This is a genomic window from Gammaproteobacteria bacterium (ex Lamellibrachia satsuma), from assembly GCA_019623805.1.
GTDB lineage: Bacteria > Pseudomonadota > Gammaproteobacteria > Chromatiales > Chromatiaceae > QGON01.
Genome location: CP053680.1, coordinates 4,069,078 through 4,184,420, shown reverse-complemented (window position 1 = coordinate 4,184,420; position 115,343 = coordinate 4,069,078). Strand labels below are relative to the sequence as shown.

Genomic DNA, 115,343 nt, shown 5'->3' with positions numbered 1-115,343 from the left:
CAATCCTTTGGATTCACTCAATAGCAGTTTCATGGATAAGAAGTAATGGTTGATCTGACGACATTAGGCGACGACTCCATTGCGGCCAAGGGCTGGATGAAAGCCCATAAATGGCTGATCCTGAGACGTTTGAGTCAACTGGGGATTCTCGCCCTGTTCCTCGCCGGCCCCGTTCTCGGGGTGTGGATAGTGAAAGGTAATCTGGCATCGAGTCTGACGCTGGATATTCTGCCGCTGACCGATCCGCATGTGCTGCTGCAAGCGGTGCTTTCCGGCGTGGTGCCCGAGACCGCTGCCATCATAGGTGTGGTACTCGTCCTGCTCTTCTACTTCGTAGTGGGTGGACGGGTCTACTGCTCCTGGGTCTGTCCGGTGAATATGGTCACCGATCTGGCCAGTTGGTTGCGGCGGATGTTGGGTATCAGGACGACTTCTCAGATCTCCCGTAACTCCCGCTACTGGATGCTTGCCCTGACCCTGATTCTGCCACTGGTGGTTTCCGGGGGTATCATCTGGGAACTGATCAACCCTGTCTCCATGATGTTCCGAGGCATTGTCTTCGGAATGGGGGCGACCTGGGTGGTGATATTGGCGGTCTTTCTCTTTGATTTGCTGGTGACTAAAGAAGGCTGGTGCGGACGTCTCTGTCCGGTCGGCGCCTTCTATAACCTGATCGGGAGCCGAAGTCTGTTGCGTGTCAACGCCAGCAACAGGGCTGAGTGCAACGACTGCATGGAGTGCTTCGTCGTCTGTCCTGAACCGCATGTGATCAGGCCGGCATTGAAAGGGGAAAAAAAGGGCATCAGCCCGGTAATCCTCTCTTCTGACTGTACCAATTGTGGGCGCTGTATCGATATTTGTGCAAAAGATGTTTTTAGTTATGGCGGTCGTTCCGTCTCCGGGACCGAAAGGTCAAATCCCGAAGTGATTAAGAAACACGAGGTCCATACTTAATGGGCTTGCTTATGAATTCGCAACTCATATATAGAGCGATGATGGAGAATGAAATGAAGAAAACTATTCTGGTCATGATGACTGCAGTGCTGACTCTGTTTTTTACAGCATCAGCAATGTCTGAAGTGATGTCTCTACGCGGTAACAGTGATCTCAATGCAATGGCTGAGAAACCTGCTAAGAAGACGGTTCAGTCTATTAAGGGCGGTATCGCCCGCAGTTACAAACAGCAGCCACCGATGGTGCCTCACACGACTGACAAGTATCAGATCAATCTGAAGAACAATGGCTGTATGAAGTGCCATAGTGAGAAAACCTACAAGAAGGAAAAATCTCCTAAAGTGGGTGACAGCCATTACGTAACACGCGACGGCAAGACTCAAAGCACCATTTCCAGCCGCCGTTACTTCTGTAACCAGTGCCACGCTACCCAGATGGGAGCCGAACCGCTGGTCAAGAATATGTTCGAAGGCGCGAAATAAGGTATATTTCAGCAACCGATGCGCCCCGTCCTTATTTGGGTCGGGGCGCATTATTTTTCCAACTAGATTTTCTGTAATTCAGGTAAAAGATCATGAGCAATGGCAAGAGAATGGGTGGCTTCACCCTGATTCTGATTGGAATCGTAGCGGGTATTATCCTCTGGGGTGGTTTCAACACCGCAATGGAGGCAACGAATACTGAAGAATTCTGCATTTCCTGCCATGAGATGGAACAGGCTGTTTACCAAGAGTTGCAGGAGACTATTCACTTCAGTAACAGAACCGGAGTGCGCGCCACCTGCCCGGACTGCCATGTACCCAAGGAGTGGATCCATAAGATTATTCGTAAGATCAAGGCCAGTAACGAGCTCTATCACAAGATGCTGGGGACCATCGATACGGTGGAGAAATTCGAGGAAAAACGCCTGGAACTGGCGCAGAATGTTTGGAAGGAAATGAAAGATACCGACTCTCGTGAGTGTCGAAATTGCCATAACTTCGATTCCATGGATTTTGATCGTCAAGCAGAACGTAGTGCGGATCGACACGATGAGGCAATTGAGGCGGGATATACCTGTATAGACTGCCACAAAGGCATCGCGCATTCACTGCCCGCAGGTTATGACCCTGCAGCTGATCTGCCTGGCGAAGCAGAAGAGTAGGAATTCAATTTAGGCGCAATTATTGCTTACTAATAACGACGGTTGTTTGTCGGTTGACCGGAAATCAAACGGTTAGCCGGTATTTAAGAGAAATAGTTGGATAGTTTTGACCGTAGAGTGAATGTTTTGTTCACTCTGCGGAAAAGACCAGCCAGATATTGAAGGATTTGTTTATCCATCAGATTTTTTCTTAAAAAATATACCCTTAGCGTAACAAAACACGGCTTGCGGAAGTGCATCTGTTGTTTGGCGATAGGCTACAATCAGCAAACATTGGAAATGTTCAAGCCACGAGAGAAGCAAATGACATGTTGATAGACCCATTTGGTCGTAACATCGAATATCTCCGTTTGTCAGTGACAGACCGCTGTGATTTCCGCTGTTTTTACTGCATTCCAAAAGGGTACAAGGACTTTTCTCAGCCTGACAGTTGGCTGACCCTGGATGAGGTTGAGCGTCTTGTCCGTGTTTTTTCCGAGATGGGCATCAGCAAGGTCAGACTGACTGGCGGCGAGCCTCTGGTAAGGAAGGAGCTGCCGGAGATGGTACGCCGTATTGGTGCGCTGCCTCAGATAGAGGATCTCTCCCTCAGCACCAATGCATCCCAACTGGCAAAGCATGCTGCTTCGCTAAAGCAAAGCGGCGTGAGCCGCATCAATGTGAGCCTGGATTCATTGAATCCTGACAGTTTTCGTGAGATTACACAGGGTGATCTGGGGAACGTACTCGATGGCCTGATGGCTGCCAAGGAAGTGGGATTAAACCCCATCAAGATCAACATGGTAGTGATGAAAGGGATTAACGACCATGAGATTGGTGAGATGGTTGATTTTTGCCTTGAGCATGATTTCACCCTCCGCTTTATCGAGACCATGCCTGTCGGTGAAACGGGTAAGAGTGCCACAGATCGATTTATCAGCTTAAAAGAGATCAAGGCTGATCTTGAAGAGCGATTTCAGCTGGAACCTGCAGTCATGCGAGGCGCAGGCCCTGCTTCCTATGTCAGAGTGAAAGAGACGAACCTGCGTATCGGTTTCATTACGCCCATGTCGCAGCACTTCTGCGAGAGTTGTAATCGAGTACGCATCTCTGTTGAAGGAACGCTCTATCTCTGTCTCGGCAAGCACGACAATGCAGAATTGCGCCCTCTAATGCGCCAAGGCATCAGTGATGAGGGGTTGAAAGAGGTGATTCTTGAAGCAATCGCCCGCAAGCCTGCACGTCACGAATTCAATGAAAATCCTGGAGAGGTTGTCAGGGTAATGTCCCTGACCGGCGGTTAACCGCAGGCCAGGGCAGAATACTAACGAAGTGGTGACGCCCGATAGGGGTCGACCATTACCGTCCGAGGCGAATGTTTCACAACCTGTTCGTGCCCGACATCCTGTAACAATAAAGGGCGGTCTGCCCGACTTGAAGTCTGCCAGACCAAGGTCAATGAAAAAGCAACTGCCAACGCAAGCAGATATTTCATTATGTCCTCCAATAAATGCCAACCGGCATTCGTGCTCCAGCTCTTACGGCTGGTTGCCTATACTTTGTTTTATTGCGACGCAAATATAAAACATTTATTCCCGTAAGGCTACTGCGGAAATTGAAAAAAATGCGACTTGTGACCAAGTTACCTACTTTTGTAGACTTTTATGTGGGTTATACTTTAGTTGTTTACGGATTTTTCTTCATTTGCGGAAAAAATTGACGAAAGATGGGTGGGCTGTTATTGGCGGCGAACCACAGAGTTCAAGACATATTCGCGTTCAAAAAAAACTGAAAAGTCCGCATAGTCCCAGCGTGTGATTGGTGGAAAACCCACCCAGGGATGTTCCATGGCAGGCTCTCCGAAATCTGTTTTGACCTGTTTCATCGTCATGCCGCGATTTGGACGAGGAATCCCCTCTTCACTGTTGAGCGGCGCCTCATTAATAGCGTCGAGCAGTAATACATCAGAGTGAGCGGGGGTGACCGCAATCAGCAGACTGGCTGCAAGAAAGAGCGAAATTGGGAATCTCATCAGGAACAACTCCTTAAGGCTTGTTTGCATTTCTGCAATCTAAAAATAAATATAGCACTCTTGCCTAACTATAGAAAACTTGGGGTCTTTTAATGCCTACTGTGGTTTAATGCCGGGCTATGTATAAACCCCTCGAACTCTTCATCGGGATGCGATATACCCGGGCGAAACGGCGTAATCATTTCATCTCGTTCATTTCGACAATCTCCATGCTCGGCATCATGCTGGGCGTGATAGCGCTGATTGTTGTGCTCTCAGTTATGAACGGCTTTCACAAGGAAGTCCGTGAACGAATTCTCGGAATGGCGTCACATGCCACTATTTCCGCAGTGCGGGGTGGCCTCACAGACTGGCGCGAGGTGGAAGCAATGGCGGGAAAGAATCCCCATGTCATTGGACGTGCGCCGTATGTCGAAGGTCAGGGCATGCTTATCAACGGTCAGAAGGTCAGCGGTGTGCTGCTAAGGGGGATTCTGCCTGCTGAAGAGGGCAAGGTTTCTGATGTGGTGACTGCCGTGAAGAAGGGGAGCATCGACGATCTAAAGCCAGGCAGCTATGGGATTATTCTTGGACAGGAACTCGCCTACCTGCTTGGCGTCGGGGTGGGGGAGAAGGTAACGCTGGTAACACCGCAGATCAATGTCACACCCGCAGGCATCATGCCCCGTCTAAAAAGGTTTACGGTGAGTGGTATCTTTGAAGTAGGCATGGGTGAGTACGACAGAGGGGTCGCGCTTTTGCACCTGCAGGATGCCGCCAAATTGATGCGACTCAGCGACAGCGTAACCGGTGTGCGTCTGAAGCTGGATGACCTCTTTCTGGCGCCGAAGGTTTCCCGGGAACTGGCCCTCAAGATGGGGGGTTACTACCGCATCAGTGACTGGACCATGCAGCACCGCAATTTCTTTTCCGCGCTACAGACCGAAAAACGCATGATGTCGATCATTCTTTCGCTGATTGTGGCGGTGGCTGCGTTTAATATCGTTTCGACTCTGGTGATGGTGGTTACCGATAAGCAGGCCGATATTGCCATTCTGCGAACATTGGGCGCTTCACCGGGCACCATCATGGGAATCTTTATGGTTCAGGGTGCGGCTATCGGCTTTGTCGGCAATATCCTCGGCATGATCGGTGGGCTGTTACTTGCGACCAATGTAGAGGCGATCGTCAGCTGGGTCGAAGGTGTATTCAATATCGATTTTCTCGATCCTAACATCTACTACATCAGCAAGCTCCCTTCCGATCCTCATATGGAAGATATCCTCTCCATTGGCGTTACGGCGTTTCTGATCACTCTGCTGGCAACCCTCTATCCAGCCTGGAAGGCCTCCCGTACCCAACCGGCTGAGGCGCTACGCTATGAGTAGCCGGGAAGTTGTGCTACAGGCTGAGGGCATAGTACGAACCTTCTCTCAAGGTGATCTGCGGGTGGAAGTACTCCGTGGAGTCGATATGACCATTCGACGGGGCGAGCGGATCGCGATTGTCGGCAGCTCCGGGTCGGGCAAGAGTACACTGCTGCACTGCCTGGGTGGCTTGGATCAGCCCGATGGGGGACGGGTCCAGTTATCTGGTGAGGAGCTGTTGTCATTGGGCGAACGGGCAAGAGGAAAGCTGCGTAATAGGAAACTGGGTTTCGTCTACCAGTTCCACCACCTGTTGGCCGAATTCACTGCGCTGGAAAATGTCGCCATGCCGCTGCTTATTGGCGGGAATACGGTTTCCGATGCACGCAGAAAGGCCGGCGAGATCCTTGATAGAGTAGGCCTCGGCGCGAGAATTCAACATAAGCCAGGTGAAATGTCCGGCGGAGAAAGACAGCGTGCGGCTCTGGCCCGGGCGCTGGTTCACTCACCAGCCTGTGTACTGGCTGATGAACCTACAGGTAATCTTGACCGGCGCACTGCTGAGCATGTCTACGAACTGATGCTGGAACTCAACCGGGAGCAGGGCACTAGTTTCGTGATCGTAACCCATGATCCTGATTTGGCAGCCCGCATGGATCACACCTGGCAGCTGATCGATGGCCGCTTGAGGACAGAGGAATCCCTGGATTCCTTATGAGTGGCGATGACTGCGCCGTCTCCAGTGATTGATGACATGCCAGCGCCAAAGACCCCGAATGGTGAAGTAACCGACCAGGGAAAAAAAAGTGCCGCAGATCAGGCAGCCCAACAGAAAAGGCGCCCATAGCCCATCGAGGCCGTTTTGCAGCCCATCAACGCTGAACTCAAAGGCCTGCGTGTCCTGCGGTGAACCTAGTACCGTGCTGCCCACCAGATAGGCAAGAAAGAAGATCGGAGGGATGGTGAGTGGATTGGTGATCCAGACGAGCGCCACGGACAGGGGAAGATTGACCCGGCAGATGATGGCAGCAGCAGCCGCAAGCAGCATCTGAAAGGGTACCGGCATAAAGGCCATAAAGAGTCCCACCGCAAAAGCGCCCGCAGCAGATCTACGATTCAGATGCCATAGATTGGCATCATGTAGCAATGTCCCAAACACCCGCAAATGCTTATGGTTGCGGATGGTGTCATGGTCAGGTGTAATACGTTTTATCAGATGTTTTGGCATGGCTTCCGCGAAGATAATACGTCGGGATCTGTGCGGTTAATACTATTGAATCACGGTGGGGCAGGATGCGCCACAAAAAGCTGCTGAAGTTTTCATGACAGGGATGTTTCATGACATTTATTCTGCTCGCCTTTGTCACCGGAACAGCACTCTTCCAGTTGCTGCCGGTGTTGCCTGAACCCGCTTGGTTCGGCGCTGTTGCGACTCTTCCTCTATTTTGGGTTTCACGACTGACACGGTTCCTGTCTGCGCTGCTTGCCGGTGGGCTTTGGGCCTTTCTCTTTGCCTGGCTCCAGCTTTCACAAGCAATGCCACTTTCACTTGAAGGGGAAACCCTCATTGTTACCGGTGTGGTTGCCTCTCTCCCTAAACAGACATCATCCATCAATCGATTTGAGTTTGAGCTGGAGGCTGTGCAGTCGAAGCGTGGTTCTGAATCTCTGCAGGGGCGGGTTCGACTCAACTGGTATCGTTTTGACGGCACCTTGCTTCCCGGGCAGCGCTGGCAGTTGCAGGTCAGACTGAAAAGACCCAGAGGATTGCAGAATCCAGCAGGGTTCGACTATGGGAAATGGCTCTACAGCCGCAGAATTCGCGCCACAGGTTACGTGCAACACAGTACCGAAAACCAACTGCTGGGTGAAGATGATTTCAGCTACATCATCGACCGTGTACGCCATCGAATCGGCAACGAAATAGAGCACTTGGTAGAGTCACATAAGGCATCAGGTCTGATTCGTGCCTTGGCGATTGGTGATCGGGGTGGAATCTCCAGCAGTGATTGGGAGGCATTTACCCGAACCGGCACCAACCACCTCATTGCAATCTCCGGACTCCACATCGGATTGTGGCGGGTCTGATGTTCTTTCTTGGCCAGTGGTTGTGGCGACAATGGCCGAATTTGATGTTGTGGTTGCCAGCGCCAAAAGTCGGTGCAATATCCGGGTTATTGGGTGGAACCCTATATGCCATGTTGGCGGGTTTTTCCCTGCCTACCCAGCGGGCTTTGATTATGCTCTATCTGGTACTTGGGGCAACACTATTCGGGCGTACCCCTGTGATTGGCCGTTCGTTCAGCATGGCGCTATTTCTTGTGATGCTGCTCGATCCGGCAGCAATGCTTTCTGCAGGGTTTTGGCTCTCCTTCGGGGCGGTTGGCGTGATTCTACTATCGGTCACAGGGCGGATCGGACGGCCGACAGGTTGGCACCAATGGGGTCGAATTCAATGGGTGGTTGCACTGGGACTGGCCCCCTTACTTTTTATACAGTTTGGACGGGCATCTCTGGTCGCCCCCCTGGTCAATCTGCTACTGGTGCCCTGGTTTACTCTTGTGTTGGTGCCCCTGGTCCTTTTTGGATTGCCGCTATTGAGCTTTCCAGCGGCAGCGGCTTTGTGGGCGAAGCTGGCGGAACTCTGCGTCACTTATACCCTGGTGATTATCGAATGGGCGGCCGACATCAGTTTTGCCGCACTATTTCTACCTGACCAGCCGCTCTGGGTCTGGGCTGGGGCGATGGGGGGAATACTGCTATTTCTCCTGCCTGGCGGCTTGCCGGTGCGCGGGGCTGGTGTATTACTGCTACTGCCTCTGGTATTCAGTTCACCACAGCGTCCACCTCCAGGCGGATTCAGACTCACCCTGCTTGATGTGGGACAGGGATTGTCCGCGGTAGTGGAAACCGAGCGGCACCAGCTTGTCTACGACACAGGCCCCGCTTTTCCTTCCGGATTCAATACCGCAGAGGCTGCGCTCCTGCCCTATCTCCACAGCCGGGGTATAGAGCAGATAGATCGACTGGTGGTAAGCAATGGCGATCAGGACCATTCCGGCGGTGTAGCGCCCTTGCTCAAGGGGATAACGGTGGTGGATCTGATCGGGGGCGAATCCATGGCTGTTCCCAATTTTAGTTACTGCCGTTCCGGTATGTCGTGGCAGTGGGATGGCGTCTCATTTGAGATACTGCATCCGGATGGAAGCGAAAAATTTCTGACGGGCAATGAAGCTTCCTGCGTATTGAGAGTCGCGGGAAGCGGTGGATCATTACTGATTCCCGGTGATGTGGAGCAACAGGCGGAGAAATGGCTGGTAGAGAGATATGGTCAGGATCTGAAAAGCGATGTTCTGATCGCGCCGCATCACGGCTCTGCGACATCCTCCACCCAACCGTTTGTCGATAGGGTGAGACCGGAATATGTGTTGTTCCCGACCGGCTACCGAAACCGGTTTGGTTTTCCCAAAGCAGATGTCCAACAGCGTTGGCGTGACTTGGGAGCAAAGTTGCTCAACAGTGCGGAGGAGGGTGCCATTCAAATCGATTTTCATCCGGAATCAGGACTCGGGAAGCCCTATCGCATTCGTCGGGAGAGGCGTCACTACTGGAGCACCTCCTGGAATGAGTGAACCCGTTCCCTTTCGGAGCCATGCACAGATACAGTATGATTATCAGTATATTCCCAAGAGGTCCAGACTACAGTGTTTGAATTTGTAAAAGCGGGCGGGTTGCTCATGGCTCCCATCATTGCCTGTTCCATCGTTGCCCTCGCGATTGTCCTGGAACGCTTCTGGTCCCTTCGCCGCAGAAGGGTAATGCCTGCAATTTTGATGCAGCAACTTTGGAAATTACACAATGAGAATCAGCTAGAGCGCGCCGATCTGGAGAAATTACGCAAAAGCTCTCCTCTCGGGCGAATCCTTGCTGCTGGCATGGTGAATCGGCACCACTCCAAAGAGGTCATGAAAGAGAGTATTGAAGAGGTGGGACGTCAGGTGGTGCTGGAACTTGAACGCTACCTCAACACCTTGGGTACCATCGCTTCCATTGCACCACTGCTGGGGTTATTGGGTACAGTATTTGGAATGATCAAAGTGTTCGGCGCCATCGTGACTGCAGGGGTCGGCGATCCGGGCGTTTTGGCCGGCGGCATTTCCGAAGCACTAATAACCACGGCGGCCGGTCTCTCCGTTGCCATTCCCAGTCTGATGTTCCATCGCTATTTCACCGGGCTTGTCGATAAACTGGTGCTGGGCATGGAGGAGCAGGCATTGAAACTGGTGGAGGTGATCCACGGTGAGCGGGAACGGGTCTCCGGGTGAACCTGCGGCCGCACCGAAAAAAAGCCATTGAGGTCGATATCACGCCGTTGATCGACGTGGTTTTCCTGCTGCTGATCTTCTTCATGGTTTCGACCACCTTCGACCGGGAGACCCAGATTGAGGTTGAGCTGCCGGAAGCTGCCGGAGAAGAGGCGCAGACAGCGGCGGATGTGCTCGATATTACCATTGATGCGTCGGGTACCTTCTACGTCAATCAGCAGGAAGTCATCAATACCGAGATCGAAACCCTGAAAAAGGCCATCACAAAAGCCGCAGGGGAGAAGAAAGACCTTCCGGTCATCATTAATGCGGACGCCAAGACGCCCCACCAATCGGTAATGACGGTGATGGATGCAGCAAGCCAGCTCGGTTTTCTGCACATGACTTTTGCTGCGCATAAGCCGAAGAGTCCTTGAAAAGCATCGATCACTACTGGGAAGGATGGAACCCGGTCAGTCTGATCCTCCTGCCGTTTTCCCTGCTCTTCTGTCTGTTGTCATGGCTACGCCGGATTGCCTATCGGACCGGTCTTCTGAGCCGTGAGCGGATATCGGTTCCGGTTATCATCATAGGCAATATCACCGTCGGCGGCACCGGTAAGACTCCGCTGGTCATCTGGCTCGCAGAGTGGTTGAAGGGCAGAGGATTGCAGCCGGGCATCATCACCCGAGGATATGGTGGCAAGGCCGACTCCTGGCCGCGTGAGGTTACGGTCGATAGTAGCGCGTCGGAAGTGGGGGACGAGGCTGTACTGCTTGCACGTCGCTCGGGATGTCCGGTCTTTGCCGGTCCTAATCGTCCCGACGTGGCCCGTGCGCTGCTAGCGGCACATCCATGCGACCTGATTCTCTCCGACGATGGCTTGCAGCACTACGCGCTGCAACGGGATGCAGAGATCGTCGTCATCGACGGAAAAAGGGGCTTCGGCAACGGACTATGCCTCCCTGCCGGTCCCCTCCGGGAGCGGCAATTCCGACTCAATCAGGTAGATCTGCTGGTAGTCAATGGTGAGAAACCACTTCGTCACGATGCTTTTCAAATGCGGGTTGAAGGAGAAAAAGCGCGGCTGTTGGCTGACAACGAGCAGCAGCGAAGTCTGTCGGAGTTCACAGGGCAGCCGATCGAAGCTGTCGCCGCCATCGGTAATCCCGAACGCTTTTTCAGCATGCTCGAAGCGGCCGGACTGAGAATCAATCGCCACCCCTTTCCGGACCATCACCCGTTTGTGGAAGAAGATCTTTTGCCTTTGCAAAAAAAGACGGTTCTCATGACGGAGAAAGATGCGGTAAAGTGCACACCATTCGCGGGAAAAAGCCTCTGGTACGTTCCCGCTGACGCGAGGCTCGATGACGGATTCATCCAACAGCTGACGCAAATCATCAACAGGTTGTGTAATGGATAATAAACTGCTCGATATTCTTGTTTGCCCGCTCTGCAAAGGCAATCTCTACTATGATAAGAAAGCAGCAGAGCTTATCTGCAGGGTTGATCGGCTGGCATTCCCGATCAGGGATGACATTCCGGTAATGTTGCAGGACGAAGCGCGCGAACTGGCGGCGGATGAAGAGGTACCCGAGGGCTGATCGATATGGATTTCAAAGTTGTCATTCCAGCACGTTACTCATCGGTTCGTCTGCCGGGAAAACCACTGCGGAAGATTGCAGGCAGGCCCATGATCCAGCACGTCTACGAACGAGCCCGGGAGAGTGGTGCTGACGAAGTGGTCATCGCAACAGATGATGAACGCATCAGTCAGACGGCCAAGGCCTTTGGCGCAGAAGTCTGTATGACCGCCGCGCACCATCGTAGCGGTTCTGACAGGATTGCCGAAGTGGTGGAGCAGCTGCAATGGGCCGCAGATACCATCGTGGTGAATCTGCAGGGTGACGAGCCCACCATGCCGGCGTCGTTGATCGATCAGGTGGCCGCCGATATGCAGAGTCACGAGCCGGCAGGTGTTACCACGCTCTCGGCCCCCATTGAATCCCATGAGATGCTATTCGATCCCCATATTGTGAAGGTCGTGACAGATATTGAAGGTTACGCACTCTATTTCAGCCGGGCGCCGATTCCCTGGCACCGGGATGAGTTTCTCGAAGGCAGAGAATCCCTCCCTTCCGCTGTGGCATTCAGCCGTCATATCGGCCTTTATGCCTATCGTGCAGGTTATCTGAAGCAGTTTGTCTCCTGGGCTCACGCTCCGCTCGAACAGGCGGAATCCCTGGAACAGCTGAGAGTGCTTTGGCACGGTGGGAAGATTCATATCAGTCAGGCAATTGAGGCTGCAGGACACGGGGTGGATACCGAGGATGATCTGAAACGTGTGGACGAGGTTCTATCCCGGTAGCGCGGGGGACCACTCGAAACAAGAAAAAATCACTCTTTCAGACATCTCACACTCAGCGGCTTCAATCTCTGGGTTAGATTTCCCGCAGCTTGCTGCGAATCGTACCTACAATTTATATCCCGTCTGCTTGTAGCGGGGATCTTTTTCCGGGTCATCGCTCTACTGTGTTTACCTGCAGCACCCACTTGGTCAGTCGTTCTGCCATATAAAAGAAGTAAATTCCCGCAGAAGACGGGCAGGTGTACCGAGGTTTCATAACTATGTACTATGCGGGCTGGTTCTGATAAATAGTCAGTCGTAATTGGGAAATTTGTATGCGTAATAAGCTAGCGTGTGTCCTCACATTAGCAGGAGTCTTATCTCCGCATTTGGCTCAGGCTGGACCACAACAAATGCTGCTGCTCATCGACATGCTCAAGGAAAACGGGACCTTGACAGAGGCCCAGCACCAGCAACTCAAGGCGGCCATGACGGCAGAAGATCCCACGCCATCCTCAAAACAGCCGCTGGCACAACAAACTCTCCCGCTACCCACCTCCGAACCAGTGGATGTCATGGTCTCCACCCAGGGGGGCAGCGTAAAGGCGGAGTCCTACGACGGCAGATCAAGTTTTCAGCTCACTGCACAGATAGCGGCAGATGCCGCCTGGTATGACAGTGATATCACAGATATGGGAAACGCCGCAGAGATTCGGTACGCCCGCATTGGCGCTGAAGGTACGCTCTTCGGTCCATGGGAATACGAACTGGAGATCGACTTTGCCGGTGAGGATGTCGGTTTGAAGGATGCCTGGCTTGGATATCGCACGCTGGGTGACAGCCGTTTCAAGGTTGGCCTGTTTAAAACACCATTCAGCCTGGAGGAGATGACCGCTTCAGCCAACCAGACATTCATGGAACGCTCATTGATCAATGCCATGACGCCGGGGCGAAATGTCGGCGTTGGTTTCGAAACCTATGGTGGTCAGTGGAGTCTGGCAGGCAGCATCTTTGGTGAGGGTGCGGATGATGGGGATGACCGGCTCGACGACGAAGGATGGGGCGCTAGTCTGCGCGGCACTTGGGCACCGGTTGCAACCGACACCAGGGTCTTGCATCTTGGCCTCTCCAGCACTGCCCGCACCTATGGAGGGGATTCGGATGACGAGGCGGTCTTTCGTATCAGAACCGACCCGGAATCCCATTTAGTGGATTCAAACAACTACCTGCTGGATACCAATCAATACGAAACCAGGAAATCGAAATACAAGATCCAGCATATGGAACATACCACCAGCATCGGAGTGGAGGCTGCAATGGTGCATGGTCCGGTTTCGTTGCAAGGTGAGTTTGTTCGGACCTATGTCAATTCAGAGGACTACATGGAGAGTCTGGATTTCCATGGTTTTTACGTTGCCGGCAGTTGGTTCCTCACCGGCGAGTCGCGTAACTACGATCACACGCAGGGGCGTTTCGGCCGCATTACCCCCTATAGCAACTTTGGTTGGGGAGAAGGCACCGGTGCCTGGGAGATGGCGCTGCGTTACAGTCATCTCGACCTGGACGATCAGGATATCGAAGGCGGCAGAGAGTGGAATGCCACAGCGGGGGTCAATTGGTACGTCAATCCGAATATCCGATTCATGGCCAACTACATCGTTGTCAATTCCGAGCCAGATGCGGCAGGAGAAGAGGATGATCCGCACATCTTTCAGGTTCGTGGCCAATATGATTTCTGATGCGCATCTACTGGATCTGACGTAAAAGGGGCATCAATATTGAGACTCATCAGATGCATTCTGTCAGTGTCGATTTTGCTCTATGTCTCTGGTCATGCAGTCGCTTCAGGTTCAAAAGCTCTCCGAGCCCAGACACTGGTTATCGGCAAGGTCAGCGACAGCCCACGTAAACACTTTATCCGCCTCAAGCCGATGGTCGATTATGTAGGGGAAAAGATGAGGGACCTCGGCATTACCCATACCCGGGTTTTAATGGCTAGGAATAATGCACAGATGATTCGCTATCTCAGGGAAGGGAAGGTCGACTGGGTGACCGAGACAGTTTTTTCATCCCTGGCCTTTCGTGATCAGGCGGGTGCGGAGATCATTCTGCGGAAGTGGAAAAAAGGTGTGCCCGGCTATCATACGGTTTTTTTTACACGGAAAGAGAGTGGTATTCACGCTCTGAAGGATCTTCAGGGAAGACGTATTGCTTTAGAGGACCCGGGTTCGACTACAGCCTTTTTTGTGCCTATGACTATTCTCTTTGGGGAGGGGTTGCATCCGGAAAAACTCAACACCATCCGCAGTACACCATCGCCGGATAAGGTGGGTTACGGCTTTGCAGGTGGAGAGATAAACATTGCAACCTGGGTTCATCAGGGGTTTGCTGATGCCGGTGCATATAACGATCTTGACTGGAACACACCTGATCATACCCCCCCTTCTTTCAAGAAAGATCTGCGTATCTTCCATCGAGCTGAAAAAATGCCCAGAGGATTTGAATTGGTTCGTTCCGGCATGGATCCAGCAATCAAGGCACGCCTCAAGAAAATTCTTCTTGAGGCTGATAGTGATCCTGATGCCGGCGATGTGCTTTATTCCTATCAGCGTACAGCACGGTTCGACGAAATTGATGACGAAACCAACGCCGTATTGGAGGTCGTCAGGCAACAGATGGACAGATTGGCAGGTAAACTGCGTTGATAGGAACACGCCTTCAGAGCAAATACTCGATGATTATGTTCATACTGATCATAGGGGTTGTTTTGGCTGTATCAACGATACTTTTCCTGCAGTTCGACGAGGCCTTCGAAGACTATCAGAGCGCAAGCGCATCGGCCTTGAAGGAGGTCCATTTTAAACAGTTGGAACACCAGGGACAGACCCTGGCAGAGGTCCTTGCGCAAAGTCTGGTCAATCCGCTCTATGAACTGGACATGGAAAGTATTGGTACGCTGCTGCGCACCGCAGTCTCTCAGCACGATATTGTCTATGCCATGGTCTACGATGCCCAAGGCAGAATCATCCACGACGGCAAAGAGACAATTCCTGGATTTGGAAAGACAACCGGGCATCAAATCGTCGCAAATTCACTGCAAGAAAAATCGGTAAAAAGCAAGATTGAGGACAATCATCTGGATCTGGCGACACCAATATTCATCAGCGAGGGTGTTGTGCTCGGCGGCATTCTGATCGGTGTTTCGCTGGAGGAGATGCAGAAAACTCTGGCGCAATCAAACAAGCGATTGGAATCGATCAGCAGTCACCATAGTCAACGCAACATCTACGCGGTCTTGTTGTTGGGAATCGCTTTAAGTGGAATAGGTATTCTGGCTGCCACCCTTGTCGCGAACCATCTCACCTCACCTATCGGGAAGCTTGCCAGGCTTGCCGAACGTATCGGCGCCCACGACTACCGGGCATCGAGTCAGATCGAGCGTCCTGATGAAATTGGCGACTTGGCCCATGCTTTGGAAAAGATGGGGCGACAACTCGAAAAAACAACCATTTCAAAAGAGTATCTGGACGAGATCCTCTTCAGCATGAAGGATGCCCTGTTGGTAACGGATCGGCAGGGAATGATCAAAAGGGTGAACCGCGCTTTTTCCAATCTGACAGGCTACAACGAAGATGAGTTGCTGGACAGTCCCCTCAGTTCGGTGCTGCCGGCAAAGTCCGACCAATTGGAGTGGTATGAACTCATCCTGGAACAGGAGGATGTCAATGCCGAGGATGCAACCTTTATCCGGCACGACGGCAGTAGTGTTCCGGTGCTTTTGTCCGCTGCCCTGTTATCCCATTCCCAACACCATCAAGGCATGGTCTTTGTTTCGCAAGATATGACAGAACGTCACGCTGCGGCGCAACAGATTCACAATCTTGCCTATTTCGACCTGGTTACCGGACTGCCGAACCGGGCGCTTTTTATTGACCGCCTTAATCAGATGTTGCAGCTGGCTGCACGGGAAAAAAGCCGTCTGGCATTGATGTTTCTTGATCTGGATCGATTCAAAAATATCAATGATACTTTAGGGCATCAGGTGGGAGATCGTCTGCTGAAGGCAGTGGCGGAGCGATTTCAGAATGCCAAGCGTGCTGCGGATACAGTGGCACGCTTTGGTGGCGATGAGTTCACGTTCGTTATCCCGAATATTCAGAAGGCAGATGACATCATCGCCCTGGCAGAAAAGATCCTGGCTCTGTTTCAGCGTCCTTTCCAGATTGATGACTATGAACTCTTTGCCGGTACAAGCATCGGCATTAGCATTTTCCCGGATGATGCGGAGAATGCCGAATCGCTGATTCGGCATGCCGATACAGCCATGTATCGCTCGAAGGAAAAAAAGTCCAATGGGTTCGAATTCTACACTGCGGACATGAATATTCGCGCCACCGAGTTTCTGCGGCTTGAACACGGCCTGAGACGCGCATTGGATAACGCCGAATTTGAACTTTGCTATCAACCACAGATCAATCTCACAAGCGGGAAGGTAGAAGCCGTTGAGGCACTGCTGCGCTGGAGACAACTGGATGGATCGATGCAGTTACCGGACAGCTTCCTCCCTGTTCTGGAGGAGACGGGCCTGGTGGTTCCCGTCGGCGAGTGGGTACTGAAAGAGGCCTGTCAACAGATGGTCCAGTGGCGCGAGACCGGGCTGGTGCCCGATCATGTTGCCGTCAACCTCTCTGGCAGACAACTCTCAACTCCAGGGTTGGTCAGATTGATCGAAGAGACCTTGGAGCAGTCGGGGCTCTCTCCTAAATATCTAATGCTGGAGATTACGGAAAGCAGCCTCATGCAGGATACTGACCGGGCCATCGATCAACTGACTCAACTATCGACGATGGGGATAAAACTTGCTATCGATGACTTCGGAACCGGCTATTCATCGCTAGAACATCTGCAGCGCTTCCCCATCCATATTTTGAAGATAGACCGCAGCTTCGTGCAGAATATGGAGATCAACAAAGACCGGGCCGCTATCGTCACGGCCATCATCAGTCTGGCGAAAATCATGGAGCTGGATGTGGTCGCAGAAGGGGTGGAGACAGAGCATCAGAAAATGCTACTTAACGAGCTTGGCTGCGATCTGGTTCAGGGTTTTCTGTTTGGCGATGCTGTAGCCGGGTCAGAGATCAAATTCAGCAATATCAGCATGCTGAATTATCCTGGGTAAATCACGGACTATATTTGTTTTCATTCTGACTGACTACCGTAGGCGCTGAGCCTCGCCGCGTGAGTTCGGCTTCCACCACGATAGGCCCGGTTCTTTCGAGTCCGCCAGGATTATGGGCAAATCACTGCTTCAATGGTTTCTGCCCGGCGGGGGGAATGGTAGAATTCGTGCCATTTTATACTTCTCAGGGGAGTCACCATGGCTGGACACAGTAAATGGGCCAATATCAAGCATAAGAAGGCCGCCAACGATAAAAAGCGCGGCAAGATCTGGACCAAACTGATTCGTGAAATCACTGTAGCGGCCCGCATGGGTGGTGGTGATATCGACGCCAATCCCCGACTGCGTCTGGCGGTGGACAAGGGACTCAACGCCAATATGCCGAAGGACACCATCGAGCGCGCGGTAAAACGTGGCGCTGGTGGGGCAGAGGGCGAGAATTACGATGAGATTCGTTATGAGGGCTACGGTCCCGGTGGCACTGCGGTAATCGTGGATTGCATGACCGACAACCGTAACCGTACTGCGGCTGAGGTGCGCCATGCCTTCAGCAAGCTGGGTGGAAATCTCGGTACCGATGGTTCCGTGGCCTACATGTTCAACAAACAGGGCGTGATCAGCTATGCCGAAGGTGTGGATGAGGATGCAGTGATGGAAGCAGCCCTGGAAGCCGGTGCTGAGGATGTCATCGGAAATGACGATGGTTCAGTCGATGTTGTGACCACACCGGAGGAGTTCACTGCAGTCAAAGATGCTATGATCGCAGCGGGATTTGAGCCGGACAACGCTGAAGTCACCTTCAGCGCCTCCACCGGCGCAGCCCTCGATGAGAAAGACGCCGACACACTGCTGCGCATGGTCGATATGCTCGAAGACCTGGACGACGTGCAGAATGTCTACACCAATGCCGAGATCTCCGACGAAATTCTGGATGCCCTGGGCTGAATGATTCGTATCCTCGGCATCGACCCCGGCTCAAGGGTGACCGGCTTCGGCATTATCGACAGTGATGGCATCAATGCCGTCCACGTCGCCCACGGCACACTTCGCCTCAAAGGGAAGGAGCTTCCTCCCCGGCTGGGCCAGATATTTGCTGAGATCAGTGAGGTGATTGAATCCTATCGCCCTGAGGTGATGGCTGTAGAGCAGGTTTTCGTATCGAAAAACCCCTCATCCGCGCTGAAACTGGGTCACGCGAGAGGCGCTGCAATCTGTGCCGGTGTGAGTCGGGGACTGGCAGTGGCCGAATACACCCCACGCAGTATCAAGAAGGCGGTGGTGGGAACCGGCTCTGCTGAGAAGGAGCAGGTTCAGCACATGGTAAAACTCATCCTCAAGCTGGCCGAAAACCCGCAGGAAGATGCTGCCGATGCGCTGGCCGTGGCGCTGAGTCACGCCAATACGAACACCACACTTGGCCGTTTGGCCGTAGGACGGGCAAGATGATCGGTCGGTTGCGTGGAGAGATAGCCGAAAAGCAGGCCCCTCATCTGTTGCTGGATGTGAATGGCGTCGGCTATGAACTTGAAGCACCAATGTCCACCTTCTTCAACCTGCCGGATGTTGGCGTCACCATCACACTCCACACCCATCTTGCGATTCGTGACGATGCCCATGTGCTTTATGCCTTCGCCAGTGAGGGGGAGCGCGCCCTGTTCCGCAGCCTGCTCAAGGTCAACGGGGTAGGGGCGAAGATGGCACTCGGCATACTCTCCGGCATGACGGCTGATGAGTTCAGCAGCAGTGTGCAGAATGAAGATATCGCTTCGCTGGTGCGGTTGCCCGGTATCGGCAAGAAGACTGCAGAGCGGCTGATTGTCGAGATGCGCGACCGTCTGACTAAATTGGGTATTTCACCCTCTGCAGCCGGTGCTGTTGGAACGGTTGCCGGTCGTCCCCAGACGCCTGTCTCCGATGCGGTGGCGGCACTGGTGGCGCTGGGTTACAAACCGCTGGATGCCGGGCGTATGGTCAAGGCTGTGGAAGGTGAGGGACTCGAAAGCGAGGCACTGATTCGGCTTGCATTGCAGAGCGCGGCAAAGAAAGGGTAGATAACAGTGGATGGGGAAAACAGACTGATCGATGGCGAGGTAATTGGTGACGATGCCGCCATCGACCGCGCAATTCGACCGAAACGACTGAAGGACTATGTCGGGCAGCCCGCTGTGCTGGAGCAGATGGAGATATTCATTCCAGCCGCAAAGGGACGCAACGAGGCGCTCGACCACGTCTTGATCTTTGGTCCCCCAGGACTGGGTAAGACCACATTGGCCCACATCATCGCCAACGAGATGGAGGTTAACCTGCGCCAGACCTCGGGGCCGGTGTTGGAAAAGCCAGGCGACCTGGCGGCTCTGCTGACCAATCTGGAGCCCCACGACGTGCTCTTCGTGGATGAGATCCATCGCTTGAGTCCGGTGGTGGAGGAGGTGCTCTATCCTGCGCTGGAGGATTTTCAACTCGACATCATGATCGGCGAAGGACCGGCAGCGCGCTCCATCAAGCTCGATCTGCCACCATTCACCCTGGTTGGCGCCACAACCCGTGCCGGGCTGTTGACTTCGCCCCTGCGGGACCGGTTCGGCATCGTACAGCGCCTGGAGTTCTACAGCGCTGCTGATCTGGCCCACATAGTGGGCCGTTCTGCCGGTATCCTGAATATCGGTATCGATGATGCCGGTGCGGTGGAGATTGCCCGCCGTTCCCGGGGTACACCGCGTATTGCCAACCGTCTGCTGCGCCGGGTGCGGGACTATGCACAGGTAAAGGGAGACGGGCATATCTCGGCCGATCTGGCGGATCGGGCACTGGGGATGCTTAAAGTGGACAGTAACGGTTTCGACAACATGGATCGTCACCTTCTGCTGGCGGTGATCGAAAAGTTCGATGGCGGCCCCGTCGGTGTGGATAATCTGGCGGCTGCCATTGGCGAGGAGCGGGGTACCATCGAGGATGTACTGGAACCCTATCTTATCCAACAGGGGTTTATGATGCGCACCCCCAGAGGACGGGTCGCCACCCAGGCAGCCTATCTCCATTTTGGTCTATCGCCAAAAGAGGGGGAAGTGATGCCCGGTCGTGAGGACCTGTTTGGCAAATCGTGAGCTGACCTGATGATTGCGGGGAACTTGATGAAGCCGTCGTACTCAATATAGACGAACAATTGTAGGGTCCGCTCCTACGAAAAGAAGGAACAGATAGCAGCGTGAAAGAGTTTCTCTGGCCTGTCAGGGTCTATTACGAAGACACCGACTCCGGGGGCGTGGTCTATTACGCCAACTACCTGAAGTTTATGGAGCGGACCCGTACCGAGTGGCTGCGCAGCCTCGGTTTTGAGCAGGATCGGATGTTGCAGCAGGATGGGGTCATCTTCGCGGTCAGCCAGGTGGATGTCAGCTATCATCGGCCTGCAGGATTCAACGATGCGCTGGAGGTCAGTGCTCAGATAGCGCGCAAGGGGCGGGTCAGTCTGACCTTTTATCAGGAAGTCAGGCGCCCATCAGATGACACACTATTGGTCAGTGGACGGATAAAGGTGGCCTGCGTGGATGCGGTCAGGATGCGTCCTGCTCCGATTCCGGAGAATTTATTCAAGGAGATAGGGGATGTCGAGTGATCTCTCTTACGCACAGCTGATATTAAATGCCAGCCCGGTTGTTCAGTTCGTTATTGCTGTACTGATCTTCGCTTCTATCAGCTCCTGGACCATGATCTTCGATCGGGCCAGAGTGTTGCGTCGTGCCAAGCGGGCAGCAGAGGAATTCGAGGAACGATTCTGGTCGGGGGGTGATTTGGGAGAACTCTACCGCCAGATAGAACGGGAAGGCGCGGAGCAGTCTGGAATGGCGGCGATTTTTCGCGCCGGATTTCGCGAGTTTGCCCGTTTGCGGACAAAAGGGCAGATCGAGCCGATGGCTGTTGTTCAAGGGGCGCAGCGCTCCATGCGCGTGGCCTTGAGTCGGGAAATGGATGACCTGGAGCTCCATCTGTCAATGCTTGCCACCGTTGGTTCGACCAGTCCTTATGTCGGACTCTTCGGAACCGTGTGGGGCATCATGAACTCCTTTCATGCATTGGGAAATGTGAAACAGGCGACGCTGGCCCTGGTCGCACCCGGTATTGCCGAGGCGCTGATCGCCACCGCCATGGGCCTTTTTGCCGCAATTCCAGCCGTGGTTGCCTACAACCGCTACTCCAATGAAGTGGAGCGGCTCAACAATCGCTATGACGATTTTCTGGAGGAGTTCTCCACCATCCTGCAGCGGCAGGCACATGGGTAGACAGGGCCTAGGGGCAAGGGCCGAGGGCCAAGAAAAAACCCACTACACCTCGGCCCTCGGCCCTCGGCCCTTGGTCCTGCCACCGCAGGTGGCAAGATGAGTCGTCAACGGCAGCGTCGCCGTCCCATGTCCGAGATAAATGTCGTTCCCTATATCGACGTAATGCTGGTGCTGCTGGTGATCTTCATGGTGACCGCGCCCCTGCTGACGCAGGGCGTAAAGGTGGAGTTGCCCCAAGGGGATGCGGAGCCATTGCCTGCCCAGTCCGATGACCCGGTGGTGGTCACGATTAACCAAGTCGGTGAATTTTTCATCGATATCGGTGCCGACAAGGGAAATCCGGTGGATGCCGAGACACTGGTGGCGCGGGTTCGGGCGGTACTCAAATATAAGCCGAAAACACCAATTATGGTGCGTGGAGATGCTGGTGTTGAATATGGCCGGGTTGTAGAAGCGATGGTGCTGGTGCAGGCTGGAGGTGCCTCAAGTGTCGGCCTGATAACTGAACCGCCGGAGCACTGAGTCGATGTTCAGTGTAGTACGGCGCAATCCCATTTCGATCATTCTGGCAGTGATACTGCATCTTCTGATCGGCTTTTTTCTGCTGTTTGGCATGGAGTGGTCCCCTGCGCCTGAGTTGCCCAAGGCACAGGAACCGATCGTCCAGGCGCGGGTGGTGGATGCCTCCAAAGTCGAAGCCGAACTTAAGAAGATCAAACAGGCGGAAGAGAAGAAAAAATCAGCCAAATCGGCTGCCCTGCGCAAAGAGGAGAAGCGCTTGGCAGAGATCAAGCGCAAACAGGCAGCGGAGAAGAAACGGCTTCAGACGCTGGAGAAAAAGCGTAAGACCAGAGAGAAAGAAGAAGTTAAACGTAAAGCGATTGCAAAAAAGAAACAGGAAGCTGAAAAACGGAAACAGGCGAAACTGAAAAAAGAGCGGGCGGCGCTGGCGGAAAAACGCAAGACAGAGGCAAAGCGAAAAGCGGCAGAGAAGAAAAAACGCGAGCAGGCTGAAGCGAAACGCAAAGCGGCTGAGAAGAAGAAACAGGCGAAATTAGCAGCCAAACGCAAGGCCGAGGCAAAGCGTAAAGCCGCGATTGCAGCCCAGCAGGCTCGTGAGCAGGAGCTGCAGGCCCAGCTTGCTGCCGAACAAAACTCCAGGGAAATCAGTCGCTTTGGGATCGCCATTCGTCAGCAGATAGAACGCAACTGGCTACGGCCGCCGAATAGTGCTGAAGGGCTCTCCTGCACCGTGCGTGTTCGATTGATTCCCGGTGGCGATGTGATGCCCGGCAGTGTCAGAATCATCAAGAGCAGCGGTAATGCCGCTTTTGATCGTTCAGTGGAGACTGCTATCTATAAGGCTGCACCGCTACCGGTACCCAGTGGCGGTCTGTTTGATTCGTTTCGTGATCTTAGGCTGGAGTTCAGGCCCGAGAAGTAGATCAGCCTGTTATGAGATGGAAATTCTTTGCGGTAGTCTGGAGAGTTGGCATACTCTGCGCAACCAACCGCTGTTCATTTAGATTTTATCGTTGATGGTTATATGAAATATTTATTGTTGATTCTTTTTCTGGCCCTCTCCTGGCAGCCGGCTGCCAATGCCGAATTGACCATTGAGATCACCGAGGGGGTGGAGGGTGCGCTTCCTATTGCTGTCGTGCCTTTTCGCTGGCAAGGCAAAACACAAACCACGCCCAGGGAGGACGTATCGGCGATTATCCAGGCGGATCTGCATCGCAGCGGCCGCTTCAAGACGCTCCCTCGGAACGACATGCTCGCCAAACCTGCGAGTGGCGACGAGGTGGAGTTCAAGGATTGGCGGGTACTGGACGTGGAGAACCTGGTCGTTGGACAGATTCAGCCCAACGGCAGTAAAGGCTTCATTATCCGCTTTCAGCTCTTCGATGTCTTTCGGGGCGAACAGCTGACTGGCTACAGCATCCCGACCACGGCGGGAAACCTGCGTACCACTGCCCATCATATTGCCGATCTTATCTATGAACAGCTGATCGGTGTTCCTGGTGCGTTCGCCACTCGGGTAGCTTACATCACCTCCAAGACAGAAGGGGGGAACACCCAGGTAGACCTGCGGATTGCCGACGCGGATGGTTACAGTTCCGAGACCATCGTCAGCTCTGATGTGCCGCTGATGTCACCTGCCTGGTCACCCGATGGCCGCAAAATCGCTTATGCCTCCTCCGAAAAAGGGAGTTGGGGAATCTATATTCAGGAGGTCTATACGGGACGTCGTCAAAAGGTTACCGCCTTCAAGGGCATCAACAGCGCTCCCGCCTGGTCACCTGACGGACGTAAACTGGCCATGACGCTCTCGAAGGACGGTAACCCGGACATCTTCGTGTTTGATATGACGACCCGCAAACTGCGTCCGATTACCCGCCACTATGCCATCGATACTGAGCCTTCCTGGTCGCCGGACGGTCGTCATCTGGTCTTTACTTCAGACCGTGGTGGCAAACCGCAGATCTATCGGGTTCCCTCCTTTGGCGGCAAGGCGGAAAGGGTTACCTTTCAGAATGCCTATAATGCCAGGGCCTCCTACTCTCCGGACGGCAAATTGCTGACGCTGGTAACCCGAGAGGATGGACGCTATCGTATCGCTGTGCTTGATTTGGCATCTGGCGTCATGCAGGTGCTGAGTCGGGGCAATCTTGATGAATCTCCCAGTTTCGCACCGAACGGCAGCATGATAATTTACGCCACCAAAGCGGGGCGGCGGAGTGTGCTTGCTGCGGTCTCTGTCGACGGACGTGTGCGGCAGAAACTTGCGTTGCAGGAGGGTGATGTGCGAGAGCCGGTCTGGTCCCCCCTGCAAAAGAATTGAATTATTTGCCTGGCTTTTGATTTTTATTTCTAAGCCGGAAATCGAGGAGAAACAAAATGTTTACAATCTTGACCCGCTGGGTGCCCATAACCCTCTGTCTGTTAATCTTTGCAGGCTGCTCCTCCTCCCCTACAAAAGAGGGCGAGCAGCAGGGGGCCGAAGTCACCGAGCAGTCTACCGGTGCATCCGGTACCTATGAAGGAACAGAGGGGGCTGGAGCCACCACCAGTGCCGCCAGCGAGGCCGATTCCTGGAGCGGTGATCCACTGGACGATCCCTATAGTCTTCTGGCAACCCGTATCCTCTACTTCGATTTTGACCAGAGCAGCATCGGCATGGATAACCGGGAGATAATTCGTGCCCACGCCGAGTATCTTGCAAGCAACCCTCATGTCAGTGTCAGGCTGGAAGGCCATGCAGATGAACGCGGTACCCGCGAATACAATCTGGGTCTGGGGGAACGTCGCGCCAATGCGGTGCGCAGCCTGCTGATGGCCGAGGGTGTTGCCGACAACCAGATCATCGTCATCAGCTATGGCGAAGAGCGTCCGGCATCCATGATGAACAATGAAGAATCCTGGGCGCTGAACCGACGCGTGGAACTGGTCTACTGAGATGAAGAAGCTTTCTTTGGCACTGGTTATGTCAGTGGCGCTGCTGAGCGCACATGTTGTTTCAGCTGAAAAAAAACCCACAACGGCTGGGAGCCCCAGTCTGGAACAGCGCCTTGAGCGGCTGGAACGGATTTTGCGGAACCAGAGTCTGGCAGATATCATCCTCCAGCTGCAGCAGTTACAGCAGGAGGTACAGCAATTGCGTGGCGAGGTGGAGTTACAAAAGCATTCGATGGATGCCATGAGTCGCCGCCAGCGCGATCTCTATCTCGATATTGATCAGCGACTCTCCCGCATGAATCGTTCGACTACTGTCCCCAGTGGTCCTGCACCGGTTGTCGACCTGACGGGTAGTGGTGCCGCAGCCGCAAAACAGAGTGTGCCGACTGCTGAAAAAACAAGTGGTGCAAAGCCGACTGTGGCAGTGACACCAACAGTCTCAATCGACTCTAAAAAAGAGTCCGCCGCCTATCAGAAGACATTCAACCTGCTGAAGCAAGGGCGTTATAAGGAGTCGATTGTCGCCTTTCGTTCTTTTCTCAAGAAATTTGCCGGCGGCAGCTATGAGGACAATGCCCAGTATTGGTTGGGTGAGGCAAGCTACGTCAGTCGTGATTTCGACACTGCCTTGAGTGAATTCACAAAGGTGATTGAACACTATCCCGACAGCGCCAAGGTGCCTGGGGCCATGCTCAAGAGTGGTTATATACACTATGAGAAGCGTGCCTGGACAACGGCGCGGGATCTGTTCGAACGGTTGAAGAAGGAATTTCCCGATACAACCGAGGCACACCTTGCAGCAAACCGTCTGGATCGAATGTTCAAAGAGGGCCATTGATGGTCACAGCAGCACCGTTACAGCTGCGCATTACCGAGATCTTCCACTCCCTGCAGGGCGAAAGTCGCAGCAGTGGCTTCCCCACCGTCTTTGTCAGGCTTACTGGTTGTCCGCTTCGCTGCAGCTATTGCGATACGGAATACGCCTTCACGGGTGGAGAGTGGTGGGATCTTCCCACGATTCTTTCTGAAGTCGAAGTCTATCAACCCCACTATGTCTGTGTAACCGGCGGAGAGCCGTTGTCACAAAAAGGGGTTTTACCGCTACTGACTGCGCTTTGTGATGCCGGATATCGGGTCTCACTCGAGACCAATGGTGCACTCGATATCTCCCAAGTGGACAAGCGCGTCTCCAGGATAGTGGATCTCAAGACCCCGGGTTCCACGGAATCGGCGAAAAACAACTATGCCAATATCGATCTTCTGACAGCCAATGATCAGGTGAAATTCGTCATCTGTGATGAAGCGGACTATCGATGGAGTTGCGAGCAGCTCGTAAAGTATGCGCTGACTGAACGTTGCGAAGTGCTCTTCTCCCCGGTACACGAAAGGCAGGATGCAGTCGCACTGGCTGAGTGGATTCTGCAGGACAGATTGACTGTCCGCTTCCAGCTGCAACTGCATAAAATTCTATGGGGCGAGCAGCCGGGATGCTAGAGAAAAAGAAGGCTGTTATTTTACTTTCAGGCGGACTCGATTCCGCCACTGTTCTTGCCATGGCTCAGCAGCAGGGTTATACCTGTCATGCATTGAGTATGGAGTATGGACAGCGGCACATGGCGGAGTTGAGTGCGGCAAGACGAGTGGCGCAATCACTGAATGCCGCCGAGCACAAAATGGTGCGCATCGGTTTGGAGACGATTGGAGGCTCCGCGCTTACTGACAGTGCCATCCCGGTGCCGGATCATGCGGAGGAGGGTATACCCGTCACCTATGTGCCCGCCCGCAATACAGTGTTTCTCTCCCTGGCACTGGGTTGGGCTGAAGTGCTGGGTGCACAGGATCTCTTTATCGGCGTCAATGCGGTCGACTACTCCGGCTACCCGGACTGTCGTCCGGCATTTATCCACTCATTCGAGCAACTCGCCAATCTTGCCACCAAAGCGGGGGTTGAGGGAGAGCGTTTCAAGGTTCACACGCCACTGATCGATATGAGCAAAGCGGAGATTATCTCCACCGGCATCCGTCTTGGCGTGGACTATAGTCTTACAATCTCCTGCTATCAGGCAGATCCTGAGGGCAGGGCCTGTGGTGTTTGCGACTCATGCCGTCTGCGGGCAAAAGGATTTCAGGAGGCAGGTATTGACGATCCGACATCCTATCGTCACTGATTTAGTGCAGGCGTTTTCATGCGCTGAATTAGCCGATAAAATATTGACTACATAGTGTCAATCCAGGTAATCCCGATGCTGAAAATAGTAATCTTACACGTACCTTTATCGCTATGAGATTTCAAATGTTTGGTAGAAAACCGAAAATCGAAGCGGCAGTCAAAGTACTTTTTGTCTGCATGGGCAATATCTGCCGCTCCCCAACTGCACAGGGCGTTTTTCGTGCGCTGGTCGAAAAGGAGGGGTTGGCTCACCTGATAGCCACGGATTCAGCCGGTACTATCGATTTCCATATTGGTGGCAGCCCGGATCGCAGAGCTCAGCAGACTGCCCTAAATCGGGATGTCGATCTGAGTGATCTGCGGGCACGCCAGGCGGTGCCGGAAGATTTTGAGCAGTTTGACTATATTCTTGCCATGGACCGGTCAAATTATGATGACCTTATGACGCTTTGCCCACCGGGTCTGGAAGAGAAACTCCACCTTTTTCTCGACTTTGCCCCGCATCTGGAAGTCCGTGAAGTTCCTGACCCATATTACGGTGGTCCCGCTGGGTTTGAAAACGTCTTCGATCTGGTGGAAGCGGCATCTATAGGGCTGCTGAGCAGGATCAAAGAGCTGAATTTGTAGGGTGGTGCAGCATGCGGATTCAGCCAGGAGGTAGGGTGCGCACGGCGCACCCTACCTCCTGGCTTTATTCAATCATCCGACTTTTCAGCAGGGGCACTCTCTTTCTGAGAGGCCTCGACGGAGGGTTTCTTCATGGCTTGGGCCGGCGGCTTAGGAGGTGTCTCTGTCGCAGGTTTAGGTTTAGCCGATGCCGCCTTGACGATAGTTTCGGACGGTTCTGATGCCGGTTTTTTCTCTTCTTTTGCTGCTATAGACTGTTTTTTCCGTTTGCTGGCAACCGCTTTTTCTATCGTTGCCGAAGGTTTCGGCTTCTCCCCCTGGGATTTGGCAGGGGCCTCAGTCGAAGTTTTCTCCGCTGTGGATGTCTTGGCTTTTGGTTTCGCAGCAGCCCGCTTCTTTCTGACTGCCTTTGGTTTTGGGGCGGCCCTCTCCTTAGGTGCTTTCTCTTCCTTGGTTGCAACCTTCTCTTCTGTCTTTGTGACTTTTTTGGTTGTGATCTGAACCAGCTTTTTCGGTGCTGCTTTGGGTTCCACCGGGGCAGCAGGTTTTGGTTCTGGCTGTGGTGTCTTTTCCTGTGCTTTTGGTGGGGCAGTAACCGGTTTTGTCACTACCATTTCTGGCTTCTTTTCCGGCGCACTCTTAGGTTTCGGGGCTACTTTTTCGGTTGTAGTCTCGCTAGCCGCTGGCTTGGCGCGCTTAGGCGCAGGTGCCTCGGCTTTGGCGGGAGTGGAACTCACATCCTCTACGGTCGGCCTGGTTGGGGCAGGGATCGCATCAATCGAAAAACGTTCGGTTTTTTCTGATTCTTTCGGCTGACCCTGCGGGCTCTGGCTCTGCTCACGCTCATCGCTTGGGCGACGACGGCGTCCACCTCGGCGTCCACGGCGTGAACCGCTGCGGCTACCTTTGGGTTTTGGCGCGTCATCTCTACCTGTTTCGGGTTGCACGTTTTCTGCTTCGACGACCTGTTGTTTCGGTGCTTCCTTGGTGGGCTTTTTTTGTTCCTGCCGCTTTTTCTGTTCCCCACGCTGAGGCTGGCTCTTCTGGCCCTGGTGCTGACCGGTTTCCGCCTCATCGGCATTGCGCCTGTTTCCACTGCGACGGTTATTGCCGCCGGAACGCCTCCGTCCGCCTCGGCTGCGTGACCCCTGCCCATCACGTCTGTTGCGCTGGTTTTGGCGTGGCTTGGATTCCTCTCTCTTCTGTTCTTCAGGTTCTTCCTTTTTTTCCTCAGCACGATGAGAGAAAAGGCTGGTGAAGATCTTCTTGAGAAAGCCGTTTTCTTCACTTTTTGCTTCCGAACTCTTCGCTTCTGGTTGGATAGCGCGTTGAGGAGCAGGAGATGCAGGAGCAATCGATTTGACCGTGGGCTGCTCACTTTTGGGCTGCTCCACCCTGGCGAAGACAGGCGCCTCGGTTGTTTCCTTCTCCACCATTTTATAACTGGAAGCATCATCCTGGTCTTCAGGCAACTCACTGCTCTTCACCCGTTCAATGCGGTAATTCGGTGTCTCCAGGCTGGTGTTTGGCACCAGTACAACACTAATGGTTTGACGATTTTCGATATCGTGAATCGCTGTGCGTTTCTCATTGAGCAGGAAAGTGGCTACGTCGACCGGCAACTGGGCGATAATTCGTCCAGTGTTCTCCTTCATTGCCTCTTCTTCGATGATACGCAGGATAGAGAGACCAAGGGATTCGACACCCCTGACGGTGCCGTGACCTTTGCAACGGGGGCAGACCTGTTCGCTGGCTTCACCGAGAGAGGGACGGAGTCGCTGCCGGGACATCTCCAGCAGACCAAATCGTGAGATACGGCCGATCTGGACTCTGGCTCGATCCTCCTTGAGTGCGTCTTTCAGACGATTTTCCACTTCCCGTTGGTTGCGGGCAGGAGTCATATCGATAAAATCAATGACGAACAGGCCGCCGAGGTCCCGCAGCCGCAACTGGCGGGCGACCTCGTCCGCTGCTTCCAGATTGGTATTGCGTGCTGTCTCTTCAATGTCCGCGCCTTTGGTTGCACGGGCTGAGTTGATGTCGATAGAGGTCAGTGCCTCGGTAGGATCGATTACTATAGCTCCACCGGATGGTAGTCGCACCTCACGTTGAAAGGCTGATTCGATTTGACTTTCAATCTGATAGCGGCTGAAAAGGGGTACCTCATCCTGATAGCGGCGCAACTTCTTGGAATATTGCGGCATGACCTGGTTGATAAAGCGCTCGGCCTGGGAGTAGACATCCGCATCGTCGATGACGATTTCGCCAATATCCACCCGTAGATAGTCGCGGATGCATCGAATGATGACATTGCTTTCCTGATAGATCAGAAAAGGCGCCGGTTTGCTGCTCGCGGAATTATCGATGGCCTGCCAGAGCTGATCCAGATAATCCAGATCCCACTGCAACTCTTCCGAGTTCTTGCCGATACCTGCAGTACGAACGATCAGTCCCATGTTCTCGGGGATGGTCAACGCACTCATCGCCTCCCGCAGGTCCGCCCGGTCCTGACCTTCGATGCGGCGTGAGACACCTCCAGCCCTGGGGTTGTTGGGCATCAACACGAGATAGCGTCCCGCCAGGGAGATAAAGGTCGTCAGTGCAGCGCCTTTATTGCCACGCTCCTCCTTTTCGACCTGGATCACAATTTCCTGGCCTTCCTTGATGGCTTCCTGGATATTTACGCGCTTGGAAGACTGTTGTGCGGACTCGGAGAAGTAGCTCCGGGAGATCTCTTTTAGCGGCAGAAAACCGTGGCGTTCTGCGCCATACTCGACGAAGGCAGCCTCAAGACTGGGTTCCACCCGGGTAATGCGCCCTTTGTAGATGTTGGCTTTTTTCTGTTCCCGGCCGGGAAGTTCGATATCCAGATTGAAAAGTTTTTGGCCATCGACGATGGCAACACGCAACTCCTCTGATTGAGTTGCATTGATTAGCATGCGTTTCATATTTTCTATCCATGCAACTGCTCGAGTCTCGTCACAGCATGCGGAAATCCGCGCAATGAAAACGGTCTGACTGCTTTCTGTTCAGTCAGCGCCCGTTTTCTTCTGGCTGTTGAGTTGAGGGCAAAATCGTTTTACCCACGATCGTTTCCCGAAACTGGCTCGGGCAGTTGAAAAGCTGTTAAAGTTCGCCATCTGGCAGTCAGCCGTTCTCTGAACTTCTGTAAGGCACTTGAGCGGAGGGTATTTGGCGCTTTGCCAGATCCGTTACGCTGCGCTCTGGATCAATGATTTTATGATCGCATCGCTTATGTGCCGCAGAAGAGCTCAGCAAGACGGGCCGCATGTGGCACCTGTTTGCTCGGTCAGCACAGCCCTGGGCCGCCTGAGAGGCCAATTTCTCTGTCTGTGTTGGACGAGGTGTTGGCAATAATTATGGGGCAGGGGCCCTTGCGATATGCTGAATTATCTTCCTGAAGGGAAAAATCCCCCCACAGGCTATCTAATCTCTTACCGCGCTGACGATGGCTGTGCTACAAGGCTTGGCCACCGTCAAAAAAATCAATTGGCAATATAGCAATCTTTCTCATGCCTAGCAATGACTTAACGATAGAAAAAAGCCGCTAAATGTCAGAATCAAAAAAGAATTCTCCAACAGTCCGGTTTGTAACCGTGGATGCGGATTTCGAGGGGCAGAGAATCGATAATTTTCTTTTGCGGGAACTCAAGGGCGTACCGAAAAGTTTTGTCTATCGCATCCTGCGACGCGGGGAGGTGCGGGTTAACAAGGGACGGGTGAAGGCAGCTTATCGCTTGAAGAGCGGGGATATGGTGCGCATTCCACCTGTTCGCATGGCCGACCCCATAGAAAAACCCAAGCCGACAAAAAACCTCCTCGCGCAGTTGGAAAGCGCCATTATCTTCGAAAATGACCGCTTTTTGGTTCTGAACAAACCATCTGGCATTGCTGTTCATGGTGGTAGCGGGCTGAATTTTGGTGTCATTGAGGCACTGCGTGAGCTACGGCCCGAAGATCATCATCTGGAGCTGGTGCATCGCCTGGACCGCGCGACATCAGGCTGTTTGCTGATCAGTAAGAAACGCAGCGCCCTACGGATATTGCATGAACTTATACGGAATAATCGAGTCGATAAACGGTATCTCGTACTGGTTGCAGGCAGTTGGCGCAAAGGTCGTAAAAATGCGGATGCCCCCCTTCTGAAAAACACCCTTCAAGGTGGAGAGAGGCTGGTCAGGGTCGATCCGGACGGAAAATCGGCTCAAACCCGTTTTCAACGTCTGAGGCGTTTTCGGAATTACACGCTTGTAGAGGCCGAACTCATCACCGGAAGAACACATCAGATTCGCGTTCACTGTGCCTGGTTAGGCTCACCGGTGCTGGGTGACACTAAATATGGTGATGAAGCGGCCAATCGGGAAATGCGCAAGCTGGGGTTGAAACGACTGTTTTTGCACGCACATAAATTGAAATTCCGCTGGCCAGGTGAGAAGAGAGATCTTGAAATCAAGGCGCCACTTCCTTCGGAGTTGGAAACCCTGCTTGAAAAACTGGATGAATAAAAAAGATGAAGTTTAAGCTGTTAGTATTTGATTGGGATGGAACTTTGATGGACTCAGAGGCACGTATCGTGAACTGCGTACGGGCTGCTGTAGATGATCTTGGATTGGACTGCCCGAGTAACGATGCAATACGTAATATTATCGGTTTGGGTCTGAGAGAGGCCATAGATACCCTGTTTCCCGGTGCGGATGATGAACTGCACCACAATGTCGTTACCCGATATCGTTACCATTTCCTCGGCGGCAATGAAACGCCATCCAGCCTGTTCGACGGGGCGCGAGAGGTCATCGAAACCCTGGCACAGCAGGAATATCTGCTGGCAGTGGCGACGGGCAAGGGCCGGCAGGGGTTGGATCAGGTTCTTGAATCTACGGCGTTAGGAGAGTATTTCCATATAACCCGTTGTGCTGATGAAACTTTTTCCAAGCCCCATCCTGAGATGCTGGAACAGATCCTCGATAGGCTCGGCGTTGAGCCGCACGAGGCCTTGATGATTGGTGATACCGAGTATGATCTGGAAATGGCAAGCAATGCGGGCACCCATTCACTTGGCGTAACCTATGGTGTCCATAGTCAGGAACGCCTTCTCCGGCACAACCCTCTGGACTGTCTGCACGACGTTTCCGCCATCCCAGAGTGGTTGGAATCGCAGATTAAACAATAAGCAATTTACTTTAAATACAATATATTATTAAGGTTTATTCATGTCAGATATAAATAATGGCAAGCCACGCTCTCAATCCATTCCCAGTGATTGGGAAAGGGAACTGGTAGATAAGGTTGTGTTGGGCTCCATTGCAGAAAGTCGTCGCAGCCGGCGATGGGGCATTTTTTTTAAAAGCCTGACCTTTCTATATCTTTTAGTACTTTTGGCAGTGTTGTGGAACGATGACTTGGGCAAAGGTGTTTCAACTGCGACAGAGTACACGGCACTGATCGAAGTCAACGGCGTTATTGCCCCGGACACCAAAGCCAGTGCTGACAAAGTCGTGACCGGTCTGCGAAATGCCTTCGAGGACGAGAAGACCAAGGGCATCATTCTGCGTATGAATACACCGGGCGGCAGTCCGGTTCAGTCGCGATATATCTACGATGAGATTACCCGACTGAGAAAAGAGAACTCCAAAATCAAAGTCTATGCGGTAATCGTGGATATCTGCGCCTCAGGCGGTTACTACATAGCTGCTGCTGCGGATGAGATCTATGCAGACAAGGGCAGCCTCGTCGGCTCCATCGGGGTATTGATGAACGGATTTGGCTTCGTTGATGTGATGCAGGGGTTAGGCATCGAGCGCCGTTTGATGACCGCTGGCGAAAACAAAGGCATCATGGATCCATTCTCACCTCTGGGTGACTCTGATAAGGCGCATATTCAGCGCTTACTGGATCAGTTGCACGTCCAGTTCATTGATAGCGTTCGTGAGGGAAGGGGAGAGCGCCTCAAAGTCACTGAATACCCTGAGATATTCAGCGGACTCTTCTGGAGTGGGGAAGATGCCCTGAAAATGGGATTGGTGGACGATTTCGGCAGCAGTAGTTATGTTGCCAGAGAGATAATCGGTGCCGAGGAGATTGTCGATTTCACGCTGGAAGAGGATGTATGGGATCGGTTTGCCGAGCGTCTGGGTGCCGGAGCCGTTGAGACATTGGCGCGAATTACCGGTTTTGCCAACAATCTCCAGCTGCGTTAGAACTTGTTTCACCACAAAGTGAGTGGCTAGCAAATCCGGGGGAGTGGGTCGTCTTCCAACTCTTCTAGGATACGGGCGCCACCGAGGGGTGTCTCCATGATCAAATATGGGTCATCCTTGATCACCGTTCCGATGATGGCGGCAGACGCCCCTTCAGGCAGGTTACGCCAGGCCTGCAATGCCACGTCTGCCTGATCTTCTGAAACCACGGCCACAACCCGGCCCTCACAAGCGAGATAGAGCGGATCATAACCGAGCATTTCGCACACCGAGTTGACAGGATCCTGAATTGGGATTTCCGACTGTTGGAGGCGGATCTGCAGACCGGTAGCGTGACAGATCTCGTGTCCCACTGTCGCCAGGCCTCCCCGGGTTGGGTCACGCATGAAGTGGAGACCAGGCAGAGGAGTGAGCACCTGTGTCAGGCGTAATACGCTGGCGGCATCTGAGCGAAGATCACCCCGCAGGCCAAATTGCTCACGGGCTAACATCACGGCGATACCATGATCCCCAACAGGCCCGCTGACAAGCAACCGGTCACCGGCCCGGATACAACCCAGTCCAAGTTGTAGCCCTGTCTGTCTGATACCGATACCGGTCGTTGCCAGGTAGACACCACCGCCTTCACCCCGCCTCAATACTTTGGTGTCGCCTGCTGCAACCTGTACATCAATTGCGTTTGCGGTCTCTGCGATGCTTCTGACAATACGGTCAAGCCTCTCAACCTCAAAACCCTCTTCGATGAAGGCGTTCAGACTGAGGTAACGAGGGATCGCACCGGCAACCGCCAGATCGTTGGTGGTGCCATGCACCGCCAGTGAGCCGATGTTGCCTCCGGGAAACTCCAGGGGCTGGACCGTGAATCCATCGGTAGTGAAGAGCAGATCCCCCTGATCATGCAGATCCAGCCGAACTGCATCCGCCTGAATATCGAGAGTGGGATTCTTGAGATGTCGGGAGAAAATCTCTTCGATCAGCTCCCGCATAAAACGGCCACCGTTGCCGTGTGCCAGCGTAATGTGTGTGTCCTGCATAATTCCGGAATAGACTATGTAAGTTGTCTGGAGGATAGCAGGAGAAGACTATCGGACAAACAAAAACCCCGCCGGCGCAGGCGGGGTTTCTCGCAGTGAATATGATGGACTATTCGGCAGCAGCCGGTGCAGTAACGGCAGGGGCAGCATGCGGGTAGCCACCGTAGCCATAACCCGGATAGCCACCATAGCCGTAACCCGGATAACCACCATAGCCGTAACCCGGATAACCACCATAATTGAGAATGCACGCAAAATCTCTTCTGGTCGATTATGGAAATGGGGCGAGAAGCGAATGCCCCCTCCGCGATAAGCGCAGACGACACCATGCTGCATAAGGCTCTGATAGAGTTCTTCATTGTCTACATCGGGTACCCTGAACGTAACTATGCCTGCCCGTTTCTCCTTCTCCTCGGGGGTAATAAGCTCAAAACCCAATCGCTTGGCCTCAGTAACAATGACATCGGTATTCGCGGCGATGGATTGCTGGATCGATTCAATGCCGGTCTCCAGAATGATCTCAAGACTGGCGTGCAGGGCATGAATGCCCAGCATATTCGGACTTCCGCACTCAAAACGCCTTGCTGATGAGGCTGGTGTCCATCCAACCTGGTCAAAATCTCCGGCATTATTCACCATGTGCCAGCCAAATTGGTTGAGTTTGAGTTCATCACGCAGGTTTGCCCGGCAGTAGAAGAGGGCGATTCCTTCCGGTCCCAACATCCATTTATGTCCGTCGGCCACAACAATGTCCGCTCGGAAAGCCTGTACATCAAAGGGGGCAGCGCCAAGGCTTTGGATGGCATCGACACAAAATAGAATGCCATTGTCTGCGCAAAATCTGCCCACCTGTTCGAGATTTAATTTCAAGCCAGAAGCATACTGCACTGAACTTATCGAGATCAGTCTCGTGTGCTCGTCACACAGGGCGGTGAGGTCATTTTCAGGGTCTTGAGTTTGATCAAGATCCAATAACCGAAGTTCAACACCAAATTGTGACAGTGATTCCCAAACGATGCGGTTGGAAGGGAACTCCTGGGCTATACTTACGATGTTTTCGCCTGGTTTCCAGTCAAGACCATAAGCGATGACCGACAGCGCCTCGGATGTATTCTTCAATAGTGCTATATCATCCACGGTTGGTGCGTTGATCAATCCTGCCAGTTGCCTGCGCAGATGATTCTCTGTTTTCAGCCAGTCGGGATAGTGTTGGGCACCTACAGAGCCGTTTTCCTGGGAGAAACGTTCAACGGCTTTAACCGTTTTCTGTGGCCAAGGCGCTACTGCTGCATGATTGAGATAGATTATTGATGGATTCAGAGAAAAAAGTGGCACAGTGCTCTCCAACTGGGTGAGGATTATATATGAGGCTGCTTCAGGTCAATCCATCAGAATCTTGGTTGGGGCCTGTTTCAGCTTGAATGGGATGCAATTCCAGTCAGGTTGTTACAAAATAGGCACAAAATTGGACTTAAAGTCGCCCCACCATGGACACCCATCTGATTAATTCTATAAGAATAATTTTATTCCTGCTGATTGTACTCACAGCATCCTCCATATCTGCTGCAGATGTGGAGCCGGATGAGCCTATTCTGCCCCTCCCCCTGGTCCAGGATCTGGCCCCAAAAATAGTAGCGATAGGGGACAAGCTTTTCCACGATCCCCGCCTTTCCCACGACAACACCATCAGTTGCGCACATTGCCATCGATTGTCGACAGGTGGAACCGACATGTTGCCCAAGTCTTTCGGCATTCGTGGACAGACAGGGACAATCAAAGCCCCAACGGTGTACAACAGTGCCTTTAATTTCGTCCAGTTCTGGGATGGCCGTGCGGCAACACTGGAGGAGCAAGTCAGCGGCCCCATCAATCATCCTCTTGAGATGGGTTCCAGCTGGCTGGAGGTCGTCAGTAAGTTGAAAGCCGATCCTGAGGTACTAGAGGCCTTTCGTGCACTCTACTCCGATGGCATCACTCCAGAAAACATCAAGGATGCTATCGCCACGTTTGAACGTTCTCTGGTTACATCCAACTCACGCTTTGACCAGTGGCTGCGGGGCGATGAGAGTGCCATAAATGATGCTGAGCTGGAGGGATACCTGAAGTTCAAAGACTATGGTTGCGCCAGCTGCCACCAAGGCATGAACGTTGGAGGAAATATGTATGGATATATGGGTGCCATGGGTGACTACTTTTCTGTGCGGGATACACCTGTAACAAAAGCTGATTTGGGAAGACAAAATGTCACCGGACGGAGTGAGGATCGCTTCCTGTTCAAGGTACCCAGCCTGAGATTGGCTGTCATTAATGGCCCCTATTTTCATGACGGCAGCACAGAAACACTTGAGGAAGCCATTAGAATCATGGCCCGTCATCAATTGGGCCGGGATATTCCTACAAAGGACATCAAATCCATTATCTCTTTTCTTCGCACACTGGTCGGTGAGCACCCAAGGCTCACTCCATGATCCAGAATCTCCTTGGCCCAAGACGCTTCCTGCTGTTTCTGCTTATTGCAGCCACCGCTGTAGTCTTTTTGACATCATTATGGGTAAAGGAGACAGATCAGTACGCCAAACAATCGGATCTCTTGATCCAGATGAAAGAGCTCGACGCTCGTCTGGATCGGGATGTCTTACGGGTCATATCTTTCCTATTGGTGCAATACGATCCATTGGTGGGTACCACTAAGCAGCTACGTAAGCTAGAGAAAAAGGTAAAAGATCCCAAACTCTCTTTCTATGAAAGTAAAGGCAAGGGGATGGACGATGCCATTGACATCTATTGGGCCTCAGTGGAGGTAAAGCTGCAGTTACAGGAGAGAATTAAGTCGCAGGCTGCCTTTGTCCGTAATGGGATCCACTATCTACCTGTGGCTGTGCAAGAGCTGAAGGAAATAGGTGATGACGTCTATGAGGAGGTTATGGCGTTGCTTAATCAACTCTATCGGTACAACCTCTCCTCCAGCAAGACTGAACTCAATCGAATTACTGAGCAGATAGAGGTTCTGAAACTACTGAATGACCTCCCGTCAACTCATCATAACACTCTGGATAACATCGTTTTTCATATGCAGGCCAATCTGAAAGGGCTTGCCCTACTCAAACAGTTGGAGGCTCGCTATCTCTCTATTCCCAGCCTTCAACAATTTGAAAATCTGCACAATATTCACGAAGCCTATCAGGCAGAGGATACCCGCCAAAGCCGGCAGACCAGTATTGTGTTGTCGGTGATTATCCTGTTCCTGCTCATGGGATTATGGCAACTGCTGCGTAAACTCGATAGTGCACGGCAGGTTGCCGAGCAGTCCTGGAACAGATTGCACGATGCTGTAGGAAGTCTATCTGAGGCATTTGCGCTGTTTGATAGTGATGAGCAATTAGTATTGCACAATAAAAAATTTGAGAAATTCTATCCTTGGTTAAGTGACCGGCTCCAGAAGGGTGTTTCGCTGAAAGAACTACTGAGAAGTATTCCCATTGTGTTCGAACGAAGCACGCTTGATGGCGAAAAGATTGAAAATGAAATACCACTTGAACTCTATCTTGAGCGTCCGGATAGTCACCGGTGGTACCTGGCAAGTAATAATCGTACTACCGAAGGCGGACTTGTCTGTGTCCGCACCGATATCACCGAGTCAAAAAAAGCCGAACTTGAACTTCGCAAACTTAGCCGCGCTCTGGAACAGAGCCCGGCTTCAGTTGTTATCACCAATACGAACGGGATCATAGAATATGTCAATCCCAAGTTTGAACGGATTTCAGGATATACGGCCAGTGAGGCTATCGGCCAGAACCCCAGAATAATGAAAAGTGGCGATAAGTCCCCGGAAGAGTACAAGGAGATGTGGGACACCATTACTGCAGGCAAAGAGTGGCGGGGTAACTTTCATAATAAACGTAAAGATGGATCCATCTACTGGGAATCAGCATCGATATCACCTCTGCGTAACGAGCAGGGAGAGGTAACCCATTTTATTGCTGTTAAAGAGGACGTCACTGCACAGAAACGGGCCGAAGACCTGTTGAGGATGAATGCCACGGTATTTGATACCACGACGGAAGGCATCATGGTGACTGATGCGGAAAACCGAATTAAAACTGTTAATCCTGCTTTCAGTCGTATCACCGGTTATGAGCCGAGCGAGGTGGTTGGGCGGAATCCCAGCATCCTCAGTTCCGGTCGCCAGAAGAAGCTATTTTATCAGGAGATGTGGCAGACAGTCTTGCATCAGGGCCATTGGTCGGGCGAAATCTGGAACCGCCGCAAAGACGGCAGTGTCTACCCCCAATGGCTTTCCGTTGCTTCCATCGAGGATGAAAAGGGCAGAGTGAGTGAATATGTCGCTGTTTTTTCCGATATCACTCAACGAAAGGAAAATGAGAAACAGATTCGCTACCAGGCAAACTATGATGCCCTAACCGGATTACCCAACCGCTCCCTCCTGCAAGACCGTCTTTCGCAAGCCATCATGTCGGCTGGACGAGAAGGGTGGGGATTAGCACTGCTGTTCATCGACCTGGATAAATTCAAAGTCGTTAACGATAGTTTTGGCCATGTAATCGGCGACGAATTGCTACAAAAGGTTGCCACACGCATCAAGGCCTGCGTTCGGGAAGTTGATACCGTAGCGCGTTTTGGTGGGGATGAATTTGTCGTTCTGCTACAGGACATTTCTGAGCCGGAAGATGCTGCGAAGGTTGCCAGCAAAATCATCGAAACAGTCTCCAGAGTGTTTGATCTTTCAAGCCGCGAAATCTTTGTCGGTGCGAGTATTGGCATTACCCTCTACCCAGAGGATGCTGATACACCAGATACTCTATTGCAGAATGCAGATATGGCGATGTATCTGGCAAAAGATACAGGGCGCAACCGTTTTCAGTTTTTTACCGCAAAGATACAAGAACAGGTCAGGATTCGACAAAGTCTGGAGCATGACCTGAGACAGGCTTTGAAGCGAGAAGAATTTGAGCTCTATTATCAACCTGTCGTAGATGCCCGAAATGAATCAATTGTTAGTGTTGAGGCACTCCTGCGATGGCATCATCCAGAACTGGGCTTTGTTGCCCCAGATACTTTTATTCCTATTGCGGAGGAGATCGGTTTGATCGGAAAGATCGGGATGTGGATACTGCATGCCGGTTGTCAGCAAGTGCATGAATGGCATCAGGCCGGTTTGGGTAATATTGAAATTGCATTCAACCTGTCTGGCAGGCAAAGGGAATTGGGATTGACTGCAAATAACATCTCTCAGATATTGCGCGAAACAGGTCTATCCGGTGAATTCCTTACCCTTGAAATTACTGAAAGTGAGCTTATAGAGGACACAGCAGAGGAGATTACCTGGCTGCAGTCATTTAAAAATGTCGGTGCAAAATTGTCCATAGATGATTTTGGTACCGGCTACTCATCACTTAGCTATTTAAAACGTTTCCCGGTGGATATTTTGAAGATTGATCGGGCTTTTGTCATTGATCTGCCTGACCACCAGGATGATGCTTCTCTCGTTGAGGCAATTGTTGCCATAGCAAAAAGCCTTAACCTCAAATTGGTAGCAGAGGGTGTAGAAACACTTGCCCAAGCAGAGTTTCTAAAGAAAATTGGTTGCGATTATCTACAAGGCTACCATTTTGGTAAACCAATGCCTGCAGCTGAACTCGCCGAAAAGATAGGTGTCGTTACAGATCCAGCTCCCTGAATATTTTGCCGATAAATTGGAGATATTAATAATTATCGTATGTGCATAATATATATTATGTTAAATTGTAATTATTCTAAATTCTCTCTGTTGAGTGGTAGCGCCATGGCATGACGTACCTCCCTACTAGCGAGTTACAAGCATACTGCCCTACACGAGGCAGTGGCAGGCAGCGTCAAAGTTTTCAATCCCACCTAGAGCGCAACAGCAGATTCGGACGAGGAAACCCAGTCATTGCACCTCAGCGTGATCTTCTTGGCCGTGACGCGGGTCTTGCTGCAGGCCGACCTATGTTGCCTGGTGGCCTGGCAATTGGATTGGTAGGCTTGGGTGGCCTGGAGATGGGTGGCTTGGGCCGATCGGGTTTCCCTGGTGGTGGGTTCACGATAATCGTGTCGCCGCCACATCCCCAACAAGGGTAAGGGTCGTAGTAGCCACCATAGTAAGCGCCGTATGAAACGGAGCCGCCAACGGATGAGGAGCCAGTGCTCGAACATCCTGTCAACAGCGCGGCACCCAGTAACAGGATGAGGCCAAACATTTTTCGACGGAATAGTGTCATGATCACTCTCCCCCTTCGGTGGCAATACCAGGCCATTTCTGAATCATGAAGAGTGCCCCGGCGGGGTCAGCAAGCAGTGCGGTCTGCTTGTCTTCTTCAGCTGACCCGGACTTTACCAGTACCCTGCCCCCCAGATTGGTTACAACATCCGAAATCTTTTGTGGATCGGCAACACGGATTACAGGCACCCACCGCCGCTCTAATTTTTTATCGAACACCCCTCTGATGCCGGCACGCCATTTTCCATTCATTTTCAGAATCCAGTAGTTCTCCCGGTTTTCTCGTGAGGAATAACCCACCAAGGTTTGGTAGAAATCGAGTGAAGTCGCGGGATCATTTGACCAAAGTTCATCCCAAAGCCAATCGTTGATGGCGGGTTCGTTATCTTCGGGATCACCGCTGGCTGATCGAAGAAGCAGAATTTGTGCGCCTTGAGGGTCGCTGATCAAGGTACCCCGTCCTCGGTGGCGCATATTTGTAGGCCCCTCATGTATCTTGCCTCCCTGCTCACGGATGAACTCGGCAGCTTGATCGACATTCGACACTGAGAGTGATGCGATCCAGCGAGCAATACCTCGACCATTAGGTTTTGGTTTGATTTCAACCATGCCGCCGATTGCCTGCCCGTCCCGCATCACAACAGTATAAGCACCCTGGCGCTTGAAGCCCCATCCAAACAATTGCCCATAAAAGTCTTCAGCCTGTGCCACATCCTGGGTCAGCAGATCATGCCAAACTATTTTACCGGGGAAGTGCTTGTGAGTAGCGGGAGAAGCGACAGGCGTCAGATCCAGCGTTGAGCAACCGTTGAGCGCTGCAAAAGTGAATAACAGAGCAATAATCACCATTGAGGGTGCGGCATGTCTGCGAAATCTCTGTGTACTCATCGTCATTATCCATAACTCCAGGTAGCCTGGGATGCATAATATACTTGAGGAGATTCAATGTCCTAATGAATTTAGGACAGAGTGGGATATTCTGAAGATGTGCCGATTCCATAGAATGGTTTTGCACACGAAAGCATAGCCCGAATGGGCCTGGCTGGTGGAGCTAACCTAAACATCCCCGCGTAAACGCGAGGATGTTAGCAATCACGCTTGGCGAAGACGCGCGTAGACCTTATCCTTAAGCTCTGTGCGCTCATACTTCATCGCTTCGAGGCTTTCATCCGCGATAGGTTGTCCGCGCTCTTCGAGTTCACGGATTTCATTGTCGAGTTTATCGTGCTTCTTCACCAGCTCAGCAAATTCTGCGTCTGCTGCACTGAGTGCCTCGAGCTTCTGGTGAAGTTCGGGGAATTCATGGTCGATATCGTGGTGTTCTGAAAGCATGTTGCCCTCCCTCTTTTCTCTTATCAGGGTCAGACCAGAATGATTTCTGCACCGACCCTTTATTAAAGCAGGGATTACCGAATCGGTTTATCCGGCAATCCCTTCTTGAAGAACCTTTAACCCTGACGCGCCTTGACTTCCTTGATCACCTGCTCCGCGACACTGTTTGGGCAGGGAGCGTAGTGTGAGAACTCCATGGAGAACTGACCACGACCAGAGGTCATGGTCCGAAGGTCACCGATGTATCCAAACATCTCACTCAGAGGTGCATCAGCCTTAACGCGCACGCCTGTGGTGCCTGCTTCCTGAGATTTGATCATGCCACGGCGTCGGTTGAGGTCACCAATTACGTCACCCACGTGGTCATCAGGGGTGAAGACGTCGACCTTCATCACTGGTTCAAGCAACTGGGGACCCGCTTTCGGCACAGTCTGACGATATGCTGCCTTTGCAGCGATCTCATAGGCGACCGCTGAGGAGTCCACAGCATGGAAACTACCATCAACCAGGGTGACCTTCACATCGAGCAAAGGAAAGCCAGCCAAGGTGCCCTCCTGCATGCTGAGCGCAAAGCCCTTTTGCACCGCAGGCCAGAACTCACGGGGGACGTTACCACCGGTGACCACGGACTCGAATTCGAAGCCACTATTCTGCTCGCCGGGTTCAACGATGTAGTCGATTTTGGCGAACTGACCAGAACCACCGGTCTGTTTCTTGTGGGTGTAACTCTCTTCGATACGTTTTGTAATCGTCTCGCGGTATGCCACTTGGGGCTTACCAACGGTAACATCTACTCCATGCGTACGCTTGAGGATGTCGACCTTGATGTCGAGATGCAGCTCACCCATGCCTTTTATTATCGTCTCACCACTCTCCTCGTCGGTTTCTACGCGGAATGAGGGATCTTCCTGCATCATTTTGTTGAGTGCGATGCCCATCTTCTCCGAGCCACCTTTGTCATTCGGCGAGATAGCAATGGAGATAACCGGATCAGGGAAGACCATCGGCTCAAGGGTGGCAGGTCGCTTCTGATCGCATAGCGTGTGGCCCGTCTGAGTGTTCTTCAGACCTACCAGAGCGATAATATCACCAGCCTGGGCAGAACTGAGCTCCTCACGGGAGTCGGCATGCATCTCCACGATACGACCGATACGTTCGGTCTTCCCGGTGAAGGTGTTGAGTACGGTGTCGCCCTTCTTCAGCTGGCCTGAGTAGATTCTGGTAAAGGTCAGCGCACCGAAGCGGTCGTCCATAATCTTGAATGCCAATGCACGCAGAGGGTATTCCGGATCGACAAGGGCATACTCACCGGTCTCATTACCTTCCATATCGACCTCCGGCTGAGGCTTGACCTCCACCGGGTTGGGCAGATAGTCAACAACAGCGTTCAGAATCGGCTGAACGCCCTTGTTCTTGAAAGCGGAGCCGCAGTAGGTGGGGAAGAAATCGAGTGCGATGGTACCCTTACGAATGCAAGCCTTGAGGGTATCCATGTCAGGCTCTTCGCCTTCCAGATACTTCTCCATTGCATCATCGTCCTGCTCGACTGCCGCCTCGATCAATTTCTCGCGCCACTCTTCGACCTGATCAACCATATCGGCTGGCACGTCCTGGATTTCGTACTTCTCAGGGTTACCTGAGTCATCCCAGATCCACGCTTTACGAGTCAGCAGGTCTACCACGCCGACAAACTGGTCTTCAGTACCGATAGGCAGCACCATGACCAGGGGATTTGCACCCAATACCTTTTCCACCTGGTTGACTACGCGGTAGAAGTCGGCACCGATACGGTCGAGTTTGTTGACCAGGATGATACGGGCAACCTCGGATTCGTTGGCATAGCGCCAGTTTGTCTCGGATTGGGGCTCAACACCGCCGGAACCACAAAATACGCCTACACCGCCGTCAAGCACCTTCAGTGAGCGATAAACCTCAATAGTGAAGTCAACGTGTCCAGGGGTATCAATGATGTTTAGACGGTGCCCGTTCCACTCGCAAGAGGTGGCAGCGGACTGGATGGTAATACCGCGCTCCTGCTCCTGCTCCATGAAATCAGTGGTGGCCTCGCCATCATGAACCTCACCTGTCTTATGGATCTTGCCAGTGAGCTTCAAAATGCGCTCTGTGGTGGTTGTTTTACCAGCATCCACATGGGCAAAAATACCGATATTTCGATAATGGGTGAGGTCTGTCATTTCTGTTTCCTAGTAATCCCAACTAAATCTTGGTGGGCATTGAGACGATGCCACGCCAAACACAGGCGATAGCTTTGCGGATGCAGACCCTACCAGTAAAGATGCTGGTGTCAATACTGAATCTGCATGTGAGCGGGAATATAACCCCTCTTCCAACCGTGAAAAACCTGTGGCGATGGGGATTTTACTAGAATTTCCTCTTGTTTTCGCCCTGAATTAACCAATTAAATACATTCATATTCACCAGCAAGATATTGATAATAAAGAATTAATTAAGTTAGTATTATTGTCTTGATAATCTCGTGTACTTAAGAGTCTCCTCAGAAATTATTAGTTGGCGAGCAAATCACAAAATTTCAGGCTAAATAGTGGATGAGCGAAATATTCACTGCGCAGGAATTAAATTCTTCTCATCCAGTGAAGCGGATTTAAAATCAGTATTGGCTGAAGAATTATCTTGTTTGGGTTGATGGATGTCTCGACAGATGAAGTGTGGCGCCGGTTGTCAAATGCTTTCTCGAGAACCAGCCTTGTGACATCTCCAAAGCATAGAGGGCCGGTTTTGCAGAAGAATAGGACTTTTCACCATCGTCCGGCTCCATTGACTGGATATTGATAAGTATTCGATCTTGGTCGAAAAAGGCGACGTCCAGTGGTATTTCCACGTTCAACATCCAGATATGCAGAATCTTCTCCTTGGGAAATACAAAGAGTAGCCCTTCGTCAACACCTAGTTTCTTCCGAAATGAGAGTCCCCGTAGGCGCGATTCCTGGTCGTCAGCCACACTGACAACAGCTGGAACAGCACCAATATTTATCACCTCATATTCTATTTCGCTGCATCCGCCAAGGATAGCGATAATCAAAAAAGCAAGTGTGAGGCGTAGCGGTGGTTGAAACAATGGTATTTTCCCTCCAATTGCCGATGCATAGAGGGTCCGGCATGAACTATTGCTCGTGTGATGTCTCACTTAGATTAAGCTGCTCACGATATTCCTGGAGTAATCTTTCGGCGTCTCCAACCTGTTTCAGGGTCATTGCGGAGGATGCGGCATCCTGAAACCGCTGACCATATCTATCACCCATTTGAGCGCTCAACCCAAACCAGGCATAAGCCTTCACATAATCTTTCTCTGTTCCCAGGCCATAGAGATACATACTTCCAAGTTTACCGAAGGCACGCTCATCTCCCGCAAATGACGCCGCGTGAAATTCGTTGAAAGCGGTCAGCCTGTCACCTTTTCGGTTGGCTTCCATTCCCTCTTCAAGTCCCGCTTGGCTGGGGAAGGTGGCAAAAAGAAAAATCAGGCTGCAAACTGCTATTAATCGTTGTTTTGGATTAATCATTAAGAAAATTCGTAGTAATTAATGGTTGGAATGCCACTCATCCTACAAAAAACAATGCGATACAGCAACGCAATGAAATTAGTTCATTACTTTGAAGTTGTGCCAATTCTTCAACATATCCGAGAAGATTTCCATAGGAACGGGCTCATGGAACAGAAACCCCTGCACTTCATCACAACCTGAATGCTGCAGGAATTTGAATTGGTCAAGAGTTTCAACCCCCTCCCCTATGGTTTTAAGGTTGAGATACTGGGCCATCGAGATAATTGTTTTTGTTATCGTTGCGTTGTTTTGATCGGTTGAAACATCCTGAATAAACGATTGATCAATCTTAAGTTTGTCGATCGCCATTTGGTTAAGATAAGAGAGGCTTGAGTAACCTGTGCCAAAGTCATCTATGGCTATGTTGACTCCCTGCGCTTTCAATTGGGTCAACGTATCTTTCACTTCGACAATATTTTGCATGAAGGCCGTCTCTGTCATCTCCAACTCAAGGTAGCGTGGGCTTAATTGGGTATCACCCAAGATACTGTTCACTTGGTTGAGAAAATCAGTTCTGCGGAATTGAACAGGTGAAACATTTACTGCAATCGGAATCTTCGGCAAGCCTGCGTCATGCCAAATTCTGTTGCGACAACATACTTCCCTTAGAACATATTCGCCTAGAGAAACTATCAGTCCGGTATCTTCAGCGATAGGAATGAAATGATCTGGCAGGATATATCCACGCTCAGGATGTCGCCAGCGCAACAGCGCCTCGGCACCAATCAATTCACCCGTTTGGATGTCGATCTGGGGTTGGAAAAAGAGTTTGAACTGATCCTTCTCCATGGCGATACGCATATCGTTTTCCATCGCCAACCGGTCTCTTACCTGTGCCTGCATCTCTGGAAGATAGAAGCGTATGGCATTACGCCCCTCCTCCTTGGCTTTATACATGGCTGTGTCTGCCCGGCGAATAATGTCCTCGGCAGTCTCCCCATCACCAGAAAAAAGCGTTACGCCAATACTGCTGGTCGTGTGCAGTTCATATTCCCTGATGTGGTAAGGCTCTGCCAGGCTTGCTTTGAATTTCTCCGCTATCGATAAAACCTTATTTGTTGCTGATTCGTGATCTGGACCCAGTTCATTCAGCACCATCATGAACTCATCACCACCCAGACGGGCCAAAGTATCGTCTTTTCTGACCAGTTTCTTCAATCGCCGGGAAAACTCTTTCAGCATCCCGTCACCCACGAGATGTCCCAGTGAGTCATTGATATTCTTAAATCGGTCCAAATCTATGAAGACGCTTGCACCAACGGAACCGCTTCGGCTTGAGCGTGCAAGGGCCTGATTGAGACGGTCAAACAATAAAACTCTATTCGGCAGACCTGTCAGACTATCGTGATAAGCGAGAAATTCGACCTCGGCTTCTGCACGTCGCTGCTTGCTGACATCAACCATACTGGACAGGAAGTGGATGATCGTGCCTTTATTGTCTCTAATCAGGCTGATACTCGTCCATTGAGGGTAAACCTCGCCATTTCTACGTTGATTCCATATCTCTCCCTGCCATGAGCCAGAGTCAGTCAACTGCTTCCATAGATTGCGGTAAAAACGATCATCATGTCTCCCTGACTTGAGGATGCTCGGTGTCTTACCGAATACATCTTCTGGCGAATAACCGGTCATCTCAACAAAGCGCCTGTTTACTCGCTGAATCCTACCTTGGTCGTCAGTGATGATCATCGCATCGTGCGCCTCAAATACCATGGAGGACAAACGAAGTTCTTGTTCCAGTGCTTTTTGTGACGTTATATCGTGAAGCGTGACGACAGCACCAATCCGCTCCCCTTCTTTATTCGTAAGTGTTTCTCCATTCGCCAGAAGTGTACGTTCAGTACCGCCATTTGGAGGCGAGACAAAAATCTCCTGCCCGCGTACCTTTCCATCTTGCAAAGTGCGATACAGAGGAGATTCATCACGTGCGAGTAAGTGTGCTCCATCCGCACTATGCAAGCCATATTGAGAAGCGCACTCGTTAACGGGGATATGAAGTTCGCTGTTACCCAGAAAGGTTCTGGCGGCGGGGTTAAAAAGAGTCAAATGGCCATCCTTGTCGCAGACAACTATACCGTCGGATATCGATTCCAGTATCGTATTTAAAAATTGGCGCTCTTCCTTAAGCGCTTGTTCGGCAAGTTTACTCACGCGAAAAACAAATAGAACTTTATGGAAGAAAAGGTAGTTAACCAATATGCCAGCCAAAAGAACGCCCAAGTGAATACCTATCAGAATCCATGCAGCATTACTGGTCAATGGCAGACTATAGAGATTCCACAGAACAGAACATAGGATTAATAAAACCCAAAGGCCATACATCAGAAGGGAATAATTCCGCATTCCAAAAGTGTGATTTATTATTGGTATCTGCATTTATTGTTGAATCACACTTGTCTGCTAAGCATTAATAAACGTATCTTGTTTTACAGCCCAGGCAACTATTGAATCCCTGACTAATTTTGTCGTTGGTCATCATTTAATCACTTAAAAACAACGTCCTTAATAATTTTTCATGCAATTTGTCAATAGTATTAACTGAGAAAGGCGGTCACACAATGGTGGCCGCCTTTCCTTGTAAATCAACAGATTTTCAGGCGATCTGTTATTGGTTGCTCATAGGTGATGGATGCCCATAAGGACGGTAGCCTTGCCCCCAACCTGGACGGTATTGCGCGGGCGGTGGCGCCATTGCATCCCGCAACGCTCGTTCAGCCTGAATCAGGTTGCGCATGGCCTCCCTTTCGGCCTCTGCAGCCTGACGCAGATCGTCAAATTCCTTAAGGATGCGAGTCACAGATTCTGACCTGGCAATCACTGGTGCAGCATGGGGCGATGCCGCAGCAGCGTTGGGGGTGCTGGCGTCGTCAGCTGGGCTAGCCTCTGAAGCAGCAACCGTGTCAGTTGCCACTTCAGTCTCAACTGTGGCGGCAACACTTTCTGTCGTTGGTGTTGGTGCTGCTTCTGGATCTGGAGCGGCAGTTACTTCACTGGCAGATTCCTTGCTATCCATGGACTCCACACTCACTACTGCATCTGTAGCAGCTGATGCCGTTGGCTCATTGGGTGCAGCGTCCGCAGCTTCAGTCTCTGCTGCAACGCTGTCAGCCGCATTTACCGAGTCTTCTTTGGCAGAAGTTTCGGCACTCTCAGTTTGAACCGCCGCGCTAGCGGGCTGACCACCTGATACTGTTCCAAGAATTTCTGCAGCCTGTTGAGTGGTTTCAGTCGTTGTAACCTGTTCAGAAGAAGTTTGGCTCTGACCAGCGGATCCAGCAGCCTCATCGCCAGGATGTTTTGCTAGAGAGCGAACATAGGCAAAACCAATAATTATGATCAGTAACCAGAAGATAATTTTTGGCCAGAATCCCGCTGAACTGCTGGGTGTGGTTGTCATTTCCATCTCCTCTTTTTGCGTTTTATCCGGTTCTTCAGTGTGACTCTGTACCGCCTTTTTTTCTGTGGAAAGGACAGCAGCAGCGGCTGAAGCTAAATCAGAAACAGATGAGACTGTAGTGTCTGTTTCTGCTTTAGGGGTTGACTCTACGACAACAGGTTGTTCAGCAGTGGCTTCTGTGGGCTTGGTATCTGGTTTTGCAGCAGGGACGACCTTCTTAGCCGGCACCGATTTTTTGGTGGACTTTTTCTTTGCAACTTTCTTCTTCGCTGCTTTTTTGGCAACCTTCTTTTTTGCGGCTTTTTTCTTCGTGGTTTTCTTTTTAGGTGCAGAGGACTCAGGTTCGGTCACATCAGTTTCCTTCTCATTTTCTGCCATCGTCACAGTTCCTCCAGATCATACAGGCCCTTGGCAATTCGCCATATCCTAGCATAGCACTAGCAAAATTACTTTGGATAAGAATTCCGGGTCATATCACTATTTCCATCACCAGCTTGTGCCTCAACCAGCCAACCAGCCATCCAGCCTCTGGCCAGGGTTTCCCGCACGATAACCTGGACCCAATCACCACTATTGCCTAGTGTGATCATTGCAGCACCACTCTCCACAGTGGCAACCAAGCTGTAGTCAGTGCCCGGACCTGACCGTAAATTAGCCCGCTCAACCTTCACACCTATAGTTTCGCCAATCCAGGGTTCTGACAATATTTTTTCCAAGCCGTTTTCCTCGCTCCACTGGTTGGTTTGAAGAAGATTCCTAATATACTCTCTGGCGTCTTTATGCCCGCCTCTAGCAGCAATCAGGTACCAGTAGAGGGCCTCCCGTTCGTCCTTTTTTACCCCTTCGCCAGCGGTATAAGCAAGACCTATGGCAAACTGTGCATCATGATGTCCGCGTTCTGCGGCTCTTTTCCACCAGCTGATGGCTTTTTCGATATCGACACTCAGTCCATTCCCATTGGCATAGAGCCAACCAAGGTTGTATGCGGCATCTTTATGGCCTTCCACCGCCAGGGGATTCCAGATACAGAATGCCTCGGCAAAGTCTCCTCGCTGCAATGCGATCAATCCCAAATCAAAACGGTCTGCTCGGGAAACATTACAGTACAGCAGGATGATAGGCAGGAAGATCAGCACCATCCATTCTGTGCGGGAGAATCCGTTGCTCTGCTGAGGTTTGGGTTGCATTGGGCCTCTGAGTCGTCTGTGAGCTAAGGAGCCTCTGTATGAACTGGGCTCACGCGAGTTTGCGATTCGTTATAAGACGCTTCAGTAGTGCTGAAGAAGTCTGGCAACCAATCTATTGACGTCGGACATGCCGGTTTTCAGGTTCTTTTCTATCGCTTCCACGCTAATTGGATCACCACTTTTTCCAGCCGCCCAGTTTGCTACTACTGCGCAACAGGCATAACAGAGATTCAGCTCTCTGGCCAGCGAGGCCTCTGGCATTCCGGTCATGCCCACGATGTCACAACCGTCCTGCTCCAAGCGATGTATCTCCATCGCTGTTTCCAGCCGCGGCCCCTGAGTAGCTCCGTATGTACCACGGGCAGTCAGCGGAGCTGACACCTCTTCTCCTGCTTCAATCAAAGCTTTCCTTAACGGTTCGCAGTAGGGATTGGTAAAATCAATATGCGTAACCTGTTCGAGATCATACTCAAACAGCGTATGTTCCCGCCCATAGGTATAGTCGATAATCTGATCAGGAACAACAATCTGACCAGGCCCCATATCACGGGTAATTCCCCCCACGGCGGCGATAGAAATCACAGCCTCAACACCTATATGCTTCAGCGCCCAAAGATTTGCCCGATAGTTCACCCGGTGCGGCGGGATAGTGTGGGAAGGACCATGGCGCGGCAGAAAAATCACATCTGTCGAGCCGAAAATACCATGTGTCAGGGTCGCTGAGGGTTCACCAAACGGCGTATGTGATACCTCGCGGTGGGTGATTTCCAAATCAGGAATCTTATCCAGACCCGTTCCGCCAATGATGGCCAGTTTCGTCATTAATATTTGCCCGGCAACAATATCTTATAGAGCGATTCTAACCTAGTTTCCAGGACAAAAAAAAGCCGACTGAAGCTCAGTCGGCTTTTTTTGGACAGGTCGGACTATCTTACTGAGCGATCAGAGCTCCTCTGCATGACCAGCAAGGTATTCTGCGACACCATCAGGTGTGCCCTTCATGCCGGCATCACCTTCCTTCCAGCCAGCGGGGCAAACCTCACCATGCTCTTCGGTGAACTGCAGCGCATCAATCATGCGCAACATCTCATCGATATTACGACCAAGGGGGAGGTCATTGACGACTTGGTGACGTACCACACCATTTTTATCGATCAGGAATGAGCCGCGAAAAGCAACACGGCCGTTGGGCGTCTCAACATCATAGCTCTTGCAGATAGCATGATCGAGATCAGCAACCAGTGGGTATTTTACAGCACCAATTCCACCGTCATTCACAGCAGTGTTACGCCAGGCGTTGTGTGTAAAGTGGGAATCGATTGAGCAACCAACGACTTCTACACCACGCTTTTTGAACTCTTCCAAGCGATGATCGAAAGCAATCAGTTCTGAGGGGCAAACGAAAGTAAAGTCGAGGGGATAGAAAAACAGTACGGCATATTTTCCATCGGTCGCCTCTTTAAAGTTGAAGGCATCTACAATAGTGCCATCACCCAGCACGGCAGGTGCAGTAAAATCTGGAGCCTCACGGCCAACAAGTACGCCCATTTGTTTACCTCTTTAATGGAATGTCTGGACAGATGTCCTGTAATAAAATTCAGTGGAGCCAGTCCCTGAAGTTGCACGAAATCTTAAGTGTTTTTGTCAGGAATTAGAATAAGAATAAATTAAAGTCAGCGATTAATAAAAACTATCGGCATAGAATGCCTCACCTAAGGCCTATTGTATCCATCTGAGGATCAGGAAATATTGACAAACGTAGGGTGCGCTGGGCGCACCATGATTGCTGAAGCTGCTTATTCTTGTGCGCACGGTGCACCCTACCAGATGCTCAAAACAAAAAAGGGGCCGAAGCCCCTTTATGATCGGCAATTGCGAGTGTGTTACTGCGCGGCAGCCTGACCGTAAATGCCGTTGGATTCGAGCGTAGGTAACAAAACGGATTGCTCACGTTCAATGCGCTCATCCACCATATCGAATATTTCGAAGGTGTCGGCAATAAAGTCATCAGTAAAGTTGAAGTCGCAATTCTTCAACCATTTCTGATGGTAATCGTCAAACTGCTTACGCATGGGCTTCTGACCATTGAGGAAGCCCCATGCCATGGATTTCAGCTTGGGATCTTCATGCGTCAGCAGCTCAGGGTAGATTCCCTGATCCTGATCTGCCATATGGTCTTTCATTTTCGCTGATAGATCGCATATCAGCTGGTATGCGGTTTTTGCATTGGGTCGAATCTTCAACTGATCCTTGGTCATCATAGCCCGCAGGTCACTGATCATCTCATGCAACTCTGCATGACGTGCTTTAAGGGTTTTAATGGACACTTCTCCATACCTCCTGAATTTTCTGACAGGCGCGAATCCTCCGGAGGGGAATCTCGCTCAAACTTTAACAGCGGCATTATCCGCCAATATGAACTCTGGATTCCTGATCTGGGCCAGGTTGTTCCTGATATAGGGATCTTGGACCAATTTCAGAAAAATGGCAATAGGCTACTAATTTTATTGGATTTTTTTTATTTTTTTAGGGGGTTAACCCTTATCGGGTAATGACTGCTCAAGGGAAAACCCTTGCTTTGTTTGAATATGTTCAGATCAACAGGCTACTTTGCGACCGCGTAGATGCCCGCGACATTGCGCAGATAACCCTTATAATCCATTCCGTAACCAAAGACGTAACGGTCTTCTACCTTCAGGCCAGTGAAGTCAGCCTGAATAGTGCTATTCCTAACCCGCACTTTCTCCACCAGGACAGCGGTATAAACGCTTCGAGCACCCGCTTCCCGGCATGCATCCTCAATTGCTGCCAAGGTGATTCCCTCATCCAGAATATCGTCAATGACCAAGACTGTTTCCCCTTTCAAGGAGGTGCTGGGGTGGCCAATCCATTCGAGTTGGGTCCCTGTTGTTTCAGCCCCGTATCGTGTGGCATGGATATAATCCTGGCGTAGCGGAAATGTCAGACGGGTCAATAGATGTCCCATGGGGATCAGCGCCCCGTTCAGCACACAGAGCACCACCGGATCTTCGCCTGCCAGCTTGCCGGTGATCTCAACCGCCATTCTGTCGAGCGCCTGCTCTACTGCCTCCTGGGAATGAAGCAGATCAGCAGTTTGCATGACCTCAGCAGCCTGTTTCTGAGTAATTGCCATTATTCTCTCCGGTTTCACCCCAAATCCAGGTTGAGTGTGGTGTCCGCCTCCACTGCCGACAGCGATTCCACGGCATTGATCCAGCGCGGGTCCATATGCAGTTCCTGTCGACTGAAATGGCCGCGGCCATGCATGCGTATCAACCTGAGATGAGCTGCCGGATCATTGTACTCCTTTAAGGAGTCGAGTACTTCGGCAGCGGCATCCTGATTGTTGCAGACCAGAACCATGTCGCAGCCAGCCTGTAACGCTGCAAGCGCCCTATCAGCATAGCTGCCCGCATTTTCTGCTGCCGCCATACTCAAGTCATCACTGAATATAACCCCCTGAAATGCGAGCCTTTTTCGCAACACATCCTGCAGCCAAAATGAGGAGAAACCCGCCAACTCACTATCAACCCGGTCATAGATTACATGCGCCGGCATGATGGCTTCCAAGCCGAAGTGGATCATCCTTTCAAAAGGCCGAAGGTCTCCCATTTGAATATCCTCCAAACGACGATTGTCGATGGGTAATGCCAGATGAGAGTCAGCCTCCACACCACCATGACCGGGAAAGTGTTTGCCCACTGAGGCCATTCCTGCCTCACGTGCACCGTAAATCCAGGACTGGGAAAGTTGTGCCACAATCTCAGGTTCCGCTGAAAAGGCCCGATCACCGATCACCTGACTAATTCCTAAACCCAGATCAAGCACCGGCGCAAAGCTGAAATCGACACCGGCTGCACGCAATTCAGCCGCCATCAGCCAGCCACCCTGCCCCGCCAGCTTCAGCCCCCTCTTTCTGTTGAGGGTATATTGCTCGCCATACCAGGCCAACGGTGGCAGATGGGTAAAGCCGTCACGAAAGCGTTGTACCCTCCCGCCCTCATGATCCACGGAGATCAACAGGTGAGGTTCCCGCAAGGCATGGATCTCAGAGGTCAGTTCGAGCAACTGCCCGGGAGTTTCGAAATTCCTGGTGAAAAGAATTACCCCTCCAGTAGCCGGATGCAGCAGACGTTCGCGATCTTCGGGAGATAGCGATCCACCACTCAGATCGAGCATGACAGGACCAAGGCTCATAATGTTATTCAGGCAAATTCCATTCAACTTTTTCCGCAGTATGCCGCAAAGATCATCAAGGGAAAACAATATGCGATTGAAATCGTCCGTTTTATAGACTGTCAAGATGAGGAAAGGGTAACTACCATGCGCCAGATCAGTGTTCTGCTGTTGTCACTGTTGTTGTTTTCCAGTTTGGCTTGGGCTGAAGATGAGGCGCCCCCCACAATCAGCTACTACGAAATCAAACCCTCTCTTGTGGTTAATCTTGCCAGCGGGGGTAAGTACGCCCGCTGCGATATCCAGTTAATGACGAAAGATGATGAATTTCTGGAACAACTGAAACTTCACGGGCCGGCTATTCGCCATACACTGCTTATGTTGCTCTCTGAACAGGATGGAAAAAAGATCAAGACACCGGACGGCAAGGAAGCGCTCCGCAAGCAGGCAATGGAAGCTGTCAGCACCCTGATGAAGGATCTTGCTGGAAAAGACAGTCTGAAGGCGCTCTATTTCACAACTTTTTTTGTTCAGTAAGACGAATATCCAATTTATCACGCAGAAGATCACCCAGCAGGTTCAGCGTCAGCACAACCAGCATGATTGCCAAACCTGGCGCCAACACCATATGTGGTGCCATCAACATATAACCGGCACCATCGCGGATCATACTGCCCCAAGAGGCTTCCGGTGGCTGAATACCCAACCCCAGAAAGGATAATCCGGCCTCGGCAATAACCATACCCGCGATACCGAAGGTTGCCTCTACAATCAGTGGCGCGGCAATCAACGGTAACAGATGTCTGAACATGATTACCCTGGAACTGCTGCCCAGCGCCACCGCTGCCTGCACATGATCCCGATGTTTGAGAGATAACGTCTGAGCCCGTGTCAGGCGTGCATAACCCACCCAACCGACAGCGGAAAGCGCAATCACCAGATTGTCGAGACCCGGTCCCATCACCCCAGCAAGGGCAATTGCCAGCAGGATACCGGGAAAGGCAAGAAAGATATCGATCACGCGCACCAGAAAAAGATCCCAATAGCCACCTTTGTAGCCGGCGATCAATCCAAGCGTAGTACCCAGCAGAGCGGAGATCACCACGACTCCGAAAGCGATGAGAAAAGATGTTCTGGCACCCGCGATCAATCGTTCGAGGATTGGCCGTCCCAAGTCATCAAAACCAAGCAGACTGTCACTGCCCGGCGGAGCAAGGATTTGTTCAAGGTCGATAAGATTTGCCGACTGGGTCAAGAGTGGATTCAGGATCACCATGATGAGCCAGATGAGTAGTATGCTGACCGGGAACCAGAGACGCATTACCGCGATCCACCAAGGCGAATACGGGGATCAACAAGTCCGTAGACGATATCCGTCAGGGTGTTCACCAGTACATAGACCAGACTGATAAAGAGCACACATCCCTGCACCACGGGAAAATCCCTTTTCTGGATCGAGTCGATCATCAATGAGCCGACACCAGGCCAGTCGAAGACGATCTCAGTCACCACGGCACCGCCAAGCAGGGCACCCAGCTGCAGCCCCAGCAAGGTGATTACCGGCAGCCAGGCGTTGCGCATCGCATGACGCAAGACCACGCCCCGTTCAGACAAACCCTTCGCACGGGCTGTGCGTACATAGTCCTCACCCAGCACCTCGAGCAGGCTGCTCCTGATCATGCGGGCGAGAATTGCGGCAAAAGCAGATCCCAGAGTAATGGCGGGCAGAATCAGACCGGCAAGAGAGTCGCGTCCACTCACTGGCGTCCAGCCAAGCCAGAGAGAGAAGAGAAGGATCAGCATGGGACCCAGCCAGAAATTGGGAATGGAGACCCCCAGCATGGAGAATCCCATGGCACCCCAATCCCAGGCCTCCCCCCGCCTCACCGCTGCCATAATGCCGAGGGGAGTGGCGATCAGCACTGCACACAACAGTGATGCCCCAGCCAATTCCAGGGTGGCGGGAATACGTTCTGCCAGAACCTGGCTGACAGGCAGGTTGGAATAGAGAGAGCGTCCCAGATCCAGATGCGCAAGGTTGGAAAAATAGACGAGTAGTTGTTCGCTGACAGGCAGATTCAGACCAAGCGCAATTCGCAGCGCCTCTCTGTCAGTGGCACGGGCCGATTCGCCCAGCATGACATCAACGGGATCCCCCGGCACCATGTGGATCAGCAGAAATACCAGGGTCGCCACTCCCAGTATAACGACCAGGGCACTGACTAAACGTGAGAGTAAAAAGTCTGCCATCCGTCTTACCGAATCTCTACCAACATGTTGGTTTCAACCTGCTCAAACAGATCCAGCAGATCATGGTTGCGCATGCGGATGCAGCCGTGGGAGACGGGCACACCGAAGGGTTCACTGTCGGGACTGCCGTGGATATAGATATAACGGCGCAGGCTATCCACACTTCCCCCACGATTCCGGCCAGATTCCAGTCCCGTCAGCCAGAGGATGCGGGTGAGTATCCAGTCCCGCGCAGGGTGTTTTTCGGCAAGCGCTGGGGAATAGATCTCACCGGTTGCCCGCCGGCCGACAAAGACGGAGTTTTCAGGACAACCGCTGCCAATTTTTAGGCGGATCTTGTGTAGCCCTCTCGGCGTACAACCTGATCCCGACTGTTCACCTGCGCCGTTTCTGCCGGTTGCGACCGGATAATTGAGCAAGGGGTTACCATCTTCCAACAGCGCTAATTTTTGCTGGGAGATATCAATACGCAGCATTCGTTTCGGCATCTGGAATCTCCCGTTTGTTCATCAATACTACCTGCTCCAATCCATCGTAGTTACCATCCGTCATCAGTTGGTAACCCGTCACTGTCCGGCGGGCGGCAAAGAGTTGGTCCTCATACCAGAGTGGAATATAGGGCAGATCCTGTTGCAATATCACCTGCAACTGCCGATAGAGGTTTGCTTGTTCGGCTAGGGTTTTGGCCTGCTCCACCTCTTTCAACAGACGATCCACTTCAGAACTGGAGTAACGCCCCCTGTTTGCGCCCTTGGGTGGCAGAGAGTCACTGGCAAAAATATAACGAAAGATATCCGGTGTCCGAATACCCACCCAAGCCAGACTGTAGATCTGAAATCGCCCCGCTTTGATGTCTCCAAAAAAGGTCCCCCAATCGTAACTGCGCAGATCCACCTCTATGTCCACCCGCTTCAATTGACTCTGAATGATTGTGGCGAGCCGGATACGAAAAGGATCACTTGATGTCTTGTAGACCAGTTTCAGTGGATGTCCAGCATCATAGCCAGCTTCTGCCAATAGACTGCGCGCCAGTTGCGGTGAGTAGTCATATGATTCGAGGTCTTTTGCGCCGGCCCAATGCTCCGACGGAAAAATCGCGAGCGCAGGGTGCGCAGCATCATTCAGCACCTGGCTGATAATTGTTTTCCGATCAATGGCGTGGGCGATAGCCCTGCGCACCAGAGGATTTCCGGTGGCGGGATCCTCCATATTAAACCCAATATAGGAGAAGTTACTGCCCGGTCTGTTTGCCACCGCTACCTCTTTACGGGAGCGCAGAAAACCAACCAACTCGGGCGCGAGATCGTTTTGTAATAGATCGATCTCTCCCCGCAACAATTTCAATGTTCTGACGGTGGGGTTTTTCACTTCGATAAACTCAACTTTCTGTCCATCACGATGTCGTTCCAACAGTAGATGTCCAGGTTTGGAATGATCAACATAACGGAACGGCCCACTGCCGACAGGTTGTTCATGGAATGGATGTCCGGAAGCCAACAGATCGGCAGGCTGTATTGCCAGTACCAGGTAGGCAGGAAAGAGTGGATCAGACCGTTTGAGATGAAAGTCCAGGGTCTGTTGATCGACCTGTGTTACATCCTCAATCAACTCCAGAGCACTCCGGTGGGGTGAGGTATTCTGCGGGTCGAGTACGAATTGGTAGGTTGCCACCACATCAGCAGCATCCAGCAATTTTTCATGGGTGAAGCGGGAAGTGGGTTGGCGCAGGCGAAAACGGTAGTGAGTAGGCGACAAGGTCTCCCAATCAGCAATGCCCGCTACCGGCAGGCTCTGATCGTCGAATTCAACCAGTCGTTGATAGAGCAGCCGATTGATTCGTTCTGACGCCGCATCCGTTGCAAAACGTGGGTCGAGGTTGAGCGGTGCATTTGCAAGCCCCATGCGCAGGATTTGGGTGTCTGGTGGCTGGCTGCAGGCGGTCAGTATCAGCAGAGAGAGTGTGAAGATTCGGGATAAGATCATAAAAAGTTCTGGGCGAAGCACTGAACTGAAGTAGGCCGGTTCAAGCGCAGCGGAACCGGCAAACGCGTCTGATCTGCCACCTGAATAATGCCCGATCCGCTGCGCTTGATCAGGCCTGTTTAATCGGGTGTTACATCACCAGTCGCAGTATGGCCGCTTGACCAGGCTGGCGTTGTAATATTTAGGGTCGCCTGACACCTCCTCCCCAGCCCATTCCGGCATTTCGAAAGTTTCATCCACGGCATCCAGCTCCACTTCGGCAACAATCAGTCCTTCATTGTCCCCGTGGAAGAGATCAAGATCCCAGATATGGTTGCCACAGCGCACCTTGTAACGCACTTTATCGATGATCGGGCCGACGGTAAGGTTGGCCAGAATCTCCTCGCCCTCTTCCAGGGGGATCTCGTACTCATACTCGCTACGGCTGATGCCCAATGTGACGCTTTTAATATTCAGATGCGCGCTTCCCTTGGCCACGCGAACCCGGATGCTGGCATTGGGCAGTGTTGCCAGGTAACCCTGTTTCAGGGTCGCTTCAGATTCAACATGCAACTTCCATTTATCGTTTACAACCAAATACTTACGCTCGATTTCAACAGGCATTTATCAACTCTTCTCGAATAGTGCGATCGACTCGACATGAGCGGTATGAGGGAACATGTCCATCACGCCTGCGCTCAGCAATCGGTAGCCGTGCTCATGAACCAGGATGCCGGCGTCACGGGCCAGAGTACCAGGATAGCAGGAGATGTAGACAATACGCTCTACACCCAGTTTTGGTAGATGTACCAGCATCTCCTGGGCTCCACTGCGAGGCGGATCCAGCAGCGCTTTATTGAAACGTTCGAGCAGCCAGGGTTCAGCCTCAAGTGTTTCATAGAGGTTGGCAGTGAAAAAGCGCGCATTGTTGATATTATTACGTTCAGCATTTTCCCGCGCTCTCGCCACCAGACCGGCGTCTCCCTCCACGCCTGCCACCTCTCCGGCCTCACGGGCCAGCGGCAGGGTAAAATTACCCAATCCACAAAACAGATCGAGCACACGATCATCTCCGGTGAGCTCAAGCATATCTACCGCGCGGCGGACCATCTGGCGGTTAATATCAGTATTGACTTGGGTGAAGTCGTTGGGTAGAAAATTGAGTGTCAGGTCGTAGTCAGGCAAACGGTAGTTAAGTTCGGCAGGAATCCCCAAGAGCGGCTTGACGGTATCCAACCCCCCCTCCTGTTGATAGATCACCACATCGTGGGCTGGGCCAAAGGCCTCCAGCTTCTGCCTGTCCGCTTCGGTCAGCGGTTCCAACAGCCGGAAGATCAACACGCAGGTCTCATCTCCCATCGCCACCTCGATCTGCGGTATTTGACTGCGAATCGAGAGTCCGTCGATGAGTTCGCTCAATGCTGGCAGCAGTTCACCCACCTTCGGATGCAGGATGTGACAGGTATCGATATCGGCAACGAAAGAGGAACCCCGCTCGCGGAAACCCACAAGTACGCCACCCTTCTTGGGTACATGACGTACACCCAGCCTGGCTTTACGTCGATAGCCCCAGCGTGACTCCCCCACCAACGGCGGTAGGATTTCCTCAGTTTCGACCTTTCCGATGTGTTTCAATGCATCCAGCAATGCCTGCTGCTTGGAGTGAATCTGTGCCTCGGATGCCTGGTGCTGGAGGCTACAACCCCCACAGATACCAAACTGTGCACATTTCGCCTCCACCCTATCCGGAGAGGGCGTGAGCACTTCAACCACCCGGCCCTCGTCATATTTACGACGCTGGTTGGTATAGAGAAAGCGCACCTTCTCTTCCGGCAGAGAGCCGTAAATGAAGGTAGCCTTGCCCTCGATGTGAGTGACTCCCTTGCCGTCATGGCTGAGGGATTCTATCTCGGCTTCTACCGATTCTGTCGGTAGTCTTTTACGGCGACGACGCCCCATGTTCATTTTCCTGCAAGTTGAAATTTTGCAGGGATTCTACCCTCTGTGGCCGGGAAGCGCCTGTCTGAGTTGCAGAAAGGGTACTTGTCTAGAAATATGAAACTCACCACGAAGAACACAAAGAGCACGAAGGTGAAAAATTTATTAACAATGAGTTTTCTTTGTGTCCTTCGTGTTCTTCGTGGTGAAAGATGTGCCTCTACACGAACACTACTTTTCTACCCAACTGCCGCCCGTGTTCTGATACCACCAGCCTTTGGAGGCCTTTCTAATCCAGGTTTGGCCAAAAACCGAACGCACATCCTTCTCCCATTCCGGATGGCCATTGGCACGGGCGATCTCTTTGTAGAGTCGGTTTCGATCACTGTTTTCCGCCTTCACCAGATTTTTCAGTTGAGTCCGCTGCTTGAGAGAGACCGCCGAAAGCTGGCGGATCCCCACCAATGCATCATGAGTAAATCCGATAACTCCCTTTTGATAGTACGGATGGAGCGAACTGTTCCGACGTTTCATTGAGGCCTGCAGGCGGCGTACCTCGGGGGTATTGACGGAGAAATCGGGTTTGGCAGCCGCATGTGCGGCCGGTATCAGAAGATCCAGCAGACTGAAGGAGACCTGCTGTGCTGAAGGACTCCATTGCAAAGATTGATCATCTTTGCCCGGCATCGATTTCTGAACCTCGTCGCCAAGGATATCGTCGACAATCTTCTCCGCTGCCTCACGAGCTTCTGCAGCGGGGAAATAGATGTTGATGGTCACGCAGGCTGTAAGCATCAACAGCATGGTGAAAGAGGATGTCAATTTCGCTATTTTCATTTCAATTTCTCAACCAATATCATTCAGGTATTATTAACGCACTTCCGGTGCGCCAGCCACACTCATTTGTCTTAACTGTTCCACCAACTGATACCAATCAGCCTTTCTGTTGAAGCCGACTATATCGATGCGCGGAATACCCGCACCTTCCACCAGATAGTAGCCCTGTTTGGCGCTGCCTGCCCCACTCATTTCACACATGCCCGCTTCCAGTCGGCAACCAATCCCCAAGCGACTGTAACCAAACTCATCAAAAAAACCGAGGAAGGTTCTGGCGAGTGCGCCTGACATGCCGGATCCTCCCAGGTTGGAGATATTATCCACCGCCTGTTGGCTGATACGGTGCCGGGAGTCATCATCCTCCGGTGTGTGGAAATGGGCATCAAATGCAACTGGCAACCAATCTTCCAGTTCCAGATCGTGGATATATCCATCCAACCGACCTGTGATCTTTCCGAATGAAAAGGTTCGAGTCAGTGTTTCAAGATCCAGTTTGCTGATTTCCACATTGGCCTGGACCAGAGGGTAGACACCGAACAATGACTCCAATCGAAGGTCTTTGATGAGAATATCACCATCAAAAATCCTGACCAGCAGTACGCCATTCACACTCACCACACCATCCTGAAAGGTCAGCCCCGGCAACATGCCGGAGAGCGTACCCGATAACTCCGGCCAATCCAGCGCCTGACTAAGTACTTTCATGGAGACAGGTGTCAACATGCCGTCGAATTTTATCTGTGGCCCCTCTCCGTTTGTATCATCGGCATCCAGCCGGTCAATCAGGAGCGCCCCATCCAATAGAGAAAGCTTGGCCTGGCGGGTCAAACGAAATTGCCGGTCGTCCAATTGGAAGTCGACCCGCGATGCCCCCAAGGTAATGTTTTCCAGCAGATGCCCTCCCTGCCAGCTCAACCAGGAGTCTTTGGGTATATAACCATGGCTCCAATAGAGCTGGCCATCGAGGCCCTTAATACCGATGCGCCGAGGTTGACCACTGATTGCAGAATCATCCCAGTGCAGATTGTGCAACGTGGCTGAAAGCAAATGTTTGTTCTCATCGAGCTTCAGTGACAGGTCAAGCCTGCCATCCAGCACAAGGTCTCCCCAGGGAGTACCTGTAACAACGGGCTGCAGGTACTCCTGATAGACCTTGCCTACATCGAAGACTTTTGTCGTGAGGTGCAAGGAGCGGATGGGAGATTCCTGCTGGAGATCCAACAAAAGATCCGAGCTCACATCCAATACCTCCTTAATACCCCAGTGTGACTTTGTCAGCGACAGGTGACTAAACCCTTCGTTGCTGGAAAAATTCGTTGTAGCGTGGAATGGGTTTGATGAGGGGTTCAAATAGAAAAATGGTGTTAAAACCTCACCTCTGAGCAGCCCGAATTCCATCTCTCCGCCCCACCGAGCATCTTTGAGCTTGGCCGAACCTTGGGATCTCAGGGTTAAATTTTCTGCCAGGTTGACAGCATCAGGATCACTGAAGGCAAAATCAGTCAGCCCGAACTGCCACTTCACCTGTTTCAGCTGTCCAGCGTTTCCAACTAAATGGATACCAGGGTTCAGCTGCCCTGAATAGCTCCACCCACCCTGGGGCCTGGCTTTTGAGGGTAGCCATTTCGTCAACGCGAGGAGATCGATTCCGCTGCCCTGCAGATCGATTTCCCATCGATTCTTGCCGGCCGAGAGGTCCAAGTCGAGCTTGCCACCCGCTACCGCTAACTGTTTGAGCGAAGCCTGCAGGTTTAGCGTGTCAAGATTGAGCCTGAAATGCACCTGCATCTCCGGCCTATCCAGTTTCAATCCGGTCACATGCAGTTTCCCGCTATCGCACTGGATCAGCTGTTCAGAGACCTGGCCTCTGCGGCAATCCAGAGTGAGGTTTTCAAGAGGCTTAGCCAATTGCGGCAGTTGAATCCTGCCGATCTTTAGCCGGTAGGCACTCTTTGAAGACGGGAACCATTCAAGCTGCAGATTGATACGTTCAGCCTGCCAGGTCGCACCATCGATTTTATCGACGCTGAGGGTAAGCTGATCAACCGCCAGTGCGGAAAAGATAGCGCTGAGGAGAAACAGACCACCCAAAAGGGCAGCCTGTATCGACAAGTATCTAGCTCGCAGGAAAGACATCGGTGGAGAGATAGCGGTCGCCCCGGTCGCAGATGATCGCAACAATGACCGCGTTCTCCACTTCCCGGGAGAGCTTCAATGCCGCCGCCACCGCACCACCTGACGAGATGCCGGCAAAAACCCCCTCTTTTGCTGCCAGTTCGCGGGTGGTCTCCTCTGCATCCTGCTGTGAGACATCAATGATCCGGTCGACCCGTTTCGGATCATAGATTTTAGGCAGGTATTCCTCTGGCCAACGGCGGATTCCCGGAATATTGGAACCTTCCATGGGTTGGACCCCGACAATTTCAATAGCCGGATTCTGTGCCTTGAGATAGCGGGAGGTTCCCATGATTGTGCCGGTGGTACCCATGGCGCTGACAAAGTGGGTTACCTTGCCTTCGGTATCGCGCCAGATCTCAGGTCCTGTGCCTTCGACATGAGAAACCGGGTTATCCTGATTGGAAAACTGATCGAGAACAATCCCTTTTCCTTCTGCCTCAAGACTGCGCGCACGATCGATTGCCGCTTCCATACTGCCTGCCTTTGGCGTCAGAATCAGTTCGGCACCATAGGCTTTCATAACGGCCCGACGCTCCAGACTCATGTGCTCGGGCATTACCAGGATCATGTGATATCCCTTGATGGCGGCAGCCATCGCCAGCGCAATGCCGGTATTGCCGCTGGTTGCCTCTATCAGGGTATCACCCGGCTTGATCGTGCCACGCTTCTCCGCATGTTGGATCATGCTCAGGGCCGGGCGATCCTTAACGGAGCCTGCCGGATTGTTTCCCTCAAGTTTCACCAATAAGGTGTTGGATGTGTTGCCGGGCAGTCTCTGCAGGCGCACCAGTGGCGTATTGCCGATATAGTCTTCGATTGTTTTATAGTTCATGACAGGAGTTTAGCGCGATTTCTCTGTCAAGATCAGTGGTGAATCTCAAGGTAGGTCGGTTCAAGCGAAGCGGAAGCGAGCGTCGTAAGGGTCGGGGTCAAACCGGGGGGTGCTGTTGGCAATTGATCCAGCATTGAGCGGTTTGACCCCGACCCTTGTAAATGCCCGATCCGCTGCGCTTGATCGGGCCTGCTTCCTGATTACCGGAGGTCAGAAATTAATGGCTTCTGACGATTCCCAGTTTCCGTCCCCATCTTCGTCGATAGAAAGGGTGTATTGGGCACTGTTGATGATTTCTATCTTGGCGGTTGAACCCGCAGAACCAGTCAAAAGCATTGTTCCAAAAAAGGGCCAGAAATCGAACGGACTCATCAGCATTGTGACCGGAGTCGTGATCTCCACGTAACCTTCCGCCGGATGATAGTATCGGCCGGAAATAGCTAGAGAGTTATCCCCACCATAACCATCGGTAAATACCAGGGTGAAATTGTCCAGCATCTCGACGCTGCCGTCACCATTTATAACCAGCAGATTGGTAACAGTGGTAGTCGTAGCACCGTTAAAATGCATTGCCAAGGTGCCGATGAAGGTCACGGAATCAACGCCGCTGCTGACCACCAATGGCGATGCATCTTTCATAGTCAATGTCATTGAGCCAATGTCATCGATCGTGAGAATGCCGCTGATATCCACTCTGCCGTCGATCAGTACACCGGCTTCGTTACATCCAATGAAGTCCATATAGCCGGAGAAACTGTTTCCACCATCTGGTATGTCGAGGAAAAATTGGACATACCCCGATGAGCAGGCAAAAGTGTCAGATACAGTGCGCTCCTGCGAAGAGTCACGCGAAGCGGTCTTTCCCAAAGAATGGTTTACGACGTTGGTAATAACGTTAATGGTACCAAGTATGAATGAACCATTCTCCCCATCCTGGGGACGCCCTGTTGCATTGGCCAGACTACCAACCGATTGGCTTGCCCCAAGCCCACCGCTGGCAAGTGTTTCGCCGTTAACAACAGTCACATCGGCGAGCGAGCGGCTTCCGGTGTAGGCTGTGGTTGTCACATCAACACCTCCCCCACCGCCTCCACAGGCCCCGAGGATCAGTGAAGCACTCAAAATCATCCCTAATAATACTGCTTTCATTCCTTTCTCCTAATCAATCGCAAGTAAATTCCCTTATAAAGGCGCGGCATTATACTCAGAATCAAGAAGAAATAGGAAGATTATTCCTTTAAGAGGTTTTTCATCTCACGCACGGCAGCATCAAGGCCAGTGAAAACCGCACGGCAGATGATCGAGTGACCAATATTCAGCTCACGAATGCCACCGATCTGTAAAATTGACTGGACGTTGTGGTAGTCGAGTCCGTGGCCCGCATTGACCAGCAGACCGAGCTGGTTCCCATACTCCACCGCATGAATGATCTTTTCGAGAGCTTCATCCCGTGACCGGCCCAACGGAGCATCTGCGTAGTGTCCGGTATGGATCTCAACCACAGGAGCACCAACCTCCACAGCGGCATCCAGTTGTTTCCGGTCTGCATCGATGAAAAGGGAGACCCGAACACCTGCATCCCGAAGTTCCTCGCAGTAATCCCGCATATAGTCGAGGTTTCCCGCCACATCCAAACCCCCTTCAGTGGTGAGCTCCTCTCTTTTTTCAGGCACAAGACAGCAATCATGGGGGCGAAACCTGGAAGCGATGGCAGCCATTTCAGAAGTTGCAGCCATTTCGAGATTCATACGGGTCTGTAGAATATCCGCCAACATCTCCACATCACGATCCTGGATGTGGCGCCGATCCTCCCGCAGGTGCAGCGTGATCACATCCGCTCCCGCCTGTTCTGCAACCAGCGCAGCCTGGACAGGTTCCGGATAGCGGGTTCCCCGTGCCTGGCGCAGCGTGGCCACATGATCGATATTGACGCCCAGCAGAATCTCTTGTCTGTCGCTCATCTCTTTTCCTGTTTTTCTAAACAAAATATATCGTGTTCTTCGTGGTGAGCTACGGTTTCTGTACGACCACTAGTTCGGTCCACGAAATAGCTCACGGCTTTTTAAAGGCTTGTCTCCAAGGTAAAACGCCAGAATACGCCTCATCAGCCCGCGTGCCTCTCTCCTGGCCTGCGAAGTCAACTGGAGTCCTTGTTGCAAACTAATCAGCGTACTGCCATGTATAACATTATGATTTTCGGCATCCGCTTTCACAACCGCCCTTATGGGACCCTGTTCGATATGATAATCGTAGAGGCCATCCGGTTGCACCGCTTCGCCGTTTTCTGCCTCGTGGTCAAGCAGCAATTCATAACCGGTCTCCCTTAACAGAGAAACCTCGAAACTGCGTAGCGTATCCTCCAGAGAGGGGCTTTCACTCAGTGTTTGCAGAGCATTTATGTAGTGTAAAAAGAGTGTGGGATGAGGATCATTGCGTTCCAGCAAGCGCATCAGCAGCTCATTCAGATAGAAACCGCAATAGAGTGCCTTACGGGCAAGTGTGTAGACGTTTCCCTCAGCCTCCGCCTGTCGCAGTGTCTTTATCTCACCCCGTCCACTGACACCGACCAGCAGAGGCCTGAAAGGTTGCAATAGTGCGCTCCTGGATGAACGCCCGGATTTTACTCCTTTGGCAATAGCGGCAAAGCGTCCATTCTGAGGAGTGAACAACTCCAACAGAAGACTGCTGTTACGATAGTTACGCCGGTGGATAACAAAGCAGGGCTGAAGTTCCAGTGCAGACAAGGTGAAAAATCCAGCCTAATCTCCATAACCAAGGCGTACCAGCGCCGATTCGTCACTGGACCAACTTCGCTTCACTTTTACCCAAACCTCCAGATAGACCTTGCAGTCAAAAAAGCTTTCCATCGCCTTCCTGGCCTGAGTAGCCGCACTTTTTAGCGCTTCCCCGTTTTTGCCAATTATTATTGCTTTCTGTCCCGGTTTTTCCACCCACACCACAGCGCTGATTCGGTAGAGTCCGTTTTCCTCTTCGAAACGTTCAATCTCGACGGAGACAGCATAGGGAAGCTCTTTTGCATAGCGTCGGGTAATCTGCTCGCGCACCATCTCAGCAGCAAAGAATTTTTCCGGTCTGTCGGTTATTTGATATTCAGGGAAAAAATTATCTCCGGGCGGCAGAGTTTTCAGGACTCGTGATTCAAGCGCCTCAACATTTTTTCCGTTTTTTGCTGAGATCGGAATAATTTCTGCAAAAGCATAACGCTCTGCCATTTCAGCAAGATAGGGCAAAAGTTCTTCTTTTTGCTTTATCGTATCGACCTTGTTGATGGCAAGAATGACTGGCATGGAGCACTCTTGCAACATCTTCATAACCTTGTTGTCCTCGCTTGTCCAGCGCAGTGCTTCGACAACAAATATGATGACATCCACATCCGTCAGTGCGGTCTTTGCCGTACGATTGAGGTAGCGATTCATCGCATGATCGGCCCGCTCATGAATGCCTGGCGTATCCACGTACACGACCTGCCCGCCATCCAGGGTCTTGATACCCAGGATACTATGCCGGGTTGTCTGTGCTTTGTGGGAGGTAATAGCCAGCTTGAGGCCAATGATTCGGTTCATCAGCGTGGATTTTCCCACATTGGGACGCCCCACGATGGCGGTATAACCACAACGATTGTTGTTGTCAGGCATCTTTCAGTCCCTGCAACATCTGCTGTGCTGCATCCTGTTCTGCTCGACGCCGACTGGAACCTTCACCCAGGGTTTCATGGCCGGTCTCAGCAATCTGGCATCGAATCTTAAAATTCTGGTCGTGAGGATCACCGCTGATCGATACGACTTCATAGCTTGGAAGACCCTGTTTTCTGGCCTGTAAAAATTCCTGCAGGCGGGTCTTTGGATCTTTCTGCTGTGCAGTAAGATCTATCTTCTCAAGACGTTCCTCAAAGATGTCCAAAATCACTTTTCGACTGGAACCATAACCACCGTCAAGATAGACGGCGGCAATAATGGCTTCCACGGCATCGGCCAGGATGGAATCTCTTGATTGGCCACCACTGCGTAATTCGCCTGATCCGAGATGAAGATAGTCGCCAACCTGATGTTGCCGGGCGATGTTTGCCAGCGTATCCCGCTTTACCAGACTTGAACGTAAACGACTCAATTGGCCTTCACTGGCATGCCCGAAATGTTGGAAAAGCACATCCGCGATAACGAAACCCAGTATCGCATCACCCAGAAACTCAAATCTTTCATTGTTGAGACCGCCGGCGCTTCGATGAGTGAGTGCCTGCTCAATAAGCGTTATATCACTGAAGGAGTAGCCTAACGACCTGCAGAGGCTGTCAATTGAAGGTCTCAATTGGCGTTCAGCATGACAGATTCATTGAATGTCATTACCACATCCATGTTGGCAAAAAGATGTTCACGTACTTCATAATTTACATCAATGGTCGTACTGCCGCCTGAGCGCTTGATTTTGATGTGATCTTTCTTGATGTTGGTGACATAGTTGATGTCCAGACGCCGCATAAACATCTTGCGTATTGCTGAGACGGGTTTCTGACCGATGAACGGTTCGCGCTCCAATGACTCAAGAGCAGTTTTTATCGTGTAATGCTCCATATATACCGGCGCCATCTTTAACCCCATGAGCACAAAGAATCCAATCAAACTGAGGACAAACAGCCAACCGATGCCAGACAGCCCATGTTGTTTTTTAATGGAAAGCATGTATTTCAAACCTCAGTATCTATATGGGGAGACAGAATAAATATCGATTAAACCGGGAACTAATCTTTAGCGTCTTAATCGATTCCTCTGCCAATCCTCTCCCAGGCAATTGGTGGGAAGCCCTCTTTCATGGAATCCCAGTTCATCCAGATTCCGAAGGCCTTTCCGACAAGATTTTGATCCGGCACCAGTCCCCAACAGCGACTGTCATTACTGTTGTCACGGTTGTCACCCATTGCGAAGTAGTGGCCCTCAGGTATGGTAATGGGGCCCCGAATCAATACATTGCAGCCCATGGCAAAGTCTCCAGCCATCGGATGCGCCAGAATCGCATGTTCAACACCGGCAAGGTTCTCCACCGATTTCATAGATCCGGTCTCCCGCGCTCCGCCACCGGAGCCGGAATAGACTCCGACGGGTGTCTGCGACATGGGTTTTCCATTGATGTATAAGGTCTTCATCCGATAATAGATGGTATCTCCGGGGACTGCCACGACCCGCTTGATGTAGTCGATAGCGGGGTTTTTGGGATAGCGGAATACCACCGCGTCTCCCCGTTCCGGTGAACCCAGGTCGATAACCTTTTTATTCAATACCGGCAACCGTATTCCATATGCAAACTTATTGACCAGGATAAAGTCACCCACCAGCAGAGTCGGCATCATGGAGCCTGATGGGATACGGAAGGGTTCCACCAAAAAGGATCGCAGGATCAAAACAGCGAAGATTACAGGAAAGAACGAACGGGCATACTCAACCATCAGCGGTTCTCTTCTGGTCTCTAGTGCTGAAGCCTCTGCTACATGGCGTCGCTTTCTTGCAGGAGCAAAGAAAAGCACATCAATCAGCCATATTCCACCAGTGACAGCACTTGCCAACACCAAAAAAGCAGGGAAATCAAAATTCATGGTTACGAAGGAGTTCCTGATTATTAGTTATGGAGAGATGCAGATTTCATATTTCTTACTGAAACCTGCCATCAATTATCTTTTCCCACCTGCAGCACGGCAAGGAAGGCATCCTGAGGGATCTCCACCCGTCCTACCTGTTTCATGCGTTTCTTGCCCGCCTTCTGCTTTTCCAACAACTTACGTTTACGGGTAATATCGCCACCATAACACTTGGCGGTAACATTTTTGCGTAACGCTTTGACAGTGGTACGGGCAATGATTTTACTGCCGATAGCCGCCTGAATCGCCACCTCAAACATCTGTCTGGGGATGAGTTCTTTCATCTTTGAGGTCAATTCGCGGCCCCTTGTCTGGGATTGGTCTTTGTGAACAATCAGCGAAAGCGCATCCACCTTCTCGCTATTGATCAGAATATCGAGTTTAACGAGAGGCGCCGCTTGAAAGCGTTTGAACTCATATTCGAAAGACGCATAACCCCGACTCACCGATTTCAAACGGTCGAAGAAATCGAGCACCACCTCGTTCAATGGCAGCTCATAATTGACCGAAACCTGTCCACCGAGATATTGCATCGATTTTTGCACACCCCGTTTCTCTATGCAGAGGGTGATTACAGCACCCAGATGATCCTGAGGCACCAGGATGGTGGCGCTGATGATTGGTTCACGAACCTCATCGATCTTCATCGGATCCGGTAGTTTGGCCGGATTTTCAATGCGTATCAATTCGCCATCGTTGAGCAATACCTCGTAGACAACGGAAGGCGCGGTTGTGATCAGATCAAGGTCATACTCGCGTTCCAGACGCTCCTGAACGATCTCCATATGCAGCATGCCGAGAAAACCACAGCGAAAACCAAATCCTAAAGCCTGGGAGGTTTCGGGTTCATAGTGCAGCGCAGCATCATTCAGGCGCAGCTTCTGTAGCGCGTCGCGAAGATTCTCGTAATCATCTGAGCTGACAGGATAGAGGCCGGAAAAGACCCTGGGTCTTATCTCTTCAAAGCCCGACAACGGCGCTTCGGCCTTGCGGTTTTCCAGAGTGATCGTGTCACCCACCGGCGCCGCATCGATCTCTTTGATCCCGGCGATGAGATAACCTACCTCACCGGCACCCAGCACGGTTTTGTCGAGCCGCTTGGGCGTAAAAACACCCACTTTTTCCACTTGATAGGTCCGCTCCGTGGACATAATGAACATCTTGTCCTTGGGTTTGATGGAACCGTTCACCACCCGAATCAGAGAGATAACCCCCACATAGGGGTCAAACCAGGAGTCAATGATCAGTGCCTGTAGCGGAGCATCCGAATCACCTTCCGGTGGAGGAATCCTATTGACCAGATCATCCAGCAGTTCATTGATACCCAGACCGGTCTTGGCGCTAACGTTGATGGCTTCGGACGCATCGATGCCGATGATCTCTTCGATCTCGTTGATCACCCGCTCCGGTTCCGCCGAGGGCAAGTCGATCTTGTTCAGTACCGGCATCACTTCCAGGCCCTGTTCGATGGCGGTATAGCAGTTGGCCACGCTCTGGGCTTCTACCCCCTGCGCGGCATCGACCACCAGCAGAGCCCCTTCGCAGGCCGCCAGGGAACGGGAAACCTCGTATGAGAAATCCACATGACCCGGTGTATCGATAAAGTTGAGTTGGTAGGTCTCTCCGTCCTTCGCCGTATAGTCCAGCGTGACGCTCTGGGCCTTGATGGTGATGCCCCGTTCCCGCTCGAGATCCATGGAATCAAGTACTTGCGACTCCATTTCGCGTTCGCTCAGCCCACCGCACACCTGTATGAAACGATCAGCAATCGTGGATTTGCCATGATCAATGTGGGCAATGATGGAAAAATTCCGTATGTGTCGCAAATCAGTCATGGAGTTGATGATATCCGGGCCAGTAATAGGAACCTCCGTTCCTGAAACCAACCCAGGTGAGCGCAGATGCCGCAAAAGGCGACAATCATACCAAATCAGCCTCCCTGCAAATAGCGCCGCAGTCCGGCTTCATCGAGAAAATATTCACTCAACCGGATTCCATCACCATTTTCGAGCACCGGCACAATGTCGTTATATCTGGCCAGCATCGCAGGATCGCAGTCTATATCGACCAACACCAGTGGGAACATCTGCTCCTTCTGGAGCTGCTGCAGTTGTTCCAGCATATCTTCACATAGGTGGCAACCATCACGATAGAACAGTTTTAGTGGTGTCATTCCTCCGGGACACGCAGCGCCAGGAACATCGGGCCAGAGGTACGGTGTACCAGCAAGGCGACCGTCTTGCCGCCAGGCAACCTTTTGGCCAATCGTTCGAACTGCTTCGCATTCTCAACATTAGTGTTATTCAACATCATGATGACATCACCCTCCCTGACGCCTGCTTCACGCGCCTCATTGCCCATCACCGAATCGACCATTACACCCTGACCTGCTGGTAGCGAAAACTGACTGAGATGCTCTTCGGTAAGATCAGAGACAGTCACGCCAAGCCGGTTTTTCACGATTTGGGGTTCCACTTGCTGGGCCAGTTGTGCACCCTCCTCAGGAGGTAACTCACCTATATTGACCATGACAGTGATATTCTCTCCGCCACGCAATACCTCCAGGCGTGCGGGGCGATCGACACGACTGCTGCCGACCAGCGGCGGCAATTCAGATGAGCTGCGCAATTCGGTACCGTTATACTTAAGTATTACGTCACCCACTTGCAGGCCTGCCTGGGAGGAAGGACTGTCTGGCAACACTCGGGCAACCAAGGCGCCACGCGGACGGGACATGTGGAAACTTTCGGCAAGTTCGCCCGTTACATCCTGAATCAGCACTCCCAGCCATCCACGACTCACTCGGCCACGGGTCTTCAACTGATCCGCTACATTCATCGCCACATCAATGGGGATTGCAAAAGAGAGTCCCATGAACCCACCGGAGCGGCTGTAGATCTGGGAGTTCACCCCAACCACTTCGCCCTTGAGATTGAAGAGCGGACCACCTGAATTGCCTGGATTGATGGCAACATCGGTTTGAATGAAGGGCACATAGTTCTCGCTCGGCAGACTTCGCCCCTTTGCACTGACGATACCGGCGGTAACCGAATGGTCGAAGCCAAAAGGAGAGCCGATGGCCAATACCCATTCACCAACTTTCAACTCTTTTGAACTGCCGACCTTCACCACAGGAAGGTCAGTGGCTTCGATCTTGATCAGCGCCACGTCACTGCGCTCGTCTGTGCCAATTAGCCTGGCGACATATTCACTCCGATTGTGCATCCTGACGATGATTTCGTCCGCTTCCGCAACGACATGGTTGTTGGTGAGAATATAACCATCGGGAGATATGATGAAACCTGAACCGAGAGACTGTTTCTCCACCTCGTCCTCTTGCAGATTTCCATGCTCATCGAGAAACCGCTTCAGCAGTTCACCAAAAGGGTTGTCATCCGGGATCTCCGGGATGTTGAATCGGCGCATCTGCTGACGGATGTTCTGCTGCTGGTGAGTGCTGATATTGACTACCGATGGCGCATTTTCCGTCGCAAGCTTTGTAAAGTCCGGCAGTTGTGCCTGTGCCGGGATGCTCAGCAAAGCAACCAGGACAAGAACCGTCCACTGCATCAGGGGGGGGTTAAGGGATTTCATAAACTAACTCCTTGCATAGCCGGTATACGCGAATTTGTAGGGGGCGGAGTCAAATTTGATCAAAGCAACAAGACACTCAGTACCGGATGCCCATCAACTTTGACCCCGACCCTTTCGCCTAAAATTGTATTGAACTGTTCGATTCCTGGCGGAGAATAGCAGCCTGGAAGGCGCTGTCGCGTTTTTTCCTCCGGGCATACCATTGTGTTAGAAACAATCCAATAATCAGTCCCAATAGACCACATAAAATAGCGATGAGTTCCCCTGCAGGTTGGAAGTACAGTCCCATCAACTCCTGCCCGGCAAGGGCGAAAGAGATCATAAAAAACAGGGGCAACAGGTAAGCTACAAACGATGCGTTCACCAGCGCCTTCTCCTGCAGGCCAATAACGACTCGTTCCCCGGGTTTGGCTCCAACAGCATTGAAAACCCGCAATTGATTGTGTTTGCGCTTGAAGAGTCCGGAGATCACGGAAGTGCCGCAACTGTCTGCAGAGTGGCAGGAACCACAAGCTGCCTTTTGCCTGGTTTCCACAACTGCATGATCGCCCTCGCAGGAGACCACGGTTGCATTTTCCTCAATCATTCGGCACGAGCGGTCTTTTGAGTTCGATGCATGGATTTCACCACGCTGAGTAGAGTCACAGCAGGTACTTCACCTACGGCTGTAACCTGATGGTCATCCACCTGTCCACCCCATGCATTGATTGCGCCCAAGCGTGAAACGCCCTCCAGGGCAGTGATCTGACCAATCGGCTCGATAAACACCGAGAGAGAGGCAAGACCGTCACTCAAAACGTAATGTTCGACCATCTCGCCATCCGTTGAGTTGGGCAACAGATCCTGCACACTAAGGGTAAAACCGGCCGGTAATTTACGGAACGACCAGTTTGCGACACTGCTTGGGGTTCTTTCAGGCGTATTTGAATTTGCATCGACAGCTTTGCGAGCACCTTTGTGCACAACAACACCCAACTCTGCAGTACCCACTTCCAGTTCGGTAAACATCGTCTGTTCCACCGCCTTCCCTTCTTCATTCATAAGGTCGGACTTAAGTGGAAGTGCACTTTCCTGATCCAGATAGAAGCGGTAACCGTAACGAAAACCGTCTCGCGGGATGATCGCCACGACCTTGGCCTGACGATCAGCGACTCTTGTCTCACCAAGCGTACGGAACGCATAGCTCAATGAGATTTGCTCAAGATTCTCAGGTAACAGGTCGAGGAATTTATTAGTTGGTGGCCGCTTGTCGATAGAGACCTGCTGTGATTCCGGCATGACACAAGTAACAGAGTCCCGGTCACGTATCACTTCACGGGGCGCACCATTGAGCGAGATCAATCGTTCATGGGGCAGACCGTCGCTTATCGCATGGATGATGCGCATTGTCTCCAGTTGATTGTCGTGCAGATAGATGAATGTCCCTTGATATTCGAGAACCCTGACAGCCTCCATCATGCGCTCCAGCCACTGGCGCGCTACATTTTCATCGTCAGATGCCGTGACTGAGCCGGCAAAGAGGAGCAGAAAGAGCGCAAATCCGCAAAATGCCGTCATGCCAGACCGAAGAAGAGAGGCGGTCCCGGCGGGCCGGGAGAGACAGGCAAAACGACATCCCATACTCTTCATGAAGCAATCACCGTGCTCCGTCATAACTTACGAAAGTCGCATACGGCATGATTCCTTTCATGTTGCCGGCTGGAGCATACCCCTGGTGATTTACCAGATAACTGTTCAGACGGGATTCAACTTCAGGTTTGGCCAGCAACTCCCAACGTGTACCCTTCTGGTTGGCATAGGTACGCTCATTGGATGATTGATTTACCGCAACCTGTGGCAGGGAGGCTCCACCTTGCTCCGGGTTGATAAACTGCGGCGCAACCGTCACAGCCATCAGCGCCACTGAAGCAGCGATTGCTGCGCCGGCAACGGGTTTAACCCATCTGCGGCTGATGTTACCCGGAGCGAGCACTACCGGTTCATCCTCCAGACGCTGACTGATTGAAGCTGCCAGGCTTGGCATTACAGCCGGCCCTGTTTCCTGACGCATCACATCACCAATCAGGTAGTAACGACTCCAGGAAGCTTGTTGATCCTCACTGTGGATAAGCTCTTTTACCGCACCGGGAATTTCAAAGGCGGATAGTTCATCATCCGTCAATGCGGACAGTTTTTCGCGCTCTTTTTCTATCATTGCCGTAACCACTTTTTATGGGTTAATCAAGGGTTTTAAACGTTTATCGATCGCCTCGCGAGCCCGGAATATCCGGGAGCGCACTGTGCCGACTGGACAGGACATGGCCTCGGCAATCTCTTCATAACTCATTCCTTCAAGCTCACGCAGAATGATGGCTGTGCGCAGATCCTCCGGCAAGGCATCAATCGCATGCTGTACCGTCGTGGTGATCTCTTCAGTCAACACATGGTTCTCTGGCGTCCCATACTCCTTAAGACGCGAACCTTCATCCAATTGTTCCGCCGTTTCAGGTTCCACATCCCACGAGGGTGGGCGCCGACCCTGGGCTACGAGGTAATTCTTAGCCGTATTGATAGCAATGCGGTACAACCAGGTGTAGAAGGCACTCTCGCCACGGAACCGGGGAAGCGCCCTGTAGGCCTTGATAAAGGCCTCCTGTGTGACGTCCAACACCTCGTGAGAGTCCCGGATGTAACGGGAGACCAGATTGGCAATCTTCTGTTGGTACTTGAGCACCAACACATCGAAAGCCTTTTTGTCGCCCTGCTGTACACGGATGACCAGTTCCTGATCGACTTGCCGCTCGCCCATCCGGGCTTTACCCTCCTCGTGACTCGCGCTTCCTTACGCTCAGTCTCATTGACAACCATAGAATGAATAAGTTCGTGCGATCCCATACTTTATTGAGCTGGTTCAATGAACCATCGATTTGCGCTAGGATGCAGTCTGATTTAAGTGCGCATTATCACTGTATCCACCCCGCCCCGCAAATATGACTAAAGATCACCTCCACGACGTATTGATCATCGGCAGCGGTGCTGCCGGACTCAGCCTGGCCCTGCGGCTGCGAGAGGACCTGAAAGTTGCGGTCATCTCCAAACGAGAGCTTGAAGAGGGCAGCACATATTATGCCCAGGGTGGTATCTCGGCAGTGCTGGATGAGGGGGATACACTCTCCTCTCACGTCGAAGATACTCTTGATGCCGGCGCCGGGCTCTGTGATGAGGATACCGTCCGGCTGGTGGTCGAACACGGACCCAAAAGCATCGACTGGCTGATGTCCAAGGGCGTCCACTTTACCCGCGACGACTCTGCTGTCAGCAGTGGTGGTTACCACCTGACACGGGAGGGAGGACACTCCCACCGTCGAGTTATTCACGCTGCGGACGCAACAGGGAAAGAGGTGGAATCGACCCTGGAATCCCAGGTGATGTCACGCTCGAATGTGGAGATATTCGATTACCATATTGCTATCGACCTGATTTCCGGCGGCGAAAACGGCGTCCAAAAAACCAGGCGCTGCCTTGGTGCCTATATTCTCAACCAGAAAAACGGCAAGGTTGACACATTTCGTGCGCGCTTCGTGATACTTGCAACCGGCGGTGCCAGTAAAGTCTACCTCTACACCAGCAATCCCGATGTATCAACCGGGGACGGCATTGCCATGGCTTGGCGAGCAGGCTGCCGGGTGGCGAATATGGAGTTCATACAATTCCACCCCACCTGCCTCTACCACCCCCACTCAAAGACATTTCTTATTACCGAGGCGGTTCGGGGAGAAGGGGGGCATCTACTGTTGCCGGATGGCAGTCGTTTCATGCCCAACTTCGATGAACGTGCCGAGTTGGCTCCAAGAGATGTCGTTGCCCGAGCCATCGACCACGAGATGAAACGTATCGGCGCCGACTGCCTGTTTCTCGATATTAGTCATAAACCGGCTGACTTCATCAGGGAGCACTTTCCAACCATCTACAAGAGTTGCCTTGATTTTGGCATCGACATCACCCGTGAACCCATTCCCGTTGTGCCCGCCGCTCACTACACCTGTGGTGGAGTAATGACCGATCACCAGGCACAAACAGACCTGCCGGGTCTCTACGCCATAGGAGAGACGGCCTATACCGGGCTGCACGGGGCCAACCGCATGGCCAGTAACTCCCTACTCGAATGCCTGGTGTTTGCTGAACTGGCTACTGAGCATATCCATAGGAATGTGGACAAAATCCCCTTCCCCCGGGAACTTCCCCCTTGGGATGAGAGCCGGGTTACCGACTCTGACGAGGAGGTGGTGGTCTCACACAACTGGGACGAGCTGCGACGCTTCATGTGGGACTATGTCGGTATCGTACGCAGCAATAAAAGACTGGAACGCGCCAAACGCCGGGTCGAACTATTGCGAAGGGAGATCGGCGAATACTACGGCAATTTCCGCGTCAGCAACGATCTGCTGGAACTACGTAATCTGGTTGACGTGGCAGACCTGATCATTCGTTCAGCCCAGAGCCGCAGAGAGAGTCGCGGGCTACACTACACCATCGATTTCCCCTACCGGGATGATCAGGTGCAACGCAAGGCCACGGTGCTGATCCCCGACAACTACTCGCCAAAACGAAAAAACTAAACAGTCCAGACCAAGTCACAGATACATAGTGGTAGAATTGTTAGATTGTGTAACCTGGATGTCAGGCATTGGGGGCCTTAGCTTTTTTGCCGCTAACGAAACCACGGCAGCCGCGACAGGCACCTATAAACTCACTGGAGATCTGAACATGGACTATCTCGAATGGACTAAAGACCTGGATACCGGGGTCGATGTCATCGACAAACAACACAGACGCATTGTTGATTATATCAATCAACTGGTGGATGCCACAGAGACTGGTGATAATGAATCAATTTCCGATGTCTTCGACGGGTTGATCGACTACACGATTACCCATTTTACCTTTGAAGAAGGTCTCCAGGATAAGGCTGGATACGAATTTCGATCCGCGCACCAGCGGGTTCACAAAGTCTTCATAAAAAAACTCGGGGAATATAAGAAGGATTTCGATGACGGTAATGTTGATGCTGTATTACAGGTCAACAGAATGTTGCGCAACTGGCTCATCAACCACATCAAGAATGATGACGCCGATTATGTGCCCGCTGTGCAGAAGATGCTCGGTACCGAAAAGAAGAGCGGTTGGCTATCCCGTAGTCTGGGTAAGTTCTTTGGCGGTTCAGACGCCTGAATAAGTCAATACAACCCGGTTAAACATACATTCTCCCTACAGGATAATATTTAGATTTCTTTATCGTCGGAAAAATTGACACCTTTCATTATCCTGACGCACGCCTTTTCTCGTTTCCCGTCTTTTCTACGCCACAAATTCCTAATCCTCTGAAATAAAGAACAGCATTCATCAAACGGGAATAAGCTTCTGGATATTGTCAGTAAATTTTACAGTTACTACTCTAATTCCTGGGAAGTAATTGCCTAGCGGTCGATTTTGAGTCTATTTCTCGGAGATAATTATTGGAGAATGCTGTTCCTGTTAGTTTTATTTATGATATTTCAATTAGATAGATTACCACTCGGACCTCCAGTCAGGATAATCCCACCAATAGCCATAAAAAAAATAATGATTGGCCCGACCTTTGCTGTATCTGAAATACGAATTAATTTTTCTGGGTCCCATAAATAATGGCAAAGGCGGTAATCTCAAAGTCCCTACAACTGACTTCGAAAGCAGCGCTGCTTGCGACTGCAGGTATGGCGCAGGCAATCAATGTTGACGGGGAAGTCAACGACTGGCTCAGCACACCTCTGAGAGATGCTTCAGATTGGGAGAGCGTTTTACGCCGTGCCATCCTCCAAATTGCTGAAGGTCAGAATAGTGATTACCTCGACTCTGGATATGGTGGTCTGGCTTATCATGTGGAAGCCATCTTAGCGGAGCAGATGAACACAAGCCTGAATGTGACCGACAGTAACCCGAATGCGAGTGGCTGGGGTGATGAGAATGACAGGTAGACGCAGCATGAGCCGCACGACAAAAAAATAAACTCACAGCAGCAATTCGGGTGGCCCGCAGTTTGTGGCCATCCTTTTTTTTGCCTGACAAATCCACAACAAACGCAAAGAAAGTAGGGTGTGCCGTGCGCACCATGTTTGCAGCCAATTCTGATGCGCACAGCGCACCCTACGCACAAAGCTGCAATAAAAAAGCCCGCATCTGTTTCCAGATGCGGGCTTTTTTCAAACAGCGTCTATCAGGAATTCAGAGACTGATAGTAATCCATCAGAATCTGCGCCACTTCGGGACGAGAGAACTCAGCCGGAGGCGCGATGCCCTGGCCCAGCATCTCACGTACCTTGGTGCCGGAGAGCAGTACGAAGTCTTCTTTGCTGTGATCCGGTGCGTCACGCATCATCACAACTTTGTTGAGCTTCTTGGAGTATGCGGTGTGGTCGGCGCGGAAGATCTCGATATCCAGCATGCCTGCGGGTACTTCGTCATCGAAAATAGTCTGTGCGTCGAAGGCGCCGTAGTAGTCACCAACACCGGCATGGTCGCGACCGATGATGAAGTGGCTGGCACCCATGTTCTGACGAAAATAGGCGTGCAGCACGGCTTCGCGTGGACCTGCGTAGAGCATATCGAAGCCGTAACCGGTGATCATCACGCTGTTCGGCGGAAAGTAGAGCTCAGCCATCTTGCGGATGGCGGCATCACGAACCGGCGCAGGAATATCGCCCTTCTTCAGCTTGCCCAGCAGCATGTGGATGACAAGGCCGTCACAACCCAGACGATCCATCGCCATGTGGCACAACTCTTCGTGGGCCAGATGCATGGGGTTACGGGTCTGGAAGGCAACAACCTTCTCCCAGCCGTGTTCCTTGATCTCGTTACGAATCTCGACCGCGGTACGGAAGGTATCGGGAAAATCACCCTGGAAGTAGGAGAAGCTCAACACCTGGATCGGACCGGAGATTGCGACACGACCCTGGGTATTGAAGGCGTTGACGCCGACGTGATCCATATCCTGGGTGCGGTAGACCTTGTCGGTCATGACCTTCATCTGATCGTCGGAGACGGTTTCGATGTTTTCCACATCCATGATAGCCAACACAGGGTTGCCTTCCACATTGGGATCACGCAGTGCGATGCGCTTGGCGTCACCAATGGCATCAGCGCTGTCCACCAAGCAGAGAACCGGCACAGGAAAGTGGGTCCCGTCGGTCATTGTCATGGATTCTGCCGCGCCCATGGCATCGGCCACGTTCATGAAGCCCTTAAGAGGGTTGAAGTAACCGGCGCCCATCATTACCGCGTTACCAGCGGCCTGCGAACTGATCATGACTGACGGAAGACTTTCCGCCTCGTGGGACAGTTTGTGGTGCTCATCGGGATCGTAGACAAACAGGGGTTGCAGTTCTTCGGAACCTACAGGCTTGATCATGATATTTCGTCTCCTTCGCTTCACACGAAAATTCAATCAACCGGCCGGGCCACGCTGCGTGATCCGAACCGGCACAGGATTCTCAAATGACCGTTATGCTATCTTGCAGATGCTGCCAATTTTCAACATCAAAAAGACCACTTAACTTTATGTTTTTACAGTAAAAATACGCATTGAGTGCGCATTCTGAAATCTAAAACAGACATACCCTATCACAGCCGGGGATTATTCATCCCAAATATATTTTTATGCCGTCAGCAAAATTCCAATGGGAGAATAGTTTTTCCGCAAATTTAAGCGTTCATCCAGTGCAGGGGGAGCTGAGGGGTACCCTGCATTATTGCCACAAAACTTCCGCCAGGCCGCTGTTCCTGCGTAACTGCCTATGAACGAGAGCGCGGAAAACGTCCTGCTCAGTTGAGATATAAAATCTGCTGCGTGAACGGGTAATCGCGGTGTACAACAGTTCACGGGTCAATTGCGGGTTATCCCGGGCAGGTAGTTGCAGAAGGACTTCATTGAACTCGGACCCCTGACTCTTGTGCACCGTCATGGCGAAAACAGTCTGGTGTTCGGGCAGACGGGCAGGCGCTATCCAGCGGAAGCTGCCATCCGACATAGGAAAAACCACTGAGATCCCTCCCCCTGCTTGTGGATTCGACAGGGCAACGCCAATGTCACCATTAAATAGTCCCAATCCGTAGCTGTTTCGGGTAACCAAAACTGGCCGCCCCTGAAACCATTGGGAATCCCCGGTGATATAGCCCCTGCTACGCAGTTCGGCCTCAATCCGCCTGTTTATGGCAATGACGCCGTCGGGACCCTGATGCAATGCACAAAGCACACGATAATCGTTAAGAGAGGCGAAGATCTCTGACGGCGCCGCCCCCTTTTCGATCATTTCAAATATTTTCGCATATCGTCCAGCAGCAAGCTTTGCCGTGTCATCGGTCACTGGAATCCGGCGAATTTGCGATGCTGCACCGCCCTCTTCCAGCAGTTCCCAGGCCTGTTTGAAGTTTCCGCTGTTCACTGCACCGGCCAGGAGCCCGATAGAACTTGCCGAATCGAAGCGGTAGCTCTTCTTAAGTACCACCACTGAATCCGCCAGTGCCCTCGGGTCACTGGAATCAGGGGGTGGGCTCTGCCCAGTGGCTCGCTGCAGCTGCTCTGCGAAGTGAGGCGTTGGCCCGCGATAACCACTACAGATATCACCCAGTACCGCCCCGGCTTCCACTGAAGCCAGCTGATCCTTATCCCCCAGCAGAATCAGGCGGGCGGAATTGGGTAGAGCTTCCAGCAACTTCGCCATCAGTGCCACAGGCACCATCGAAGCTTCATCTAGCACCAACACATCCAATGCAAGAGGGTTGTCTCTATTGTGATTAAAACCTGTACTGCCGTGCCTAACCCCCAGTAATCGATGTAGCGTAGAGGCCAGCTCAGGCAGAGAATCCATCAGTGCCAGATGAGAGTCACGCGACTGCTGAATTGTCTCCTGCAGCCGTGCAGCCGCCTTGCCGGTTGGAGCTGCCAGTGCGAAACGTAACGCCTCACCGCCCGGCTGTTGGCGCAACAGTGCAAGTAGACGCATCACCGTGGTGGTCTTGCCGGTGCCAGGCCCGCCGGAGATCACACTGAGCCGTCGTAACACTGCAGTGGCAGCGGCCTGTTTTTGCCAATCGATTTCATCGCCGGTATTTGGAAACAGTTGTTTCAAGTCTGTTCGCAACACCGCTTCATCCACATTGGAGGCTTGGCGAGCCGCCCGCTCATCGAGCATAAAACCAAGGCGGTGTTCATATTTCCAGTAGCGATGCAGATAGAGCCGGCCTGAAGTATCAAGGATCAATGGCTGGTGTTCACCGGGCGTTCCAACCACTCCACTCTGGTGCAGTTGGACAGACCAGTCGTTCAACGAAGGCACTGAGGCTATCACCTGACCGTCGAGCCCGTTCAGAGGCCGATCCGCCATCTCAGTGAGGTCAAAGCAGACGTGTCCTTCATTGGTTGCCCGGCTGGCCATTGCAGCCGCAAGCGCGAGCGATCCTGATGGCTGATCCGATTTCTGCAGAAGGATATCGGCAAAATAAACGTCCAGATCGCTCAACAACCCCTGACCCTGAAGTTGGCCGATCAGTCGTCTCTCAACGCTCATGCCTCAGCCCCCGGAATTGCCAGATCCAACGCCTCGATAAAGGCTTTCGGCGGCCGTTCCCGAAAAACACCGAAACCGGCCCCGGTTACAGGTTGCATACCCCGCAGAAAAAGATAGAAGACGCCACCGAAATGGCGGTCATAATCATAATCGGCCAGACGCAGCCGCAGAAAACGGTGCACGGCAAGGGTATAGAAAAGATATTGAAGCGGATAGTCGTGCGTGATCATGGCATTTTCCAACTGAGTCTGACCATAGTCAGAAGTTTCAGTGCCAAGCCAGTTCGACTTGTAATCCAGCAGATAGAATCGCCCGTTCGCCTCAAAGACCAGGTCGATGAAGCCTTTCATAAAACCCTGGATCGAACCGAACCGAATACCGGCTGCTGCCCGCTGGACCCGCTTAGAATTTGCGAACTGCTCCTCTTCCAGAATACTTTTCAGCCTGGCCGAATCAAATCCGGCTACCGGATAGTGAAACTCCATCTCGTTGATTCGTTGTCTGCTGCTGACATCACATAACCGCAGCCCGGTTTCATCCAACCCGGTATTCACCACAGACAGCACCATCCTTTCAACGACAGGTGTCCAGTGCGTCTCGATTCCGTAATTTTGCAGCTGCTGCTGGATAACAGTTTCCAGCCCTGGATCGCCGGCATTTGTAAAATCGAGGTGTTCAAAGATTGCGTGCAGACAGGTTCCAGGCCTGGGCCCTTTGGGAAATCCATGGATATCGTGAGTGGGGTCCAGGGTGACGATCGTCTCGGAGCGAACCGCATCACGATCCGGCAGGTCGGTTCCATGACCCGTGACCAGCGCGGAGAAACTGGTGATCCTGGGACCCGATCTGATTGTGCCGCCAAAGACTCTGGCCGAAACAAGCTCCGGGGTGAGCGCCAGAGGAAACTGGGCAACCTCGTTGATCTCCATCAGCGGCAGGATAAGAATGTTTCCACCAGACTGCTCCACCAGCTCATCAAGCCGCTGAGCCACTGATTCGTCACTTACTTTTCTGAAGGTTTTTTTCCACCGGCTGATCGGTTCATCAGAGGAGGATTCCCCCGGATGCAGCAACCAGGCCAGTGGAGAATTTTCGCTGTTTTTTACCTTGCCCCAAGCCAGATAGCAGCGGTGCTTGGCACGGGTCAAGGCAACGTAGAGTAGCCGCAGGTTCTCTGCAAGATCCTCTTCTGCCTTGTGGACCTTGTCTTTTTCGAAGTTGGCTGACCCCAGTTCCAGGACAGGTTCGAAATCAGTGTCAGGATCATGGAACAGGTAAGACTTTTGGCTCTTTCGGAATCCGGGCTGTTCATCCCAAAGGAAGGGACAAAATACCACCGGATACTCCAACCCCTTGCTGGTGTGCAGGGTTACGATGCGCACCAGGTTGCCGTCGCTCTCAAGACGCAGCAGTTTTTCTTCATCGACGGGCGCTTCGCTTTGCCGTTGCTGGCTGAGCCATTTTATCAAACCCTCCATACCTGGCTGCATCGACCTGTCATGCTGATGCAGCAGCTCACCCAGCTGATAGAGATTGGTCAGGCGCCGCTCTCCGTCTTCGTATGAAAGCAATCGATTTTCCACCCCCCGTCGTATCAACAGGCGGCGAAACATTCGCATGAATCCCTGGTCTCTCCAAGTCTGATGGTAGTCGAGAAAACTTTCCACCTGGCCACCGGTAGCCGTCTCATCCCCGGTCAGCGCATCGATCTCTTCACCACTCCAGCCCAACATGTCGGTGGCCAGAGCAGCCCGCAACAGAGACTCACGGCGGGAATCGAAACAGGCGTGCAGCAGACGTTCCAGCTCTTCCGCCTCAAGGCCATGAAAGATATTGTCCTGGGCACTGCGCACACTGTGAATACCCAGTTCCAGCAGGGCCTCGGAAATCTGCTCGGCCTGTTTGTGCTTGCGCACCAACACCGCAATGTCATTGCCACACAGGGGGACTTCATCAATGGTCGCTTTGCCGGTCCGCCCCAGGACAAGCAGCCTGTCGATCTCCCGGGCTGTGGTCGCAGCCACCGCGTGACGCAGCTCATCGACCTTCATCTCCTCCATCACCAGCTTCCAGATCCGCATGGGCTGGGATGTATCCCCCCTCACGACCAGCCCTTTCTCCCGCAGGTTGGCGGCATCAACAGGATGAAACGGTATCTCTTCGTAGAAAAAAGGCGCCGGAGCGTTGTCGAACAAGGCGTTCACCGCCTTTATCAGAGTTGGCGTTGAACGCCAGTTAACGGTTAGGTGATAACGGCTTTTGGCATCGTTGCGGGCCTGCAGATAGGCAAAGATGTCAGCGCCGCGAAAGCTGTAGATCGCTTGTTTGGGATCGCCCACCAAAAAAACCGGCAGACCTGATTTACGATAGATGCGCGAAAAGATCTCATACTGCACCGGATCAGTGTCCTGGAATTCATCCACCAGGGCCGCCGGATAGCGTTGCTGCAACGTTCTTACGAGATGCGTCCCGCCACTGCCTGAGAGCGCCTGATTGAGCTGCAGCAGCAGATCATCATAGGACCATTCACCCGCTTCCGCCTGTCGTCTGGGCAGCTCGTTAATCAGATAATTGTAGAACTGCAGATAGATTGCTTTGATCCTGTCAGCATAGGCGCTGGTGATCACAGACTTCAGATCTGCAAATTGTTGGCATCGGTCGAAGAATTCGTGTTCCGGGACCTGATGGCCCTTTTTAATCGCCTTCTCGATGGAGCTGGAAGAAAATTTTTCCAGTTTTTCAAACGCTCCAACCGCCGGACTCTTCTGTGACAACCAGTGATCCATCTCATCGCACAAGGTTGAGATAGTGCTGGATTTGTAGGATGTCTGATTGAAAACGGCTGTATCACCCAGCGTTTTACGAATCCACTCTCCATCCACCTGCCATAGAGGTTGCAACTGCAAGATGATTTGCACCGCCTGCGTCTCCAATCCAGCGGGATCGGCAGGGGATTCTGCCCCACGCACCGTCAGATAGGGTTTACCCAAGCCATCATGAACCGCCGAGAGCAGACCTTCCGGTGTGCCGATTTCAGCCCTTACCCGATCAGTAATGCCATCCGGTAGGTCTTCCAGTTCCCGCCGCCAAAAATCATCCGCAATCTGTTGCACACGAGCCGCCTGGTCCGGAACCAGTTCCGCATCGAAGGATTGGCCACTTCCAAAGGCATTTTCAGTCAATACCCGCTGACAAAAGCCGTGGATGGTATAGATCGCTGCCCGGTCAAATCCTGCAATCGCCAGATTGAGACGTTTGACCATCACGGCATGATCCGGCTGAGTCTGGAGCAGATAAACAAGTAGCGGATCATCCGACTTCCCGCTGGAAAAGGCCTCCCTCACTTCCAGCAGACGCCCTCTGATACGGGCCTTCAACTCTGCGGTCGCGGCATTGGTATAGGTCACCACGAGAATGGAATCCGGATCGACCCCATGTTCGATCAACAGCCGCAGATAGAGTCCGGTAAGCGTATAGGTCTTGCCGGTTCCGGCGCTGGCCTCCACCAGATTCAACCCCTCCAGGGATACGGTATTGAGATCCATCAGTTTCACTCCACCAGCTCCATGTGTTCCATGAGGGGCAAAAAGACGGAGAGGCTGATCTCATGGAATGCCTCATCCAGCATCTCTTCGCCAGGCATCAGCAGTCTGTGGTGGGGTTTGCTCCCGTGTGCCGGAGGGTCATTGAACCAACGCCTTCGAGCCTGGTAGAGGGCCGTCGGCCGATCTTCCGTCGCCCGCCACTTCTCAGCATAGGGCCAGGAGGTGCCTGCGTAAAAATGCAATGGCGTCAGCATACCCTGCCGGTAGAGCGCCACCAGTTGCTGCAGATAGGCTTCAGGGTCGTCCGGTACAATAAACCTCCCCTCCTCATCCGGTGACAGCCAGATTGCCTCCCACGCCACCCCTTCAGGCCTGATAAGATTCAACGTCAGAAATCGAATCCAGAGATCCAGTCTTTGATGGGGATATATCTTGCCTGCGCTGTATTCGAGCAGGCCTGTACTGCGCAATCCGTTCAGCCGACCGCTCAGCCGCAGACCGTCCAGTATCAGATCGACATCCAGGGGCGGCATCTCTTCACCAAAAGCACCCGCATTCAACCGTTCCACCATTAACTGAGCGGATCCGCAGAGCTGTTGATAGTGACGTCGTCCGGGTTTTCCGTGTGGCAACTCACCCCGGAGATCGAGCAGTTGATAGAAGGATTCCGCTGACTCTCCAGAGAGTAGCCGTTCCACCAGTTCGCGCTCAACGGCTTCGGCGGTAAATTTTTCCATCTCGAAGGTTTCACGTGCATCAGGGATATCCCGGGCGGTTTCCAACCTGAGATTGAGTCGCTGGGCCGCAAATGCCCGCGCAGGACCGGCACTGTAAAAACGCCTCAGCAGATGCAGATCCACTGAATCTGTTATCGGTTCCATTTTGGGCAGCGGCGCGGCCACCAGTGGCTGGCGCTGTTTTTCTCCACGTCCAACCAACTGGGCTGCCTCTTGCATTCTCGATGAATAGCTAAAGAGATGTCCCTCAAGTTGGAAATAGTTGGGGCTGAAGGGCTGAAGCGGATGCGTAAAGGACATCCTATCCAAACCGGACTCACCTACTTGAGACGCCATATAGTCCCGCAATTCTTCCACCAACACCGAAGGCGGCAGTGCACTGTTGTCTTTGAGACTGCGGCCGACATAGCTGATATAGAGCCGTTCACGGGCAGAGATCAGTGTCTCCAGAAACAGATAACGATCATCGGCCCGTCGCGAGCGGTCGCCAAAACGAAACTGCTTCGTCATCAGGTCAAAATCCAGGGTTGGGGGTTCACTGGGAAAGGCGCCGTCGTTCATCCCGATCAGGCAGATCACCTTGAAGGGCAGGCTGCGCATGGGGGTGAATGCGCAGAAATTGACACCACCACCAAGAAAGCCCCGGCTTGAACCGTGACTGAAGAGCAGTTCAAGTTGCTGACAAATCAGGGAGAGAGAGGCCTGGCCTTGAAAGCCGGCCTCATCCGCCTCTTCACCCAATCGCACAAGGGTGTCCCGAACAAGTTGCAGCGGCTGCTCCGCGCTCTCATCGGCGGCAAAAAAACGCTCTAGAATCCGCTGCAGGCGGTCACACCATATGGCAACCGAGACCATACCGGATAGCCTGTCCTCCAACTCAAACAAGGATCGGCAGAAGCCCAACAATCCACTCAACCAAACAGATTCCGAACCTTCAGCACTCTCCGGGAGTGGAATGCCCTGCCACAAGGCTTCATCGTTTGGCGACATGGCGTAACCCAGCACCAGCTGCTCCAGCCCGAAGCGCCAGGTATTCCGTGGGTCGGAAGGTAAATCAAAATCCGATTTACTCTCAGCGTCCCGTCCCCAGCGAATTGCCGCCTGTTCAATCCATTCGACGATGCGTTCCAGACCCGCCTCATCGAGGCCGAACCGCTGCTGAATCGCCGGAAATTCCAGTAACCTGAGAACCTCATCGACCCCATAGCGGCTGGCAGGGACCGAAAGCAGATCAAGGAATGCCGTGACATAGGGATTTTCCAGCCCTTGGGTCCGGTCGCTGATGCGGTATGGGATGGCAGGACAATCCCCCGGCTCGGAGAAACGGGCGTCGATAAGCGGCGCATAGGTATCGATATCGGGCGTCATCACCAGAATATCAGCAGGAGTCAGATCCGGCATCTCCTCGAACATTGCCAACAGCTGATCATAGAGAACTTCAATCTCCCGCATGGGACTGTGGCAGCGGTGAAATGCAACAGAATGATCTCGTTCAGTTTCGATGGGCTCAGGCTGTTCGAGATGCAGAATCTCACGCTGTAACCCCATCAGGCAGCCATCCCCTTCTGCAGCATCGAACCACTCCTCGGAACCCGGGTCGAAATCATTGATCGCGGAGAAAAAATCTCTGCCCTGTCGCCCCAGAGAGGCAAGCAGGGGATTACCGACCTCCAGGTAGAGGTCTTCGATATCGGATGACATCAACTCCCGTTTCACCTTCTCCCCCTCGGGCATGATTTCAAGCCAATGGGCCTCACAGGGATTCAGCAGGAAAAGATGGATATCTATCCAACGGGAGAGCTGCCTGATAATCTCAAGATAGCCCGGAGAGAGCGTTGGCACCCCAAAGAGAAAGAGCCGCGCAGGTAGGCCGCGGGGAGGATTAGCGGCATCGCCCGACATGGCCTGGAACAGGGACTCCTGCAGATGCACCCAATGAACAGCATCGTCCACGGTCAACCGGCGCCAGATTTCCGCTTGCCACTCATCCCCTGCAACAGCAGACTCACCCTTATCCCATTTCCGGATCCAGTCGGGACGATAGACCAGATAGCGGTCGAACAGACCTGCCAGTCTGTCAGCCAATTGGAAGCGACGCTTCTCACTCTCCTTCCTCAGATAATGGCTAACTGGCGCAAACACCGGTTCTTGGCCAATCTCATCGAGCAGTTGGAATATTCGCCATCTGAGCAGGGAGGGTTCAAACCGGTTGAATTCACTGACATCGGGAAGAAAGGCGCGAAACACCTCCCAGACGAAAGAGGCAGGCATGGGAAAGCGGATATTGGCACAGATTCCCAGTTTTTCCGCAATTTCAAGGGAGAGCCACCGTGCCATGCCGGGATGCTGCACAACCAGCACCTCCTCCTCCAGAGGAGAGATCACCGGTTCAGCCAGCAGCGTATTCAGCCGCAGGGACAGAATCTCGAGTCGATTGGATTGATAGAGTCTCAACATGAGGCCCTATTCTACCCTCTCTTAGGCTCAAATCATGAGCCTGTGGCAATCACTTTTAATTCATGCTGGTAGGGTGCGCTGTGCGCACCATGATTGCTGTAACTGCTTATTCTGGTGCGCACGGCACACCCTACATTTGTCACTTCTGCGATGATTCCATAGACAGGTAAATCGCGGCGGGGCGCCGTTCCTACGAGATAGAGAACATGGGCATAGAATCAGCGCCTTTGCTCTGCAGGCACATTGGGTGCAAGCACGACATCCAATACTTCGGCCACCCGGGCCGGAACGTCTTCCATCACCGATACAACCTTGTCGCTATCCAGACCAGTGGCCTGCCAGACCTCGGGCCGCACCTGATCAAGAATTTCATCCAACGGCTCACCGCTCATTTCACCCTGTGAAAGCAAGCCCGCGATGTACACCAGGGAAGCCTCAAGCCGGTAATCACCCGCGTTCAACGGTTCATGGTGAGTACCAGCGACGGTAATCAGACTTTCCGGCAATTTCCAGGTTTTCAGCAATGCTGCACCGGCGTCCATGTGGGTAAAACCGAAAACATCCGCCTCAGTGTCGGCAAGAATGGCATCGTCTCCCCCGGTAATCAGCAACACATCCCGCGACTGCTCCGGCAGGCGCAGGTAGATAACCAACCTGCCGATATCATGCAGCACACCCATCACGAACAGGCGTTCACCATGCAAGACATTGCATTGGGTTGAGAGCGCCTTGGCTATGATCCCTGTCGTCACTGAGTAGCGCCAGAATTCTGTCATATCGACCAAATCGGCAGGGATACCGGTAAAAATCTCAGCCGCCGAAGTAACCAGAACCAGGTCGCGCAGACCCTTCGTACCAATGACCGTGACGGATCTGGAGATGGTCTCCACCGGAGCCCGCATACCGTAGAAAGCACTGTTGACCAAACTCAGGAGGCGTGCGGAAAGATCGGTATCCTGAGAGATCACCTCCCCGATATCTTTTGATGAATAGAGCGGAGAATCAGCCATCATATTGACCTTGATACAGACATCCGGCAACGAAACCAGATGTTCTATCCCTTTGACCAGTTCCTCGGCATTCATTTAAATCACCTTGCAGTTAACACTATTTCACAATTTTATCGGCCAGCCTGGCGGTTTCTTGAAAATCAGGGTTGGCCAGCCCAAGAAATGAATTCAGCTGTATACAGTTAAATCATCAGAATGATATTCCCCAGATTTCCCCTCTGCCTTTCGTTCCTTCTGTTACCCAAGGCCCGTTAACACTACTCGGATACAGTGTTAGCAGACCTTAGCCAATTGGCCCTCCGCCAACTAATCGCTGCTCATGAGAAAACCTGTCTAACTTTCTGTTCATAAATCAGTTTCGTCTGTGCTAACCTTAGCGGGAAAGACTGCCAATGATGCTCCGGTATTCCCGCAGGAATATAATGACGATTGGGGAGAGTGTGCGGGTTAAACCATGTTTTATGGCTTGATGCCCGCAGCTACCGGCTCAAGTCAGATTTAGTCAATCGCATTGAAGGATCAAGTGATGGTGCCATCACCGGAATCACGAAAAAGTAAATATCAGACCCAGTTTCAACCGCTCATGAGCCGCTGCAAGGACATGGTGCTGGTCTATGTCAGCGCCCTGCTGACCGAGTTGTTTGCCAACACGGACAAGGCGTTGATGAGTTTCGCCCAAAAAGCGGAGAACGATCTGATGCAGAATCGCTTTTTTGAAGCGATCAGTCTGATTCGGAACCGCCACGGCCTGGTGGAACATGAGTTCAGAGAGCAACTCAGCGCAGGTTTTGATAATTTCTGGGCAAGGAAGCCGGATAGTGATCCCTTCTCCACTCTAGGCAGCGATATCGAACTCGAACTGGTCGATGACGACTCCATGGATCAAACCACGGCCATCGAAAACATGGTCAGTAAAGCGACCATCGGCCATCGCTCTCAACTCTACGCACTGAGCCAGCGTCTTGCAGTTATCAACGGTGGCGAGGCGATAGAAAAAAACAGAACCCCTGCCTGCCCGCAGCATCTTGTCGACGCTTTCGCCAGTGCTATCGACAGTCTGAGTCTCGAATCCAACATCAAGCTTATTGTTCTCGCGCTTTTCAACAAGTACGTTTTGAAGCAGCTAGGCTCTCTGTATGAGGATTTCAACAACAACCTCAAGGATGCCGGTGTACTGCCCCACCTTAGACCTACTATCCGAAATCCGCAGGCAGCTGGCCAACACGGTGGCAAAACGGACAAGAGTGCCCAGCAAACCGAGGATCAAAACGCCGCAACCTCAGAACAGGACCTCGGGGAAGAGCTCTTCGACTCAATCATCGGCCTTCTCGCATCCCGGCGTGGCAGTTCACCCCAAAGACACTCCGCAGCTCCGCAGGGGAGTGAGAGTGGGTCAGCTGGTAGAGCGAGTGGCGCCAGCGGGCACTCCGGCGGCGGGCAGCTGCCCACTACCGCGAACCTTGTCTCCGCACTTAATGATATTCAGCCAGCCACAAGATCAGATTACCTGCCCGATGCTTCGACAGAAGCCCCGTTCATTCCGAACATTGAACTCGATGAACAGTTCCTTACCCGTATCAAGCAGACACTGATCGAGGAGCGAAACAAACTCTACAGTCAGATTGACACTGATCAGTTGGATACAGTGGATGAAGACACCATTGATCTTGTCGGAATGCTGTTTGAATACATGCTGAACGATCCGGTTCTTCCCGCAGTCGCCAAGGCACTGATCAGTCACCTGCACACACCCTATCTGAAAGTGGCTATTATCGACCGTCATCTGCTCACCGACAGCAATCACGATGCTCGCCAGCTACTCGACTGCATGGTTGAAGCAGGCAGCCACTGGATCGATGAGCACAATCTCAAGCGTGGTATCTATCCGGACATGCAGGCGGTAGTCGATCGCGTACTCAAAGAGTTTTCTGACGACATAAAACTCTTTTCCGATCTACTGACCAACTTCAAGGCGAGAATGGATGATTTTCGCCGGAAAACCGAAGTTCTGGAAAAACGGGCTCAGGACTCAGCCAAGGGGCGAGAAAAGCTCAACGATGCAAGGCAGAGGGCAGGCCAGGAGATGAAAGCCCGAACCTTCGGTTCCTCCCTGCCTCAGGTGGCGAAGGACTTTCTGATTCAAACCTGGACGGACAAGTTGATCTTCATCCTGCTGCGCCACCCCGATGGTGAGATGAGTGAAGACTGGAAGGACGCACTACATGTCGCAGATGAGCTGGCTTGGGTCTTTGAAGACAAAAAAACCCAGGATGAGCAGAGGGAACTTGAGAAGACTCTGCCCTACCTGCGCAACACGATTGAAGAAGGACTTGAGTCTCTGGGCGGTTACCATCAGGAGAAGAGTCGTGCACTTTTCGAACTCCTGGCCAATGCAGAAAGCGCCATGTCTGCCGGCTCATCTGCGATCAGTGAGCCCAAGAGTGTCAGCACCCCAAAAGCGCCTGAACCAAAACCTTTTCAAACCACTCAACCAGAGCCTCCTATACCTGTTCCGGAACCCCCTGAGTCCGAAGACCAGATCCCTGACGATCTCCTGAAGATGATGGACAAGTTACGTAAAACCGAGTTCGGCACCTGGTTTGATCTCAGCGTCGGTCCCAATGATGTCAGGCGAGTGAAACTTTCATGGCTCAGCCCGTTGACATCCTCATGCATGTTCGTGGACAGGGCCGGAGTGCAAACCGCTGTAAAACCCCTGCGCAAACTGGCACAAGAGATCATGGACGGAAAATCGAAGATCCTCGAAGAGAGCAACGACCCATTTGTCGAACGCACACTGCACGCCATTCGCAGAATGCTGCAACGCTCTCTCAAGGCAACAGAAGAGATTGCTGAGAATATCACTAACGATAACGAGACGGGAGAAGACGCTTGGTCAAAGGTTCCCGGCAGTACCTATAGGAATCCAGCCGATGGTTGAGCACCGTATTCTGCCACGCAAGATAGCCAATGAAGTCCTTGAAGTATTGGACCAAATAACGGCAACCTACATGGGGCAGGTGGTAAATATCACCGTTGAAGGTTTCATGCTACTCAGTGCCAACCCCATCAAGACGGGATCCATTTACCAATTGGATATGCGGCTCCCGTATCTGGTGAAGGGTCATAGCAAGATTTCGTTTGGTGCTGAAGCACTCTGGTGCAGCGAAGCCGCACAACCCGATACCTATTGGACCGGCTTTCGTATCATCGACATCTCGGATGAAGTGACCACTGTCATAGATACCATGATTGTGGACTGGGCAAGCATCTCCTGATCAAGCTGGAGATTATCCTCCCGTTCCGTGATGCGGCGACCACACTTGATGCCTGTCTGACTTCCATCAGGCAGCAGTCCTTTCAGGACTTTCGACTGCTCGCCATCAACGATCACAGTCATGATGACTCCTGCAGCGTGGTGCAGCAACATGCCAATTGCGATAAGCGGATACGCCTGCTGCACAATCCCCACCCAGGTCTGGTCAACGCACTGAATTTCGGCCTGATGCAGGCCACTTCTCCACTGATTGCACGCATGGATGCTGACGACCTGATGGATCAACAACGCCTGCAGTTACAGGTGGATTATCTGCAGCAAAACAAAATCATTACCCTTGTGGGATGCCAGGTCAGACTGTTCCCGAAAACTTTGATCCAGGCAGGTTACCGTGAATATGTGCGTTGGCAAAACCAGTGCCTGGATCCTGATGAGATTGCTGCGGATATCTACATCGAATCCCCCTTTGCCCACCCCAGTGTTATGTTCCGGCGCAAAGCCATCATTGAAGCGGGCGGCTATCGTGAAGGGATGTTTCCCGAGGATTACGATCTCTGGTTCAGGTTGTACCTTGCCGGTTACCGGATGGCCAAGCTGCCAGAGGTCCTGCTCGACTGGCGGGAGAGTGAAAACCGCACCTCCCGGCAGGATCCACGTTGCAGCAGGGAGGCGTTTGATCGGTTGCGTGCCCACTACCTCGCCCGGGATCCACTACTGCTGGCCCGACGCGATGAACTGGTGATCTGGGGTGCCGGGCGCAAAACCCGTAAACGCTGTCAACAGCTGTTGAAGCAGGGTTTCCAGGTAAAGGCCTGGATCGATATCGACCCACGTAAGATTGGAAACCGTTTGCAGGGTATCCCGGTCGTCTCACCCGAGTGGCTTCTACAGGAGAGCAAACCCTTTGTTCTCGTCTATGTCACCAACCACGGCGCGCGGGATCTCATTCGGCAGGAACTTGAGGATATGGGGTACCGGCGGGGAGTGGATTATCTCATGGTTGGATAAAGAATTACTGAATAACCCAGTTACTGTCATCTCTCCCTACAGTCGAGATGACAGTTTTCTCTATTCAATCAGTTGGTCGATCCCTGCAGATGGGTGCGATAGTACCCCATCACCTTTTTCACATACTGCTGTGTTTCGGGATAGGGGGGGATTTGATTATCAAACTTCTTCACCGCACCCTCACCGGCATTATATGCCGCCAAGGCCAGTTTCAAATCGAAACCGAACTGCTGCAGAAGATCTTTCAGATACCGCGCACCACCCTCCAGGTTCTGCCGGGGGTTGAAAGAGTCGTTGACGCCGTAACGTCTGGCGGTATTCGGCATCAACTGCATCAACCCCTGAGCGCCCACCTTTGAAACCGCACGGGGATTGTAGGCCGATTCCGCCCGCACCACCGAGTGGAGTAACCCCGGGTGCAGACGCATGTTTTTGGCAGTTGCGTCGATCAGCGGTGACAGTTTTAATTTGTTCTGCTTGAATGTTGCAACAGAGTAATCACCGTAGGCGCTGGCTGCTGGGGCCGATTTCCATAAGAGGCGATAGTTACCCGCCATGGGGTGATCGGTGAAATGGATGTGTCCATCCGCTGCTCGATATTTGAAGATCTGCGCCATCAGAGGAGATGAGGAAGCCAACAGGCAGAAGATCAGTAATGATCTGCCTGCCGTCATGGAGCATTTTATCCTGCTTCCGACCTGTTTCATCTCGATATAACCTGCTCATTCATTGCGAAAACCCGATGTCTGTCTGATAACAGCAAAAGCCCTTGAATAACCAGATTTTCGGCACATTATCGCTATTCTTGAGGAAAACAGATAGTAATTCCAGGGAGAGAAATCACAAAACAGACGGATTCACCGCCCACAACACTTCTTGTGCTTCTTACCACTACCGCAGGGGCATGGGTCATTTCGGCCAACTTTTGGTGTATCCCGAACCTCAGTCTTAGGCAGTACGAGTTCGCCATCGACAAAATACCAGAGACCGTCGGATTTGCTGAAATGACTCAGTTCATGATGTTTGCGCAGCAGATCCCGCTCTTTGTAGGAGGCGATGAACTCAACCGTACCCTCTTCGTCATCTGTCCCACCACCTTTCACCTCGACAATTTCCAGGTCGAGCCACTGTGAACTCAATGCCCAGCGCCGGGTTGCCGCTACATCGTGATCTTTTCGATGATCGGGATGGAGTGACTCATGCAGGAATTCCGGTTGCTGAGTGGCAAATGCACTGTAGCGGGCACGCATCAGCGCCTCTGCGGTCCCAGCTGTCTGGCTGGCCTCCAGAATCGGTTGGCAGCAGGTTTCAAAATCCCGGCCGGAGCCGCAATAGCACTGAGTCATGAGCAGTTGTTCCTGTGAATTCGATATGCGCGGAAAGATAGCACGGCGTCCCCATGCAACCCAATAGTTGTCTGAAGCAAATGATACTGGGTTTGCTGTGCTTGATCCGGTCTATACTTATAATCCCAAGTCCTTCCAGCGCTTTTCAATTCGTTTCAGGGAGATGGGATAAGCGGTTCCCAACTCCTGAGCGAACAGGGAGACCCGCAACTCCTCAAAGTGCCAGCGCATCTCTTCGATCCGCTCATCGCTGCGCCCGTTTTTCCTGCACTGTTCATCCCACTGCTGCCACTGCCGATAGGCCTTTGCCATCTCCCGGATCTGCTGTTGATCACGGGCTGCAGTACTTTGCAGTTTTTCCAGACGCTTTTCCAGCGCCTGCAGATAACGGGGAAAACGGCCAAGCTGTTCCGGCGGCGTCACTGCCAGAAATCCCTTGAAAACCAGGCGATCGAGTTGTTGTTGCATATCGGCAGCGGATGCCATCCAGTTGATCTGCGTAGTGCCGGAGAGTTTTTTTCTGACCTTCTGATACTCTTCGATGATTTTTCCAACCTCCTGGCAAGCGTCGTTGGCCACCGTCATCATCGCATTGCGACAGCGCTCTATTCGGTCGAGAAAAATCTCCTTGTCCCGTATCTCGGGCAATCCGTCCAGAAAGGTACGGTCGAGGATATAGGTAACCAATTCATCCTCCAGATCCCTCTGCTTCTCGACGGGCAGCCCCTCCGGCGCCTTTGGTACTTTGGCATATTGCAGGCGCATGCGCGCCAGGTTGGGCAGATTTTTGCGCAGATACCGGATCTCCTTTGCCAACTTGAGTTTAATCAAGCGCCGCACCCCCGCCTTGTGGCTCTGATAGGCAGAGGCTTCCGAATCGAGCAGACGAATGGCAACACTGTCGCCCTCGTCCACCAACGCAGGGAACCCTTTCAGGGTGATACCGCCGCGTTTTACGGAGAGACTAGGCTGCAGGGGTCCGAAATCCCAATCGGTCAGCCCTTTCTGTTCGAGATCGGATGAGGCAAGTTGCTGGAACCCTCTATGGCTTGTCCGATGTGCTTTGTGCAATACATCAAGATTCCGGCCTGTTCCAATCTGTTTCCCCGTTTCGTCGACGACCTTGATCTGCATACGCAGATGCTCAGGCAACTCGACATCGGACCAGGCATCCTCCGGCACATGGACGCCGGTAAGCTGCTTCAGCCGCTCACCGAGCACCTGGATCAAAGGCCTGTCGGAGGGCTCAATCCCCTGTAGACAGGCATCGGCAAAGTCGGGGACCGGCACGAAGGACTTGCGCAGGGATTTTGGCAGCCCCCGAATCAACGCAATGACCCGCTCCCGCAGCAATCCCGGCACCAGCCACTGACATCTGGCCTCGGTAACCTGACCCAGGACATCTTTCGGCACCACCAGTGAAATCCCATCCTGCTGCTGCCCGGGATCAAAAGAATACTCCAGGGGAAGCGCCATGCCATTGATATCCAGATGGTTAGGGAACTGATCATCCGGAACGATAGAGGCCTCCTTCCTGATCAGGTCGGCCTCGCTGAGATAGAGTAGTTTCGATTCCTGCTTGGATTGCTTTTTCAGCCACTTCTCGAATGCCGGCGTAGTGCAGATCCCCTCGGGGATGCGTTGGTCGTAGAAACCGTAGATGCGTTCCTCGTCCACCAGGATGTCGCGCCGCCGTGATTTTGCCTCCAGGTCATGCACCGCTGCGATCATCTCCTGGTTGTGCCGCCAGAAAGGGGCTCGTGTCTGAAAATCCCCCTCCACCAGTGCGGAGCGGATGAATATCTCCCGCGCTAGGAGTCTGTCGGGTTTGATCCATTGAGCCAGGGATATTTTCCGGCCCACCGTGTTTTTCCCATAATCGCTGCCTCTGTAGGAATATAAGCCCTATGTAGGGCAGTGAATTATGAAAGACTGACCTATCCTTGTCGATATCTCAGCCTGCCAGCGCATGCATCCGCTTCAGGTTCCATGCCGTACATACCAGATTCCATTCACCTTGCGCTGAATCACTCCCTCGAAGGTGAAATTGCCGAAATCCCATTACTTCTTTGATAATGCCGAAGACGGTCTCAACTGTCGATTTCCGTGTGGCATACACGGCCTTGCCTTCCGGTGTACTGAGTCGATGCCTCATTCGGGTTAACATATCGGCATCTTCCGGGCAGGGCGGCACCTGTTTCAGCCGCTCTTCCAGCGGCAGGTTGTGCTGTTCGCGGCTATCGGAGAGGTAGGGGGTGATCTCCTGTGCTTCACAACGATTGACATTCTCTTCACTGAAGTAACCCGTATCCGCCAACAGACCTTGTGGTTTTCCCAGCTGCTCTTCTGCTGCCTTCAGTTGTGCAAGTGCAGGTTCTATTTCCTGTTTGTCATTGGGTTGCTGGGTAATATGGTTCTCCACGATCAGGTGGGTACCGGTATCAACTGCCGCTTGGGCGTTATAGGCCTGAACAAACCCTTCCGATGAGGGCATGATGCGTGACTCCTCATCCGTGAAATTGACTTGGTCTTTTTCCTGTGGACCTTCTTCTGGCGGCTTTGGCACTCTACCTCTGGCCTTCTTCCCTGTCTTTTCCTCTCGTTCCTTACGCCGCTTCACCTTCTCTTCGTATTCCGCCCGTTCTTTTTCAAAGCGCTCACGCGCTCTTCGTTCGATCTCTTTCTTAGCCTTGGCTATCGCAGCAAGCCGGTCCTCACGACGTTTGAGTTCCTCTGGAATATCCAGTTCCGGCTCTTCTTCTGCATCGGCCTGTTCGGCCTTTTTCAGCAACAGCTCGACTTCACGATGAAGCTGCTCTTCAAGCTTGTTGGCATACCCCCAACTCATCGCCTTGTGTTTGCTGGCATTGGCCTTGACCTTTGTCCCATCCAAACTCACATTGCCTATCTTCAAAAGACTCATCGCCTTGGCTATCACTAATATCTGGACAAAGAATCCCTTCAACTCCTTGAGAAAGCGTTTGCGAAAGGTGGCGATGGTGTCATGGTCTGGATGGCTGTCTGCCGTAATGAACCGGAAGGCCACGGAGTCGTAGGTGGCTTGCTCCAACTTTCGGCTGGAGAATACGCCGGTTGCGTAACCGTAGAACAGCAGTGAAAGCAAAATGGCTGGATGGTAGGGCGCTTTTCCTCCGCCACCGTATTGAGATTCCAGCTCTTTCAGATCCAGCTGTTCTACGATGTCCACGATAAATCGCGCCAAATGGTTCTCTGGTAGCCAGTCCTGTAATGAGGGCGGCAACAGATAGGGGGTGTCTCGATTAATCGTGCGGAATTTATCTGACATACTGACTTCGGTTCGTTATTCTTTGGCTTACAGTATTTTATCAAATGGGACTGGTTAAATCCGACAGACTCCTAGCTTTGGATCGATGGGAGTGAAGTTGATCCTGCGCCGGGGTACCAGCGTAAGTCCGTAGAGCGTAACCTTCTCGTAACCCGCAACCTGCCCCCGCCGCTTCTCCCAATGGGGCTCAGAATAGTTGTGCTTGAGCAGATGTCCGGCACAGGCCTCGATCCACTCCGGCTGAATGGCTGCATTGGTACGGGCATAGAGCTTGGTGGTCTCCACCAGCTCTGCCGCCATCACCCACTTGGGCGGCTTCTTGAACAGCCCGGAGCCGGGAAAGATAAAAAAACGGCTATTGCGCGCACCCAGATAGTCCCGTTCCTTCGACTTGAATCCAATATGGCTCAGCAGGCCGCTGAGCATGGCGCGATGCACCTGCTCATAACCTACCTCTTCCGTGTTCTCTTTGAAACCCATGCCGTGCATCTGCAGACGCAGTTGTGTGTGAATATCGTGCCACTCCTGCACCCGTGTCCAGGAGAGAAATCGTGTGCGGCAATATTTTCTGAACTTGTTGCGGGTCAGATGCTTGCGCTGGATCTCCAGATCCTCCCAGAGCAGAAAATAACCGAGAAAATCGGACTCGGCGTGGCGGAACAGGACATGCGCCTCGTCCGCCTGCTGCTGCTTGTCTAGCGGACGGTCCCGGGGGTCCTGCACGCTGAGGGCGGCTGCGATTACCATCACCTCCCGCAGGCAGTGGCTGTGTGCCGCTGCAAGCAGCATACGCCCGATACGCGGATCGACAGGCAACCGGGCAAGTTGCCGGCCAAGCTTTGTCACCCGCTGATCGCCACCGATTGCGCCGATCTCCTCCAACACCCGATAACCGTCCTTGATGAGGCGACTGTCGGGAGGATCAACAAAGGGGAAATTATCGATCTCCCCAAAACCCAACAACTTCATCTGCAGGATGACCGAAGCAAGATTGGTGCGTTGGATCTCCGGCTCGGTGAAGAGTGTGCGGGACTCAAAATCCTCTTCCGAATAGAGCCTGATACAGACGCCTTTGGCGACACGACCACAACGCCCCATACGCTGGTTTGCGGAGGCCTGTGAGATACGTTCAACCGGAAGGCGCTGCACCTTGCTCTTGTGGCTGTATCGGCTGATACGCGCAAAACCGGCGTCGATGACATAGCGGATACCGGGCACAGTGAGTGAGGTCTCGGCCACATTGGTGGCCAACACGATGCGCCGCCCTCTATGGGGCTTGAAAATCTGTCCCTGCTCAGCCGGACTCAGCCGGGCGTAGAGAGGCAGTACCTCGGTCAGATCGAGTCTATGTTTGCGCAGATTCTCAGCGGTCTCCCGAATCTCCCGCTCGCCGCTGAGGAATACAAGGATATCTCCCCGGTCTATGCGGGAGAGCTCATCCACCGCATCCATAATAGCGGCCTGCATCGGATCATCCCGTTCACTGCTCCCCTCCTCCTCTGGTGGCTTATAGTGAGCCTCAACCGGAAAAGTACGGCCGGAGACCTCAATCACCGGCGCATCGTTGAAATGTTTGGAAAAACGGTCGGGATCGATGGTAGCCGATGTGATGATCAGCTTCAGATCCGGGCGCTTGGGCAACAGGTTCTGCAAATAACCGAGCAGGAAATCGATATTGAGACTGCGTTCATGGGCCTCATCGATGATCAGGGTGTCATATTGATTCAGGAAAGGGTCCTGCTGTATCTCTGCCAGCAGGATGCCGTCGGTCATCAACTTGACATGGGTGTTGGGTCCCACCCGGTCGCTGAAACGAACCTTGTAACCGACAGAGGTGCCGGTTTCCACCCCAAGTTCCGAAGCGATGCGGGATGAGAGGGTCCGGGCCGCAATGCGGCGTGGCTGAGTATGGCCTATATACCCCCCCACTCCACGACCCAGACTGAGGCAGATCTTGGGCAGCTGGGTCGATTTGCCGGAGCCGGTCTCACCACAAAGCACGACAACCTGATTCTCGGTGATCAGTGTTTGTATATCTTCAAGGCGCGCGGTAATGGGCAGTTCCGGGGGAAAGGTTGCCTCTGGCAGGCTCTCCTGTCGTCGCTGCAGCCGCTCCTGAGAGGCCAGGATATCCCGACTCAGCTTGAACAACCCCTGATCATAGGGTTCCCCTGACTTGCGCCGCCGCTGCAGTCCCCGCAGACGCCGAACAAAAAAATGCTGATCAGCCTGCATACAGGTTTTGAGATCCGATTGTGACGGAAATGGCTGAGAGGTACTGTTATCGACCAATGTGGCTGCTGCTCATCTGACTGAAGATTGGGAGGCGCTATTTTGTCACTCCCGAGCCAAACGGGGAATCCTCTCTTCACTAATATTTAGTCAGTATGCTGGCCACGATGTTTTTGGATAATATATCGCCACTACCCTTACACTAGAGGCACACAATGGAACCCGACTTCTGGATTGAACGCTGGCGGCAGAATCAGATCGGCTTCCACCAACATGAGATCAATACCCACCTTCAGACATTCTGGGACAATCTGAAGTTGGAAAGCCAAAGCCGGATCTTTGTTCCCCTATGCGGAAAAAGCCGCGACCTGCTCTGGCTCCGCGCCCAGGGACATGAGGTACTCGGTATCGAGATCAGTCCCATTGCTGTACAGGATTTCTTCCAGGAAAACAATCTGACGCCCCAAATCACCCAAACCGGTGTTTTTACTGAGTACTCGACTGACGGACTCACCCTTCTGCTCGGTGACTTTTTTGACCTGAGACGAGATGACCTGAAGAGCATAGGAGGGATTTACGACCGGGCGTCACTGGTCGCTCTGCCGCCTGAAATGCGGGCGCGATATGCCCGGCATCTCATTGAGATCAAACCTTCTGCCGCAACAACGCTGCTGGTTACCATGGAGTACGATCAGGCCGAGATGCAGGGACCACCTTTTGCTGTCCATGAAGATGAGGTGCGATTGCTCTATCAGGCAGACTATCGGATAGAAACCCTCTTCAGTCAGCAGATTCTGGATGAAAATCCGCAGTTCCGTAGTAAGGGGCTGAGCCAGCTCGCCGAGAAGGTATTTCAACTGCATCGATAACCATTAACTCAAGTTACGAAGCATATTCTGGTGCGCAGATTGCACCCTACCAGATGATTTAAACACCGCCCTTCATCTGTTCAGGATGGCTTGAACTCCGAAACTTGAGCCATTATGTCACCTTCACTTCGATCTTTTCCCCCGTTTCAGGATCAGACAGGTGGACAGCGCAGGCGATGCAGGGATCGAAACTGTGAATGGTTCTTAAGATCTCCACCGGCTGCTTGGGATCTACCAACTGGTGGTTATCCTGCAACGCAGCTTCATAGGCACCAGGCACCCCCTGTGCATCTCGTGGGCCGGCATTCCAGGTACTGGGCACGACCGCCTGGTAGTTGGAAATCTTACCGTTTTCAATCACCACCCAGTGACCGAGTGCGCCGCGCGGCGCCTCCATAAACCCCACCCCTTGACATTGGCTTTGCCAAGTGGAAGGTTCCCACATTGCTTCGTTGAAGGTTTTGGTATCCCCTGCCTTGATATTGCCAATCAGCTGATCCTGCCAGCCCTGCATGGCATCAGCTATGACCTTGGTCTCCAAAGTTCGGGCAGCTGTTCTGCCAAGGGTGGAGAAGAGCGCCCTGACCGGCAGATCCAGGGTCTTGAGGGTCATGTTGACCAGTTCCCTGGTCTGCTCGTGGCCTTTGGCATAGAGCATCAGAACCCGTGACAAAGGCCCAACCTCCATCGGCATGCCTTTCCAGCGTGGAGATTTGAGCCAGGAGTAGGACTCTTCCACATTCAAGTGTTTATAGGGCGGTTTTGGGCCTGTGTAGTTGAGGTTGGTCTCGCCATCGTAGGGATGAAGAGGCACATCCTTGCCACCGTCATAGTCATACCAGGAGTGCGAAACGAACTCCTGAATTTCGTCAGGGTTGTTCATATCCACTGGATGAACAGTGGAGAGATCACGATTCAGGATCACACCGGCGGGCAGAAAGTAGTTGTCCGGATCATCCATCGTTGTGCCTGGCAGGTCGCCAAAACAGAGGAAGTTACCTACGCCCTCGCCTCTCTCTCCCCAATCCTTATAAAAACCGGCTATTGCAAGTGTATCCGGCACATAGACCTGATCCACGAACGTCTGCATCTGCGTGATGACATTCTGCACCTGTGCCAATTTCTTTGCATTGATAGCGGAGTCGGAGTTGAGATCAATCGGGGAGGCCGTCCCGCCCACCAGGAAATTCGGATGCGGATTCTTGCCGCCGAAGATAGCGTGCAGCTTCACTACATCACGCTGCCAGCTCAAGGCCTCCAGGTAGTGGGAAACTGCCATCAGGTTGGCTTCTGGCGGTAGCTTGTAGGCGGAGTGCCCCCAGTAGGCCTTGGCAAAAATGCCAAGCTGCCCGGCTTCGACAAAACCTTTCAGCTTCTTCTTCATGTCGGAAAAGTAACCGGGCGAGGACTTGGGCCACTTGCTGATCGATTGGGCCAGTGCGGATGTGGCCACAGGGTCGGCGGAGAGCGCAGACACCACATCCACCCAATCCAGCGCGTGCAAATGATAGAAGTGCATCACATGATCATGGATGTACTGCGCGCCGATCATCAAATTGCGGATCAATTGCGCATTAGGCGGGATCGGATAGTTCAGAGCATTCTCCACTGCCCTTACTGATGCGATACCATGAACCAGGGTACAGACACCGCAGATTCGCTGTGTATATGCCCAAGCATCACGCGGGTCCCGGCCCTGCAGGATAAGTTCGATACCGCGCACCATGGTGCCGGAGGAGTAGGCGCTGGCGATCTGATCCCCCGCCATCTCTGCTTCGATCCTGAGGTGCCCTTCGATTCGTGTGATCGGATCTACGACGATACGTTCGCTCATTTTTTCTCGTCTCCTGAAGGGGTTTCTGCCACCCCACAAGTCCGGTCAAACCGAACCTACACTCTATTCGTTATCTTCTACCAGATGTTCCGCCAACATCTCGGTCAGTCCGACCACCGGAAGCTCCACCCGGTACTCTTCAAGGCCATCTTCCAGCATCAAGCGGCAATTGGCACAAGCCGTTACCAACTTGTCCACATTCAGCTCATCCAGCTGGCTCTTTTTCCTCGCGAACACCTTGAGCCGCAGTTCATCTGCCCGCTCGTTGGCACTGACACCGCCTCCACCGCCGCAACACCAGTTCATCTCACGGTGGTCACTCATCTCCACGAAGTTCGACGCAACCTGCTTAAGCAGGTTGCGCGGGGGTTCCAACACCCCACCCTTGCGCACGATCTGGCAGGGATCATGGAAAGTCAGCCGCGCCTCATCCAGACCCTGGGTCTTCAGTCTTCCTGTTACCCGCAACTCATCCAACAGTTCGAGGATATGCACCACCTTGAAGGGGTAGCGCCGGCCGATCAGATTCGGCCCTTCCCAGCGGATGGCGGTATAGGCGTGACCACACTCGGGACTGATGACATATTTGACCTTCAATTTCTCAGCGCCTTTCACCACCCGTTCGACCAGTTCTGCAGCGATATCGCTACTGCCGATCTGGATACCCGCATTGGTCGCTTCAAAAGCCTCTGAGCAGAGCGTCCAGCTGACCCCTGCCTGTTTGAAGATCCTGGCCAACGCCTCGATGTACTCAGGGAAGTTCATGATCTCCATCGAAGAGAGCAGCGCCAGATAGTCAGCACCCTCCACATCGACCGGGACCTCCAGTCCGGTATCCGCCTCGATATGCCTGATCTGTGCCTGCACCGCGTGAAATTTCACCCCCATCGGACTGCCGACCTTGATGGCACGGGCACTAGCGCCTTTCATGCCTTCGGGCGCATTACCCGAGGCGACAAAACCTTCCCGCTCCTTGCGGATCATATAGGCGATATCGTTGCCCACCGGGCAGACCATGGAACAGCGTCCACAGAGAGAGCAGGCGTCATAGACCAACGGCTCCCACTCCTGCAACAGTTCATCAGTTACCGGCTGCGACAGGCCAAGCGCCTTCTTGACCCGCCCCCAAAGAGTAAACTCCTGCTCCCAGATGCGGCGCAGGGGTTCAAGCTTGTTGATGGGGGTGTAACGGGGATCACCGGTTTCCGTGTAGAAGAGACAGGCCTCCGCACAGAGTCCACAGTTGACGCAACTGGAAAAGAAAGCCGCCACCGGCGCATCGATCTCTTCACGCAATGCATTGAGTCCACGTTCCAGGCTTGCCTTACTCATGACTGCACCCCCCGGCGTCCGGCCATTGCACCGTTATACCAACGGGCCAAAGGAAATGTGAAGGTGTGCATCAGTTTGGTAAAGGGGAATATAACCATCAAAAACTCAATGCTCAGGATGTGTATCCCAAGCACAAGTGGATAGGGGACCAGCACGCGGTGATAGGCCAGATAGCCCGTCACTATCGGAAGAAATGCGGCCAACCACACCAGATAATCTTCCGGTCCACTTAGAAATCGCTTCACCGGATGAGTGATGCGATCAATCAGCATCGCAACCAGCGTCGCCATGGTCACTACCGCCACGGCATCCACGATATGGTTGGAGAGTCCCGGCCACTTGATGCCCAGAACGCTGTGCAGCAACTCGATATGTGGAACGAAAAACAGCAGGCAGATCAGAAACCCGATATGCCAGATGTAACCACCGATAACTGTAAATGGGGACTGTTTGAAGCTGCCCGTTTCCGGCAGTGTCCGGGTCACGATAGTGCGCAAGCCGGGGCCAAACTCCTCACCCTTTGGCTCCGCAAGATCCTGCTTCCGCCCAAGCAACACTATCTCCAGCAGACGGACGACAATACCTATGACGAACACCGCCAGGGCGATATCAAAGGCAGGTCCCTTCACCCACAACAGAAAGTCGATCGGGCTGCTCATGATGTTTTTTCCAGATCATCCACAGTGACGGTTTCATGCCTGGATACTGCATCCGCCTTGGCATTGCGATTAAGCATACCGGCTGCCGCACCGACGGCCACACCGGCCACCGCACCAAGCCCAATGTTGCGGGCAATATCTCCGTCGGGAATAGAGATGGCGTTATAGAAACCGCCACCATCCCAGAAATCGGGTTCGGAACAGCCCAGGCAGCCATGGCCTGACTCGACCGGCCAACTCGTACCCTGATTCCACTTGGTGGTGGCACAGGCGTTGTAGGTCATCGGGCCCTTGCATCCCATTCGGTAGAGGCACCACCCCTTGCGTGCGCCTTCGTCATCAAAGGTCTCTGCAAACAGGCCCTTATCGTAAAACGGACGGCGATAGCAGCGATCATGAATGCTTTGGCCATAGAATACCTTCGGCCGACCCAGATCATCCAGCTCAGGCAGACCGCCAAAAGTCAGGAAGTGGGCCAACACGCCAGTGATCACCGTTGGAATTGGCGGACAGCCGGAGACATTGACCACCGGTTTGTCTTTGATGATCTCCGAGACCGACACTGCTCCGGTAGGATTGGGGCTGGCATGGGGCAGACCACCAAAGGCCGCACAACTACCCACTGCTATGACTGCTGCGGCACCCGCCACAGTCTCCTTCAGCATATCGAGGTTGCTGATACCGGCAATCGTTGAAAAACCAGGGTCTTTTAGCGGAATCGACCCGTCGACCACTACTATATATTTGCCATGATTTTCATGCATTGCCGCTTCACGCGCAGCCTCTGCCCCCTCTCCGGCAGCCGCCTGCAGAGTGTGGTGATAATCGAGGGAGATGTGGTTGAAGATGAGATTTTCTATGGTGGGTGCATGGGCTCGGGTGAGGGATTCGGTACAGCCTGTACACTCCTGAAAGGAGAGCCAGATTACAGAGGGACGCCTGGCCTTTTCCAGCGCCTCCGCAATAGCCGGCACCATGGCAGGAGGCAGTGCCATCATCGAGGCAGTCGCGGTACAGAATTTCAGAAACCCCCGTCGAGACACACCCTGCTGCCGCAGGCTTTCGCCGAGAGTTTTGGTTTCTGTTTTTGAGTCAGCCATCACGTCTTCTCCCGTTCATAGGATTGCTCAGCGACGCGACCCCATCTGGAGTACGCAAACGATTTTCGAGCCGTGAAATAGAGTCTGTGAGATCTGCAACCTGAGTAAGAAGGATCTCAGGCACCCGGGTGATCTCGATTTGCAAGGCAATGCGCTCGCCTTCGGTATTTCTGTGGTCGACGATCCAGACACCGGCATATGCGGTTTCGTATATTTCGCTGGCGCCCAGCGTTTCCAGCTTGACCGCCACCTCCCCACGGCCCAGTACGTCGAGCAACAGCTCTTCATCACCGGGGCCAAAGGGGATCGATCTCAGATCGATGGTTGTGGATTCTTCAGTTTCGCCAAGACGGCGCAGGGCATGAAGTATTTCATGCAGGACAGGAACAGCATTGCCATGTTGAGCAAGCCGATCAGCTGGCCCTTCTACACGTATATCGATGTCCTGCAATCTTTGCATATAAAACACCGCTCATTTCATCTATTAGTAGATTATCTCCAACCGATAGAATCGGTACTGACCCAGATCACTTAGAGGTCGAAATTCGGTGATTTTATTGAATAATATTGGTGCAGTGTTCCTTGCTATTACTAACGCCATTCACGAAGTATAGACAGAATTTCATCAATTGCCCTATCGATGGCAGGGAAAACTGTTTTGCTGGGTGATTCCCCCCACTCCAGCGACTCTGGCTCAATGCCCACAAGCACTCTCTGTACTGGCAACTGTTCCGTCAGACGCGAGATATCCAACAGATCCGTCAATCCAACCTCGTGCACACTCTGCCGGTTGCCACTGAGATAAGAATCCATCTCTTCATTGCGAAATACCCTGACTGTGCCTGGAGAACTCTCCATCCTGGCCGCATCCACCACGATCAACCCATCCGCTCTGCTAATCGGTTCCGCCAGGGTGAAACTCAAGGTTCCGCCGTCCAAATATTCGACACCCTTCAACTCGCTATGCAATGCCTGCATGCGTTTCACTACGTGCACACCGATACCTTCATCGGTCAACAGCGTATTGCCTATACCCAGAATAAGGACGGATTCAATTGACAAATTCATGCTCCTTGGGAGAATAGTCGATAGAGATTTCCCGTCCATGATAGTCAAGAGGCAGCTCACTGGCCATGTGTCTCGGCATTCCAATGCAGATCAAGACGATCGTTGAATATACTGCCCGCTGTGAGGCGAAAGGTGTCGAACGTGACGTCAGCCTTTTCATGCTACAGCATGAGACGCTGGAACCTGGCGATTTCGTGGTGGTGCATGTCGGCTATGCGATCCAGAAGGTTACCCCTCAGGAGGCCCGCTCCGCCTGGGAGGTCTATGATGAGATGCTGAAGACACTGGACGAACGGCCTGGGAGCCTCTGAATGAATCTGAGCAAGATGAATTGGCGATCAGAATACGCCAACTTGAGGCGCAAATCGCACGTAACAGCCAGCTATTGCGAAGGTTTGCAACGAAAAAAACGACAGGATCGTTTTTTCGCGGAAGCCCCGAAGGGGTTAAGCCCAGGGACGGGCTTAACAAAAAGTGGCGGATTCTGGTGTCAAGGCACTTGATCATGATTCGTTCAGAGGCTCCCTAAATGCATGAGCTTGCGGTCTGCCAGGCGATGCTTGAACAGGTCGCAGGTATTGCAGCCCGGGAACAGGCTTCGGAAGTAACCCGGATTATCGTTCGCATCGGCCCCCTCTCCGGCGTCGTGCCGGAACTGCTGGAACAGGCCTTCACTATTGCACGGTCCGGAACTATCGCAAACCAGGCGGAACTGATTACGGAAGCCACAGGCATCCGAGTGAGATGTAGCCAGTGCGGTGCCGAAACAGATGCAGGAATCACCCGGATGATTTGCGGCAAGTGTGGCGACTACCGCACCCAGCTGCTCAGTGGCGATGAATTGTTACTCGCCAGCGTTGAGTTGAACCGGGCAGAGCAAGCAGTTGAATAGACCGCTATCATTCAACACAGAGGTCGCAGGCATCGCAAAGGATTAAATGGTAGGAGCTGCCACATGCCGCTCCTGATACAAGTTTAAGTATTTCACTGGAGAACAGAAAGATGTGTGACACTTGCGGCTGTAACGTCACCCAGGGTAATCGCCATCTCATCGAAGCCGGCGGCAAACATGAGCATACCCACGACGGCAAGGTTGCCGTGGAAGTGCTTGAGAACCTGCTCAGTGAAAACGACCATCAGGCCGGCCACAATCGGCAACACTTCGGCAATCATGGTGTACTTGCCGTCAATCTGATGTCGTCTCCCGGCAGCGGCAAGACCAGCCTGCTCGAAGCCACTATCGATGCACTCAATCAGGAGTTCCGAATCGCCGTCATCGTTGGCGACCTGGAGACTGAAAACGACGCTGAACGCATACGCAGCAAGGGCATCAGTGCTGTGCAGATCACCACCGGCACCGCCTGTCACCTGGATGCACATATGGTGCACTCCGCGCTCCACCAATTAAATCTTGACGATCTGGATATCGTCTTCGTGGAAAATGTCGGCAATCTGGTCTGCCCCGCCAGCTTCGATCTTGGGCAACACCTCAATGTCACTCTGCTGTCGGTCACCGAGGGGGATGACAAACCCGCTAAATATCCCGTCATCTTTCGGGCCGCCGACGCGATACTTATCAGCAAATCCGACCTGCTTCCTTATCTGGATGATTTCAAGCCGGAACGGGCGGAACAGGCAATCCGTCATCTGGCCAGTGAAGCCCCGGTTTTGAACCTATCTGCCCGCAACAGCAGTACGCTGGACAACTGGCTGACCTGGCTGCGCAAGGCATTCACCATTCAGGACGCACGCAGGGCAGCCGGTGAGACTACTAAACCCAAAATTCAGCCGGAAGGTGAAAAGCTTCACGCACACGGTTAGCTGTAATATCCATGTCACTTAGCGCCAAAGACTGGCTGCAGCAGATCCGGACTCTGCAGCTCCCGGAACGGATCCGCATCATGAATGTTTGCGGCGGCCATGAACGCTCCATCACCCAGGCAGGACTCCGCGGCGCCCTGCCAAAGCAGATCGAACTGATACCCGGCCCCGGCTGTCCCGTCTGCGTCTGCCCGGAGGAGGATGTCTATCAGGCGATACAACTTGCACTCAATGAGCAGATCATCCTGGTCGCCTTTGGCGATATGCTGCGGGTCCCCGTCAATGTACCGAAGGAGGAACCCCGCTCTCTTGATCAGGCCCACGCCGCCGGTGCCGACATCCGACCCATCTCTTCACCCATCGAAGCGTTGAAAATTGCGAGGGAGTATCCTGACCGCGAGATAGTCTTTTTTGCTGCCGGATTCGAGACCACTACCGCACCCGTTGCCTCCCTGCTCGTGGAGGGCATCCCCGACAACCTCTCCATTCTGCTCTCCGGGCGGCTCACCTGGCCCGCAGTCTCCATGCTGCTCGATTCCGGCACACCCGGCTTCAATGCCCTGGTGGCCCCTGGTCATGTGGCTACTGTCATGGGGCCTGAAGAGTGGCAGTTTGTGGTCGATAAGCACCAGATCCCCAGCGCGATTGCCGGTTTTACGCCCGAGAGTCTGCTTGCCGCCACCTATTCGGTGCTGCGGCAACAGATCGAGCAGCGGTTGTTTCTCGACAACTGCTACCCGGAACTGGTCCGTCCCGGCGGCAACCCCAGCGCCCGCAAACATCTGCAGGCCGCACTGGATGTGGTCGACGCAAACTGGCGCGGCATCGGCACGATTCCAAAATCGGGTTACGCACTGAAGAGATCTTTTGAAAGATGGGACGCCCGAAAACGCTATCCGGATTACGATTCAGAGAGCCGCCGCCGTGCTGGACAGATGCCACCTGGGTGTGACTGCGCCGCAGTCGTGTTGGGCAAAAAATATCCCAATGAGTGCAGACTCTATGGCGAGGCCTGCACCCCCAGAAACCCGGTCGGCCCCTGCATGGTTTCCGATGAGGGAGCCTGCCGGATCTGGTGGAGCTGTGGGCTCAGGACGTAGTGGCATTGGTGCGCATGGCGCACCCTATGTTCTAACGCTATACGCACCAATGCCATTTTAAACCTGGAACTTAACCACCAATCCCTGCAGCTCTGCAGCCATGTGCGCCAACTCATTCCCGGCTTGGGAAGTCTGCTCGGCACCAGTGGCGTTTTGGGTTGCCATGTCACTGATCCGTACGACGTTGCGGTTCATATCTTCTGCCACAATGCTCTGTTCTTCTGCGGCTGTTGCAATCTGGGTGCTCATTTGATCGATCTGTGATACGGATTCAGCGATGGCGGTCAATGAAGAACCTGCCAGCATCGCCTGATCGACAACAGACCTGGCATTCTCACGGCTCTGAGTCATTACCTGCACCGCATTCCGGGAGCCGACTTGGAGCTTGTCGATGATCTGGTTGATCTCTGCGGTGGATTCTTGTGTCCGGCTCGCCAGGGTGCGCACCTCATCCGCAACCACGGCAAATCCGCGACCCTGCTCACCGGCACGGGCCGCCTCGATCGCTGCATTCAACGCCAACAGGTTGGTCTGTTCGGCAATACTTTTAATCACGTCCAGCACGGTGCCGATATTTTCGCTTTCCGTCTCTACATGAGCAATGACATCCGCTGCCCCTTCAATTTGTGCAGCCAGCTGCTGGATTCCCTGCACCCCTCCTGCCACTATATTTCGTCCCTTCTCAGTTTCGGTACTTGCACCAGTTGCCGCAGAGGCCGTGTTACTGGCATTCTCTGACACCTCCCGCACGGTGGCGCTCATTTCGTTCATTGCCGTTGCTATCTGTTGCGTCTCAGACTGTTGTTGCTGAATATTGGCACTGGTTTGTGTCGTTATCACAGACACCTCTTCAGCCGCTGTTGAGAGTTGGGCTGTGGTGGCGTTGATCTGTGTGATCATCTCCAGCAAGTTATTGCGCATCGTCTGCATCGATTGTTGCAACTTACCGATTTCATCCCGCCCATCCACTGTTACCTTGTGAGTGAGGTCACCCGAGGCAAGCACCTCGAGTCCACGGGCTGTCTTACCCATGCGGCTCACGACATTACGGGAGAGAGTCCAGCTCACGAAACCACCAATGAGGAACGCCAGGAGGGTAATACCACTCAGCAGGTAGATCGCGGTGTGTTCATGCTCCGCCGCACGACGCCCGGCCACTTCTGTGAACTTCTCGATCTCAGTCAGCAGGGATTTAAGCTCAACAGCCAGCTGCTCCTCCTCGTGCTCTATCTTTACAGCAAAGGCTTCGGCCTCATGTCTCTTCCCATCTGTTAGCAGGGAAAAGACCTGAAGGGCCAGCAGGATCAATGAGTTTCCGATGATCTTGGTTTTGATAGTGAGATTGTTGAGAAGATTATTCACCAGAATTCCTTTGGGTATGTTCTTTGAATTCAGTCAATCTTTCTTGGTTCATTAAGATAGGCTGTTTACTGCATTTCGGCTAAAGTCAGAATTTCTTTAGCTGAACGTAGGGTCCGCCGTGCGCACCATGATTACTGAGAACAGCCGCCAAGCGCTTCGTAGCACCGTTAAAGGCAGATCATACTACTGCGCAGGTTGAGTGACTCCTGTTCCAGCATGTGCGTGATATCGGCAGCAAGTAGTGGACGTCCATATCGAAATCCTTGACCCTGGTCGCAACCCTGCTCCTTTAAGAAGACTTCCTGGGCCATGTTCTCGATTCCCTCTGCCGTGATAGTGAGCTGAAGTGTCTTTCCCAAGGCGATAATGGCCCGTGTAATGGCTGCATCATTGGGATCATTGACCAAGTCACGGACAAAGGAGCGATCAATTTTCAGTTTATCCACAGGCAACCGTTTAAGATAGCTCAGGGAGGAGTATCCTGTGCCGAAATCATCGATAGCCATGTGTGTACCGAGTTTTCTCAGGCTGTCCAGTGTCTCCATAGAGTGACCTGTCTCCTGCATAATGAAGCTCTCGGTTATCTCCAGCTCGAGCCACTCTGCCCTGCAATGGGTGGACTGAAGCGTCTTTTCAACAGTTTTAACCAGGCTGTTGTCACGGATCTGTCTGCCTGAGAGATTGACCGCCATACGTTCTAGTTCTACTTTGTCAGATTCCATCACCCGGCAACCGACTGTTCCAGCGTCTGTTTTCGATATTGGGAGTCGATAGCCGCTTGTCGTTTACGATGCCGTTTCGTCATTTGCCGTAGTATTTCATCGCGTTCAATATCTCGCCGTGGCAGGAAGGCACGCAATAGCGATTCGATGTCTGAACAACTGAGTAAGGGGTGATCATCTTTTTGCACAATTCGCTCTTCGAGCATGAATAACATCGCCATCATGACCAAGGCCATATGGTGATGCCAGGATTTCCATTTACGGGCCTGATAATCAGCAAGACCTGATTCACTCTTACCATCCTGGAACGAACGCTCAACCCAGAACCGCTGCGCCTGCATCTTTGCAAGACAATGGGATGGCGTTTCTTCCGGTGCATTCGACAAGGTGTATTTAATCGTCTCCGGTGAATTGACCTCTCGTCGTACAATCAGGTGCCATTGATGTGCCTGGGCTTCTTTTCCATCCCAAAGCCAAACCCGATGATGCAGGATCTCGACGCGCAGTTTGCCCTTGCTGCTATCCCGTAATACCACTTGCTGCCACTCGCTGTCCCGTTGCTCATTGAGCCACTGGTCAACGCGCAGACGGGCTGCCTGGGCTTGCAGACGACTTCGACGACGACCGCGCGTTGTCGTGCTCTCCGGTATGAACGGCTGTGGATCTTCCAGGTAGACCTGTTGGTCTTTGTGGATGTCCACCACAAAGG

The 115,343-nt window shown here is 52.6% G+C and carries 108 protein-coding genes and 1 pseudogene (2 of these 109 only partly in view); 48 read left to right on the top strand and 61 right to left on the bottom strand.

The window, feature by feature from the left end:
• From napG to moaA, 5 genes are all read left to right on the top strand, one after another.
• Positions 1-46, top strand: the 3' end of a protein-coding gene (napG, locus tag HPY30_18035) for a ferredoxin-type protein NapG (GenBank protein QYZ67718.1). The gene continues 815 nt to the left of window position 1, outside the view; only the last 46 of its 861 coding nucleotides appear in the window; the start codon falls outside the window, past its left edge; it ends in the stop codon at positions 44-46.
• The gene (gene napH, locus HPY30_18030) at positions 46-954 is read left to right on the top strand and encodes a quinol dehydrogenase ferredoxin subunit NapH (protein QYZ67717.1); all 909 of its coding nucleotides are present in this window, start codon (positions 46-48) and stop codon (positions 952-954) included. Before napG ends, napH begins: the two co-directional genes overlap by 1 nt.
• Complete coding sequence (locus HPY30_18025; protein ID QYZ67716.1) at positions 954-1,436, top strand: nitrate reductase cytochrome c-type subunit; 483 nt, start codon at positions 954-956, stop codon at positions 1,434-1,436. Before napH ends, HPY30_18025 begins: the two co-directional genes overlap by 1 nt.
• Positions 1,437-1,528: 92 nt before the next feature.
• On the top strand, positions 1,529-2,098 hold the full coding sequence (locus HPY30_18020) for a butanol dehydrogenase (GenBank protein QYZ67715.1): 570 nt from the start codon (positions 1,529-1,531) through the stop codon (positions 2,096-2,098).
• 308 nt (positions 2,099-2,406) lie between these two features.
• Complete coding sequence (moaA, locus tag HPY30_18015) at positions 2,407-3,381, top strand: GTP 3',8-cyclase MoaA (protein QYZ67714.1); 975 nt, start codon at positions 2,407-2,409, stop codon at positions 3,379-3,381.
• 20 nt (positions 3,382-3,401) lie between these two features.
• Here the strand turns inward: moaA and HPY30_18010 are convergent, their stop codons facing one another.
• Both HPY30_18010 and HPY30_18005 read right to left on the bottom strand, forming a co-directional pair.
• Positions 3,402-3,572 (bottom strand): hypothetical protein, encoded by a 171-nt coding sequence (locus HPY30_18010; protein QYZ67713.1) that lies wholly within the window; start codon positions 3,570-3,572, stop codon positions 3,402-3,404.
• Positions 3,573-3,815: 243 nt separating this feature from the next.
• Positions 3,816-4,109, bottom strand: a complete 294-nt coding sequence (locus tag HPY30_18005; GenBank protein QYZ67712.1) for a hypothetical protein — start codon at positions 4,107-4,109, stop codon at positions 3,816-3,818.
• Positions 4,110-4,228: 119 nt separating this feature from the next.
• Between HPY30_18005 and HPY30_18000 the strand changes: the two genes are divergently transcribed.
• Both HPY30_18000 and lolD read left to right on the top strand, forming a co-directional pair.
• On the top strand, positions 4,229-5,476 hold the full coding sequence (locus tag HPY30_18000) for a lipoprotein-releasing ABC transporter permease subunit (GenBank protein QYZ67711.1): 1,248 nt from the start codon (positions 4,229-4,231) through the stop codon (positions 5,474-5,476).
• Positions 5,469-6,173, top strand: coding sequence for a lipoprotein-releasing ABC transporter ATP-binding protein LolD (gene lolD / locus HPY30_17995; GenBank protein ID QYZ67710.1), 705 nt, complete (start codon positions 5,469-5,471; stop codon positions 6,171-6,173). The genes HPY30_18000 and lolD overlap by 8 nt, the downstream gene beginning before the upstream one ends.
• Here lolD and HPY30_17990 read toward each other — a convergent pair.
• The gene (locus HPY30_17990; protein ID QYZ67709.1) at positions 6,168-6,683 is read right to left on the bottom strand and encodes a DUF2062 domain-containing protein; all 516 of its coding nucleotides are present in this window, start codon (positions 6,681-6,683) and stop codon (positions 6,168-6,170) included. The two genes, lolD and HPY30_17990, sit on opposite strands and share 6 nt — an antisense overlap.
• Before the next feature lie 110 nt (positions 6,684-6,793).
• Between HPY30_17990 and HPY30_17985 the strand changes: the two genes are divergently transcribed.
• The 24 genes from HPY30_17985 to HPY30_17870 all read left to right on the top strand — a co-directional run bounded on the left by HPY30_17985 (position 6,794) and on the right by HPY30_17870 (position 27,821).
• Entirely contained in the window at positions 6,794-7,543 is a 750-nt protein-coding gene (locus HPY30_17985) for a DUF4131 domain-containing protein (protein QYZ68123.1), read from the top strand.
• A 53-nt stretch (positions 7,544-7,596) separates the two neighbouring features.
• Positions 7,597-9,087 carry a DNA internalization-related competence protein ComEC/Rec2 gene (locus HPY30_17980; protein ID QYZ67708.1) on the top strand — a complete coding sequence of 497 codons (1,491 nt, stop codon included), beginning with the start codon at positions 7,597-7,599 and terminating at the stop codon, positions 9,085-9,087.
• 72 nt (positions 9,088-9,159) lie between these two features.
• Complete coding sequence (locus HPY30_17975; protein QYZ67707.1) at positions 9,160-9,780, top strand: MotA/TolQ/ExbB proton channel family protein; 621 nt, start codon at positions 9,160-9,162, stop codon at positions 9,778-9,780.
• Positions 9,777-10,196: a biopolymer transporter ExbD gene (locus HPY30_17970; protein ID QYZ67706.1), complete on the top strand. Its 420-nt coding sequence runs from the start codon at positions 9,777-9,779 to the stop codon at positions 10,194-10,196. Before HPY30_17975 ends, HPY30_17970 begins: the two co-directional genes overlap by 4 nt.
• Positions 10,193-11,182 (top strand): tetraacyldisaccharide 4'-kinase, encoded by a 990-nt coding sequence (locus tag HPY30_17965; GenBank protein QYZ67705.1) that lies wholly within the window; start codon positions 10,193-10,195, stop codon positions 11,180-11,182. Before HPY30_17970 ends, HPY30_17965 begins: the two co-directional genes overlap by 4 nt.
• The gene (locus tag HPY30_17960) at positions 11,175-11,363 is read left to right on the top strand and encodes a Trm112 family protein (GenBank protein ID QYZ67704.1); all 189 of its coding nucleotides are present in this window, start codon (positions 11,175-11,177) and stop codon (positions 11,361-11,363) included. The genes HPY30_17965 and HPY30_17960 overlap by 8 nt, the downstream gene beginning before the upstream one ends.
• Before the next feature lie 5 nt (positions 11,364-11,368).
• Positions 11,369-12,127: a 3-deoxy-manno-octulosonate cytidylyltransferase gene (kdsB, locus tag HPY30_17955; protein ID QYZ67703.1), complete on the top strand. Its 759-nt coding sequence runs from the start codon at positions 11,369-11,371 to the stop codon at positions 12,125-12,127.
• Between the two features lie 314 nt (positions 12,128-12,441).
• Entirely contained in the window at positions 12,442-13,845 is a 1,404-nt protein-coding gene (locus HPY30_17950; GenBank protein QYZ67702.1) for a porin, read from the top strand.
• A gap of 192 nt (positions 13,846-14,037) precedes the next feature.
• Positions 14,038-14,811, top strand: coding sequence for a phosphate/phosphite/phosphonate ABC transporter substrate-binding protein (locus HPY30_17945; protein ID QYZ68122.1), 774 nt, complete (start codon positions 14,038-14,040; stop codon positions 14,809-14,811).
• Positions 14,812-14,888: 77 nt separating this feature from the next.
• Positions 14,889-17,285, top strand: a complete 2,397-nt coding sequence (locus tag HPY30_17940) for an EAL domain-containing protein (protein QYZ68121.1) — start codon at positions 14,889-14,891, stop codon at positions 17,283-17,285.
• A 198-nt stretch (positions 17,286-17,483) separates the two neighbouring features.
• Complete coding sequence (locus HPY30_17935; protein QYZ67701.1) at positions 17,484-18,230, top strand: YebC/PmpR family DNA-binding transcriptional regulator; 747 nt, start codon at positions 17,484-17,486, stop codon at positions 18,228-18,230.
• A complete protein-coding gene (gene ruvC, locus HPY30_17930; GenBank protein ID QYZ67700.1) occupies positions 18,231-18,731 on the top strand; it encodes a crossover junction endodeoxyribonuclease RuvC in 501 nt (166 codons plus the stop codon).
• On the top strand, positions 18,728-19,336 hold the full coding sequence (ruvA, locus tag HPY30_17925; protein ID QYZ67699.1) for a Holliday junction branch migration protein RuvA: 609 nt from the start codon (positions 18,728-18,730) through the stop codon (positions 19,334-19,336). Before ruvC ends, ruvA begins: the two co-directional genes overlap by 4 nt.
• A gap of 6 nt (positions 19,337-19,342) precedes the next feature.
• On the top strand, positions 19,343-20,389 hold the full coding sequence (ruvB, locus tag HPY30_17920) for a Holliday junction branch migration DNA helicase RuvB (protein ID QYZ67698.1): 1,047 nt from the start codon (positions 19,343-19,345) through the stop codon (positions 20,387-20,389).
• A gap of 101 nt (positions 20,390-20,490) precedes the next feature.
• Positions 20,491-20,901: a tol-pal system-associated acyl-CoA thioesterase gene (ybgC, locus tag HPY30_17915; protein QYZ67697.1), complete on the top strand. Its 411-nt coding sequence runs from the start codon at positions 20,491-20,493 to the stop codon at positions 20,899-20,901.
• The gene (gene tolQ / locus HPY30_17910) at positions 20,891-21,565 is read left to right on the top strand and encodes a protein TolQ (GenBank protein QYZ67696.1); all 675 of its coding nucleotides are present in this window, start codon (positions 20,891-20,893) and stop codon (positions 21,563-21,565) included. The genes ybgC and tolQ overlap by 11 nt, the downstream gene beginning before the upstream one ends.
• 96 nt (positions 21,566-21,661) lie before the next feature.
• Positions 21,662-22,087, top strand: coding sequence for a protein TolR (gene tolR, locus HPY30_17905; GenBank protein QYZ67695.1), 426 nt, complete (start codon positions 21,662-21,664; stop codon positions 22,085-22,087).
• 4 nt (positions 22,088-22,091) lie between these two features.
• Complete coding sequence (tolA, locus tag HPY30_17900) at positions 22,092-23,009, top strand: cell envelope integrity protein TolA (GenBank protein ID QYZ67694.1); 918 nt, start codon at positions 22,092-22,094, stop codon at positions 23,007-23,009.
• Positions 23,010-23,111: 102 nt separating this feature from the next.
• Positions 23,112-24,410 (top strand): Tol-Pal system beta propeller repeat protein TolB, encoded by a 1,299-nt coding sequence (gene tolB, locus HPY30_17895; protein ID QYZ67693.1) that lies wholly within the window; start codon positions 23,112-23,114, stop codon positions 24,408-24,410.
• Between the two features lie 56 nt (positions 24,411-24,466).
• Positions 24,467-25,024, top strand: coding sequence for a peptidoglycan-associated lipoprotein Pal (pal, locus tag HPY30_17890; protein QYZ67692.1), 558 nt, complete (start codon positions 24,467-24,469; stop codon positions 25,022-25,024).
• 1 nt (position 25,025) lies between these two features.
• Complete coding sequence (ybgF, locus tag HPY30_17885) at positions 25,026-25,862, top strand: tol-pal system protein YbgF (protein QYZ67691.1); 837 nt, start codon at positions 25,026-25,028, stop codon at positions 25,860-25,862.
• Positions 25,862-26,518 carry a 7-carboxy-7-deazaguanine synthase QueE gene (gene queE, locus HPY30_17880; protein QYZ67690.1) on the top strand — a complete coding sequence of 219 codons (657 nt, stop codon included), beginning with the start codon at positions 25,862-25,864 and terminating at the stop codon, positions 26,516-26,518. Before ybgF ends, queE begins: the two co-directional genes overlap by 1 nt.
• Entirely contained in the window at positions 26,512-27,192 is a 681-nt protein-coding gene (gene queC, locus HPY30_17875) for a 7-cyano-7-deazaguanine synthase QueC (GenBank protein QYZ67689.1), read from the top strand. Before queE ends, queC begins: the two co-directional genes overlap by 7 nt.
• 125 nt (positions 27,193-27,317) lie before the next feature.
• On the top strand, positions 27,318-27,821 hold the full coding sequence (locus tag HPY30_17870) for a low molecular weight phosphotyrosine protein phosphatase (protein QYZ67688.1): 504 nt from the start codon (positions 27,318-27,320) through the stop codon (positions 27,819-27,821).
• 68 nt (positions 27,822-27,889) lie between these two features.
• Here HPY30_17870 and rne read toward each other — a convergent pair whose 3' ends face one another.
• Positions 27,890-30,769 carry a ribonuclease E gene (gene rne, locus HPY30_17865; protein QYZ67687.1) on the bottom strand — a complete coding sequence of 960 codons (2,880 nt, stop codon included), beginning with the start codon at positions 30,767-30,769 and terminating at the stop codon, positions 27,890-27,892.
• Between the two features lie 624 nt (positions 30,770-31,393).
• On the opposite strand from rne, the gene rluC reads away from it, so the two are divergent.
• The 3 genes from rluC to HPY30_17850 are packed head-to-tail and all read left to right on the top strand — an operon-like array spanning position 31,394 to position 34,039.
• On the top strand, positions 31,394-32,347 hold the full coding sequence (gene rluC / locus HPY30_17860) for a 23S rRNA pseudouridine(955/2504/2580) synthase RluC (GenBank protein QYZ67686.1): 954 nt from the start codon (positions 31,394-31,396) through the stop codon (positions 32,345-32,347).
• Positions 32,348-32,352: 5 nt separating this feature from the next.
• Entirely contained in the window at positions 32,353-33,012 is a 660-nt protein-coding gene (locus HPY30_17855; GenBank protein ID QYZ67685.1) for an HAD-IA family hydrolase, read from the top strand.
• A gap of 40 nt (positions 33,013-33,052) precedes the next feature.
• Positions 33,053-34,039 carry a S49 family peptidase gene (locus HPY30_17850; protein ID QYZ67684.1) on the top strand — a complete coding sequence of 329 codons (987 nt, stop codon included), beginning with the start codon at positions 33,053-33,055 and terminating at the stop codon, positions 34,037-34,039.
• Positions 34,040-34,065: 26 nt separating this feature from the next.
• Here HPY30_17850 and hypE read toward each other — a convergent pair whose 3' ends face one another.
• Together hypE and HPY30_17840 are read right to left on the bottom strand one after the other, a co-directional pair.
• Positions 34,066-35,073 carry a hydrogenase expression/formation protein HypE gene (gene hypE, locus HPY30_17845; GenBank protein QYZ67683.1) on the bottom strand — a complete coding sequence of 336 codons (1,008 nt, stop codon included), beginning with the start codon at positions 35,071-35,073 and terminating at the stop codon, positions 34,066-34,068.
• Between the two features lie 48 nt (positions 35,074-35,121).
• Entirely contained in the window at positions 35,122-36,408 is a 1,287-nt protein-coding gene (locus HPY30_17840) for an aminotransferase class V-fold PLP-dependent enzyme (protein ID QYZ67682.1), read from the bottom strand.
• Between the two features lie 152 nt (positions 36,409-36,560).
• On the opposite strand from HPY30_17840, the gene HPY30_17835 reads away from it, so the two are divergent.
• Both HPY30_17835 and HPY30_17830 read left to right on the top strand, forming a co-directional pair.
• The gene (locus HPY30_17835; GenBank protein QYZ67681.1) at positions 36,561-37,541 is read left to right on the top strand and encodes a cytochrome B6; all 981 of its coding nucleotides are present in this window, start codon (positions 36,561-36,563) and stop codon (positions 37,539-37,541) included.
• Complete coding sequence (locus tag HPY30_17830; protein ID QYZ67680.1) at positions 37,538-40,771, top strand: EAL domain-containing protein; 3,234 nt, start codon at positions 37,538-37,540, stop codon at positions 40,769-40,771. Before HPY30_17835 ends, HPY30_17830 begins: the two co-directional genes overlap by 4 nt.
• Before the next feature lie 564 nt (positions 40,772-41,335).
• On the opposite strand, the gene HPY30_17825 is transcribed toward HPY30_17830, so the two are convergent.
• From HPY30_17825 to nagZ, 13 genes are all read right to left on the bottom strand, one after another.
• Positions 41,336-42,220, bottom strand: coding sequence for a VOC family protein (locus tag HPY30_17825; protein QYZ67679.1), 885 nt, complete (start codon positions 42,218-42,220; stop codon positions 41,336-41,338).
• A gap of 204 nt (positions 42,221-42,424) precedes the next feature.
• Positions 42,425-42,664 carry a DUF465 domain-containing protein gene (locus tag HPY30_17820; protein ID QYZ67678.1) on the bottom strand — a complete coding sequence of 80 codons (240 nt, stop codon included), beginning with the start codon at positions 42,662-42,664 and terminating at the stop codon, positions 42,425-42,427.
• Between the two features lie 116 nt (positions 42,665-42,780).
• A complete protein-coding gene (locus HPY30_17815; GenBank protein ID QYZ67677.1) occupies positions 42,781-44,859 on the bottom strand; it encodes an elongation factor G in 2,079 nt (692 codons plus the stop codon).
• 452 nt (positions 44,860-45,311) lie between these two features.
• Complete coding sequence (locus tag HPY30_17810; GenBank protein ID QYZ68120.1) at positions 45,312-45,671, bottom strand: DUF192 domain-containing protein; 360 nt, start codon at positions 45,669-45,671, stop codon at positions 45,312-45,314.
• A gap of 136 nt (positions 45,672-45,807) precedes the next feature.
• Positions 45,808-46,206 (bottom strand): sel1 repeat family protein, encoded by a 399-nt coding sequence (locus HPY30_17805; GenBank protein QYZ67676.1) that lies wholly within the window; start codon positions 46,204-46,206, stop codon positions 45,808-45,810.
• A gap of 78 nt (positions 46,207-46,284) precedes the next feature.
• Positions 46,285-48,468, bottom strand: a complete 2,184-nt coding sequence (locus HPY30_17800) for an EAL domain-containing protein (protein QYZ67675.1) — start codon at positions 48,466-48,468, stop codon at positions 46,285-46,287.
• Between the two features lie 385 nt (positions 48,469-48,853).
• Positions 48,854-50,023, bottom strand: coding sequence for a hypothetical protein (locus HPY30_17795; protein ID QYZ67674.1), 1,170 nt, complete (start codon positions 50,021-50,023; stop codon positions 48,854-48,856).
• 68 nt (positions 50,024-50,091) lie between these two features.
• Positions 50,092-50,784: an SH3 domain-containing protein gene (locus HPY30_17790; GenBank protein QYZ68119.1), complete on the bottom strand. Its 693-nt coding sequence runs from the start codon at positions 50,782-50,784 to the stop codon at positions 50,092-50,094.
• 129 nt (positions 50,785-50,913) lie between these two features.
• Complete coding sequence (locus HPY30_17785; GenBank protein ID QYZ67673.1) at positions 50,914-51,654, bottom strand: S-methyl-5'-thioinosine phosphorylase; 741 nt, start codon at positions 51,652-51,654, stop codon at positions 50,914-50,916.
• 120 nt (positions 51,655-51,774) lie between these two features.
• A complete protein-coding gene (locus HPY30_17780) occupies positions 51,775-52,380 on the bottom strand; it encodes a peroxiredoxin C (protein ID QYZ67672.1) in 606 nt (201 codons plus the stop codon).
• Between the two features lie 335 nt (positions 52,381-52,715).
• Positions 52,716-53,153 carry a hemerythrin domain-containing protein gene (locus HPY30_17775; protein QYZ68118.1) on the bottom strand — a complete coding sequence of 146 codons (438 nt, stop codon included), beginning with the start codon at positions 53,151-53,153 and terminating at the stop codon, positions 52,716-52,718.
• Positions 53,154-53,437: 284 nt separating this feature from the next.
• Complete coding sequence (locus tag HPY30_17770) at positions 53,438-53,986, bottom strand: hypoxanthine-guanine phosphoribosyltransferase (GenBank protein QYZ67671.1); 549 nt, start codon at positions 53,984-53,986, stop codon at positions 53,438-53,440.
• Positions 53,987-54,000: 14 nt separating this feature from the next.
• Complete coding sequence (gene nagZ / locus HPY30_17765) at positions 54,001-55,050, bottom strand: beta-N-acetylhexosaminidase (GenBank protein QYZ67670.1); 1,050 nt, start codon at positions 55,048-55,050, stop codon at positions 54,001-54,003.
• Positions 55,051-55,176: 126 nt separating this feature from the next.
• Between nagZ and HPY30_17760 the strand changes: the two genes are divergently transcribed.
• A complete protein-coding gene (locus tag HPY30_17760) occupies positions 55,177-55,566 on the top strand; it encodes a flagellar basal body protein FliL (protein QYZ67669.1) in 390 nt (129 codons plus the stop codon).
• Here the strand turns inward: HPY30_17760 and HPY30_17755 are convergent.
• The 23 genes from HPY30_17755 to rpoE all read right to left on the bottom strand — a co-directional run bounded on the left by HPY30_17755 (position 55,544) and on the right by rpoE (position 77,055).
• Positions 55,544-56,350, bottom strand: coding sequence for an ABC transporter permease (locus HPY30_17755; protein QYZ67668.1), 807 nt, complete (start codon positions 56,348-56,350; stop codon positions 55,544-55,546). The genes HPY30_17760 and HPY30_17755 overlap by 23 nt on opposite strands.
• Positions 56,350-57,279 carry an ABC transporter permease gene (locus HPY30_17750; protein QYZ67667.1) on the bottom strand — a complete coding sequence of 310 codons (930 nt, stop codon included), beginning with the start codon at positions 57,277-57,279 and terminating at the stop codon, positions 56,350-56,352. Before HPY30_17750 ends, HPY30_17755 begins: the two co-directional genes overlap by 1 nt.
• A gap of 5 nt (positions 57,280-57,284) precedes the next feature.
• A complete protein-coding gene (locus HPY30_17745; protein ID QYZ67666.1) occupies positions 57,285-57,767 on the bottom strand; it encodes a L,D-transpeptidase in 483 nt (160 codons plus the stop codon).
• On the bottom strand, positions 57,742-59,262 hold the full coding sequence (locus tag HPY30_17740; GenBank protein QYZ67665.1) for an ABC transporter substrate-binding protein: 1,521 nt from the start codon (positions 59,260-59,262) through the stop codon (positions 57,742-57,744). Before HPY30_17740 ends, HPY30_17745 begins: the two co-directional genes overlap by 26 nt.
• A 135-nt stretch (positions 59,263-59,397) precedes the next feature.
• Positions 59,398-59,865, bottom strand: a complete 468-nt coding sequence (locus HPY30_17735) for a CYTH domain-containing protein (protein QYZ67664.1) — start codon at positions 59,863-59,865, stop codon at positions 59,398-59,400.
• A gap of 3 nt (positions 59,866-59,868) precedes the next feature.
• Positions 59,869-61,200: a 23S rRNA (uracil(1939)-C(5))-methyltransferase RlmD gene (rlmD, locus tag HPY30_17730; protein QYZ67663.1), complete on the bottom strand. Its 1,332-nt coding sequence runs from the start codon at positions 61,198-61,200 to the stop codon at positions 59,869-59,871.
• 210 nt (positions 61,201-61,410) lie between these two features.
• On the bottom strand, positions 61,411-62,016 hold the full coding sequence (locus HPY30_17725; protein ID QYZ67662.1) for a YdbL family protein: 606 nt from the start codon (positions 62,014-62,016) through the stop codon (positions 61,411-61,413).
• Positions 62,017-62,049: 33 nt separating this feature from the next.
• Entirely contained in the window at positions 62,050-64,128 is a 2,079-nt protein-coding gene (locus tag HPY30_17720) for a hypothetical protein (protein QYZ67661.1), read from the bottom strand.
• Between the two features lie 4 nt (positions 64,129-64,132).
• Complete coding sequence (cysM, locus tag HPY30_17715; GenBank protein ID QYZ67660.1) at positions 64,133-65,026, bottom strand: cysteine synthase CysM; 894 nt, start codon at positions 65,024-65,026, stop codon at positions 64,133-64,135.
• A gap of 210 nt (positions 65,027-65,236) precedes the next feature.
• Entirely contained in the window at positions 65,237-66,175 is a 939-nt protein-coding gene (locus HPY30_17710; GenBank protein QYZ67659.1) for a hypothetical protein, read from the bottom strand.
• Between the two features lie 80 nt (positions 66,176-66,255).
• On the bottom strand, positions 66,256-66,987 hold the full coding sequence (gene pdxJ, locus HPY30_17705; GenBank protein QYZ67658.1) for a pyridoxine 5'-phosphate synthase: 732 nt from the start codon (positions 66,985-66,987) through the stop codon (positions 66,256-66,258).
• 69 nt (positions 66,988-67,056) lie between these two features.
• Entirely contained in the window at positions 67,057-67,770 is a 714-nt protein-coding gene (recO, locus tag HPY30_17700) for a DNA repair protein RecO (GenBank protein QYZ67657.1), read from the bottom strand.
• 15 nt (positions 67,771-67,785) lie between these two features.
• Positions 67,786-68,682 carry a GTPase Era gene (era, locus tag HPY30_17695; GenBank protein ID QYZ67656.1) on the bottom strand — a complete coding sequence of 299 codons (897 nt, stop codon included), beginning with the start codon at positions 68,680-68,682 and terminating at the stop codon, positions 67,786-67,788.
• Complete coding sequence (rnc, locus tag HPY30_17690; GenBank protein ID QYZ67655.1) at positions 68,675-69,352, bottom strand: ribonuclease III; 678 nt, start codon at positions 69,350-69,352, stop codon at positions 68,675-68,677. Before rnc ends, era begins: the two co-directional genes overlap by 8 nt.
• Entirely contained in the window at positions 69,349-69,723 is a 375-nt protein-coding gene (locus HPY30_17685; GenBank protein QYZ67654.1) for a DUF4845 domain-containing protein, read from the bottom strand. The genes rnc and HPY30_17685 overlap by 4 nt, the downstream gene beginning before the upstream one ends.
• 74 nt (positions 69,724-69,797) lie before the next feature.
• Entirely contained in the window at positions 69,798-70,631 is an 834-nt protein-coding gene (gene lepB / locus HPY30_17680) for a signal peptidase I (protein ID QYZ67653.1), read from the bottom strand.
• Between the two features lie 71 nt (positions 70,632-70,702).
• Complete coding sequence (lepA, locus tag HPY30_17675; GenBank protein ID QYZ67652.1) at positions 70,703-72,508, bottom strand: elongation factor 4; 1,806 nt, start codon at positions 72,506-72,508, stop codon at positions 70,703-70,705.
• A gap of 95 nt (positions 72,509-72,603) precedes the next feature.
• Positions 72,604-72,846: a glutaredoxin family protein gene (locus HPY30_17670; protein QYZ67651.1), complete on the bottom strand. Its 243-nt coding sequence runs from the start codon at positions 72,844-72,846 to the stop codon at positions 72,604-72,606.
• Positions 72,843-74,267 (bottom strand): DegQ family serine endoprotease, encoded by a 1,425-nt coding sequence (locus tag HPY30_17665; GenBank protein QYZ67650.1) that lies wholly within the window; start codon positions 74,265-74,267, stop codon positions 72,843-72,845. The genes HPY30_17670 and HPY30_17665 overlap by 4 nt, the downstream gene beginning before the upstream one ends.
• 118 nt (positions 74,268-74,385) lie before the next feature.
• On the bottom strand, positions 74,386-74,853 hold the full coding sequence (locus HPY30_17660; GenBank protein ID QYZ67649.1) for a SoxR reducing system RseC family protein: 468 nt from the start codon (positions 74,851-74,853) through the stop codon (positions 74,386-74,388).
• Positions 74,850-75,824, bottom strand: coding sequence for a transcriptional regulator (locus HPY30_17655; protein QYZ68117.1), 975 nt, complete (start codon positions 75,822-75,824; stop codon positions 74,850-74,852). The genes HPY30_17660 and HPY30_17655 overlap by 4 nt, the downstream gene beginning before the upstream one ends.
• 79 nt (positions 75,825-75,903) lie before the next feature.
• Positions 75,904-76,461, bottom strand: coding sequence for a sigma-E factor negative regulatory protein (locus tag HPY30_17650; GenBank protein ID QYZ67648.1), 558 nt, complete (start codon positions 76,459-76,461; stop codon positions 75,904-75,906).
• A gap of 15 nt (positions 76,462-76,476) precedes the next feature.
• Positions 76,477-77,055, bottom strand: a complete 579-nt coding sequence (gene rpoE / locus HPY30_17645) for an RNA polymerase sigma factor RpoE (GenBank protein QYZ67647.1) — start codon at positions 77,053-77,055, stop codon at positions 76,477-76,479.
• 181 nt (positions 77,056-77,236) lie between these two features.
• Between rpoE and nadB the strand changes: the two genes are divergently transcribed.
• From nadB to HPY30_17630, 3 genes are all read left to right on the top strand, one after another.
• Positions 77,237-78,865 carry an L-aspartate oxidase gene (nadB, locus tag HPY30_17640; protein QYZ67646.1) on the top strand — a complete coding sequence of 543 codons (1,629 nt, stop codon included), beginning with the start codon at positions 77,237-77,239 and terminating at the stop codon, positions 78,863-78,865.
• A 148-nt stretch (positions 78,866-79,013) separates the two neighbouring features.
• A complete protein-coding gene (locus tag HPY30_17635; protein ID QYZ68116.1) occupies positions 79,014-79,478 on the top strand; it encodes a bacteriohemerythrin in 465 nt (154 codons plus the stop codon).
• 452 nt (positions 79,479-79,930) lie between these two features.
• Positions 79,931-80,260 carry a hypothetical protein gene (locus HPY30_17630; protein QYZ67645.1) on the top strand — a complete coding sequence of 110 codons (330 nt, stop codon included), beginning with the start codon at positions 79,931-79,933 and terminating at the stop codon, positions 80,258-80,260.
• A 239-nt stretch (positions 80,261-80,499) separates the two neighbouring features.
• Here the strand turns inward: HPY30_17630 and sat are convergent, their stop codons facing one another.
• The 5 genes from sat to HPY30_17605 all read right to left on the bottom strand — a co-directional run bounded on the left by sat (position 80,500) and on the right by HPY30_17605 (position 91,672).
• Positions 80,500-81,690, bottom strand: a complete 1,191-nt coding sequence (gene sat, locus HPY30_17625) for a sulfate adenylyltransferase (GenBank protein ID QYZ67644.1) — start codon at positions 81,688-81,690, stop codon at positions 80,500-80,502.
• A gap of 337 nt (positions 81,691-82,027) precedes the next feature.
• Positions 82,028-83,848 carry an exodeoxyribonuclease V subunit alpha gene (gene recD / locus HPY30_17620; GenBank protein ID QYZ67643.1) on the bottom strand — a complete coding sequence of 607 codons (1,821 nt, stop codon included), beginning with the start codon at positions 83,846-83,848 and terminating at the stop codon, positions 82,028-82,030.
• Positions 83,845-87,393 carry an exodeoxyribonuclease V subunit beta gene (gene recB, locus HPY30_17615; protein QYZ67642.1) on the bottom strand — a complete coding sequence of 1,183 codons (3,549 nt, stop codon included), beginning with the start codon at positions 87,391-87,393 and terminating at the stop codon, positions 83,845-83,847. The genes recD and recB overlap by 4 nt, the downstream gene beginning before the upstream one ends.
• A gap of 5 nt (positions 87,394-87,398) precedes the next feature.
• Positions 87,399-90,587 carry an exodeoxyribonuclease V subunit gamma gene (gene recC, locus HPY30_17610; GenBank protein QYZ67641.1) on the bottom strand — a complete coding sequence of 1,063 codons (3,189 nt, stop codon included), beginning with the start codon at positions 90,585-90,587 and terminating at the stop codon, positions 87,399-87,401.
• 218 nt (positions 90,588-90,805) lie between these two features.
• Complete coding sequence (locus tag HPY30_17605) at positions 90,806-91,672, bottom strand: HDOD domain-containing protein (GenBank protein QYZ67640.1); 867 nt, start codon at positions 91,670-91,672, stop codon at positions 90,806-90,808.
• A 454-nt stretch (positions 91,673-92,126) separates the two neighbouring features.
• Here HPY30_17605 and HPY30_17600 point away from each other — a divergent pair, with 454 nt between their 5' ends.
• Genes HPY30_17600 through HPY30_17590 form a run of 3 tightly spaced genes read left to right on the top strand, consistent with a single transcriptional unit; the run spans position 92,127 to position 95,882 of the window.
• The gene (locus HPY30_17600) at positions 92,127-94,538 is read left to right on the top strand and encodes a DUF1631 domain-containing protein (protein QYZ68115.1); all 2,412 of its coding nucleotides are present in this window, start codon (positions 92,127-92,129) and stop codon (positions 94,536-94,538) included.
• A complete protein-coding gene (locus HPY30_17595) occupies positions 94,531-94,875 on the top strand; it encodes a PilZ domain-containing protein (GenBank protein ID QYZ67639.1) in 345 nt (114 codons plus the stop codon). Before HPY30_17600 ends, HPY30_17595 begins: the two co-directional genes overlap by 8 nt.
• Complete coding sequence (locus HPY30_17590; protein QYZ68114.1) at positions 94,857-95,882, top strand: glycosyltransferase; 1,026 nt, start codon at positions 94,857-94,859, stop codon at positions 95,880-95,882. Before HPY30_17595 ends, HPY30_17590 begins: the two co-directional genes overlap by 19 nt.
• A 68-nt stretch (positions 95,883-95,950) precedes the next feature.
• Here the strand turns inward: HPY30_17590 and HPY30_17585 are convergent, their stop codons facing one another.
• The 5 genes and pseudogenes from HPY30_17585 to hrpA all read right to left on the bottom strand — a co-directional run bounded on the left by HPY30_17585 (position 95,951) and on the right by hrpA (position 102,770).
• A complete protein-coding gene (locus tag HPY30_17585; GenBank protein QYZ67638.1) occupies positions 95,951-96,556 on the bottom strand; it encodes a lytic transglycosylase domain-containing protein in 606 nt (201 codons plus the stop codon).
• A gap of 183 nt (positions 96,557-96,739) precedes the next feature.
• Positions 96,740-97,228 carry a YchJ family protein gene (locus HPY30_17580; protein QYZ67637.1) on the bottom strand — a complete coding sequence of 163 codons (489 nt, stop codon included), beginning with the start codon at positions 97,226-97,228 and terminating at the stop codon, positions 96,740-96,742.
• A 117-nt stretch (positions 97,229-97,345) separates the two neighbouring features.
• Positions 97,346-99,091 (bottom strand): DUF3418 domain-containing protein, encoded by a 1,746-nt coding sequence (locus HPY30_17575; protein ID QYZ67636.1) that lies wholly within the window; start codon positions 99,089-99,091, stop codon positions 97,346-97,348.
• A gap of 91 nt (positions 99,092-99,182) precedes the next feature.
• A complete protein-coding gene (locus HPY30_17570; GenBank protein ID QYZ67635.1) occupies positions 99,183-100,535 on the bottom strand; it encodes an IS1182 family transposase in 1,353 nt (450 codons plus the stop codon).
• 78 nt (positions 100,536-100,613) lie between these two features.
• A pseudogene (gene hrpA / locus HPY30_17565) lies at positions 100,614-102,770 on the bottom strand (ATP-dependent RNA helicase HrpA).
• 212 nt (positions 102,771-102,982) lie between these two features.
• On the opposite strand from hrpA, the gene HPY30_17560 reads away from it, so the two are divergent.
• Positions 102,983-103,636, top strand: coding sequence for a thiopurine S-methyltransferase (locus HPY30_17560; protein QYZ67634.1), 654 nt, complete (start codon positions 102,983-102,985; stop codon positions 103,634-103,636).
• A 112-nt stretch (positions 103,637-103,748) separates the two neighbouring features.
• Here HPY30_17560 and HPY30_17555 read toward each other — a convergent pair whose 3' ends face one another.
• The 6 genes from HPY30_17555 to HPY30_17530 form a co-directional block, all read right to left on the bottom strand.
• Complete coding sequence (locus HPY30_17555; protein ID QYZ67633.1) at positions 103,749-105,470, bottom strand: nickel-dependent hydrogenase large subunit; 1,722 nt, start codon at positions 105,468-105,470, stop codon at positions 103,749-103,751.
• A 63-nt stretch (positions 105,471-105,533) separates the two neighbouring features.
• Positions 105,534-106,802 carry a (Fe-S)-binding protein gene (locus HPY30_17550; GenBank protein ID QYZ67632.1) on the bottom strand — a complete coding sequence of 423 codons (1,269 nt, stop codon included), beginning with the start codon at positions 106,800-106,802 and terminating at the stop codon, positions 105,534-105,536.
• On the bottom strand, positions 106,799-107,461 hold the full coding sequence (locus tag HPY30_17545) for a hypothetical protein (GenBank protein QYZ67631.1): 663 nt from the start codon (positions 107,459-107,461) through the stop codon (positions 106,799-106,801). The genes HPY30_17550 and HPY30_17545 overlap by 4 nt, the downstream gene beginning before the upstream one ends.
• Complete coding sequence (locus tag HPY30_17540; protein QYZ67630.1) at positions 107,458-108,561, bottom strand: hydrogenase small subunit; 1,104 nt, start codon at positions 108,559-108,561, stop codon at positions 107,458-107,460. Before HPY30_17540 ends, HPY30_17545 begins: the two co-directional genes overlap by 4 nt.
• Positions 108,554-109,021 carry a hydrogenase expression/formation protein gene (locus HPY30_17535; protein QYZ67629.1) on the bottom strand — a complete coding sequence of 156 codons (468 nt, stop codon included), beginning with the start codon at positions 109,019-109,021 and terminating at the stop codon, positions 108,554-108,556. The genes HPY30_17540 and HPY30_17535 overlap by 8 nt, the downstream gene beginning before the upstream one ends.
• Before the next feature lie 131 nt (positions 109,022-109,152).
• Positions 109,153-109,623, bottom strand: a complete 471-nt coding sequence (locus tag HPY30_17530) for a HyaD/HybD family hydrogenase maturation endopeptidase (protein QYZ67628.1) — start codon at positions 109,621-109,623, stop codon at positions 109,153-109,155.
• A gap of 71 nt (positions 109,624-109,694) precedes the next feature.
• Here HPY30_17530 and HPY30_17525 point away from each other — a divergent pair, with 71 nt between their 5' ends.
• From HPY30_17525 to hypD, 4 genes are all read left to right on the top strand, one after another.
• The gene (locus tag HPY30_17525; GenBank protein ID QYZ67627.1) at positions 109,695-109,940 is read left to right on the top strand and encodes a HypC/HybG/HupF family hydrogenase formation chaperone; all 246 of its coding nucleotides are present in this window, start codon (positions 109,695-109,697) and stop codon (positions 109,938-109,940) included.
• 218 nt (positions 109,941-110,158) lie between these two features.
• Positions 110,159-110,521 carry a hydrogenase maturation nickel metallochaperone HypA gene (locus HPY30_17520; protein QYZ67626.1) on the top strand — a complete coding sequence of 121 codons (363 nt, stop codon included), beginning with the start codon at positions 110,159-110,161 and terminating at the stop codon, positions 110,519-110,521.
• Between the two features lie 110 nt (positions 110,522-110,631).
• A complete protein-coding gene (gene hypB / locus HPY30_17515; GenBank protein ID QYZ67625.1) occupies positions 110,632-111,450 on the top strand; it encodes a hydrogenase nickel incorporation protein HypB in 819 nt (272 codons plus the stop codon).
• An 11-nt stretch (positions 111,451-111,461) separates the two neighbouring features.
• Entirely contained in the window at positions 111,462-112,550 is a 1,089-nt protein-coding gene (hypD, locus tag HPY30_17510) for a hydrogenase formation protein HypD (GenBank protein ID QYZ67624.1), read from the top strand.
• Positions 112,551-112,607: 57 nt separating this feature from the next.
• Here hypD and HPY30_17505 read toward each other — a convergent pair whose 3' ends face one another.
• The 3 genes from HPY30_17505 to HPY30_17495 form a co-directional block, all read right to left on the bottom strand.
• Positions 112,608-113,912, bottom strand: a complete 1,305-nt coding sequence (locus tag HPY30_17505; GenBank protein ID QYZ67623.1) for a methyl-accepting chemotaxis protein — start codon at positions 113,910-113,912, stop codon at positions 112,608-112,610.
• Positions 113,913-114,079: 167 nt separating this feature from the next.
• Positions 114,080-114,634 (bottom strand): EAL domain-containing protein, encoded by a 555-nt coding sequence (locus tag HPY30_17500; GenBank protein ID QYZ67622.1) that lies wholly within the window; start codon positions 114,632-114,634, stop codon positions 114,080-114,082.
• Positions 114,634-115,343 carry the 3' portion of an IS701 family transposase gene (locus HPY30_17495; protein QYZ67621.1) on the bottom strand. Its footprint extends 538 nt past the window's final position, so 710 of the gene's 1,248 nt are visible here — the last part of the coding sequence; the start codon falls outside the window, past its right edge; it ends in the stop codon at positions 114,634-114,636. The genes HPY30_17500 and HPY30_17495 overlap by 1 nt, the downstream gene beginning before the upstream one ends.

Coding starts and splice junctions, on each gene's coding strand:
- napH (QYZ67717.1), top strand. CDS start 46: ATGGTTGATCTGACGACATTAGGCGACGACTCCATTGCGGCCAAGGGC.
- HPY30_18025 (QYZ67716.1), top strand. CDS start 954: ATGGGCTTGCTTATGAATTCGCAACTCATATATAGAGCGATGATGGAG.
- HPY30_18020 (QYZ67715.1), top strand. CDS start 1,529: ATGAGCAATGGCAAGAGAATGGGTGGCTTCACCCTGATTCTGATTGGA.
- moaA (QYZ67714.1), top strand. CDS start 2,407: ATGTTGATAGACCCATTTGGTCGTAACATCGAATATCTCCGTTTGTCA.
- HPY30_18010 (QYZ67713.1), bottom strand. CDS start 3,572: ATGAAATATCTGCTTGCGTTGGCAGTTGCTTTTTCATTGACCTTGGTC.
- HPY30_18005 (QYZ67712.1), bottom strand. CDS start 4,109: ATGAGATTCCCAATTTCGCTCTTTCTTGCAGCCAGTCTGCTGATTGCG.
- HPY30_18000 (QYZ67711.1), top strand. CDS start 4,229: ATGTATAAACCCCTCGAACTCTTCATCGGGATGCGATATACCCGGGCG.
- lolD (QYZ67710.1), top strand. CDS start 5,469: ATGAGTAGCCGGGAAGTTGTGCTACAGGCTGAGGGCATAGTACGAACC.
- HPY30_17990 (QYZ67709.1), bottom strand. CDS start 6,683: ATGCCAAAACATCTGATAAAACGTATTACACCTGACCATGACACCATC.
- HPY30_17985 (QYZ68123.1), top strand. CDS start 6,794: ATGACATTTATTCTGCTCGCCTTTGTCACCGGAACAGCACTCTTCCAG.
- HPY30_17960 (QYZ67704.1), top strand. CDS start 11,175: ATGGATAATAAACTGCTCGATATTCTTGTTTGCCCGCTCTGCAAAGGC.
- kdsB (QYZ67703.1), top strand. CDS start 11,369: ATGGATTTCAAAGTTGTCATTCCAGCACGTTACTCATCGGTTCGTCTG.
- HPY30_17950 (QYZ67702.1), top strand. CDS start 12,442: ATGCGTAATAAGCTAGCGTGTGTCCTCACATTAGCAGGAGTCTTATCT.
- HPY30_17945 (QYZ68122.1), top strand. CDS start 14,038: ATGGTCGATTATGTAGGGGAAAAGATGAGGGACCTCGGCATTACCCAT.
- HPY30_17935 (QYZ67701.1), top strand. CDS start 17,484: ATGGCTGGACACAGTAAATGGGCCAATATCAAGCATAAGAAGGCCGCC.
- ruvC (QYZ67700.1), top strand. CDS start 18,231: ATGATTCGTATCCTCGGCATCGACCCCGGCTCAAGGGTGACCGGCTTC.
- ruvA (QYZ67699.1), top strand. CDS start 18,728: ATGATCGGTCGGTTGCGTGGAGAGATAGCCGAAAAGCAGGCCCCTCAT.
- tolQ (QYZ67696.1), top strand. CDS start 20,891: ATGTCGAGTGATCTCTCTTACGCACAGCTGATATTAAATGCCAGCCCG.
- tolR (QYZ67695.1), top strand. CDS start 21,662: ATGAGTCGTCAACGGCAGCGTCGCCGTCCCATGTCCGAGATAAATGTC.
- tolA (QYZ67694.1), top strand. CDS start 22,092: ATGTTCAGTGTAGTACGGCGCAATCCCATTTCGATCATTCTGGCAGTG.
- tolB (QYZ67693.1), top strand. CDS start 23,112: ATGAAATATTTATTGTTGATTCTTTTTCTGGCCCTCTCCTGGCAGCCG.
- pal (QYZ67692.1), top strand. CDS start 24,467: ATGTTTACAATCTTGACCCGCTGGGTGCCCATAACCCTCTGTCTGTTA.
- ybgF (QYZ67691.1), top strand. CDS start 25,026: ATGAAGAAGCTTTCTTTGGCACTGGTTATGTCAGTGGCGCTGCTGAGC.
- queE (QYZ67690.1), top strand. CDS start 25,862: ATGGTCACAGCAGCACCGTTACAGCTGCGCATTACCGAGATCTTCCAC.
- queC (QYZ67689.1), top strand. CDS start 26,512: ATGCTAGAGAAAAAGAAGGCTGTTATTTTACTTTCAGGCGGACTCGAT.
- HPY30_17870 (QYZ67688.1), top strand. CDS start 27,318: ATGTTTGGTAGAAAACCGAAAATCGAAGCGGCAGTCAAAGTACTTTTT.
- rne (QYZ67687.1), bottom strand. CDS start 30,769: ATGAAACGCATGCTAATCAATGCAACTCAATCAGAGGAGTTGCGTGTT.
- rluC (QYZ67686.1), top strand. CDS start 31,394: ATGTCAGAATCAAAAAAGAATTCTCCAACAGTCCGGTTTGTAACCGTG.
- HPY30_17855 (QYZ67685.1), top strand. CDS start 32,353: ATGAAGTTTAAGCTGTTAGTATTTGATTGGGATGGAACTTTGATGGAC.
- HPY30_17850 (QYZ67684.1), top strand. CDS start 33,053: ATGTCAGATATAAATAATGGCAAGCCACGCTCTCAATCCATTCCCAGT.
- hypE (QYZ67683.1), bottom strand. CDS start 35,073: ATGCAGGACACACACATTACGCTGGCACACGGCAACGGTGGCCGTTTT.
- HPY30_17835 (QYZ67681.1), top strand. CDS start 36,561: ATGGACACCCATCTGATTAATTCTATAAGAATAATTTTATTCCTGCTG.
- HPY30_17830 (QYZ67680.1), top strand. CDS start 37,538: ATGATCCAGAATCTCCTTGGCCCAAGACGCTTCCTGCTGTTTCTGCTT.
- HPY30_17825 (QYZ67679.1), bottom strand. CDS start 42,220: ATGAGTACACAGAGATTTCGCAGACATGCCGCACCCTCAATGGTGATT.
- HPY30_17820 (QYZ67678.1), bottom strand. CDS start 42,664: ATGCTTTCAGAACACCACGATATCGACCATGAATTCCCCGAACTTCAC.
- HPY30_17815 (QYZ67677.1), bottom strand. CDS start 44,859: ATGACAGACCTCACCCATTATCGAAATATCGGTATTTTTGCCCATGTG.
- HPY30_17805 (QYZ67676.1), bottom strand. CDS start 46,206: ATGATTAATCCAAAACAACGATTAATAGCAGTTTGCAGCCTGATTTTT.
- HPY30_17795 (QYZ67674.1), bottom strand. CDS start 50,023: ATGGCAGAAAATGAGAAGGAAACTGATGTGACCGAACCTGAGTCCTCT.
- HPY30_17790 (QYZ68119.1), bottom strand. CDS start 50,784: ATGGTGCTGATCTTCCTGCCTATCATCCTGCTGTACTGTAATGTTTCC.
- HPY30_17785 (QYZ67673.1), bottom strand. CDS start 51,654: ATGACGAAACTGGCCATCATTGGCGGAACGGGTCTGGATAAGATTCCT.
- HPY30_17780 (QYZ67672.1), bottom strand. CDS start 52,380: ATGGGCGTACTTGTTGGCCGTGAGGCTCCAGATTTTACTGCACCTGCC.
- HPY30_17770 (QYZ67671.1), bottom strand. CDS start 53,986: ATGGCAATTACTCAGAAACAGGCTGCTGAGGTCATGCAAACTGCTGAT.
- nagZ (QYZ67670.1), bottom strand. CDS start 55,050: ATGAGCCTTGGTCCTGTCATGCTCGATCTGAGTGGTGGATCGCTATCT.
- HPY30_17760 (QYZ67669.1), top strand. CDS start 55,177: ATGCGCCAGATCAGTGTTCTGCTGTTGTCACTGTTGTTGTTTTCCAGT.
- HPY30_17755 (QYZ67668.1), bottom strand. CDS start 56,350: ATGCGTCTCTGGTTCCCGGTCAGCATACTACTCATCTGGCTCATCATG.
- HPY30_17750 (QYZ67667.1), bottom strand. CDS start 57,279: ATGGCAGACTTTTTACTCTCACGTTTAGTCAGTGCCCTGGTCGTTATA.
- HPY30_17745 (QYZ67666.1), bottom strand. CDS start 57,767: ATGCCGAAACGAATGCTGCGTATTGATATCTCCCAGCAAAAATTAGCG.
- HPY30_17740 (QYZ67665.1), bottom strand. CDS start 59,262: ATGATCTTATCCCGAATCTTCACACTCTCTCTGCTGATACTGACCGCC.
- HPY30_17735 (QYZ67664.1), bottom strand. CDS start 59,865: ATGCCTGTTGAAATCGAGCGTAAGTATTTGGTTGTAAACGATAAATGG.
- rlmD (QYZ67663.1), bottom strand. CDS start 61,200: ATGGGGCGTCGTCGCCGTAAAAGACTACCGACAGAATCGGTAGAAGCC.
- HPY30_17725 (QYZ67662.1), bottom strand. CDS start 62,016: ATGAAAATAGCGAAATTGACATCCTCTTTCACCATGCTGTTGATGCTT.
- cysM (QYZ67660.1), bottom strand. CDS start 65,026: ATGAACTATAAAACAATCGAAGACTATATCGGCAATACGCCACTGGTG.
- HPY30_17710 (QYZ67659.1), bottom strand. CDS start 66,175: ATGAAAGCAGTATTATTAGGGATGATTTTGAGTGCTTCACTGATCCTC.
- pdxJ (QYZ67658.1), bottom strand. CDS start 66,987: ATGAGCGACAGACAAGAGATTCTGCTGGGCGTCAATATCGATCATGTG.
- era (QYZ67656.1), bottom strand. CDS start 68,682: ATGCCTGACAACAACAATCGTTGTGGTTATACCGCCATCGTGGGGCGT.
- HPY30_17685 (QYZ67654.1), bottom strand. CDS start 69,723: ATGCTTTCCATTAAAAAACAACATGGGCTGTCTGGCATCGGTTGGCTG.
- lepB (QYZ67653.1), bottom strand. CDS start 70,631: ATGAATTTTGATTTCCCTGCTTTTTTGGTGTTGGCAAGTGCTGTCACT.
- lepA (QYZ67652.1), bottom strand. CDS start 72,508: ATGACTGATTTGCGACACATACGGAATTTTTCCATCATTGCCCACATT.
- HPY30_17670 (QYZ67651.1), bottom strand. CDS start 72,846: ATGACACCACTAAAACTGTTCTATCGTGATGGTTGCCACCTATGTGAA.
- HPY30_17665 (QYZ67650.1), bottom strand. CDS start 74,267: ATGAAATCCCTTAACCCCCCCCTGATGCAGTGGACGGTTCTTGTCCTG.
- HPY30_17660 (QYZ67649.1), bottom strand. CDS start 74,853: ATGATTGAGGAAAATGCAACCGTGGTCTCCTGCGAGGGCGATCATGCA.
- HPY30_17655 (QYZ68117.1), bottom strand. CDS start 75,824: ATGACGGCATTTTGCGGATTTGCGCTCTTTCTGCTCCTCTTTGCCGGC.
- HPY30_17650 (QYZ67648.1), bottom strand. CDS start 76,461: ATGATAGAAAAAGAGCGCGAAAAACTGTCCGCATTGACGGATGATGAA.
- rpoE (QYZ67647.1), bottom strand. CDS start 77,055: ATGGGCGAGCGGCAAGTCGATCAGGAACTGGTCATCCGTGTACAGCAG.
- nadB (QYZ67646.1), top strand. CDS start 77,237: ATGACTAAAGATCACCTCCACGACGTATTGATCATCGGCAGCGGTGCT.
- HPY30_17635 (QYZ68116.1), top strand. CDS start 79,014: ATGGACTATCTCGAATGGACTAAAGACCTGGATACCGGGGTCGATGTC.
- HPY30_17630 (QYZ67645.1), top strand. CDS start 79,931: ATGGCAAAGGCGGTAATCTCAAAGTCCCTACAACTGACTTCGAAAGCA.
- sat (QYZ67644.1), bottom strand. CDS start 81,690: ATGATCAAGCCTGTAGGTTCCGAAGAACTGCAACCCCTGTTTGTCTAC.
- recD (QYZ67643.1), bottom strand. CDS start 83,848: ATGAGCGTTGAGAGACGACTGATCGGCCAACTTCAGGGTCAGGGGTTG.
- recB (QYZ67642.1), bottom strand. CDS start 87,393: ATGGATCTCAATACCGTATCCCTGGAGGGGTTGAATCTGGTGGAGGCC.
- recC (QYZ67641.1), bottom strand. CDS start 90,587: ATGTTGAGACTCTATCAATCCAATCGACTCGAGATTCTGTCCCTGCGG.
- HPY30_17605 (QYZ67640.1), bottom strand. CDS start 91,672: ATGAATGCCGAGGAACTGGTCAAAGGGATAGAACATCTGGTTTCGTTG.
- HPY30_17595 (QYZ67639.1), top strand. CDS start 94,531: ATGGTTGAGCACCGTATTCTGCCACGCAAGATAGCCAATGAAGTCCTT.
- HPY30_17585 (QYZ67638.1), bottom strand. CDS start 96,556: ATGACGGCAGGCAGATCATTACTGATCTTCTGCCTGTTGGCTTCCTCA.
- HPY30_17580 (QYZ67637.1), bottom strand. CDS start 97,228: ATGACTCAGTGCTATTGCGGCTCCGGCCGGGATTTTGAAACCTGCTGC.
- HPY30_17570 (QYZ67635.1), bottom strand. CDS start 100,535: ATGTCAGATAAATTCCGCACGATTAATCGAGACACCCCCTATCTGTTG.
- HPY30_17560 (QYZ67634.1), top strand. CDS start 102,983: ATGGAACCCGACTTCTGGATTGAACGCTGGCGGCAGAATCAGATCGGC.
- HPY30_17555 (QYZ67633.1), bottom strand. CDS start 105,470: ATGAGCGAACGTATCGTCGTAGATCCGATCACACGAATCGAAGGGCAC.
- HPY30_17550 (QYZ67632.1), bottom strand. CDS start 106,802: ATGAGTAAGGCAAGCCTGGAACGTGGACTCAATGCATTGCGTGAAGAG.
- HPY30_17545 (QYZ67631.1), bottom strand. CDS start 107,461: ATGAGCAGCCCGATCGACTTTCTGTTGTGGGTGAAGGGACCTGCCTTT.
- HPY30_17540 (QYZ67630.1), bottom strand. CDS start 108,561: ATGGCTGACTCAAAAACAGAAACCAAAACTCTCGGCGAAAGCCTGCGG.
- HPY30_17535 (QYZ67629.1), bottom strand. CDS start 109,021: ATGCAAAGATTGCAGGACATCGATATACGTGTAGAAGGGCCAGCTGAT.
- HPY30_17525 (QYZ67627.1), top strand. CDS start 109,695: ATGTGTCTCGGCATTCCAATGCAGATCAAGACGATCGTTGAATATACT.
- HPY30_17520 (QYZ67626.1), top strand. CDS start 110,159: ATGCATGAGCTTGCGGTCTGCCAGGCGATGCTTGAACAGGTCGCAGGT.
- hypB (QYZ67625.1), top strand. CDS start 110,632: ATGTGTGACACTTGCGGCTGTAACGTCACCCAGGGTAATCGCCATCTC.
- hypD (QYZ67624.1), top strand. CDS start 111,462: ATGTCACTTAGCGCCAAAGACTGGCTGCAGCAGATCCGGACTCTGCAG.
- HPY30_17500 (QYZ67622.1), bottom strand. CDS start 114,634: ATGGAATCTGACAAAGTAGAACTAGAACGTATGGCGGTCAATCTCTCA.